This window comes from Micromonospora sp. NPDC005291 (assembly GCF_040607415.1).
In the GTDB taxonomy this organism is placed as follows: domain Bacteria; phylum Actinomycetota; class Actinomycetes; order Mycobacteriales; family Micromonosporaceae; genus Micromonospora.
Window position 1 is genome coordinate 230686 of record NZ_JBEXGR010000001.1, and the last position, 114297, is coordinate 344982.

Annotated in this window: 101 protein-coding genes; 47 read left to right on the forward strand and 54 right to left on the reverse strand. The window is 72.2% G+C overall.

Annotation, left to right across the window (positions count from 1 at the left end):
• Positions 1–490 precede the first annotated feature (490 nt).
• Positions 491–3421, forward strand: coding sequence for a M36 family metallopeptidase (locus ABZT18_RS01005; RefSeq protein ID WP_355250100.1), 2931 nt, complete (start codon positions 491–493; stop codon positions 3419–3421).
• 45 nt (positions 3422–3466) lie between these two features.
• Here the strand turns inward: ABZT18_RS01005 and ABZT18_RS01010 are convergent, their stop codons facing one another.
• The gene (locus ABZT18_RS01010) at positions 3467–4324 is read right to left on the reverse strand and encodes a hypothetical protein (RefSeq protein WP_354993413.1); all 858 of its coding nucleotides are present in this window, start codon (positions 4322–4324) and stop codon (positions 3467–3469) included.
• Between the two features lie 136 nt (positions 4325–4460).
• Positions 4461–5042 (reverse strand): CGNR zinc finger domain-containing protein, encoded by a 582-nt coding sequence (locus ABZT18_RS01015; RefSeq protein WP_355250103.1) that lies wholly within the window; start codon positions 5040–5042, stop codon positions 4461–4463.
• An 85-nt stretch (positions 5043–5127) separates the two neighbouring features.
• On the opposite strand from ABZT18_RS01015, the gene ABZT18_RS01020 reads away from it, so the two are divergent.
• The 6 genes from ABZT18_RS01020 to ABZT18_RS01045 all read left to right on the forward strand — a co-directional run bounded on the left by ABZT18_RS01020 (position 5128) and on the right by ABZT18_RS01045 (position 10629).
• On the forward strand, positions 5128–5997 hold the full coding sequence (locus tag ABZT18_RS01020; protein WP_355250106.1) for an alpha/beta hydrolase: 870 nt from the start codon (positions 5128–5130) through the stop codon (positions 5995–5997).
• 53 nt (positions 5998–6050) lie between these two features.
• On the forward strand, positions 6051–6719 hold the full coding sequence (locus ABZT18_RS01025) for a 50S ribosomal protein L11 methyltransferase (protein ID WP_355167136.1): 669 nt from the start codon (positions 6051–6053) through the stop codon (positions 6717–6719).
• Positions 6720–6728: 9 nt separating this feature from the next.
• A complete protein-coding gene (locus ABZT18_RS01030; protein WP_355250109.1) occupies positions 6729–7907 on the forward strand; it encodes a cytochrome P450 in 1179 nt (392 codons plus the stop codon).
• Between the two features lie 33 nt (positions 7908–7940).
• Positions 7941–8783, forward strand: coding sequence for a polysaccharide deacetylase family protein (locus tag ABZT18_RS01035; RefSeq protein ID WP_355250112.1), 843 nt, complete (start codon positions 7941–7943; stop codon positions 8781–8783).
• Positions 8784–8872: 89 nt separating this feature from the next.
• The gene (locus ABZT18_RS01040; protein ID WP_355250115.1) at positions 8873–9805 is read left to right on the forward strand and encodes an ATP-binding cassette domain-containing protein; all 933 of its coding nucleotides are present in this window, start codon (positions 8873–8875) and stop codon (positions 9803–9805) included.
• A complete protein-coding gene (locus ABZT18_RS01045) occupies positions 9802–10629 on the forward strand; it encodes an ABC transporter permease subunit (RefSeq protein WP_354993406.1) in 828 nt (275 codons plus the stop codon). Before ABZT18_RS01040 ends, ABZT18_RS01045 begins: the two co-directional genes overlap by 4 nt.
• 37 nt (positions 10630–10666) lie before the next feature.
• Here ABZT18_RS01045 and ABZT18_RS01050 read toward each other — a convergent pair whose 3' ends face one another.
• The 4 genes from ABZT18_RS01050 to ABZT18_RS01065 are packed head-to-tail and all read right to left on the reverse strand — an operon-like array spanning position 10667 to position 14828.
• Positions 10667–11344, reverse strand: a complete 678-nt coding sequence (locus ABZT18_RS01050) for a response regulator transcription factor (RefSeq protein ID WP_354993405.1) — start codon at positions 11342–11344, stop codon at positions 10667–10669.
• A complete protein-coding gene (locus ABZT18_RS01055; protein WP_355250118.1) occupies positions 11344–12915 on the reverse strand; it encodes a histidine kinase in 1572 nt (523 codons plus the stop codon). The genes ABZT18_RS01050 and ABZT18_RS01055 overlap by 1 nt, the downstream gene beginning before the upstream one ends.
• A gap of 54 nt (positions 12916–12969) precedes the next feature.
• A complete protein-coding gene (gene bioD / locus ABZT18_RS01060) occupies positions 12970–13695 on the reverse strand; it encodes a dethiobiotin synthase (RefSeq protein ID WP_355250121.1) in 726 nt (241 codons plus the stop codon).
• On the reverse strand, positions 13692–14828 hold the full coding sequence (locus ABZT18_RS01065; RefSeq protein ID WP_355250124.1) for an 8-amino-7-oxononanoate synthase: 1137 nt from the start codon (positions 14826–14828) through the stop codon (positions 13692–13694). The genes bioD and ABZT18_RS01065 overlap by 4 nt, the downstream gene beginning before the upstream one ends.
• Before the next feature lie 157 nt (positions 14829–14985).
• On the opposite strand from ABZT18_RS01065, the gene bioB reads away from it, so the two are divergent.
• The 3 genes from bioB to ABZT18_RS01080 are packed head-to-tail and all read left to right on the forward strand — an operon-like array spanning position 14986 to position 16722.
• The gene (gene bioB, locus ABZT18_RS01070) at positions 14986–15981 is read left to right on the forward strand and encodes a biotin synthase BioB (protein ID WP_354993401.1); all 996 of its coding nucleotides are present in this window, start codon (positions 14986–14988) and stop codon (positions 15979–15981) included.
• Positions 15982–16001: 20 nt separating this feature from the next.
• The gene (locus ABZT18_RS01075; RefSeq protein WP_354993400.1) at positions 16002–16211 is read left to right on the forward strand and encodes a hypothetical protein; all 210 of its coding nucleotides are present in this window, start codon (positions 16002–16004) and stop codon (positions 16209–16211) included.
• A gap of 4 nt (positions 16212–16215) precedes the next feature.
• Positions 16216–16722 (forward strand): GNAT family protein, encoded by a 507-nt coding sequence (locus ABZT18_RS01080; protein WP_354993603.1) that lies wholly within the window; start codon positions 16216–16218, stop codon positions 16720–16722.
• 9 nt (positions 16723–16731) lie between these two features.
• On the opposite strand, the gene ABZT18_RS01085 is transcribed toward ABZT18_RS01080, so the two are convergent.
• Entirely contained in the window at positions 16732–17259 is a 528-nt protein-coding gene (locus ABZT18_RS01085; RefSeq protein WP_355250127.1) for a DUF488 domain-containing protein, read from the reverse strand.
• 124 nt (positions 17260–17383) lie between these two features.
• Positions 17384–20284, reverse strand: a complete 2901-nt coding sequence (locus ABZT18_RS01090; RefSeq protein ID WP_355250130.1) for a glycoside hydrolase family 9 protein — start codon at positions 20282–20284, stop codon at positions 17384–17386.
• A 212-nt stretch (positions 20285–20496) separates the two neighbouring features.
• On the opposite strand from ABZT18_RS01090, the gene ABZT18_RS01095 reads away from it, so the two are divergent.
• The 3 genes from ABZT18_RS01095 to ABZT18_RS01105 all read left to right on the forward strand — a co-directional run bounded on the left by ABZT18_RS01095 (position 20497) and on the right by ABZT18_RS01105 (position 23340).
• Positions 20497–21021 carry an isochorismatase family protein gene (locus ABZT18_RS01095; RefSeq protein WP_354993397.1) on the forward strand — a complete coding sequence of 175 codons (525 nt, stop codon included), beginning with the start codon at positions 20497–20499 and terminating at the stop codon, positions 21019–21021.
• 267 nt (positions 21022–21288) lie between these two features.
• Entirely contained in the window at positions 21289–22854 is a 1566-nt protein-coding gene (locus ABZT18_RS01100; protein ID WP_355250133.1) for an aldehyde dehydrogenase family protein, read from the forward strand.
• Positions 22855–22941: 87 nt separating this feature from the next.
• The gene (locus ABZT18_RS01105) at positions 22942–23340 is read left to right on the forward strand and encodes a VOC family protein (protein WP_355250136.1); all 399 of its coding nucleotides are present in this window, start codon (positions 22942–22944) and stop codon (positions 23338–23340) included.
• Between the two features lie 37 nt (positions 23341–23377).
• Here ABZT18_RS01105 and ABZT18_RS01110 read toward each other — a convergent pair whose 3' ends face one another.
• Together ABZT18_RS01110 and ABZT18_RS01115 are read right to left on the reverse strand one after the other, a co-directional pair.
• Positions 23378–24442 (reverse strand): GNAT family N-acetyltransferase, encoded by a 1065-nt coding sequence (locus tag ABZT18_RS01110; protein WP_355250138.1) that lies wholly within the window; start codon positions 24440–24442, stop codon positions 23378–23380.
• A gap of 89 nt (positions 24443–24531) precedes the next feature.
• Complete coding sequence (locus tag ABZT18_RS01115; protein ID WP_355250141.1) at positions 24532–25233, reverse strand: amino acid-binding protein; 702 nt, start codon at positions 25231–25233, stop codon at positions 24532–24534.
• Between the two features lie 149 nt (positions 25234–25382).
• Here ABZT18_RS01115 and ABZT18_RS01120 point away from each other — a divergent pair, with 149 nt between their 5' ends.
• Positions 25383–26462: a phosphotransferase family protein gene (locus ABZT18_RS01120; RefSeq protein WP_355250144.1), complete on the forward strand. Its 1080-nt coding sequence runs from the start codon at positions 25383–25385 to the stop codon at positions 26460–26462.
• Complete coding sequence (locus ABZT18_RS01125) at positions 26462–27682, forward strand: acyl-CoA dehydrogenase family protein (protein WP_354993391.1); 1221 nt, start codon at positions 26462–26464, stop codon at positions 27680–27682. Before ABZT18_RS01120 ends, ABZT18_RS01125 begins: the two co-directional genes overlap by 1 nt.
• Before the next feature lie 108 nt (positions 27683–27790).
• Here the strand turns inward: ABZT18_RS01125 and ABZT18_RS01130 are convergent, their stop codons facing one another.
• The 6 genes from ABZT18_RS01130 to ABZT18_RS01155 all read right to left on the reverse strand — a co-directional run bounded on the left by ABZT18_RS01130 (position 27791) and on the right by ABZT18_RS01155 (position 34320).
• Positions 27791–28837 carry a LacI family DNA-binding transcriptional regulator gene (locus ABZT18_RS01130; protein WP_354993390.1) on the reverse strand — a complete coding sequence of 349 codons (1047 nt, stop codon included), beginning with the start codon at positions 28835–28837 and terminating at the stop codon, positions 27791–27793.
• A gap of 82 nt (positions 28838–28919) precedes the next feature.
• Positions 28920–30341: a GH1 family beta-glucosidase gene (locus ABZT18_RS01135; RefSeq protein WP_355250147.1), complete on the reverse strand. Its 1422-nt coding sequence runs from the start codon at positions 30339–30341 to the stop codon at positions 28920–28922.
• Positions 30338–31180, reverse strand: coding sequence for a carbohydrate ABC transporter permease (locus tag ABZT18_RS01140; protein ID WP_354993388.1), 843 nt, complete (start codon positions 31178–31180; stop codon positions 30338–30340). The genes ABZT18_RS01135 and ABZT18_RS01140 overlap by 4 nt, the downstream gene beginning before the upstream one ends.
• A 10-nt stretch (positions 31181–31190) precedes the next feature.
• A complete protein-coding gene (locus ABZT18_RS01145) occupies positions 31191–32162 on the reverse strand; it encodes a sugar ABC transporter permease (protein WP_354993387.1) in 972 nt (323 codons plus the stop codon).
• Between the two features lie 109 nt (positions 32163–32271).
• Positions 32272–33561, reverse strand: coding sequence for an extracellular solute-binding protein (locus tag ABZT18_RS01150; RefSeq protein WP_354993386.1), 1290 nt, complete (start codon positions 33559–33561; stop codon positions 32272–32274).
• A gap of 195 nt (positions 33562–33756) precedes the next feature.
• Positions 33757–34320, reverse strand: a complete 564-nt coding sequence (locus tag ABZT18_RS01155; protein ID WP_354993385.1) for a plasmid pRiA4b ORF-3 family protein — start codon at positions 34318–34320, stop codon at positions 33757–33759.
• A gap of 150 nt (positions 34321–34470) precedes the next feature.
• Between ABZT18_RS01155 and ABZT18_RS01160 the strand changes: the two genes are divergently transcribed.
• From ABZT18_RS01160 to ABZT18_RS01200, 9 genes are all read left to right on the forward strand, one after another.
• Positions 34471–35217 (forward strand): pyrimidine reductase family protein, encoded by a 747-nt coding sequence (locus ABZT18_RS01160; protein WP_354993384.1) that lies wholly within the window; start codon positions 34471–34473, stop codon positions 35215–35217.
• A gap of 164 nt (positions 35218–35381) precedes the next feature.
• A complete protein-coding gene (locus ABZT18_RS01165) occupies positions 35382–37136 on the forward strand; it encodes an ATP-binding protein (protein WP_354993383.1) in 1755 nt (584 codons plus the stop codon).
• 18 nt (positions 37137–37154) lie between these two features.
• Complete coding sequence (locus tag ABZT18_RS01170) at positions 37155–38303, forward strand: exonuclease SbcCD subunit D (RefSeq protein ID WP_355250150.1); 1149 nt, start codon at positions 37155–37157, stop codon at positions 38301–38303.
• Positions 38303–40777, forward strand: a complete 2475-nt coding sequence (locus ABZT18_RS01175; protein WP_354993381.1) for an SMC family ATPase — start codon at positions 38303–38305, stop codon at positions 40775–40777. The genes ABZT18_RS01170 and ABZT18_RS01175 overlap by 1 nt, the downstream gene beginning before the upstream one ends.
• Positions 40777–41742: a hypothetical protein gene (locus ABZT18_RS01180; RefSeq protein ID WP_354993380.1), complete on the forward strand. Its 966-nt coding sequence runs from the start codon at positions 40777–40779 to the stop codon at positions 41740–41742. Before ABZT18_RS01175 ends, ABZT18_RS01180 begins: the two co-directional genes overlap by 1 nt.
• Before the next feature lie 18 nt (positions 41743–41760).
• Positions 41761–42618: a fused MFS/spermidine synthase gene (locus ABZT18_RS01185; RefSeq protein WP_354993379.1), complete on the forward strand. Its 858-nt coding sequence runs from the start codon at positions 41761–41763 to the stop codon at positions 42616–42618.
• A 125-nt stretch (positions 42619–42743) separates the two neighbouring features.
• Positions 42744–43436, forward strand: coding sequence for a sigma-70 family RNA polymerase sigma factor (locus ABZT18_RS01190; RefSeq protein WP_354993378.1), 693 nt, complete (start codon positions 42744–42746; stop codon positions 43434–43436).
• Positions 43433–44215: a zf-HC2 domain-containing protein gene (locus tag ABZT18_RS01195; RefSeq protein ID WP_354993377.1), complete on the forward strand. Its 783-nt coding sequence runs from the start codon at positions 43433–43435 to the stop codon at positions 44213–44215. Before ABZT18_RS01190 ends, ABZT18_RS01195 begins: the two co-directional genes overlap by 4 nt.
• Positions 44216–44419: 204 nt before the next feature.
• Positions 44420–45067 (forward strand): hypothetical protein, encoded by a 648-nt coding sequence (locus tag ABZT18_RS01200; protein WP_354993376.1) that lies wholly within the window; start codon positions 44420–44422, stop codon positions 45065–45067.
• 78 nt (positions 45068–45145) lie between these two features.
• On the opposite strand, the gene ABZT18_RS01205 is transcribed toward ABZT18_RS01200, so the two are convergent.
• The 3 genes from ABZT18_RS01205 to ABZT18_RS01215 all read right to left on the reverse strand — a co-directional run bounded on the left by ABZT18_RS01205 (position 45146) and on the right by ABZT18_RS01215 (position 51517).
• Positions 45146–46906, reverse strand: coding sequence for a stealth family protein (locus ABZT18_RS01205; protein WP_354993375.1), 1761 nt, complete (start codon positions 46904–46906; stop codon positions 45146–45148).
• Positions 46903–49632, reverse strand: coding sequence for a CDP-glycerol glycerophosphotransferase family protein (locus ABZT18_RS01210; protein WP_354993374.1), 2730 nt, complete (start codon positions 49630–49632; stop codon positions 46903–46905). Before ABZT18_RS01210 ends, ABZT18_RS01205 begins: the two co-directional genes overlap by 4 nt.
• A 67-nt stretch (positions 49633–49699) precedes the next feature.
• Positions 49700–51517: a stealth family protein gene (locus ABZT18_RS01215; RefSeq protein ID WP_354993373.1), complete on the reverse strand. Its 1818-nt coding sequence runs from the start codon at positions 51515–51517 to the stop codon at positions 49700–49702.
• 505 nt (positions 51518–52022) lie between these two features.
• On the opposite strand from ABZT18_RS01215, the gene ABZT18_RS01220 reads away from it, so the two are divergent.
• Complete coding sequence (locus tag ABZT18_RS01220) at positions 52023–52943, forward strand: DNA-3-methyladenine glycosylase 2 family protein (protein WP_354993372.1); 921 nt, start codon at positions 52023–52025, stop codon at positions 52941–52943.
• 9 nt (positions 52944–52952) lie between these two features.
• Here the strand turns inward: ABZT18_RS01220 and ABZT18_RS01225 are convergent, their stop codons facing one another.
• The 3 genes from ABZT18_RS01225 to ABZT18_RS01235 all read right to left on the reverse strand — a co-directional run bounded on the left by ABZT18_RS01225 (position 52953) and on the right by ABZT18_RS01235 (position 54272).
• On the reverse strand, positions 52953–53456 hold the full coding sequence (locus tag ABZT18_RS01225) for a DUF1990 domain-containing protein (protein ID WP_354993371.1): 504 nt from the start codon (positions 53454–53456) through the stop codon (positions 52953–52955).
• An 86-nt stretch (positions 53457–53542) separates the two neighbouring features.
• Positions 53543–53965, reverse strand: coding sequence for an SRPBCC family protein (locus ABZT18_RS01230; RefSeq protein WP_354993370.1), 423 nt, complete (start codon positions 53963–53965; stop codon positions 53543–53545).
• A 94-nt stretch (positions 53966–54059) separates the two neighbouring features.
• Complete coding sequence (locus ABZT18_RS01235) at positions 54060–54272, reverse strand: hypothetical protein (RefSeq protein ID WP_099851492.1); 213 nt, start codon at positions 54270–54272, stop codon at positions 54060–54062.
• A gap of 135 nt (positions 54273–54407) precedes the next feature.
• Between ABZT18_RS01235 and ABZT18_RS01240 the strand changes: the two genes are divergently transcribed.
• Entirely contained in the window at positions 54408–55523 is a 1116-nt protein-coding gene (locus ABZT18_RS01240; protein ID WP_354993369.1) for an ATP-dependent DNA ligase, read from the forward strand.
• Between the two features lie 58 nt (positions 55524–55581).
• The gene (locus tag ABZT18_RS01245) at positions 55582–57153 is read left to right on the forward strand and encodes an alpha/beta hydrolase (RefSeq protein WP_354993602.1); all 1572 of its coding nucleotides are present in this window, start codon (positions 55582–55584) and stop codon (positions 57151–57153) included.
• Positions 57154–57163: 10 nt separating this feature from the next.
• Here the strand turns inward: ABZT18_RS01245 and ABZT18_RS01250 are convergent, their stop codons facing one another.
• A complete protein-coding gene (locus ABZT18_RS01250; protein WP_354993368.1) occupies positions 57164–58435 on the reverse strand; it encodes a YncE family protein in 1272 nt (423 codons plus the stop codon).
• Between the two features lie 171 nt (positions 58436–58606).
• On the opposite strand from ABZT18_RS01250, the gene ABZT18_RS01255 reads away from it, so the two are divergent.
• Positions 58607–59755 carry a helix-turn-helix domain-containing protein gene (locus tag ABZT18_RS01255; protein ID WP_354993367.1) on the forward strand — a complete coding sequence of 383 codons (1149 nt, stop codon included), beginning with the start codon at positions 58607–58609 and terminating at the stop codon, positions 59753–59755.
• 22 nt (positions 59756–59777) lie between these two features.
• On the forward strand, positions 59778–60230 hold the full coding sequence (locus ABZT18_RS01260) for a GNAT family N-acetyltransferase (RefSeq protein WP_354993366.1): 453 nt from the start codon (positions 59778–59780) through the stop codon (positions 60228–60230).
• Between the two features lie 62 nt (positions 60231–60292).
• Here ABZT18_RS01260 and ABZT18_RS01265 read toward each other — a convergent pair whose 3' ends face one another.
• The 7 genes from ABZT18_RS01265 to ABZT18_RS01295 form a co-directional block, all read right to left on the reverse strand.
• The gene (locus tag ABZT18_RS01265; protein WP_354993601.1) at positions 60293–61018 is read right to left on the reverse strand and encodes an ABC transporter ATP-binding protein; all 726 of its coding nucleotides are present in this window, start codon (positions 61016–61018) and stop codon (positions 60293–60295) included.
• An 11-nt stretch (positions 61019–61029) separates the two neighbouring features.
• The gene (locus ABZT18_RS01270) at positions 61030–62025 is read right to left on the reverse strand and encodes an ABC transporter ATP-binding protein (RefSeq protein WP_354993365.1); all 996 of its coding nucleotides are present in this window, start codon (positions 62023–62025) and stop codon (positions 61030–61032) included.
• Position 62026: 1 nt separating this feature from the next.
• Positions 62027–64735: an FtsX-like permease family protein gene (locus tag ABZT18_RS01275; protein ID WP_354993364.1), complete on the reverse strand. Its 2709-nt coding sequence runs from the start codon at positions 64733–64735 to the stop codon at positions 62027–62029.
• On the reverse strand, positions 64732–67917 hold the full coding sequence (locus tag ABZT18_RS01280) for an ABC transporter permease (protein ID WP_354993363.1): 3186 nt from the start codon (positions 67915–67917) through the stop codon (positions 64732–64734). The genes ABZT18_RS01275 and ABZT18_RS01280 overlap by 4 nt, the downstream gene beginning before the upstream one ends.
• Before the next feature lie 129 nt (positions 67918–68046).
• Positions 68047–68211, reverse strand: coding sequence for a hypothetical protein (locus tag ABZT18_RS01285; protein ID WP_354993362.1), 165 nt, complete (start codon positions 68209–68211; stop codon positions 68047–68049).
• The gene (locus ABZT18_RS01290; protein WP_354993361.1) at positions 68208–68426 is read right to left on the reverse strand and encodes a helix-turn-helix transcriptional regulator; all 219 of its coding nucleotides are present in this window, start codon (positions 68424–68426) and stop codon (positions 68208–68210) included. Before ABZT18_RS01290 ends, ABZT18_RS01285 begins: the two co-directional genes overlap by 4 nt.
• On the reverse strand, positions 68426–68905 hold the full coding sequence (locus ABZT18_RS01295) for a DUF2975 domain-containing protein (RefSeq protein ID WP_354993360.1): 480 nt from the start codon (positions 68903–68905) through the stop codon (positions 68426–68428). The genes ABZT18_RS01290 and ABZT18_RS01295 overlap by 1 nt, the downstream gene beginning before the upstream one ends.
• Before the next feature lie 180 nt (positions 68906–69085).
• On the opposite strand from ABZT18_RS01295, the gene ABZT18_RS01300 reads away from it, so the two are divergent.
• A complete protein-coding gene (locus ABZT18_RS01300) occupies positions 69086–69655 on the forward strand; it encodes a sigma-70 family RNA polymerase sigma factor (RefSeq protein ID WP_354993359.1) in 570 nt (189 codons plus the stop codon).
• Between the two features lie 18 nt (positions 69656–69673).
• Positions 69674–70639, forward strand: a complete 966-nt coding sequence (locus tag ABZT18_RS01305; RefSeq protein ID WP_354993358.1) for a CU044_5270 family protein — start codon at positions 69674–69676, stop codon at positions 70637–70639.
• Between the two features lie 120 nt (positions 70640–70759).
• On the opposite strand, the gene ABZT18_RS01310 is transcribed toward ABZT18_RS01305, so the two are convergent.
• Both ABZT18_RS01310 and ABZT18_RS01315 read right to left on the reverse strand, forming a co-directional pair.
• Positions 70760–71227: an SAM-dependent methyltransferase gene (locus ABZT18_RS01310; RefSeq protein ID WP_354993357.1), complete on the reverse strand. Its 468-nt coding sequence runs from the start codon at positions 71225–71227 to the stop codon at positions 70760–70762.
• A gap of 57 nt (positions 71228–71284) precedes the next feature.
• Positions 71285–71662, reverse strand: a complete 378-nt coding sequence (locus tag ABZT18_RS01315; RefSeq protein WP_354993356.1) for a DUF4267 domain-containing protein — start codon at positions 71660–71662, stop codon at positions 71285–71287.
• A gap of 103 nt (positions 71663–71765) precedes the next feature.
• Here ABZT18_RS01315 and ABZT18_RS01320 point away from each other — a divergent pair, with 103 nt between their 5' ends.
• Complete coding sequence (locus ABZT18_RS01320) at positions 71766–72341, forward strand: TetR/AcrR family transcriptional regulator (protein WP_354993355.1); 576 nt, start codon at positions 71766–71768, stop codon at positions 72339–72341.
• 65 nt (positions 72342–72406) lie between these two features.
• Here ABZT18_RS01320 and ABZT18_RS01325 read toward each other — a convergent pair whose 3' ends face one another.
• Both ABZT18_RS01325 and ligD read right to left on the reverse strand, forming a co-directional pair.
• Positions 72407–73657 (reverse strand): DUF222 domain-containing protein, encoded by a 1251-nt coding sequence (locus ABZT18_RS01325; RefSeq protein ID WP_354993354.1) that lies wholly within the window; start codon positions 73655–73657, stop codon positions 72407–72409.
• 72 nt (positions 73658–73729) lie between these two features.
• A complete protein-coding gene (gene ligD, locus ABZT18_RS01330; protein ID WP_354993353.1) occupies positions 73730–74767 on the reverse strand; it encodes a non-homologous end-joining DNA ligase in 1038 nt (345 codons plus the stop codon).
• A 47-nt stretch (positions 74768–74814) separates the two neighbouring features.
• Here ligD and msrB point away from each other — a divergent pair, with 47 nt between their 5' ends.
• Positions 74815–75219, forward strand: a complete 405-nt coding sequence (msrB, locus tag ABZT18_RS01335) for a peptide-methionine (R)-S-oxide reductase MsrB (protein ID WP_354993352.1) — start codon at positions 74815–74817, stop codon at positions 75217–75219.
• Between the two features lie 50 nt (positions 75220–75269).
• Here msrB and ABZT18_RS01340 read toward each other — a convergent pair whose 3' ends face one another.
• Both ABZT18_RS01340 and ABZT18_RS01345 read right to left on the reverse strand, forming a co-directional pair.
• Entirely contained in the window at positions 75270–75863 is a 594-nt protein-coding gene (locus ABZT18_RS01340; protein ID WP_354993351.1) for a DUF305 domain-containing protein, read from the reverse strand.
• A 67-nt stretch (positions 75864–75930) separates the two neighbouring features.
• Positions 75931–76680 (reverse strand): lytic polysaccharide monooxygenase, encoded by a 750-nt coding sequence (locus ABZT18_RS01345; RefSeq protein WP_354993350.1) that lies wholly within the window; start codon positions 76678–76680, stop codon positions 75931–75933.
• 289 nt (positions 76681–76969) lie between these two features.
• Between ABZT18_RS01345 and ABZT18_RS01350 the strand changes: the two genes are divergently transcribed.
• The 4 genes from ABZT18_RS01350 to ABZT18_RS01365 all read left to right on the forward strand — a co-directional run bounded on the left by ABZT18_RS01350 (position 76970) and on the right by ABZT18_RS01365 (position 80107).
• Positions 76970–77230 (forward strand): Prokaryotic metallothionein, encoded by a 261-nt coding sequence (locus ABZT18_RS01350; RefSeq protein ID WP_354993349.1) that lies wholly within the window; start codon positions 76970–76972, stop codon positions 77228–77230.
• Between the two features lie 211 nt (positions 77231–77441).
• Positions 77442–78386 carry a DMT family transporter gene (locus tag ABZT18_RS01355; protein WP_354993348.1) on the forward strand — a complete coding sequence of 315 codons (945 nt, stop codon included), beginning with the start codon at positions 77442–77444 and terminating at the stop codon, positions 78384–78386.
• 37 nt (positions 78387–78423) lie between these two features.
• Positions 78424–78879 (forward strand): GNAT family N-acetyltransferase, encoded by a 456-nt coding sequence (locus ABZT18_RS01360; protein ID WP_354993347.1) that lies wholly within the window; start codon positions 78424–78426, stop codon positions 78877–78879.
• Between the two features lie 118 nt (positions 78880–78997).
• Entirely contained in the window at positions 78998–80107 is a 1110-nt protein-coding gene (locus ABZT18_RS01365) for a lytic polysaccharide monooxygenase (RefSeq protein WP_354993346.1), read from the forward strand.
• Between the two features lie 107 nt (positions 80108–80214).
• Here ABZT18_RS01365 and hemQ read toward each other — a convergent pair whose 3' ends face one another.
• Genes hemQ through hemE form a run of 3 tightly spaced genes read right to left on the reverse strand, consistent with a single transcriptional unit; the run spans position 80215 to position 83481 of the window.
• A complete protein-coding gene (hemQ, locus tag ABZT18_RS01370; protein WP_354993345.1) occupies positions 80215–80916 on the reverse strand; it encodes a hydrogen peroxide-dependent heme synthase in 702 nt (233 codons plus the stop codon).
• Positions 80913–82322, reverse strand: coding sequence for a protoporphyrinogen oxidase (hemG, locus tag ABZT18_RS01375; protein ID WP_354993344.1), 1410 nt, complete (start codon positions 82320–82322; stop codon positions 80913–80915). The genes hemQ and hemG overlap by 4 nt, the downstream gene beginning before the upstream one ends.
• Positions 82323–82329: 7 nt before the next feature.
• Complete coding sequence (hemE, locus tag ABZT18_RS01380) at positions 82330–83481, reverse strand: uroporphyrinogen decarboxylase (protein WP_354993343.1); 1152 nt, start codon at positions 83479–83481, stop codon at positions 82330–82332.
• A 163-nt stretch (positions 83482–83644) separates the two neighbouring features.
• Between hemE and ABZT18_RS01385 the strand changes: the two genes are divergently transcribed.
• Entirely contained in the window at positions 83645–84217 is a 573-nt protein-coding gene (locus ABZT18_RS01385; RefSeq protein ID WP_354993342.1) for a DUF3000 domain-containing protein, read from the forward strand.
• A gap of 151 nt (positions 84218–84368) precedes the next feature.
• Here the strand turns inward: ABZT18_RS01385 and ABZT18_RS01390 are convergent, their stop codons facing one another.
• On the reverse strand, positions 84369–85256 hold the full coding sequence (locus tag ABZT18_RS01390) for a hypothetical protein (RefSeq protein ID WP_354993341.1): 888 nt from the start codon (positions 85254–85256) through the stop codon (positions 84369–84371).
• A 43-nt stretch (positions 85257–85299) separates the two neighbouring features.
• Positions 85300–86799 (reverse strand): trypsin-like peptidase domain-containing protein, encoded by a 1500-nt coding sequence (locus ABZT18_RS01395; RefSeq protein WP_354993340.1) that lies wholly within the window; start codon positions 86797–86799, stop codon positions 85300–85302.
• Between the two features lie 155 nt (positions 86800–86954).
• On the opposite strand from ABZT18_RS01395, the gene ABZT18_RS01400 reads away from it, so the two are divergent.
• The 4 genes from ABZT18_RS01400 (at position 86955) to ABZT18_RS01415 (ending at position 92697) form a co-directional block, all read left to right on the forward strand.
• Positions 86955–88292 (forward strand): ribonuclease D, encoded by a 1338-nt coding sequence (locus tag ABZT18_RS01400; RefSeq protein WP_354993339.1) that lies wholly within the window; start codon positions 86955–86957, stop codon positions 88290–88292.
• A gap of 184 nt (positions 88293–88476) precedes the next feature.
• On the forward strand, positions 88477–89676 hold the full coding sequence (locus tag ABZT18_RS01405) for an acetyl-CoA C-acyltransferase (RefSeq protein ID WP_354993338.1): 1200 nt from the start codon (positions 88477–88479) through the stop codon (positions 89674–89676).
• The gene (locus ABZT18_RS01410; RefSeq protein ID WP_354993337.1) at positions 89673–91742 is read left to right on the forward strand and encodes a 3-hydroxyacyl-CoA dehydrogenase NAD-binding domain-containing protein; all 2070 of its coding nucleotides are present in this window, start codon (positions 89673–89675) and stop codon (positions 91740–91742) included. The genes ABZT18_RS01405 and ABZT18_RS01410 overlap by 4 nt, the downstream gene beginning before the upstream one ends.
• 172 nt (positions 91743–91914) lie before the next feature.
• On the forward strand, positions 91915–92697 hold the full coding sequence (locus ABZT18_RS01415; RefSeq protein WP_354993336.1) for a hypothetical protein: 783 nt from the start codon (positions 91915–91917) through the stop codon (positions 92695–92697).
• Between the two features lie 63 nt (positions 92698–92760).
• On the opposite strand, the gene ABZT18_RS01420 is transcribed toward ABZT18_RS01415, so the two are convergent.
• The 4 genes from ABZT18_RS01420 to ABZT18_RS01435 form a co-directional block, all read right to left on the reverse strand.
• Complete coding sequence (locus ABZT18_RS01420) at positions 92761–93180, reverse strand: VOC family protein (protein WP_354993335.1); 420 nt, start codon at positions 93178–93180, stop codon at positions 92761–92763.
• Positions 93177–93584 (reverse strand): VOC family protein, encoded by a 408-nt coding sequence (locus ABZT18_RS01425; protein ID WP_354993334.1) that lies wholly within the window; start codon positions 93582–93584, stop codon positions 93177–93179. Before ABZT18_RS01425 ends, ABZT18_RS01420 begins: the two co-directional genes overlap by 4 nt.
• A gap of 162 nt (positions 93585–93746) precedes the next feature.
• The gene (locus tag ABZT18_RS01430) at positions 93747–94910 is read right to left on the reverse strand and encodes a HAMP domain-containing sensor histidine kinase (protein ID WP_354993600.1); all 1164 of its coding nucleotides are present in this window, start codon (positions 94908–94910) and stop codon (positions 93747–93749) included.
• Positions 94911–94977: 67 nt separating this feature from the next.
• A complete protein-coding gene (locus ABZT18_RS01435) occupies positions 94978–95646 on the reverse strand; it encodes a response regulator transcription factor (protein ID WP_354993333.1) in 669 nt (222 codons plus the stop codon).
• A gap of 142 nt (positions 95647–95788) precedes the next feature.
• Here ABZT18_RS01435 and ABZT18_RS01440 point away from each other — a divergent pair, with 142 nt between their 5' ends.
• Positions 95789–96964, forward strand: a complete 1176-nt coding sequence (locus tag ABZT18_RS01440; RefSeq protein WP_354993332.1) for a peptidase C39 family protein — start codon at positions 95789–95791, stop codon at positions 96962–96964.
• On the opposite strand, the gene ABZT18_RS01445 is transcribed toward ABZT18_RS01440, so the two are convergent.
• Together ABZT18_RS01445 and ABZT18_RS01450 are read right to left on the reverse strand one after the other, a co-directional pair.
• Positions 96965–98251 (reverse strand): PQQ-binding-like beta-propeller repeat protein, encoded by a 1287-nt coding sequence (locus ABZT18_RS01445; protein WP_354993331.1) that lies wholly within the window; start codon positions 98249–98251, stop codon positions 96965–96967.
• On the reverse strand, positions 98248–99522 hold the full coding sequence (locus ABZT18_RS01450) for a PQQ-binding-like beta-propeller repeat protein (protein ID WP_354993330.1): 1275 nt from the start codon (positions 99520–99522) through the stop codon (positions 98248–98250). The genes ABZT18_RS01445 and ABZT18_RS01450 overlap by 4 nt, the downstream gene beginning before the upstream one ends.
• Positions 99523–99643: 121 nt before the next feature.
• On the opposite strand from ABZT18_RS01450, the gene ABZT18_RS01455 reads away from it, so the two are divergent.
• Positions 99644–101539 carry a hypothetical protein gene (locus ABZT18_RS01455; protein ID WP_354993599.1) on the forward strand — a complete coding sequence of 632 codons (1896 nt, stop codon included), beginning with the start codon at positions 99644–99646 and terminating at the stop codon, positions 101537–101539.
• A gap of 12 nt (positions 101540–101551) precedes the next feature.
• Here ABZT18_RS01455 and ABZT18_RS01460 read toward each other — a convergent pair whose 3' ends face one another.
• Positions 101552–103519, reverse strand: coding sequence for a hypothetical protein (locus ABZT18_RS01460; RefSeq protein WP_354993329.1), 1968 nt, complete (start codon positions 103517–103519; stop codon positions 101552–101554).
• A gap of 195 nt (positions 103520–103714) precedes the next feature.
• Here ABZT18_RS01460 and ABZT18_RS01465 point away from each other — a divergent pair, with 195 nt between their 5' ends.
• A complete protein-coding gene (locus tag ABZT18_RS01465; protein ID WP_354993598.1) occupies positions 103715–104869 on the forward strand; it encodes a hypothetical protein in 1155 nt (384 codons plus the stop codon).
• A gap of 69 nt (positions 104870–104938) precedes the next feature.
• On the opposite strand, the gene dxs is transcribed toward ABZT18_RS01465, so the two are convergent.
• The 4 genes from dxs to ABZT18_RS01485 form a co-directional block, all read right to left on the reverse strand.
• Positions 104939–106888, reverse strand: a complete 1950-nt coding sequence (gene dxs / locus ABZT18_RS01470; RefSeq protein WP_354993328.1) for a 1-deoxy-D-xylulose-5-phosphate synthase — start codon at positions 106886–106888, stop codon at positions 104939–104941.
• A 127-nt stretch (positions 106889–107015) separates the two neighbouring features.
• Positions 107016–108188, reverse strand: coding sequence for an anhydro-N-acetylmuramic acid kinase (locus tag ABZT18_RS01475; protein WP_354993327.1), 1173 nt, complete (start codon positions 108186–108188; stop codon positions 107016–107018).
• Positions 108185–109453, reverse strand: coding sequence for a TRAM domain-containing protein (locus ABZT18_RS01480; protein WP_354993326.1), 1269 nt, complete (start codon positions 109451–109453; stop codon positions 108185–108187). Before ABZT18_RS01480 ends, ABZT18_RS01475 begins: the two co-directional genes overlap by 4 nt.
• Positions 109446–111530 (reverse strand): APC family permease, encoded by a 2085-nt coding sequence (locus ABZT18_RS01485; RefSeq protein WP_354993325.1) that lies wholly within the window; start codon positions 111528–111530, stop codon positions 109446–109448. Before ABZT18_RS01485 ends, ABZT18_RS01480 begins: the two co-directional genes overlap by 8 nt.
• Positions 111531–111693: 163 nt before the next feature.
• On the opposite strand from ABZT18_RS01485, the gene ABZT18_RS01490 reads away from it, so the two are divergent.
• Positions 111694–112359, forward strand: a complete 666-nt coding sequence (locus ABZT18_RS01490) for a TrkA family potassium uptake protein (RefSeq protein WP_354993324.1) — start codon at positions 111694–111696, stop codon at positions 112357–112359.
• Positions 112360–112362: 3 nt separating this feature from the next.
• Positions 112363–113052, forward strand: coding sequence for a TrkA family potassium uptake protein (locus ABZT18_RS01495; protein ID WP_354993323.1), 690 nt, complete (start codon positions 112363–112365; stop codon positions 113050–113052).
• Between the two features lie 34 nt (positions 113053–113086).
• Here ABZT18_RS01495 and ABZT18_RS01500 read toward each other — a convergent pair whose 3' ends face one another.
• A complete protein-coding gene (locus ABZT18_RS01500) occupies positions 113087–113770 on the reverse strand; it encodes a DUF3159 domain-containing protein (protein ID WP_354993322.1) in 684 nt (227 codons plus the stop codon).
• Positions 113771–113795: 25 nt separating this feature from the next.
• Positions 113796–114176, reverse strand: a complete 381-nt coding sequence (locus ABZT18_RS01505) for an OB-fold nucleic acid binding domain-containing protein (RefSeq protein WP_354993321.1) — start codon at positions 114174–114176, stop codon at positions 113796–113798.
• Positions 114177–114297: the final 121 nt, after the last annotated feature.

Here is a 114297-nt window from a genome sequence, read left to right on the forward strand (position 1 = left end):
CTGAGCACGCGCCGCGTGCCGGACAACTGAGCACGCGCCGCGTGCCGGGCGACTGAGCACGCGCCGCGTGCCGGACAACTGAGCACGCGCCGCGTGCCGGGCGACTGAGCACGCGCCGCGTGCCGGGCGACTGAGCACGCGCGTCGTCACCTGCGGCGGTGGACGTTGGCCGCTCGGTCCACGGCACCGCTCGGGCCTCGGCGGCTCTCCCAGCGCGGGCCTTCACCGTCAGGGGCACTGGCCCGCATTCCGCGGAGTCGTCTGCGGACAGCCAGGGCACCGCGTAGCCACCAGGCCCAGGCACCGCCACCGGCCCGCCAGAGGGCGAGGCCGGCGAAGGGCAACGTCGGGCTTATTTCGATCTGTTGGCGCGTCGGCGCCCTCCAGGCCTTGCCGCCGTCACGACCGGCTGATATCCACAGATGCGCATGCGTTACCGCGCAGCGTCGGCCGGCGACCGCCGGCCATCCCGCTCCCACGAGGAGGTCCCGTGCCACAACCGGAGTGGTCACCCCCGATGAGCCGGCGTCGACGCCGGCTCATCGCCGTCCTGGCGACGACGGCGACGGTCGCCGCGCTACTCCCCACCGGCGTGAGCACCGCGGCCCCCACCGGCAGCGCAGCGTCCGCCGAGCGCCGGTCCGGACCGTTCGCCGAGGGGCACGAGCCCGCCGACGCCGACAACCGCACCGGTACGGCGGCACCCGACGCCCGCCAGCGCGGCCTGGCCCGCGCCGCCGACCCCGACGTCCGGTGGAACCGGCTCGGCACCCCGCAGTCGCTCGGCCCCGGCCGCACCCCGCTGGCCACCGGGCTGTCCTCCGACCCGGAGGCCGCGGCCCGCGCCTACCTGAGCGGCAACCGCGACCTGTTCGGAATGGACGCCGCCACGGTGGCCAGCATGGAACGGGTGCTGGTCCGGCCGATCGGCAGCGGTGCCGTGGTCACCCTGCGGCAGCGCTTCGGCGACCTGCCGGCCGGGCCGGACGGCCTGGTCACTCTCGCGGTCGCCAACGGCGCGGTGCTCTCGGTCAGCTCCTCGCTGGCCCGCGACACCAGTGCGCCCGCACCGGCCACCCGCACCGCGGAGCAGGCGTACGCCGCCGCGCTCGCCGACGTCAAGCTGGCCGCCAGCGCGGTGGCCGACCACACCGTCCGGGCGGTGGCCGTACCCACCCCGCTGGACGGGCCGCGAGCCGCCTACGAGGTGACCGTGATCGGCGCGGACACCGACCACCCGGCGGCGTTCACCAGCTACGTGGACGGCATCACCGGGCAGGTGCTGGTCCGCGAGGATCTCGTCGACTTCGACTCCGACAACCCGAGCTGGGCGGTCTTCCCCGCCACGCCGCCCCGCGACCTCGGCCCGGGGCAGGACCCCCGGGTGCGCTGGTGCGGCGACCCGGCGCCGGGCTGCCAGGCCGCCTCGCGCGACCCGGCCACCGGCCAACCGTGGGATGTCGACGCGGCCACCGGCACGCCGACCTTCACCTCGCGCGGCAACTCGGCCAACACGGTGCTCTCCTGGGGTGCGGGCACCCCGGTCGTCCCGGCCGCCCCCAGCCCGGAGCGCCGCTACGAGTACCCGTTCACCGACCAGTGGCACCAGTCGAAGTGCAACCCGGAGGTGTTCACCTCCGGGCAGCGCAACGACGCGGACGCGTCGATCGCCAACCTCTTCGCCATGCACAACCGGATGCACGACTGGTCCTACCAGCTGGGCTTCACCGAGTCGGCGTGGAACCTCCAGGCCGTCAACCTGACCCCGGCCGGACTGGGCGGTGACGCCGAGCAGGGCCGCGCCCAGCAGGGCGCACTGTCCGGCAACCGCAACAACGCCAACCAGGGCACCCCGCGCGACGGGCTGCCGCCGACCACCAACATGTACCTGTGGCAACCGCAGGCCGGCGGACCGTACCCGCCGTGCGTGGACGGCGACTACGACATGACGGTGATCGGCCACGAATACACCCACGCGATCACCAACCGGATGATCGCCGGCCCGGACAGCGGGATCGGCGGCCACCAGGGCGGGGCGATGGGTGAGTCGTGGGGCGACCTGCTCGCCGCCGAGTACCTCTTCCAGAACGGGCTGCGCGCACCCGGTGAGACGCCCTTCGTCACCGGCGGCTATGTCACCGGCAACCTGGTCAGCGGCATCCGCAACTACGACCTCAGCCGCAGCCCGCTCAACTACTCCGACATCGGCTACAACACCGGTGGCCCCGCCGTGCACGCCGACGGGGAGATCTGGGGTGCCACCAACTTCCGGGTCCGCTCCGCGCTGGTCAAGCGGTACGGCCTCGGCACCCCCCAGCGACAGCTTGAATGTGCGCAGGGGAAGGTCGCCGCCGACCAGTGCCCGGGCAACCGGCGCTGGTCGCAACTGGTCTTCGACTCGTTCCTGCTCCAGGCCGCCAGCCAGGTCAGCATGCTCGACATGCGGGACAACATGCTCACCGCCGATCTGCTCCGCTTCGGCGGCGCCAACCAGGACCTGATCTGGGCCGAGTTCGCCCGCTCCGGGATGGGTCGGGATGCCGTCACGAACGGTGCCGGCGACACGGACCCGACGCCGAGCTTCGCCTCGCCGCGCGGTGGCAACGCGACGCTCACCCTGCGCCCGCGCGGCGACAGCGTCGACGCGCCGATCCGGGTGTACGTCGGGGCGTACGAGGCGCGGGCGACGCCGATCGCGGACACCGACCCGGCAACGCCGATCCCGGACACGGTGGAGCTGGTGGCCGGCACGTACGACCTGCTCGCCGTGGCCCCCGGCTTCGGGCACCAGCGGCTCAGCGTGGCCGCCAAGGCCGGTCAGAACGGGTACGTGGACCTGCGGATGAGCCGCAACCTCGCGTCCGCCGCGTCCGGCGCCACGATCAGTGGCGACGGGGTCAACCTGGACCGGATCGTCGACGACACCGAGGCGACGAACTGGGCCTCCCTGGACGGCGTGGCCGGCCGGCAACTCACCGTGGCGCTGCCGGGCGACGCACCGCAGACGGTCAAGCGAGTCAACGTCAGCGCGATGCTGCGTCCCGCGATCACCGGGGACGCCGACACCGGCAGTCAGAACGCGCTCAGCGCGCTGCGCTCGTTCGCGGTGTCCGCCTGCAACGCGAAGACGACCGACTGCGCGGATCCGGCGCGCTGGCAGCGCATCTACACCAGCGCGGGCGACGCGTTCCCGGGCGGGGCGTACCGGGCGTACAGCCGCGACATCAACCTGCGGACGTTCGCGGTGCCCACCACCCTCGCCACCCATCTGCGGCTGGAGGTGCTGGCGAGCCAGTGCACCGGCGGCCCGCAGTACGCCGGTGAGCAGGACGACGACCCGGCCACGACGACGGACTGCGCGACCGCCAGCCCGGCTCGGGACCAGGTCAGGATCGCCGAGTTCCAGGCGTTCTCGAAGTGACACCGTGGGGGCCGGCGGACCTCCGCCGGCTCCCACGGCCCCCGATCAGCGGCGGGCCGGTCGCCACCGGCCGGCCGGCGCCGGCCGCTCCCAGCGCCGGTCCACCGGCGGGTCCTCGGCCTCGTTGGTCGCGGCCCGGGTCAGGTGTCGCAGCCGCAGCAGCAACCCCACCCCGAGCGAGAGCAGCAGCCCGCCGAGCAGGAACGCGGCCTGCACGGCACCGAACCCGCCGGACTGCGAGACCGGGCGGCCAGCCGCCGGTGGCGCGGCGTCGGCCGGGTAGTCCCCGATCGGTTCCTCCGCCGCCGTGCTCTCGCCCTCGGCCGGCCCGCTCGGCGGGTCGCTGGGCTCCGCCGGTGTCGCGGTCGGCTTCGGCGTACCGGTCGGGGTGGCGCCCGCCCCCACCACCGAGCGGGTGGCGGTCTGTCGGGCCAGGAGGCGCCGGTTCGCGTCGTACGCCTCGGCGGCGAGGGTGACCCGCCCCTGGGTGACGTCCTCGGCGAAGGCCACCCGGTAGCGGGCCGTGACGGTGCGGCCTGGGCAGAGGGTGCCCGGGTCGAGCTGCCGGTCGGTCAGCCGGGCCACGTCACCCTCGGTCTGAATCTCCAGCGGGAAGTCGCCGGTCTCCTCCACCCGATCCATCTTCACCTGGTCGAGTCGGATGCCCTGCACGCTGAGCACCATCGACCAGCGCACCTTCACGCACCCGCCGCGCCGGTCCGTCTGCGAGACCACCGCGGAGATCGTCCGCACCTGGTCGCCTGCGGTGAACCGGGCCGGCAGGCCGCTCATCTCGGTGGCGAAGGCCGCCTGTGCCGGTGCGGCCAGGGTCAGCACCGCCCCGGTCACGCCGGCAACCAGGGCCCCGAGCCGCAGCACGTACCGCCACACGATCACCACCACCTCGCTTCTTCTCGTCCCCTTCGGGAAACGCTAGGAGGAAGCGGGCGGGCCGGACAGAGGGGTGTCTTCGCATCGGACGTCAAGGACGGGGGGTGATTTCACCGAGAGTGGTGAACCCCTAACCCGTACGGTCGACTCACCCGGCGCTCTCCCCGCTCGAGCGGTGGCGCTGGTAGTGGCGGGCCACCCGGACCCGGTTGCCGCAGCGGGCCGCCGAGCACCAACGCCGCCGGGTGTGGGCGGGCAGGAACAGCAGCACACAGTCGTCGGCCTCGCACTGGCGGATCTTCGTCACGCCCGGGTCGGCGAGCAGGTCGGCGGCGGCCTCGGCGAGCCAGCCCGCCAGCCGCGCTCCGGCCGGACCGGTACGGATGCGAACGGCGGTGACTACCTGCCCGTTCCAGACCAGTTCGTCGATGGCGGGGGCGGCGCGCTGCGCCCGGTTGATGACCGCCAGGTCGCCGGTCGACGGGCGGGTGCCGTACCGGACGTGGTCGAGGGCACTCGCCGTGTGCTCCCGAAGCTCCCGGACGGCGGCCAGGTCGGCGTCGGTGAGCGCGGCCTCGGCGAGCTCCCGGGCCGACGGGAAACGGGTGGCCTGAAGCTCCAGCCAGGCCCGCAGGGCCGCCGGGGTGGTCAGCAGGTCGGTGTCGGCCTGGCGGGTGTTCACCAGGTCGAGCGCCAGCGGCTCCCCGATCAACGGTGCGGCATCACTCACGCCACTAACGCTACACGAGCGTTTTGACGCATTAGGCCAGCAGCGGTTATATCTAATGCATCCTTCCCAGCGAGAGGCATTAGAGATGGCGTACCCGATCGCCCGTGTCGTCCACCGCCACCTGGAGGTCGACGGCGTCCCCGTCTTCTACCGCGAGTCGGTCCCCGACCGTCCCGACGCGCCCGTGCTGCTCCTGCTGCACGGCCTCCCCTCCGGCTCACACCAGTTCCGCCGCCTGATCGACGTGCTCGGCAGCCGGTACCGGCTGATCGCCCCCGACTACCCGGGCTTCGGGCACACCCGGGCCCCCGAAGGCTTCACCTACTCCTTCGACCGGCTCGCCGACATCACCGACGGCTTCGTCCGCGGGCTCGGCCTCGACCGGTTCGTGATGTACGTCTTCGACTTCGGCGCACCCGTCGGCTTCCGGATGGCCGAACGACACCCCGAGTGGATCGCGGGGCTCGTGGTGCAGAACGGCAACGCCTACGCCGAGGGCCTGTCCGAGGTCGCCCGGCACGTCACCGCGCTGCGCGCCGACACACCCGGCGCCGAAGCGGCGCTGCGCGACGTGCTCACGCCGACCGGCACCCGCGGCCAGTACGAGACGGGCGTCCCCGACCCGGCACTCGTCGCGCCGGACGGCTGGGCCCTCGACCAGTACTTCCTCGACCAGCCCGGCGGCACGGACGCCCCCCTGGCGCTGATGTTCGACTACCACAGCAACATCGAGCGCTACGACGACTGGCAGGCGTGGCTGCGCACGCACACCCCGCCCACCCTGATCACCTGGGGCAGCAACGATCCGTTCTTCCCCGCACCGGGCGCGCGCAGCTACCTGCGGGACGTTCCCGATGCCGACCTGCACCTCTTCGACACCGGCCACTTCGCCCTGGAGACGCACCTGGCGGAGATCGCCCCACTGATCGCCGACTTCCTCGACCGTGTCGGGTAGCGGCGACCACCTCCGCGCGTCGCCGGGGATGCCCGGTACGAGAGAATCGCCAGGTGTCCGAGCTCTCCAGCGCGTTCGTCCGGCTGCACGCCCGGCTGACCCCGGTCCCCTTCGTCCCCGAGGTGCGGCTGCACCAGGCGGACGAGCCGATCGGGTTGTGGGAGCTGACCGAGGGAGAGTTCTCCAGCGACCGGCCGCCGCCGTTCTGGGCGTTCGCCTGGGCCGGCGGGCAGGCGCTCGCCCGCTACGTGACCGACCACCCGGAGCTGGTCGCCGGCCGCCGGGTGCTCGACCTCGCCTCCGGCTCCGGCCTGGTGGCCATCGCCGCCGCCCGCGCCGGCGCGGCGTCGGTGCGGGCCGTCGAGGTGGACGAGCTGGCCGTGGCGGCGGTCGCGCTCAACGCCGAGGCCAATGGGGTACGCGTCGACGCCGAATTCGGCGACATCCTCGACGGCGACGCCGGGGATGCCGAGGTGGTGCTCGCCGGCGACGTCTTCTACAGCGACGCGATGGCCCGCCGGGTGCTGCGGTTCCTGCTCCGCGCCGCCCGAGCCGGCGCACCGGCGCTGGTCGGTGACCCCGGCCGCGCGTTCCTGCCCCGGGACCGCTTCGACGAGTTGGCAGCGTACGACGTGCCGGTGCCGGAGGCGCTGGAGAGCGTCCGGGTGAAGCGCACCACCGTCTGGCGGTTGCGGGCGGGGCTGCCGGGGGCCTCCAGCTAGCGTGTCCGGGTGCTGTTCCGCAGCTGGGCGCAGGTGGCCGACCCCGCATGGCCGGACGTGGCCCGGGTGCCGGACCACGTCGGCGGCACACACCTGGTCATCACCCGGTACGCGCTGGTCCGTCAGGTCCTCACCGACCCGGCCACCTACCGGCCGGACAACGCGCTGGACGCGGTGACACCGATGCCGATGACGGCGCTGCGGGTGCTCGCCGGGCACCGGTTCCGACTGCCGCCCACCCTGGCGAACAACTCGGGCGCCAGCCACCCGCAGATCCGGGCGATCGTCGCGGACGCGTTGCACCCCGCCCGGGTCGCCGCGCAGCGGCCCTGGCTCACCGCGCTGGTCCGCGACCGGGTCGCCCGGCTCGGCGCCAGGCTCGACGCCGGTGAGCCGGTCGACCTGTACGCGGATCTCGCCGCCGACCTGCCACTGCTGGTGCTGGCCCGGCTGGTCGAGCTGCCGGACGCGCCGGTCGGCGCCGTCAAGGAGTTCGCCCGCGCCGCGCTGGAGCTGTTCTGGGCACCGCTGGACGCCGACCGGCAGTTGGCCCTCGCCGCCGAGGTGGGCCGGTTCCACCGCATACTGCGCGACTTCGCGGCCACCGGCGGCGGATTGGCGGCCGAGCTGCGCGCGGCCGGGCACACGCCGGACGTGGTGGTCGGCGCGCTCTTCTTCCTGCTGGTCGCCGGGCAGGAGACCACCTCACAGTTCCTCACCCTGCTGCTACACCGGTTGGCCGGCGAGCCCGCGGTGCGGGCCGGCCTGCGCACCGGCGAGGTCGCGGTGGCCGACGTGGTGGAGGAGGGACTGCGGCTGGAACCGCCCATCGTCACCTGGCGGCGCGTGGCGGCGACGGACACCACGCTGGGCGGGACGCCGGTGCCGGCGGGCAGCAGTCTCGTGCTCTGGCTGGGCCGCGCCGGCCGCGACCCGGCGGTCGTCGAGTCGCCCGACGAGTTCCGACCGGGCCAGCGCGGATCGCGCCGGCACCTGGCGTTCGGAGCGGGGGCGCACCGCTGCGTCGGTGACGTGCTGGCCCGCATGGAGGCGGCCGTGGTGGTGGCCGAGGCCGCACCGCTGCTGGACGGGGTGACCGTGGTCCGTCCGCCCTGGTACCCGGACAATCTCACCTTCCGGATGCCCGACGCCTTCGTCGTCCAGCGCTCTTCGGGAACACCGGGCTGACCGGATCCTGATCACCTCGGTAGGTTTCCGGGCGTGTCAGCGACCCCTGCTCGTCGGATCCTCGCCGTCGTACCGCTTCTGGCCCTGCTGGCGCTGAGTGCCTGCACAGTCGGCCCCGCGTTGCACGCCCGGCGGATCACCACGGCCCAGCCGGTCCCGTCCGCCTCGCCTGCCGCGCCGTCGACCTCGCCGTCCGCGACGACGAAGCCCGCGCCCGGGAGCCTGGACTGGTACGTGTCCCAGGTGCCGACCTTCCCCGAGGCGCCACCGCCCCAACCGGTGCCGCTGCCCGCGACCGGCGCGGCCCCGTTCTGGCACCGCCTGCCGACCGACCAGAAGGTCGCCTTCATCACCATCGACGACGGTGGGCTGGCCCGTCCGCCCGAGGTGGCCGACCTCATCTGGCGGGCGCACATCCCGGTCACGATGTTCCTGAACTCACCGGCCGCCGAGGAGCACGACGTCTATTTCCGGCAGATCATGGTGGCGGGCGGGGTCGTCGAGAACCACACCATCACGCACACCTCGCTGGCCGGCCGGTCGTACGACCGCCAGAGGCACGAGATCTGCGGTGCGGCGGACAAGCTGGAGGCGCTGTTCGGCAAGCGACCGACCCTGTTCCGGCCACCGTTCGGCGAGCACGACGCCACCACGTTGAAGGCCGCGCACGACTGCGGCGCGAAAGCGGTCTTCCACTGGACCGGGACCGTGCACGAGGGGAAGGTGCGCTACCAGACCCCGGAGAAGGTGGTCCAGCCCGGCGACGTGCTACTCATGCACTTCCGGCCGGCGCTGATGGACGACCTGCTCGGGGCGCTGAAGGCGATCCATCGGGCCGGGCTCACACCGGCTCTGCTGGAGGATTACGTCCGCTGACCGACGCGCCTGCGACCTGACGAAAGTCAGGGTCGGGTGCTGCCGTTCGGGCGCGGTGGAGCAGGGGGACGCGCGCCTAGCGTCAGCGCATGATCACATTACGTGGGTTGACGAAACGGTTCGGGGCGACCCTCGCGGTCGACGCGTTGACCGTCGACATCGCACCCGGCCGGGTCACCGGCTTTCTCGGCCCCAACGGCGCCGGCAAATCCACCACCATGCGGATGATCCTCGGGCTGGACCGCCCGACCGCCGGACAGGCCCTGGTCGGCGGGCGCGCGTACCGGGAGTTGCGCCGACCGCTGCACGAGGTGGGCGCGCTGCTCGACGCCCGGGCCATCCACCCGGCCCGGTCCGGTCGGGCGCACCTGCTCGCCATGGCCCGCAGCAACGGCATCCCGGCCCGCCGGGTGGACGAGGTGCTGGACACCGTCGGGCTGGACGGGCGGGCCGCTGGTAAGTCGGGGCGGACCCTCTCCCTCGGCATGGGTCAGCGACTCGGCGTCGCTGGCGCGTTGCTCGGCGACCCGCCGGTGCTGATGTTCGACGAGCCGGTGAACGGTCTCGACCCGGACGGGGTGCGCTGGGTCCGACAGCTGATGCGCTCGCTGGCCGACCAGGGGCGGACGGTCTTCGTCTCCAGCCACCTGATGAGCGAGATGCAGCTCACCGCCGACCAGCTCGTGGTGATCGGCCGGGGACGACTGCTCGCCGACGCGCCGATCGACGACGTGATCGCCGGCAGCACCGTCGCGGTCCGGGTCCGCAGCCCGCACCCGGACGGGCTGGCCACCCTCGCCGCGCGCCTCACGGCCGCCGGCGCGACCGTCGAGGCGGCCGACCGCAACGAGCTGACCGTCACCGGCACCACCGTCGACCGGGTCGGGGACCTGGCCTACGAGCTGGGGGTACGACTGCACGAGCTGAGCCCGCACAGCGCATCGCTGGAGCAGGCATTCATGGAGCTGACCGCCGACAGCGTCGAGTACGCGGGTGGTTCGATCGAAGGTGGGGCGCGATGAGCACGCACACCAAGGGTGGCGCCCGTTCCGCCGCCACTCCAGCCGCCACCCGCGGTGGGGCAGCCGCCTTCCGCGGCGCCGTGGCCGCCGAGTGGACCAAGCTCTCCTCGGTGCGGAGCACCTGGTGGACGGCGCTGGCCGGGCTGCTGGTGATGGCCGCGAGCGCCGCACAGCTGGCCATCTACGCGGCCAACGACAACACCAACGACGACCCGCTCGACGACCGGGGAATCGTCACCGTCGGCAGCGTGCTGATCGACTCGGTCGAGCTGACCCAGTACGTGATGCTGGCGCTGGGCCTGCTGGCGATCACCGCCGAGTTCACCAGTGGCACCATCCGGACCACCTTGCAGTGCACCCCGTCGCGCGGTCGGGTGCTGCTGGCCAAGGCCGTGGTCGCCGGCACGGTCACCTTCGCCCTCGGGCTGCTGCTCGGCGGCGTCGGCGCCCTGGTCGCCCGACCGGTGCTCGGCGATTGGGGCAGCGCCCCGGCCGCCGGCACGATCGGCGACATCGTTGCGGTGGCGACCTACCTGGCGCTGGTCGGCGTGCTCGCCCTGGGCCTCGGCGCAGCGCTGCGGAATGCGGTGCTCACGATCACCGTGCTCCTCGCCACCCTGATGATCGTGCCGCTGTCGTTGCAGGAGCCGGACATCGACGTGCTGAACCGGATCGCCGACGTGTTCCCCGGCGTGGCGGGCGGGCACTTCCTGGCCGGCGACACCGAGCCGTACCCGAGCCTGGTCGGGCTGCTCCTGCTCGCCGGATGGGCCGGCGCCGCGCTGCTGCTGGGCCGGGCCGCTCTGCGTCGCCGCGACGCGTAAGGCGTGCGGGCTGAGCGGGGGCCGTGGAGGCTCCCGCTCAGCCGTCGACCAGGCCCGCCTCGTACGCGAGGATCGCCGCCTGCACCCGGTTACGCACGTCCAGCCGGGTGAAGATGCTGGTCAGGTAGCTCTTCACGGTGCCCTCCACCAGGTGCAGCCGGCGGGCGATCTCGGCGTTGGACAGCCCCGCCCCGACCAGGGCCAGCACCTCGCGTTCCCGCTCGGTCAACCCGGCCGTACGGTCCCGCGCGGCGGGCCGGCGGGCCAACCGCCCGGCACCCAGCTCGATCACCCGGCGGGCCACCCTCGGCGACAGGTACGCACCACCGTCGGCGACGGCGTGCACCCCGGCGATCAGCTCACGCGGGTCGCCGGCCTTGAGCAGGAACCCGTTGGCGCCGTGCCCGAGCGCCCGGGCCACGTGGTCGTCCTCGCCGAACGTGGTCAGCATGATCGTCGCGGTGTCCGGCACGACCCGGCGGATCTCGGCGGCGGCGGCCAACCCGTCCAGCCGCGGCATCCGGATGTCCAGCAGCGCGACCCGTGGTCGGTGCGCACGGACCAACTCCACCGCCGCGTGCCCGTCGCCGGCCTCCGCGACCACCTCAATGCCGGGATCGGTGGCGAGGATGGCCCGGACGCCGGCCCGGATCATCGCCTCGTCGTCGGCCAGCACCACCCGGATCGGCGGTGCCCCCGCCGTGTCGGTGTTCACTACGCGATCCACTCCTTGCTGGCCAGCCGGCCGTCGGTGAAGCAGAGCCGCCAGGTCGGCTGTGCAAGCGGGAAGTTCCCGTCGGTGTAGTACTCGCATTCCGCCCGGTCGACCGCCGTGGGGCGTGTCAACTGCCGTCGGGGCAGCCCAGCCAGCTCCGACCGGGCCGTGCCGACGCGCATCTGGTCGAAGGTGGCCCGGTCCAGCACCGTCCCGGCGGTCACCACCGGGTAGTAGACGAGGGAGAGCACCAGGGCGAAGCCGACCGGCGCCACGAGCGCCACGAGCAGACTGCGCCGGACTCGTCGGCGGGCATCGTGCAGCCGCCGCGCCGCGTCGACCGGCCGCTCCACCGGACCGGGCTGGTCGCCGGACAGTGGTGCCAGGTCGGTCTCGGCTGCCGACTCGATCGCCTCCATCGGCGGCGCGGTGGCCGGCAATGCCGCCCGTACGGCGAAACCGCCGTCGGCGCGTGGACCGGCGTCGAGCGTCCCACCGGCGAGACGGACCCGCTCGGCGAGTGCGAGCAGCCCGCTGCCCTGCGACGGCGGCGCGGGCAGCGGCCCAGCCGGCGGAGTGCCGTTGACGACGGCCACCTCGACCCGGTCACCGTCGCGGGTGAGGTGCACGTCGACCGAAGCGCCCGGTGCGTACCGGGCGGCGTTGGTCAGCGCCTCCCGGACGATCCGGTGAGCCGCGTGGCCTGTCATCGCCGGTAGCTCCGCGACAGCCGGAGCGGCGTCCATCCGTACCGCCATGCCTGCCTCCCGGGCACCCTCGACCAGGTCGGCGACGGTCTCCCCGCTCGGACGCACCGACGCGCCACCCTCCTCACGGAGCAGCCCGATGATCTCGTGCAGTCGCTCTGTGGCGGCGGAGACACTGGCCCGCAACTCCCCCGCCGCGGCCCGGTGCCGCACGTCGAGGTCGGCGGCGACCTCCAGAGCGGCCGCGCGCAGCGCGATCAGGCTGAGGTCGTGACCGAGCGAGTCGTGCATCTCCCCGGCGATCCGAGCCCGTTCCCGCAGCCGGATCCGCTCGGCGGCACCGCGCTCCTCGCGGGTCAGCGCGTCGACGTGCCGGCGACCGGCCTCGGCCAACTCCTGCTGCTGGCGCCGGTACCGACCAACCAACCAGGGGAACACCGCGGCGAAGAGCAACACCGAGGCGAGCAGGAACCAGGTCGCCGCGCCGGTGCCGAGCAGCCCCAGGTTGAGCGCCGTACCGCCGGCCGCGATCAGCACGAAGACAACGGCCGCCGGGCCCGCGGCGGCGCTGCGCCGCCCAGCGAGGTAGCTGAAGACCGGGATGGCGAACACGAAGTTGCCATCGACCACCGACCCGAGCACCACCAGCACGAGGGCGACCACCGGTCGGCGTCGACTCGCCACCACCGCCGCGCCAAGCAGCAGCAGCTTGCCGACCAGCAGCGGCAACGAATACCGCGAATAGGGCGGGCTGGCCTCGGCGTAGCCGACCGGGGCGGCCACCACCGCCCAGAGCAGCACGTCCAGCAGCAGGCGACGCCGCCGGTGCAGCCAACCCGGCGGCGCGGAGTCGAGAATCCGCACGGCGGTCAGGCTACCCACGTCCGACCTGGGCGGACACCGACGAAAGTCAGGTGTTCAGCCGCTCTCCTCGGCCCAGACCCGCCAGTCGTCGAGCACGCCGTGCAGGGCCGGGGTGAGCCAACCCGGCGCGGAGCGCCGGAACACACCCGGATCCATCGCGCCCGCGCCGTCGGGAAGCGCGCCGAGCAGGTTCGGCACCAGGTCGGTGAGATTGGTCCAGTGCACCAACTCGGGTCGGCTCGGCCAGGCGCCGATCACCACGCCGGCCGGCACGGCACGGCGGTCGAGCGCCTCCAGGGTCAGCGCGGTGTGGTTGAGCGTGCCCAACCCGGCGCGGGCCACCACCACCGCGGGCGCACCGAGCGACACCGCCAGATCGGCCATCGTCCACGGCTCGCCCGACGGACGCAGCCCCATCGGAACCAGCAGCCCACCCGCGCCCTCGATCAACACCAGGTCATGCTTGTCCGCCTCGTCACGGACGGCGTCCACCGCCGCGTACAACTCCAGCGGCGGCAGGTCGGCGACCCGGGCGGCAGCCAGCGGGGCGAGCGGGTCCGGGTAGCTGGCCAGGGTTCGTCCGGTCAGTGGGGCAGCCAGCCGATTGATCGCGTCCACGTCGCCGGGCTCACCGCCGGCCGTACCGGTCTGACCCGGTTTGACCACGGCCACCCGCAGCCCGGCGGCCTGCGCGGCTGCCGCGATCGCCGCGGTCACCACCGTCTTGCCGACCTCGGTGTCAGTCCCGGTAACCAGAACCGACCCCTCCCACCCGGTCATGGTGCACACTCCACGATGACCTCCAGCGCCCGCTCGAACGCCACCCGGGGCACCCCGGCGCTGACCGTGAGCCGCAGGCGGGAGCGGCTGTCCGGCGTGGACGGCGGCCGGAAACAGCCCACCGCGACGCCCCGGTCCCGGCAGTCGGCGGCCCAGGCGGTCGCCGCCTCCGGTCCGGGGGCCGTCACCGAGATCACCGCCGCGTCCGGCGCGGAGACGGTCAGCCCCGCCGCACGCAGTCGAGCAACCGCGAACCCCACCCGGTCGGACAGCTCCGCGCGCAGGTCGTCGCCGACCCGGGTCAGCCGCAGCGCGGCGTGCACGCCGGCGGCGACCGCCGGCGGCAGTGCCGTGTCGAAGATGAACGTACGGCCGGTCTCGACCAGGTGCCGGACGAACTCGGCCGGGCCGGCGACCACTCCACCCGCACCACCGAGCGCCTTGGACAGGGTGGCGGTGACCACCACGTCCGGCTCGCCGGCCAGCCCGGCGGCGGCCACCCCGCCCGCGCCGGCCGGACCGGTCACGCCGAGCGCGTGCGCGTCGTCGACCAGCAGGAGCGCGCCGTGACGGCGGGCCACCGCGTGCAGCCGGGCCAGCGGGGCGAGGTCACCGTCGACCGAGAAGACCGACTCGGTGACCACCACCGCCGGGCGGCCCGGAGCAGCCGCGAGTGCGGCGGCGACCGCGTTCACGTCGGCGTGCGGGGTGACCACCGTCTCCGCACCTGAGATGCGGCAGCCGTCGATCAGGGACGCGTGGTTGTGCGCGTCGGAGACGAGCAGCGTCCGAGGTTGAACGAGGGCCCGCAGCGCACCGAGGTTGGCCAGGTAGCCGGAGGAGAAGACGAGAGCGCCGTCGGTGCCGAGCCACTGCGCCAGCTCGTCCTCCAGCGCCTGGTGTGCGTCGGTGGAGCCACGCACCAGGCGCGACCCGGTCGCCCCCAGCCCGTACGCCGACAGTGCCGCCGTGGCCGCGGCGGTGACCTCCGGGTGGGTCGCCAGGCCGAGGTAGTCGTTGCCGGCCAGGTCGGTCATCTGATCGCCGGCGGGACGCGGGTGCAGCCGCCGGGTCAGCCCGGCCTTCGCCCGCAACTCCGCGCGGCGGTCGAGCGCCGCCAGCCAGTCCGCCACCGTCACCCCTTTGCCGCTGTCCGTGCCGGTCAGCCCGACACCCGCCGGGCGAAATTACCACCCGCCACCACCGGCCCGACGGATCCACTCGGTGCGAGGGGGTCGACGGGCTGCCAGGCCATTCCGACTGATCGGGGGGCCTTGTAGGGTACGAGCCATGCCAGAGATCCTCGACCAGGCCCGGACCCAGGTCCTGGGTGACGGTGTCGGCCTCGACGAGGCCGGCGTCCTCGCCGTGCTGAACCTGCCCGACGAGCACCTGCCCGCCGCCCTGCAGCTCGCCCACGAGGTGCGGATGCGCTGGTGCGGCCCGGAGGTCGAGGTCGAGGGGATCGTCTCGCTAAAGACCGGCGGCTGCCCGGAGGACTGCCACTTCTGCTCCCAGTCCGGCCTGTTCACCTCCCCGGTGCGCTCCGTCCTGCTGGACATCCCGTCGCTGGTCGAGGCGGCGAAACAGACCGCCAAGACCGGGGCGACCGAGTTCTGCATCGTCGCCGCGGTGCGCGGCCCGGACGCCCGGCTCATGAAGCAGATGCGCGAGGGCGTCGCCGCCATCAAGGCGGAGGTCGACATCCAGGTCGCCGCGTCGCTGGGCATGCTCACCCAGGAGCAGGTCGACGACCTGGTCGACATGGGTGTGCACCGCTACAACCACAACCTGGAGACCTGCCGGTCGTACTTCCCCAACGTGGTCACCACGCACTCCTGGGAGGAGCGCTGGGGGACGCTGCGAATGGTCCGCGACTCCGGCATGGAGGTGTGCTGCGGCGGCATCCTCGGCCTCGGCGAGACCGTCGAGCAGCGGGCGGAGTTCGCCGCGCAGCTCGCCGAGCTGAACCCGCACGAGGTCCCACTGAACTTCCTCAACCCCCGGCCGGGGACGCCGCTGGGTGACCGCCCGGTCGTGGAGGGCAAGGACGCGCTGCGGGCCATCGCCGCGTTCCGGCTGGCCATGCCGCGCACCATCCTGCGGTACGCGGGTGGCCGAGAGATCACTCTCGGTGACCTGGGCACGCGTGCCGGCCTGCTCGGCGGCATCAACGCAGTGATCGTCGGCAACTACCTGACCACGTTGGGTCGGCCGGCGAACGCCGACCTGGAGCTGCTCGACGAGCTGAAGATGCCGGTGAAGGCGCTGTCGGCGACCCTCTGAGACGATCCGGTGAGGACGACGTGACCAAGCTTGTCGAGACCGTGACGGCGCAGCGCTGGTGCGACCGGTGTGGCGAGGACGCGGCGGTCGGTGGGCACGAGCCGTGCGCCGCGGCCCGGGCGTTGGAGCCGCCGCGCTACTGCGCGCACTGCCGCCGCCGGATGAAGGTGCAGGTGCTGCCGGTCGGCTGGTCGGCGGTCTGCGTCGAGCACGGCGAGACCCGGGGCTGAGATGGTGCTGCGCGGGCGGGCGGTGACACTGCGACCGGCGACGGTCGCGGATGTGCCGGTCCTCGCGGCGATCCGGGCCGACCCGGAGGTGCGCCGGTGGTGGCGGGGCGGCGACGACCTGACCGCGTCCGTCGACGCCGACCTCGCCGACGACGACCTGCACCTGTACGCGATCGAGCACGACGGCCGGGTGGTCGGCGCGATCCAGTGGCACGCCGAGCAGGACCCGGACTACCGGCACGCCAGCCTGGACGTCTTCCTCGACCCGGCGGTGCGCGGTGCCGGCCTCGGCGGTGACGCGATCCGCACCATGGCCCGGCACCTGATCGACGAGTACGGCCACCACCGCTTCACCATCGACCCGGCCGCGACGAACAGCGCCGCCATCCGGGCGTACGCGAAGGTGGGCTTCCGCCCGGTGGGGGTTCTGCGCCGCTACGAGCGTGGTGAGGATGGTCGCTGGCACGACGGCCTGCTGATGGACCTGCTCGCCGACGACCTCGTGGAGTGACCGGGCGCCTCAACCGTCCCAGTACAGGTGCCCGTCCGGGACTCGGCGGGCGCCCTCGGCGGGCTGGTGCGGGCTGAGCTGCCCGTCCGGTATGAGGTGCGCCACCGGCGTCCCGCGACCGAGAGCCGCGACATCGGCGATCAACCGCCGGTGGCAGCGCCACCAGAGGCTCTCGCTGCACATCACGGCGGTGGTCCGCTGGGTCGCGTCAGCCAGCACCCCGGTCAGCGCCACGTCGAACTCCGGCGTGCGGGTGTACGAGGCGTACGCCCGGAACGCCTCGACCCTCCACCAGGTGTCCGGCTCGGGTTCCCCGGCCGGGATGTGCCGACGTCCGCCAAGGCGCGGCTCCCAGCGGTAGTCGATCCCGTACTCGGGCAGCCACCGCTCAAGCTCCTCCCGCCGCACGTCCGGGTTGGTACGGCTGGCCGGGTACCGCCGCACGTCCACCAGCAGGGCCACCCCGGCTCCGGTCAGCAGCTCCCCCAGCCGCACCCGGTCGGCTGTGCCGTGCCCGACGGTCAGCAACTCCCCCACAAGGCTGGCTTGCCCCGAATCCCGATGGCTTATCCCTGGTCCGTGCGGCGAGATCGTGGACAGTTGCCGTTCACGGGGCCCGCCCCTCGAACGACAACTGTCCAAGATCTCGTCACGCTTGAGGTCAGGCGAGGGCGCAGGGGGAGTTGTTGAGGGTGAAGGCGGTTGGTTTCGGGTTGGTGCCGGTGTGGGTGCCGTTGAAGCCGAAGCTGACCGACGCGCCCGGCGCGAGCGCGCCGTTGTAGGAGAGGTTCGTGGCGGTGACCGCGGCTCCGGTCTGGCTGACCGTCGCCGACCAGCCCTGGCTGACGGTCTGCCCACCGGGGAAGCTGAACCGCAACGTCCAGCCGTTGATCGCGGTGGTGCCGGTGTTCGTGATCGACACCGTGGCGGTGAAGCCGGTGCTCCAGTCGTTGGTGGCGTACCCCACGGTGCAGGTGCCGCCGACCGGCGGGGGCGCGGTGGTCACCGCGACCGGCGCGGACGCCGCGGAGGTGTTGCCGGCCGCGTCCACGGCCACCACGTAGAACTGGTACGCCGTCGAGGCGGTCAGCCCGGACACCGCCATGGTGCTGCCGGTCGGTGTGCCGACCAGCGGGTCGGTCGCGCCGGCTTCGCGGTAGACGCGGTACCCGGTGACACCGACGTTGTCGGTGGACGGGGTCCAGGCCAGGGTGAGCCCGGTGGCGGTGACGGCCGAGGCGACCGGTGTGCCGGGCGTGCTCGGCGCGGTGGTGTCGACGGTGCCGGCCGGTGGCGTGGTCACGCTGAGCGTCGGTGAGGCGGCCGACGTGTTGCCGGCGCCGTCGCGGGCCACCACCGTGAACTGGTACGTCCGCTCGGGCAGCAGCGTCGAGACGGTCAGCGTGGTGCCGGTGACCGGCCGGTTCACCACGGTGTCGCTGCCGACCAGGATTTCACGGACGGTGTAGCCGGCCAGGCCGCTGCCGCCGCTGTCGGTGGACGCCGCCCAGGTCAGGGTGACCGACCGGGGCGCGAGGCCGGACGCGACCGGCTGACCCGGCACGGTCGGCGCGGTGGTGTCGGGCACGGCTGGCCCCGGCTCGTCGCCCCAGACGCGGGTGGTGCCGGAGTAGAGCGGCACCTTCCGGTTCGGCCCGGCGGTCGCCTGGTACGAGGGGTCGTTGGTCGGGTCCCAGGTGCCGCCCTCGGGCACGCCGATCTTGAACTGGACCTCCATCCGGTGCTGCGACTGCCCGGCGGGGGCGATGGTGTAGCCGGTGCAGTCCACCTCGACGTACCAGATGTCGCCGCTGAACTGCTTGGCGGTGGTCGGGGACGGGCAGCCCTGGGTGTAGCCGGCGGTCACCTGCACCGGGCCGGTGCCGTCGGGCCGGAAGTAGTACCGGAACCGGCCGTCGGTCAGCGCGCGGGCCGGGAACGCCGACTTGTTGTAGATGATCGCCTTGAGCCCGGTGGCCCGGGGTTCGGCCTGCATCACCGTGGTCTCCACGGTCAGCTCGTCGATGTCCGGCGTCTCGGCGACCGGGAAGTTGGCGAGCGGCGTGCCGCCGTACTCGGAGGTCAGCCGGACCAGCGCGGACGTGAAGCCGGCGTTGTAGTCGGTGGCCACCTCGTTCATCACGTAGTCCGACCGGCTGTCGGTGTACGCGTCGTTGGCCGCGGACGGGCCGCCGACCAGCGCGCCGTAGAGGGTGTGCCGGGTTTCGACGGGCACGGTCTGGCTGTCCCACCAGGAGCCGTGCGCGGTGCGGTGGTGCGGGTTACGCGGCGCGTTGGCGCCGAAACCGATGACGTAGCTGGAGTTGCGCGGGTTGTCGCCGAGCGCGTAGTTGATCTGCCGGACGGCGAAGTCGTGGTAGCGCGCCTTGCGGGTGGTGTCGGTGGTCTTGTCGCTGTAGACCAGCGCGGCGAACGAGGTGTTGGCGGCGTACCGCAGCGCACCCCAGGAGTCGAGCACCGCCATCCCACCCGGCGAGTACGGCACCCGCTGCCCGTTCACCCCGACGGTCCAGTAGTCCAGCCACCGGTTCGCGTCGTCGACGTACTTCTGCTTGCCGGTCAGGTTGGCCAGCAGCACGTACGCCCCGAACTGCTTGTTGTCCCAGGCGATGGTCCACTTGTACGAGCGGGTGGTGGACTGGTTCTCGGTGCCGAGTTTGTCGTACTCACTCTCGGCCTTGGTCAGGTAGCTGGCCTCGCCGGTGGCCCGGTGCAGCCAGATCGCGGCCCAGACCAGCTCGTCCTGCCAGCCGCTCCACGAGCGGTAGAAGCTCGTCGCGTCGGTGATGCACTCGTGGTAGGACTTCCGCACCGTGTCGGCGAACGTGTAGAGCTGCCGGGCGTGCCCGAGCAGCCGGTCCGCGTAGGCCGCGTCGGTGGGCCGGAACACCATCGAGGAGGCGGCCATCGCGGCCGCCGTCTCCCCCGCCAGGTCCGCGCCGCCACAGCTCGCATCGATCTTGTACGCGGGCCGCGCCATCGGCAGCACCTCGGCCGGGCCCCACCACTTGTGGTCGTCGTCGCCCTTGCCGATCTGTCCGTAGAGGACGTTGGCCGACGGGTGTGCCTTGATGAAGTAGTCGTTGACGTAGCGCAGGTTGTTGAGCAGGTGCGGCAGTTGCCCGGACGAGGTGTATCCGCTGCGGTATTCCACCGCACCCCAGGCCAGCATGGTGGCGCTGAACGCCATCGGGAAGCCGAACTTGACGTGGTCGCCGGCGTCGTACCAGCCGCCGGTGAGGTCCAGCCCGACGTCGGCACCGTCGGTGAGCGCACTGTCGCCGCGCCAGGAGACCCGGTTCCAGTCCGGCAGCCGGCCGGACTGCTGCGCCTCGTAGAAGAGCAGCGACTTCTGCAACGCCTCGGCGTAGTTGTAGGCCGCCGGTGCTGCGGACGCGGGCCCGGACGGCGGTGCGGCGATCGCGAGGGACAGCCCGGTGAGCAGGGCGACGGCGGCGGCCACCAGCCGTCGCGGCCAGGGCTGGTCGACGACCGGCGACCGGCCGCGGTGGCCGGCGACCGGCCGGGTGGGGTGGCGCATGGCGGGCTCCTGTCGGTGGCGCCGCCGGTGGTCGCACCGACGCGGGACGGCGTCGGACGGCACGGCCACCGGCGACAGCGGGGGCGACGGTGTGACCAGGGGTCGCCGTGGAAGCGCTCCCATGGATAAGCGACAATGTAATGCGCGCACCGTCGATTGGGAAGCGTCCGCGCGCCGACAGTGGCCGGCCCCGGCGTTGTTACGGTCGTGCCATGGAACCCCTGGACCCAGCCCGCACCGCCGTTGTCCTGATCGACCTGCAACGACAGATGGTCGACCAGTCCCTCGCCCCGCACTCCGGCCCCGAGGTGGTGGCCCGGTGCGTCACGCTCGCCGACGCCGCACGGGCCGCCGGAGCGCTGGTCGTGGTGGTCCAGTTCGAGCAGCCGGGCGTCGATCCGCAGTCGGCCGGCAGCAGGCTGGTTCCGGAGGTCGCGCCGAAGCCCGACGACCTGAAGATCGTCAAGCGCACCTGGGGCCCCTTCCAGGACACCGGCCTGGACGCGACCCTGCGCGAGCGGGGCGTCGACACGCTGGTGGTCGCCGGCGTGGCCACCAACTACGGGGTGGAGCAGACCGCTCGGATCGGCTACGAGATCGGCTACCGGATGGTGCTGCCGCACGACGCGATGAGCGGCCTCCAGACGGAGGCGCACGAGTTCGCGGTGAGCCACATCTTCCGCGCGCTGGGCACGGTCTGCACCACCGCCGAGGTCGTGGACGCACTGGGCGGTTGATCCGCTCACGCCGTCGATCCGTACTGACGGGTAACCGGTCGACGGCGCCCGGGGGGCCAGGTCACATCATCGATGCTCACCGATTAGTTGGGTGCGTCGTCGCAGGTCGGGCGAGTCGCCACCGAGCGAGCTGTCGGGCCGAGTGGCGCGGCGGCGTCCAGCCATACAAACGTACTGTTGCTGACCCGCTACCCGGCGCGAGACAGTACCGATCACCAGTGGTGCCATCGACGCCGCCGCTCCCCGGTCAACTCTGAGGAGAACACGATGGCACTACGACTCGCCGACGGCACCGCCTGGTCCGACGTCCTGGCCCGCGCGGTGGCCGCCACCCCCGAGGCGTTCGGCGCCGAGGTCGACGGCGCCACCACCCTGCACAACCTGATCGAGGGCGACTGGCGGGCCGTCGGCCAACCAGCCCCGGTCCGCACCCCGGTGGACAACACCGTCGTCATCAACCTGCCCCGGCTCGACGCCGACGCCGCCCGCGCCGCCGTCGCGCACGCCGCCGCCGCGCACCGGGTCTGGGCGGCGACCCCGCTCGCCGACCGCAAGGCCCGGGTCGCCGACGCGCTGGACTCCCTCACCGCCCACCGCGATCTGCTCGCGCTGCTGCTGGTCTGGGAGATCGGCAAGCCGTGGCGGCTGGCCTGCGCCGACGTGGACCGGGCGCTGGACGGCGTCCGCTGGTACGCGGGCGAGATCGACCGGATGCTCGCCGATGGCCGCGAGCCGCTGCCCGGCCCGGTCAGCAACATCGCCTCGTGGAACTACCCGATGAGCGTCCTGGTGCACGCCGAGCTGGTGCAGTTGCTGGCCGGCAACGCCGTCATCGCCAAGACCCCGTCCCAGGGCGGCGCGGTCTGCCTTACCGTCGCGCACGCGCTGATGCGCCGGGCCGGGCTGCCCGCCACCCTTGTCTCCGGCGGCGGCGAGGAGTTGTCCGAAGTGCTGGTTCGGGCACCGGAGATCGGTGCCGTGGCGTTCGTCGGCGGTCGCTCCAACGGTGGCAAGGTGGCCGCCGCGCTGCTGGACAGCGACAAGCGGCACTTCATCGAGCAGGAGGGCCTCAACGCCTGGGGCATCTGGAACTTCTCCCAGTGGGACCTGCTGGCCACGCACCTGAAGAAGGGCTTCGAGTACGGCAAGCAGCGCTGCACCGCGTACCCCCGGTTCGTGGTGCAACGCGACCTGGTCGACGAGTTCCTCGACATGTACCTGCCGGTCGTGCGCTCGGTCCGCTTCGGCCACCCGCTCGCCGTCGGCGACGACTGGGCCGCCGGCGACCCGCTGCCCGAACTGGACTTCGGGCCGCTGATCAGCACAGCCAAGGCCGAGGAGCTGCACCGCAAGGTCGAGGAGGCGGTCCGTGGCGGCGCGGTGCCACTGCACCGGGGCAAGCTGACCGGAGCGCCGTTCCTGCCCGGGCAGGACACCTCGGCGTACGTCGCTCCGTCCGTGCTGCTCGCCCCACCCGGCCGGTCCCGCCTGATGCATGCCGAGCCGTTCGGGCCGGTCGACACGATCGTCGTGGTGGACACCACCGACGAGCTGCTGGCCGCGATGAACGCCTCCAACGGCGCACTGGTCGCGTCGCTGGCCTGCGACGACACCGACGAGGCCGGCAAGCTCGCGGTGGACCTGCAGGCGTTCAAGGTGGGCATCAACAAGCCGCGTTCCCGGGGCGACCGCGACGAGGCATTCGGCGGGCGGGGCGCCTCCTGGAAGGGCGCGTTCGTCGGCGGCGACCTGCTGGTGCACGCGGTCACCGTGGGCGGCGACAGCCGGCTCTACGGCAACTTCCCCGACTACAGCAGCTACCCCACCACCTGAGTTCGGTGTGCGGAAGGGCCCCCTGTTGACGCGTGATGCGGAGCAGGGGGCCCCTGTTGGCAGCGGCCGGCGGCGTACCGTCGGAAGATGGCGATGATCGAACAGCTCTCCCTGGGCGTGTCCGATGCCGAGCGGGCGGGAAGGTTCTGGGCCGCAGCCCTCGGCTACCGCCGTCGGGCGCCCCGATTCGACGGCGACGAATGGATTGTGCTGGAGCCGCCGCCAGGGGCGTCGGGCATGGCCGTCGCGATGGACCTCAGCGAGAGCCCGGTGCAGGAGTTCCCCCGGCTCCACATGGACCTGGACGCCGGCGAGCGCGGCCTTGACGAGGAACTCGACCGGTTGCTCGCGCTCGGCGCCCAGCGGGTGGACTGGCGGCATTACCCCACGGACCCGCACCCGACCGAACCGCCGTACGTGGTGCTCGCTGATCCGGAGGGCAACCGGTTCTGCTTGTCCGGCCGCCGCGAACCTCCCGCGCGTTGACGCGTCCGCGCTCCACCACGTCGGCGAGGGGCCCTTCCTATGCGCCAGGCGTCAGGTAGGTGCCCTTCCGTTCCGCGGCGAGGGGGACGGTGAGGGTGAGCAGCGGGCCGTCGCGCTCGACCGTGCTGGACCGGCCCAGTCGGTGCAGCGTCCGCACCATCGGGCCGTTCTCGGCGTGGACGTGCAGCACCAGCGCCGCGTACCCGGCCCGGTCGGCGTGCCGGGCCAGCCGGCGCAGCAACGCCGAGCCCAGCCCGCGTCGCTGCCAGTCGTCGCGCACCAACAGCGCGACCTCGGCCTCGTCGCCCTCGCCGAGCAGGTTCGCCATGGCGACCACCGACTCGGCGCCGCCGTCGTCATCGGTGGCCGTGGCGATCAGGGTCAGCCCCCGGCTCGGCTCCAGCAGGCGACGCAGCCGGGCTGGACGTGGCAGGGCCGCCCCACCCAGATAGCGCCGGTGCCGGCTCCCCGGCGAGCAGCCCTCGTGCAGCTCCAGCACACCCGAGAGGTCGTCCACACAGGCCGGTCGGACGGCCAGCTCGGCGCCGTCGGGCAACACCAGGATGACCTGTTCGGCGGCCCGACGCGCCACGGTGGCGGCCAGTTCGACCAGAGCCTGCGCCCGCGCGTACTCCGCCGGGGTGAAGGCCGGCGCGGCCCGGCGCAGCGCGAACGAACCGCCCGCCGGGTCGGCCAGCAGCATGCTGGCGCCGATGATCCCCCGCTCGACGCCGGTCGACGCGGGTCGCCAGCTGACCGAGTCCGCGCCGAGCAGGGTCCGCAGCGCCTCACCCGTCGCGTCCGGGTCACGCACCAGCCGGTTGGCCAGCCCGAGCACCCGGGTGGGCTGGTCGGCCAGGCCGCGCGCCTCGCTGCGCGCCACGAAGCAGTCCCGGCCCCGACCCCGCTCGACGGCGGCGATCAGCTCGGCCTCGTCGAGCGCGTCCGGTGCGTCGACCAGGAAGTCATCCACCGCGCCCTGCTCGGTGGGCTGCACCTGCACGGTGAGGATGTTGACCCCGCGCAACGCGAGGCTCGCCGTGAGCACCGACAGGTAACCCGGCCGGTCGGCCACGGTGGCCCGAATCCGCCACAACGTCATGGTTGGCTCCCTTCCCCAGTAAGAGCCTCACCCCCGCCTGTTGCCGCCCGGTTGCCCAGCGGTGTCGGCCCGGGAACTCCTCGGGCCGCTCAGGGGCCGGCGACCACCGGAGGCGCGCCGACCAGGTCCAGCCGGTCACCGAGGATCACCGCGCTGGCCCGGACGAGCTGGCTGAGTCGGTCCACCTCCGTGCTGTGGAACGCGGCGGCGGAGAGGGTCTCGTTGTGCTCACGGGCCACCACCAGCACCAGGCCCGCCCGGCCGAACGGCGCGATCGCGTGGTGGGTGCCGTCCGGCGTGGTCATCGACCGGCCGCGCAGCGGGGTCACCTCCGGCAACCGCGGGGGTACGGGAGCACGCCAGCTCGCGTGCCCCACGGTCGCCCCGCCACCCCCGGTCCGCGAGGCCCAGTCGACCGGCACCACGGCGGCGACGGCCCAGTCGGCCGCCAACAGCCCGGGCACCGCGTCGACCAGGGTGGCCACCCCGTCGGCCGGGTTGGCCGCGACCTGGGCCAGCAACTCCGCGTCCTGGCCGGTGGTGGTGGGCGCGCCGATCGCCCGCCACACACCGTCGACCCGCACGCCCGGAATCGCCGCCAGACCAGCCAGCAGCCGCTCGACCCGCGCCGCGCCCGGCCAGACCACCGTGAAGTCGTCCACCGCGCGCCCGCCGAGCCGTTCGAGGACCACCACCTGGACGATGTCCGCCCCCGAGACCCCCAACGTGCGGGCGACCTGGCCGAGGGTTCCCGGACGATCCGGCAGGGTGACCCGAACTCGCAGCAACATGACTGTCCCTCCGCTCGGCGGGCCGGCGAAGAGCGGCCGGCAGGCTGGCCCCAGCCTGGTAGTTGACCATTTCGTCCCTGTTGCAGGGGCATGTCCCGAGGGGAAAATCTGACCTTGACAACGTGAGCGAGCTGCCATCAACTAGTCGGATGAGCGATCCGGCCGTCGATGCGCTGCGGCCGGGGGCCGTCCCCACCTCCCCCGTGGGGCTGACCCTGGACCGGCTCGCCGACTATCTGTCCCAGCACCAACCCGAGCTGGCCGTCGGGCCGTTGCAGGCCAGCCTGATCGCGGGCGGCAAATCCAACCTCACCTACCTGCTGCGCCTCGGCGACCGCGAGGTCGTGCTGCGCCGCCCCCCGCTGGGGCACGTGCTGGCGACCGCGCACGACATGGCCCGCGAGTTCCGGGTCATCTCGGCGCTGGCGTCGACCGAGGTGCCGGTGCCGGGCGCGCTGCTGCTCTGCACCGACCCGGAGGTGATCGGCGCGCCGTTCTACCTCATGGAGCGGATGCCCGGCGAGGTGTTCCGCAACCGCACACAGACCGACCCGCTGGGCGACGAGCGACGTCGAGCCCTCGCGATGGCGATGATGGACACGCTCGCCGCGCTGCACAGCGTCGAGCCGTCCACGGTCGGGCTGAGTGACTTCGGCCGCCCGGAGGGCTACCTGGCCCGGCAGGTCCGTCGCTGGGCCGGGCAGCTCGACCGCTCGCGCAGCCGCCCACTGCCCGGCATCGACGAGCTGCGTGACCTGCTCGCGGCGACCGCCCCCGAGGGCGCGAACGCCGGTCGGATCGTGCACGGTGACTACCGGCTGGACAATCTCCTCGCCTCGGCCGACCCGGTGGCCGTGCACGCGGTGCTCGACTGGGAGATGGCCACCCTCGGCGACCCCCTCGCTGACCTGGGGCTGTTGCTGACGTACTGGGATGTGCTGGGCGGCAGCGACACGGCCGACGGCAACCCGGTCGCCGACGGGCTCGGCCCGCGCGCCGGCTTCCCCACCGGCACCGAGCTGATCGACCGGTACGCCGGGCGCAGCGACGTCAACGTCGGGCCACTGCACTGGCACGTGGCGCTGGGCTGTTTCAAACTCGCGGTCATCTGCGAGGGCATCCACTACCGCCACACGCTCGGGCAGACGCTCGGCGAGGGCTTCGACCGGATCGGCGAGATGGTGGCACCGCTGGTCGCGCACGGGCTGACAGCCGCCAGGGAGCGGTGATGGACTTCGCTTACGACAGCCGGACCGAAGAGCTGCGCGACGAGCTGACCCGGTTCCTGACCGAACACGTCTACCCGGCCGAGGCCGTGCACGCCGAGCAGGTGGCCACCGGTGACCCGTGGTCGCGTACCCCGGTGCTGGCCGAGCTGAAGGCGGAGGCCCGCAAGCGCGGCCTGTGGAACCTCTTCCTGCCCGATCCGCGCTACGGCGCCGGCCTGACCAACCTGCAGTACGCTCCGCTCGCCGAGCTGACCGGGCGCAGCCCGCACCTGGCGCCGGAGGCCGTCAACTGCGCGGCACCGGACACCGGCAACATGGAGCTGCTGGCCGAGTTCGGCTCGGACGCGCAGCAGAAGCGGTGGCTCATGCCGCTGCTGGAGGGCGAGATCCGCTCCGCGTTCTGCATGACCGAGCCGGACGTCGCGTCCTCCGACGCCACCAACATCGCCACCCGGATCACCCGGGACGGCAACGAGTACGTGATCAACGGCCGCAAGTGGTGGTCATCGGGTGCGATGGACCCGCGCTGCGAGATCTTCATCGTGATGGGCAAGACCGACCCCACCGCCGAGCGGCACCGCCAGCAGAGCATGGTGCTCGTCCCCCGGGACACCCCCGGCGTGACCGTACGCCGGGGCATGACCGTCTTCGGCTACACCGACGGTTCCCACGGCGGGCACGCCGAAATCGACTTCACCGACGTCCGGGTGCCCGCGGAGAATCTGATCGACGCCGAGGGCACCGGCTTCGCCATCGCCCAGGCCCGCCTGGGTCCGGGTCGGATCCACCACTGCATGCGGCTGATCGGGATGGCCGAACGGGCACTGGAGCTGCTCTGCCGCCGGGCCAACGAGCGGATCGCGTTCGGCCGGCCCCTCGCCGAGCAGGGCGTGGTCCGGGAGTGGATCGCCGAGTCGCGGGTCCGCATCGAGCAGGCCCGCCTGCTGGTGCTCAAGACGGCCTGGCTGATGGACACGGTCGGCAACAAGGGCGCCCACACCGAGATCCAGGCCATCAAGATCGGCACCCCGGCGATGGCGGAGTGGGTGATCGACAAGGCCATCCAGGGGTACGGCGGCGCTGGCGTCAGCCAGGACACCCCACTGGCCGCCCTCTGGGCGCAGACCCGCACGCTGCGCCTGGCCGACGGCCCCGACGAGGTCCACCGCAACTCCCTCGCCAAACGCGAACTCCGCCGCTGGACCCCCACCCCGACCTGACCACCCCCGGCCTGACCCACCTTCGCCCGTTGATCATGAAGTTATTGCCCACCGCGTCGGCGTGTCACGGCAATAACTTCATGATCAACCCGGAGGGGCGGAGGGCGGTCAGGCGGAGGCGCGGTGGACCAGCTGGGTGTCCAGGAGGATGTGTGAGGCGGGGAGGTCCTCGCCGCGGATTCGGGCCACCAGCAGGCGGGCCATCTGCCGGCCCATCTCCTCCACCGGCTGGAAGACCGTGGTCAGCGGCGGTTCCGCCTGTCGGGCGATCGTCGCGTCGTCGAAGCCGATCACCGCGACGTCCTCGGGCACGCGCCGGCCGGCCTCACGCAGGGTACGCAGCGCGCCGAATGCCATGAGGTCGGACGCCACGAAGACCGCGTCCAGGTCGGGGCAGACGTCCAGTAGCCGGCGCATGCCCGCCACGCCGCTGCTCTCGCTGAAGTCGCCGTACGCGATCAGGTCGGGATTGACGCCGGCCCCGGTGGCCTTGACCGCCTCGGTGTAGCCGGCCAACCGGGCCAGGCCGGCACCCATGTCCTGTGGCCCGGCGATGGTGGCGATGCGTCGCCGCCCCTGCCTTGCCAGATACTCCACCGCCTGCCGCGCCCCGCCAACGTTGTCCACGTCGACAAACCAGGCCGGCTGAGCGCCGGGTTGCAGCATTCGGGCGGGCCGGCCGCCGAGCACGGCGGGCAGGCCGCGCTCCTCCAGCAGCGTCGGCAGGGGGTCGGAGTCGTGCAACGACAACAGGAGTACGCCGTCGACGTGCTGGTTGGTCAGGTGGTGCTCGACCCGCTCCCGCTCCACCGGCGACTGGGCCATGGCCAGCCAGAGCTGCATCGGTGTCTCCAGCAGCGCGGAGCTGATGCCCCGCACGATGCTGGCGAAGAACGGCTCGGTGAAGACCCGCTCGCCGGATTCGGACACCACCAGCGCGACGGAGTCGGTCCGCTGGGTGACGAGTGCACGGGCGGCCCGGTTCGGCACGTACCCCAGCTCGGCGATGGCCTGTTGGACCGCGGCCCGGGCCTCCGGGCTGACCTGGGGCGAGCCGTTGACCACGCGGGAGACTGTGCCCCGGCCGACGCCGGCACGCGCCGCGACCGCGTCGAGGGTCGGGCGCCCGAGCGACCGGGTGCGCTGCGTTGTCATCGTCTGCTCCTCCGACGGCGGGCGGACCCGGCGCCACCTGCGGGAGGTGGACGCCAGGACCGTCCTGATGGCTGGCCCGAGCCTATTGTGCGGCCAGACCGTTGCGCCGGATCACCGAGGCGTACCACTTGGCGCTGGACTTGGGGATGCGGACCTGGCTGTCGTAGTCGACGTGGATCATGCCGAACCGCTTGGTGTAACCCCAGGCCCATTCGAAATTATCCATCAGCGACCAGGCGAAGTATCCCCGCAGGGGCACCCCGGCGTTGATCGCCTCGTGCGCGGCGCGCAGATGGGCGTCGAAGTAGGCCAACCGGTCGACGTCGTCGACCTGCCCGTCGACCACCGTGTCGACGAACGCGGAGCCGTTCTCGGTGACGTACAGGGGCAGATCCGTGTAGTCGTGCACCCGACGCAGCGTCTCGACCAGGCCCGGGGCGTCGATCTCCCAGCCCATGTCGGTGACCGGGACGCCCCGGGTGACGAACCGGACGTCCTCGCTGCCCGGCCAGCACGAGGGGGCCGACACCGCGTCGGCCCCGCCGGTCGAGGCGGTGACGACGTGCCGGCTGTAGTAGTTGACCCCGACCAGGTCCAGCGGCGTGGAGATGGTCGCGAGATCACCGTCGTGCACATGCTCGAAGTCGGTCACCGTGCTCAGGTCGGCCACCAGATCCTTCGGGTACGACCCACGCAGCAGCGGGTCGAGGAAGAACCGGTTGGCCAACCCGTCGATCCGCCGGGCGGCGTCCACGTCAGCAGGGGCGTCGCTGGCCGGGTCGACCGGGTAGAGGTTGACCGTCACGCCCACCTCTGCGGTCGGCCGGGCGGCCCGCAACGCCTGCACGGACAGGCCGTGCCCGAGCATCAGGTGGTGCCCGGCGCGGACCGCGTCCGCCCCGTTGGTGCGGCCGGGCGCGTGCACGCCGGAGCCGTAGCCGAGGAACGCCGAGCACCACGGCTCGTTCAGCGTGGTCCAGTAGCGCACCCGGTCACCGAGCGCATCGGCGACCAGCGTCGTGTAGTCGGCGAAGCGGGCCGCGGTGTCCCGGGCCGGCCAGCCGCCGGCGTCCTCCAGGGGCTGCGGCAGATCCCAGTGGTAGAGGGTGAGCCACGGCTCGATGCCGTTGGCCAGCAACTCGTCGACCAGCCGCCGGTAGAAATCCAGACCCTGCGGGTTGGCCGCGCCGGTGCCGCCGGGCTGCACCCGGGACCAGGAGACCGAGAAACGGTACGACTTCAGGCCCAGCTCGGCCATCAGAGCGACGTCGTCGCCGAGCCGGTGGTAGTGGTCGCACGCCACGTCGCCGGTGTGCCCGGCGACGACGCGACCGTCAGTGTGGCTGAAGGTGTCCCAGATCGACGGGGTACGGCCGTCCACGGCCGCCGCCCCCTCGATCTGGTATGCCGCGGTCGCGGCCCCCCAGAGGAATCCGGGTGGAAAGGTCAGCCCGGGGCGCTCGTCGAGGACATCGACGGCGAATGGGCTGGCGGGGTTGCTCACGACTTGACGGCACCTTCCATGATCCCGCCGATGATCTGGCGGCCGAACACGAGAAAGACGAGCACCAGGGGGATGGTGCCGATCGCCGTGGCGGCGAACACCTGGGAGTAGTCGGTGTAGTAGGCGTACGAGAGGAAGGAGAGCGAGACCTGCAGGGTCGGGTTCTCCGGGGTGAGGATGGCGTACGGCCAGATGAACGAGTTCCAGGTCTCCATGAAGGTGAGCAGGCCAAGGACGCCGGCGGCGGGGCGCAGCGCGGGCAGCACGATGCTCCAGTAGATCCGGAACGTGCTGGCCCCGTCGACCCGACCGGCCTCGATCAGCTCGTCGGAGATCGCCTGGCTGGCGTACTGCCGCATCATGAACACGCCGAAGGCGCTGACCAGGAACGGCACGGTGACCGCGTAGAGGGTGTCGTACCACCCCAGGTCCTGCATCATGGACCAGAGCGGGATGAGGCCCATCTGGGTCGGGATCATCATGGTGACGATGATCGCCAGCAGCAGGGCGTTGCTGCCCCGGAACTTCAGCTTGGCGAAGGCGAACCCGGCCAGTGAACCGGTGAGCACCACCGACACGGTGACCACCGAGGAGACGATGATCGAGTTCATCATGCCGGTGAGGAAGTTGGCGGCGTCGTTGTCGAGCACCCGCCCGAAGTTGTCACCGAACGCTCCGCCGGGGGTTACCGGTGGCGGGACTTCGTTGATGGAGTCCAGGCTGCGAGTGCCGATCACCAGCATGTAGTAGAACGGGTAGATCGACAGCAGCGCCGCCAGGAGGAGCGCCACGTAGGTCAGCGGACTGGTGCGCCACAGGCGCTGGGAAGCCGAGATCATCGATCTCTCCTCACTTCGCCGAGCGGCGGACGAGTAGGAAGTTGAACAGCGACACCAGGACGATGATCATGAAGATCGCCCAGGCGACCGCGGCTCCGTAGCCGGCGGAGTTGAGGTTCACGATGCCCATCTCGTACATGTACATGGCCAGCGTCTGGAACTCCCGCTGGCTGCCGCCGAGAATGTTGCCGTTGGCGAAGAGCAGGGGCTCGGTGAAGAGCTGCATGCCGCCGATCGTGGACAGGATGACCACGAAGATGAAGGTGGGCTTGAGCATGGGCAGGGTGATCTGCCAGAACTGCCGCCACGGGCCGGCGCCGTCGATCGCTGCGGCCTCGTAGAGATCCTTCGGGATCGCCTGCATGCCGGCGAGCAGGATCAGGGTGTTGTAGCCGGTCCACCGCCAGTTGACCATGGACGAGATGGCGAACCAGGAACTCCACCGCTGCCCGTCCCAGTCGACCGGGTCGACACCGACGAGGCTGAGCAGCCAGTTGAACAGGCCGAACTCCCGCTGGAACAGCATCCCGAAGACGATCGCGACCGCGGCCACCGACACCACGTTCGGCATGAAGATGGCCATCCGGAAGAAGGTCTTGGCGCGCAGGAAGGTCCGGTTGAGCAGGTTCGCCAGGAAGAGGGCGAGCAACAGCTGCGGGATGGTCGACAGGGCGAAGATGCCGAACGTGTTGACCAGCGCGTTCCAGAAGTACTCGTCGGACGCCAGCCGGGTGTAGTTGTCGAAGCCGATGAACGAGTGATCGCCGATCATGTCCCAGTCGTGCAACGACATCCAGGCGGTACGCACCATCGGGTACAGCCCGAACGCGCCGAAGATCAGGAAGAACGGGGCGATGTAGAGGTACGGCGAGTACTTGACATCGAGGCGGTTGAGTAACCTTCCCCGGCTACGTCGGGAAGAGACGTCGGGAGAAGGCGGTGCTGCTGGCGACGGCGGTGCCGTCGTGGCCGACAGGCTCATGCGAATTTCCTTTTCCGGCGAGGCCCGGGGGCCCTCGCGCAGGGTGCTACGCGGAGGGGACCGGCCGGTGGCGTCCGGGAAGCCCCGAACGCCACCGGCAGGGAATCACTCAGAAGGCACCCTGAGTCTTGGCATCCTTCGTGAACTGCTCCCAGGCCTTCGCCTTGTCGGCCTGCCCGCTCTCGAACGCCCGCAGGGCCGGCTCGAGCGCGTTCTCCTTGACCGCCTGGTGCTTCGGACCCAGGTGGGTCGGCTGGATCTTGGCGACGCTCTCCCCGAAGATCTTGCCGGTCGGCGCGTTGCTGAAGTACTCGTTGGTGTAGCCGATGAACGCTTCGTTCTTCAGCGCCTCCAGGTTGGTGGGCAGCGGGCCCTTGGCCTTGAAGGCCTCCACCTGGCTCTTCGCGTTGGTCAGGTACTCGGCGAGCTGCGCCGCCTCCTTCGGGTACTTGCTCTGCGCCGGAACCGCGAGCCACGAGCCGCCCCAGTTACCGCCGCCGCCCGGCACGGACGCGACGTCCCACTTGCCCTTGTTGGCCGGGCCGGAGTTCTCCGAGACGATGCCGAGCATCCAGGACGGGCAGAAGGTCGCCGCGAAGGTGCCCTGCTTGAAGCCACCCGACCACTCCGGCGACCAGGTCTGCGCCTTGGCGGAGATGTCCGCCATCGAGGTGGCAGTGTCCCAAGCGTTCTTCACCGCGGGGCTGGTGTCCGCGATGATGTTGTCTTCCTTGTCGTAGAACAGGTCACCGTTGCCCTGGAACATCACACCGTTGGAGACGGCGGTGATCGAGTCGATGAACGCCTTGCCGCCGCTGCCCTGCTTGTACTTCAGACCGGCGTCGTGGAAGCCCTTCCAGTCCGGCCAGAGCGCCGACACCTGGTCGCGCTCGGTGGGCAGGCCGGCCGCCTGGAACAGGTCCTTGCGGTAGCAGACGGCGAGGCTGCCGACGTCGGTCGGCAGGCCGATCAGCCGACCGTCCGGCGCCTTGCCCAGCTCCCACTTCCAGGGCAGGAACTCCTTGGAGTGGTCGGCGACCAACGGGTTGAGGTCGGCCCAGTTGCGCGCGTTGGGCTTGAACTCGTTGAGGATGCCCTCTTCCAGGGCGGTGACGTCCGCGGCGCCCTTGCCGGTGGCGAGGTAGCGGACCAGCTTCGGCCGGTACTCGGCGAGCTGCGCGGTCTTGCGCAGCTCGACCTTGATGCCGGTGTCCTTCTCGTACTGCTTGACGAGCTCTTCGTAGCCGAACTCGCCGAACGTGTCGACGACCAGCTTGGCCGGCTTCTCGCCGGCAGCCGGCTTGTCATCGTCGTTGCCGCAGGCTGCGAGACCACTGACTGCGGTGATCGCGGCCAGGGCAGCGGCCGCCAGGCGGGTACGCCGCGTGGTGACACTCATTCGCTGACCCCTCTTTCCGGTGGTGAGGCTGGATGGGTGTGGTGGGGGGTGCTCATCGCGCCAGGCCGGGGATGCGTCAGTGACCCATGCCACCTCCGGGAGCGCTCCCATGAGATTGCCGGCGGGTAACAGGAGTGTCAATAGGGCGATGGGAGCGTTCCCAGATCGTTACCGCCGCGCTCCCCCGGGGAGGGGTCAGCAGAAGCGGCGGAGGAGGGTGGTTGTGCGGTTGGGGTCGAAGCGGGACGGGTCGAAGGCCGGGCCCGCCCAGTCGCGCAGCATCGCGTGCTGCGGCTCGCTCAGGTCAGCCGAGCCGCCCTGGTCGGCCAACGCGACCAGTAGCGCCTGGTAGCCCAACGGCCCGCCGACACCCTCCGGCGGGCAGGCCCGCTCGCCGTCCAGGCAGACCGGGTACCGCTCGTCGGGGTCGACGGTCAGCGCGTCCTCCACGACCAGGTCGTGCTCCCACCAGTCGCCGAAGTCGTACGTGTAGGAGAACCGGCTGCCCTTGCCGAGCACCGCGTCCAGCCGCACGTCCAGCTCGTCGTGCAGCGCCAACTCACCGTCCGGGTCGGGTTCGCCGTACTGCACGGCGTCGATCTCGAACGAGTGCAGGTGGCAGTCCCGCCAACCCATCGCGTGCTGCACCACCCGGTGCAGGCGGTCCAGCGTGTAACCGGCCGGGACGAGCACCCGTCGCCACACCGGTGGACGGACGCCGGCGAGGGACATCTTCAGCTGGAAGATCTGACGCGGCATGCTGTCCTGCCCTCCCGCGGCTTAGGCTGCGAGCATGATCTGCCGAGCGTGCCGGGCCCGGCGACACGACGACTGCCCGGGCCGGAACTGGTGCGACTGCCAGCACCGTACCGCCGAACCGACCCCGCCCGTCACCGGTCCGGCCGGCGAATGACGGTCGGAATTCCGATTCGACAGCTCTGGCCCGAGCCGTCGACCGCGCCGCTCGACGACGCCACGCTGACCGCCCTCTACGGCCGCGCCGACCAGCCCCGACTGCGAGTCAACTTCGTCTCCAGCCTGGACGGCGCGGTCACCGTGGACGGTTACTCCGCCGGGCTCTCCGGCAAGCCGGACAAGCGCGTGTTCGGCCTGCTGCGGATGCTCTGCGACGCGCTGGTGGTGGCGGCCGGCACGCTTCGCCACGAGGGGTACCGGGCGGTGCGGCTCGACGAGCGCCGCCGCGCCTGGCGCCACGAACACGGGCTGGCCGAGTACCCGACGCTGGTGGTCGTCTCCGGCTCGCTCGACCTGGACCCGGCACAGGGCGCCTTCGCCGACGCGCCGACCCGCCCGATCGTGCTCACCCACGCGGGCACCGACCCGCCACCCGGCCTGACCGACGTCGCCGACGTACTGCGCTGCGGCACCGAGCGGGTCGACCTGGCCGCCGGCCTCGCCGAGCTGCACCGACGCGGGCTGACCCAGCTGCTCTGCGAGGGCGGCCCACACCTGTTCGGCGCGCTCACCGCCGCCGACCTGGTGGACGAGCTGTGCCTCACCGTCTCGCCGCTGCTCGCCGGTCCAGGACCGGGCCGGATCACCGCCGGCGACACCACGGCACCCCGTCAGCTGCCGTTGCGACACGTGCTCGCCGCCGACGACGGCGTCCTCATGCTCCGCCACGCCCGCCCCTGACGCCGGGCGACACACGACGGGCCGTCGCCGGTCGCACACCTAGCGTCGCGGCTGTGACGACGCATGGTGTCGTCCGCCGCGTCGCGTGGCGACCTGTCGTACTCCTCGGGCAGGATGCAGGGCATGCGCGCCGACCGTGATGCCCGAGCGACCCGAGTCGCCCGATGACCGACGCCGACCTCGACAGCCCTGGCGAGGCGGTTGGGCGGGTGCTGGGCACCGCCGACGCCACCCCGTTGCAGTTCTGGACGGCCGTGGCTCCCGGCAGCTACCTCCAGCTCGACGACGTGGTGGTCACCCGGCGAGAGCTGCCCGACCGGGAGCCGGTGACGATCGCCGGGGTGGTCACCCAGGTCCGCGCTCGGCACGAGGGCGCCCAGTTCGACTCCGACGTGTTCGCCATCGCCGACGGCACGCTGCCCGCGCAGGTGCAGGAGGCGGCCGAGGTCACCACCACGCGGGTCGATCCGGAGCTCTACGTGCCGCCGACCCCGGGCGCGGTGGTGCACCGGGCCGAGGGCGACGCCCGGGCGCGCGCGCTGCACTTCGACCGGATGGAGCGGCGCATCCCGATGGGGATGGGTCGTGACGGGGTGCCGGTCTACCTCAACGCCGACTTCCTCGACGGCAGCCGGGGCGCGCACGTCTCCATCTCCGGCATCTCCGGGGTGGCCACCAAGACCAGCTTCGCGACCTTCCTGCTCTACTCGGTGTTCCGCTCCGGGGTGCTGGGCGGCGACGCGGTCAACGCCAAGGCGCTGATCTTCAACGTCAAGGGTGAGGACCTGCTCTTCCTGGACCACCCCAACACCCGCCTCGACGAGCCCACCCGCGCGGCGTACGCGAAGCTCGGTTTGAGCGCCGGAGCCTTCCCCGACGTGCGCGTCTACGCCCCGCCCCGGGTCGGCGACGCGGCCGGCACGCCGGATGTGAGCAGCCGGCTCACCGGGGTGGATTCGTTCTACTGGACGCTGAGCGAGTTCTGCGCCGACCGCCTCCTGCCGTACGTCTTCGCCGACGCCGACGACGAACGCCAGCAGTACACGATGGTGGTCCACTCGGTGGCCGCGCACCTGGCCCGCTACGCCCAGCCCGCAGACGGCGGGGTGAGCATCGACGGGGTCCGGCTCGGCTCCTACGGCGACCTGGTCGACCACATCGTCGACCAGCTCAACGACGACGAGACCCGCTCCGACTGGGCGGGCAGCGCGGTCGGTCTGGGCACCGTCAACGCGTTCGCCCGGCGGTTGATCGGCAGCAAGAAGGACCTCGCCCGGCTGATCCGCGGCGACCTCGCCACCCGCCGCCCGCACTCGATCAACACCAGCGAGTCGGCGCAGGTCACGGTGGTCGACCTGCACAACCTGCCGGACCGCGCGCAGCGGTTCGTGGTCGGTGTGACGCTCAAGAGCGAGTTCGAGCGCAAGGAGAAGTCCGGCACCGCCAAGCCGCTGCTCTTCGTCGTCCTCGACGAGCTCAACAAGTACGCCCCCAGGGAAGGCTCCTCCCCCATCAAGGAGGTGCTGCTCGACATCGCCGAGCGGGGCCGTTCGCTCGGGGTGATCCTGATCGGCGCGCAGCAGACGGCGAGCGAGGTGGAGCGGCGGATCGTCACCAACTCGGCGATCCGGGTGGTCGGCCGGCTCGACCCGGCCGAGGCCTCCCGCCCGGAGTACGGCTTCCTCCCGCCCGCGCAGCGACAGCGGGCACTGCTGGCCAAGCCGGGCACCATGTTCGTCAACCAGCCGGACATCCCGGTGCCGCTCTGCCTGGAGTTCCCGTTCCCGGCCTGGGCCACCCGGGTCTCCGAGGCGGGCCGGGCACCATCGGAGACGCTGCGCTCGATCACCCAGTCCGCCGACCCGTTCGCCGTGGTGGGCTCCGGCGGCGGCAGCACCGACGACGACATCCCGTTCTAGGTAGGGGCCGGCACAGCCATGAAGATCCTGCACACCTCCGACTGGCACGTGGGAAAGGTGCTCAAGGGGCAGTCCCGGGCCGAGGAGCACACCGCCGTGCTGGCCGGGGTGATCGACATCGCCCGCGCCGAGCAGCCGGATCTGGTGATCGTCGCCGGCGACCTCTACGACACCGCCGCACCCACCTCGGAGGCGACCCGCCTGGTCACCCGGGCGTTGACCGCGCTGCGTCGCACCGGCGCGGACGTGGTCGCGATCGGCGGCAACCACGACAACGGCCCGGCGCTGGACGCGCTGCGCCCATGGGCGGACGCCGCCGGCATCACGCTGCGCGGTGGGGTGCGGGAAAATCCGGACGAGCACGTCATCGATGGCACCACCGGCGGCGGGGAGCGGTGGCAGCTGGCCGCGCTGCCGTTCCTGTCCCAGCGGTACGCGGTGCGTGCGCTGGAGATGTACGAGCTGACCGCCGCGGAGACCAACCAGACGTACGCCGACCACCTGGGCCGGGTGCTGGGCCGACTGACCGAGGGTTTCACCGAACCTGACCGGGTGCACCTGGTCACCGCGCATGTGACGGTGACCGGTGCGACCACCGGCGGCGGTGAGCGGGACGCGCACACCGTGCTGGGTTACGCCGTTCCGGCCACCGTCTTCCCGGCCACCGCGCACTACGTGGCGCTCGGCCACCTGCACCGGGCGCAGCGGGTCATCGGCCCCTGCCCGGTTCGCTACAGCGGCAGCCCGCTCGCGGTCGACTTCGGTGAGCAGGAAAATGTCCCCTCGGTGACGCTGGTCGAGGTGACCGCCAGCACCGCCGCCCGGGTGCGGGAGGTGCCGGTGACCGCGGCGAGCGCGCTGCGGACGGTGCGGGGCACCCTGGCCCAGCTCTCCGAGATCGAGGCACCGGACGCCTGGCTGCGGGTGTACGTGCGGGAGCAGCCCCGCGCCGGCCTGCGCGAGGAGGTCCAGGAGCTGCTCCCCCGGGCGCTGGAGATCCGGATCGACCCGGAGCTGTTGGCCGCTGCGGGCAGCGGTGCCCGCATCGCACAGCGCTCGGGGCGTTCCCCCCGGGAGTTGTTCGCCGACTACCTGGACAGCCGGGGCCACGCCGACGACGGCGTCCGGGAGCTCTTCGACGAGATCTTCGAGGAGGTCGATCACTGATGCGTCCGATGCGGTTGGACATGGCCGGGTTCACGGTCTTCCGGGACGACACCACCGTCGACTTCACCGACGCCGACTTCTTCGCCCTGATCGGCCCGACCGGTTCGGGTAAGTCCACCGTGCTGGACGCCATCTGCTTCGCCCTCTACGGCATGGTTCCCCGCTGGGGCGGCGCCCGGGGGTTGGCGAACGCGCTCGCGCCGTCGGCGACCGAGGCCCGGGTGCGGTTGGTGTTCGAGTCCGGCGGGGCCCGCTACGTGGCGACCCGGGTGGTCCGCCGGGACGGCCGGGGCAACGTCAAGACCGCGAACGCCGGGTTGCAGCTGATGCCGGCCGGCTTCGATGTGACCAAGCTCGACACCGGGTTGAGCCCGGACGACCTCGGTGAGGTGGTGGCCGGCACCCCCGCCGAGATGGAGCAGGCGGTGCTGGAGGCGGTGGGGCTGCCGTACGAGCAGTTCACCAGCTGTGTGGTGTTGCCGCAGGGGCAGTTCGCCGACTTCCTGCACGCCAAGCCGGCGACCCGGCAGCAGATCCTGGTCAACCTGCTCGGCCTCGGCGTCTACGAGGACGTGCAGAAGAAGGCGACCGCGCGAGCGGCGCAGGCGGAGGCCCGGCTCGAAGCGGTCGACCAGGTGCTCGCCGGGCTCACCGGCGTGGACGACGAGGCGCTGGCCGAGGCTGACGCCCGGGTCGACCGGATGGCCGAGCTGGCCGCCGCGGTGACCGGCGCCGTGCCGGAGCTGGCGGCGGCCCGGGTCACCGCGCGGGAGGCGGCAGCTGCGCTGAGCGCCCTCGACGATGAGCTGACCGTGCTGACCGGGGTGCGGTCGCCGGGCGGGGTGACCGAGGTGGCCCGCGCGGTGACCGCTGCGCGCGCCGAGGCTGAGGCGGCGGCGGGCGGGGTGTCGCTGGCCGAGGAGCGGGAAGAGAAGCTGCGCGGCGAGCTGGCCGGTGCCGGGGACGAGAGCGCGGTGCGACTGCTGCTGCGGGCGTACGACGACCGGGACCGGCTGTCCGGCGAGGCCGACACGGTCCGCGCGACGGTGAGCGCGGCGAACGACGAGCACGCCGCGGCGGTGGCCGCGCTGACGGCAGCCCGCGCGGCTGCCGAGCGGGCCGACGCCGAGCTGGAAGCGGCCTTCCGGGCGCACGAGGAGGCGAAGGCCACCGACCTGGCGGTCAGCCTGCGCGTGCACCTGCATGCCGGCGCGGCCTGTCCGGTGTGCGAACAGCCGGTGGTCGAGGTGCCGGCGGTACCGGCCGATTCGGCGGTGGCGTCCGCGACGGCGGCGGGCAAGGCGGCGCGGGCCGCGACCAAGGCCGCGCAGGCGACCGTGCAGCAGCGGGACGCGGCGGCGCGTGACCTGGAGCGGCTGCTGGTGCAGGCGCGGGCCCGGCAGGAACAGGTGGAAGCCCGGCTGGCCGAGCTGGACGGGCAGCTCACCGACGCGGCCGAGCCGGCCGTGCTGCGCCGGGAGTTGGCCGAACACGCCCGGTTGCGGCGCGCGCTGGAGGAGGCCGCGACCGCGGTCCGCGCCGGCCGCGAGGCGGCCCGCCAGGCGCGGGCCGGGGTGGACGCCGCCGAGGAACGACTGCGGGCGGCGTGGCGGGCCTTCGACACCGCCCGGGACGGGCTGGCCCGGTTCGGCCCGCCCGCGACCGATCGGGACGATGTGGCCGCCGCATGGGCGGCGCTGACCGGCTGGGCGACGACCGAGGCGGACCGCCGCCGCGCCGACCGGGCCGGCCGGGCCGTCGCCGTCGCCGAGGCCGAGTCGGTGGCCGACTCGGTGCAGCGGCGTATCGCCGGTATCTTCGCGGCCGCCGAGGTGCCGGTCGGTGAGGACCCGGTGCACGCCGCGACCGTGGCGGTGGAGCGGGCCGACGCCGAGCGGCGGCGGCTGCGGGAGCGCCGCGAGCAGGCCGGGACGCTGCGCGAGCAGCGGGCCGGGCACGAGCGGGAGGCCCAGGTGGCGCGCGCGCTCGCCGGGCATCTGCGGGCCAACAACTTCGAGCGGTGGTTGCTGGCCGAGGCGTTGGACCTGCTGGTCGACGGTGCGTCGGGGATCCTGCGGGAGCTCTCCTCCGGGCAGTACGAGCTGGTGCACGACAAGGGCGAGTTCTTCGTGGTCGACCACCACGACGCGGGGCTGCGCCGGGGCGTGCGCACCCTCTCCGGCGGTGAGACGTTCCAGGCGTCGCTGGCGTTGGCCCTGGCGCTCTCCGAGCAGTTGGCCGGAATGTCGACCACGGCGGCGAGCCTGGAGTCGATCGTCCTGGACGAGGGCTTCGGCACTCTGGACGCGGCCACCCTGGACACGGTGGCCGCCACCCTGGAAAACCTGGCCGCCCGGGGCGACCGCATGGTCGGCGTGGTCACCCATGTGCCGGCGTTGGCCGAGCGGATCCCGGTCCGCTTCGAGGTGCGCAAGGATGCCCGTTCGGCCCGCGTGGAACGGACGGGCCGGTGATGCCGAGGAGCGACGCCGCGTTCTTCGTCGACTCGTGGGATCCGGCGTACGGGGCGTCGTTCGAGGCGTCCGCCGCCGGACCGGCCGCGCAGAGCAGCGCGCAGGTCGACGCGGACGCGGAGCTGCCCGCCGTGGACTGGCGGGCGATCGGGGTCCGCGCCGGGGTGCGGGCACCCGACGTGGTGCTGCTGGTCGACGGGGTTCGCCGGATCGACGCGAGCATCTGGACGGCGGAGACCGACGGCGGGTCGTTCCCTGGGTTGGCCGCCTCGTACGCGGCCGGGGTGGTCCGGTGCGACCTGGGCCGGGGGGCGGCGCAGCTGGCCGGCGCCCGGGTTGGCCGGGGTCTGTTCACCGCGAGCCCGTCGGCGCAGGACGTGGTGGCGGGCGCGATCCGTTACTCGGTGCACCGGGTGGGGGGCGCCGGCGAGCTGGCGAAGCTGCCGGCCGCCGTGCAGGGCCCGCTAACCGCGCTGGAGGTGGCGGTGTCCGACGCCGCCCGGGTCGACGGTGACCTGCTGGTGGTGGACGGCCCGTTGCGCAGTCGCCGGCAGTTGCCGCGCACGCTCGGCTACATCAAGACCCAGCACAGCCAGTACCTCGACGCCCGGCTGACCGCCGTGGTGACCGGCATGGCGTCGGGTGAGCGCTCGCCGGTGTTCCGGCTCGGCACCGCCTGGGGTGGCTGGTCGTGGTATCTGCGGCTGCCGGTGGCGATCGGCGCGCCGTGGGCGGGCATCGTCCGGGTGGAGTGCTCCGCCGACCTGCCCGTCGAGGCGGCGATCGAGCTGGCCGACCTGTCGCTGGTCACCCTACCCCGCTTCGCCTCCACGCCGTACAAGGATCCGCGGGCCCCACAGAATCTGATCCCGATCGCCGGCCTGGAGCGCCGACTGCGCGCCCTGCTGGGTGATTCCCGGCTGTTGCACCGCGCGTTGACCGCTGCGGCCCGCGCCGCCAGGTGAATGCGGATACTGGTCACGATGGGACGTAAACGGGCGGGCGACCGGGTGGTCGAGCAGGTGGACACCGGGCAGGCCGAACTCGTTCCGGACCCGGACCGGGCCGGCTCGTGGACGCTGCTGCTGGACGGCGCGCCGCAGTCGCACGTCGATCTGACCGACCCCACCCACCTGGAATTCGAGTACGTGCGGCGGCTGGCCGCCGCGGTGGACCTGATCGCACCGGCCGGTGAACCGTTGCGGGTGCTGCATCTGGGCGGCGGCGCTCTGACCCTGCCCCGCTACGTGTCCGCCACCCGCCCCGGCTCCACGCAGCGGGTGTCCGAGGTGGACGGTGCGTTGGTGGAGCTGGTTCGCCGGGCGCTGCCCTGGCCGGCCGACGCCCGGCTGCGGGTCCGCGTCGAGGACGCGCGGGCCGTGCTGACCTCGACCCGGGACGCCAGCTACGACGTGGTGGTCGCCGACGTGTTCGCCGGTGCCCGCACCCCGGCCCACCTCACCTCGGTGGAGTACGCGGCCGAGGTGGCCCGGGTGCTCCGCCCCACGGGCTGGTATCTGGCGAACCTGGCTGACGGTCCGCCGCTGCGGCACGCCCGTGGGCAGGTCGCCACGGTCCGCTCGGTGCTGCCGCAGGCCTGTCTGGTCGGGGACGCGGCGGTGCTGCGCGGCCGCCGGTACGGCAACCTGGTGCTGGTCGCCGGGCGGGTCACACCGCCGGTGCCGGAGCTGACCCGGCGCGCCGCCGGCGACTGGTTCCCCGGCCGGGTGGTGGCCGGCGACGAGCTGGACCGCTTCACCAGCGGCTCGCAGGTGGTCCGGGACGCCGACGCCACCGGCTCCGATCCGCCACCGCCGGGTCTGTTCTCCGTACGCCGCTGACCCTCCGCCCGAGGGCAGTGGGGAACTTTTTTCGCCGTTTGTTGATCCGCTCGGGGCGGTGTTGCGTACCACCGGGCGGCCCACCTCGTGGGCCGGCGATGGTCACGGACACTCCGGAGGTCTGCATGCATGCGTTGGCGGCCGGTTGGCATGGCGACGCGGTACGCGCGGACTGGTTGTCGGCGCGGTCCTCGTCGCGGCCGACCTCGTCTGCCCGGGGGGTCGACGCGCGCCCGACGTCTCGCCAGAATGATCCGGTGACGCCGCGACCGGCGCCCGGGCGCCATCAGGCGACGTCAACCGAGGCGAGCCACTCCGACCAGTTGATCCGGCTGCTCTACGCCGAGCACGCCGGCCCGTTGCTGATGTTCGTCATGCGCCTCACCGGGGGGGACCGACAGCGTGCGGAGGACATCGTCCAGGAGACGCTGCTGCGGGCCTGGCGCAACGCGCACCGCCTCGGCGTGCAGGGGCAGGGTTCGTTGCGGCCGTGGCTGGTCACGGTGGCCCGCCGGATCGCCATCGACGAGCACCGCAGCCAGGAGGCCCGGCCGCCGGAGACGTACGACCGGGATCTCACCGCCTTCGCTGAGGCGGACAGCACCGACCGGGTGCTGCGCACCATGACGGTGGCGGACGCGCTGCGTACGCTCAGCCAGTCGCACCGGGAGATCCTGATCTCGACGTACTTCCGGGGGCGGACGGTGCCGGAGGCCGCCGAGGAGTTGGGGCTCCCACTCGGCACCGCCAAGTCGAGGGTCTACTACGCGCTGCGCGCGCTGCGCACGGCTCTACAGGAGCGGGGGGTGACAGAATGAGCCGGCCAGACCATATGGACGTCGCGGCGTACGCGCTCGGCGTGCTCGACGAGCAGGACACTGAGCGGTTCGAGGAGCATCTCGCCACCTGCTGGGCGTGTGCGGCCGAACTGGAGACGATGGTGCCGGTGGTCGGGCTGCTCTCCGACATCGACGGCGAGACGATGATGGCGCTGGAGCAGACCGCGACCGACCCGGCGCTGCTGAACCGGACGCTGAGCGCGGTGCGGACCGACCGGCGACGTACCCGGTTTCGTCAGATGCTCGCGACCGCCGCCGCGGTGGTGGTCTTCGGCGGTCTGACCGGGTACGGCTTCGTCAGCGTGACCGGCAACGAACAGCCGCCGGGGGTGCTCGCCGGTTCGACGCCGAGCGCACCGAGCGACCCGGCGACGAGCGGGCCGACGGCCCCGCCGAGCGGCCCGGGTGTCGGCGGCACCGAGGAGGAGGGCGACCAGGTCGAGGCCACCGACCCGACCACCGGTGTGCAGACCACCATGTTCCTGGTGACCCGGGATTACGGCACCCGGATCAATCTCAGCCTTCGGAAGTTGCCCGGCCCACGCACCTGCCGTTTGGTGGTGGTGCGCAAGAACGCCAGCACCGAGGTGATTTCGACCTGGTCGGTGCCGGAGGGTGGCTACGGCACCAACAACAGACCTCAGGGTCTCGAGTTGAGTGCCTCGACGTCGGCCCTGGTGAGTGACATCAAACAGCTCCAGGTGCAGTCGGTGGATGCCAACGGTGTAGCGAGTCCGCTGGTCACCGTGCCCATGTAGTCCTCACGTACCGCATCGGCGCCGGTCATTGCCACAATGACCGGCGCCGATCTGTCGTTCCGGGAAGTGTCCCGTGCTGGGGCGTACGCGTGAGCACCCGAATCGGTTCAATCAATTTACGTGAAATTGACCACTGTTAACGCTTCAACCTTGACAGCCCGCCCGCCGTACCTATGGGTGGACTACCAAGAATGAGGAGGGCACGTGGCAAAGATGAAGCGGACCGTCATCGTCGCGAGCGCGATGGTCGCACTAACGGCCTGCGCTCCCGCAGGTTACGACGGGGCGAACTCGAGCGCGGTTGAGCCGGTCGCCGTCGCCGCGGCCGAGCCCAGCGCGACGGTTGAAGCCGAAGCCTCGGCGTCCGCGGAGGCGCCGGCCGGCGACGCGCCGCCTGCGAACGTCAACCTGACCGAGCAGTTGGTCGGCAAGAGTGTCGCCCGGATGGGCAAGGTGGTCACCGACCAGGACGGTTGGATCCTGTACCGCTTCGACAAGGACACCGCCGACCCGCCCGCGTCGAACTGCGTCGACAAGTGCGCCGAGGTGTGGCCCCCGGCGCTGACCGACGGCAACCCGCAGCTCACCGGAGTCTCCGACGACAAGGTCAGCAGCGTGACCCGCCAGGATGGCACCCGTCAGCTCACCGTCGGCGGCTGGCCGGTGTACCGCTACATCGGCGACAAGAAGCCCGGCCAGTGGAAGGGCCAGGCTGTTGGTGGCACCTGGTTCGTGGTCCAACCGGACGGCAAGAAGAACCTCAGCTGCCTGCCCACCTCCACGCCCAAGGCGGTCGCACCGCCGGCGGACAGCGGGTCGAACGACGCCGGAGGCTCGGGCTACTCGTACTGAGCCCCGCTCGTCACGAAGGCACGGTGGTCGGTCGCAGCCGGGGAGGGCGCGGCCGGCCATCGCCGTACGCGCGACGGGTCAGGCTCGTTCCCACGGGCTCCGAACCGGGAAGTACGTCTCCAGGAACGGGGTGAGCAGCGCCAACTGGGCGGCGAGGTCCTCCTCGACGGAGAACGCGTCGTTGAGGCAGAACACCTGCCGGTCCCGGCGCGCCAGCAGATGGGCCAACCGGGCGGGCGTGTCCGGGTGGGACAACTCGGCGATGGTGTAAAGCATGTTCCCCGGCACCGCGCGACCGGTCTGGAACGCGTAGTAGTGGTGCAGCGACGAGGCGACCGACAGGTCGTCCATGCTGCGGAACTGACTGGCCGCGGTCCGGCGGTACTGCTCCGGGAACGTCTGCTCGATCTCCTGGAGCACGCTACGCCGCAACGCGTGCGGCATGTGCTTCATCTTCTGGGTCAGCACCGTGCCGAACCGCTCCGCGATCAAAGCCCGGTTGTTCTTCCCGGCCGCCGACGACGGGATGTCCCCGGCGGTGGGCGGGCCCGGCGGTACCAGCGCCGGCGAGGGGAAGAACCGCGAGATGCCGTTGGCCAGGAAGAAGTCCTGGGGCAGTACCTCGGTGCCGAGGAAGACGTCGTCGTTGAAGTACAGGAAGTGCTCGGAGAGCCCGTCGATGTGGTGCAGTTGACTCTCGATGGCATGCGAGTTGTAGGTCGGCAGCACCGTCGGGTCAGAGAAGATCTCCCGGTGGCTGACCACCCGCAGCCCGGGCGCCGACGGGTCCAGCCAGGCCGGCACCTGGTCGTCGGTCACCAGGTAGATGTGGCGCACCCAGGGCGCGAACAGGTGCAGCGACCGTAGCGAGTAGCGCAGCTCGTCGCGGCTGAGGAACCGGGCCGCGTTCGCCGCCTCGGCGTGGTACGGCACCCCGGCCACCTCGGCCCGTCGGCGCAGCCAGGCCGGGTCGGCGCCGTCGACCCAGGTGTAGACCACGTCGACCGGGAACGGCACGTCGACCGGGCGAGGCGCGGCAAACTCCGGACGGGTCCACGCTGTCGCCGGGGCCGTCGCGGGCGCCAGGCCGGTGAACCGCGACTCCGGTACGAGGACCATCGGCGCCGACGCCGCCACCTGTTCGGCAACGGGGTTGGGCCGCGGTGCGACGAACATGTCACCCGCACGGGTCCAGAACTCGACGTCACACCCGTACACCTGCCCCAGCACCAGCCGCCGCCGGGGATCTGTCCAGTACCAGGTCAGCCGGAGCACCGGAGCGTCCCCCAGCCGGTCCCAGGTCTTCGGTTCGAACCCGGCAGCTGGCTGCCCGGTACCGTCCGGCACCGAGACGTAACCGGGAACCCGCCGGCAGGCGGCGGCGAGTGCGGCGTACGCCCGGGCGCGGTCCTCGGCGTCGACGGCGACCACCGACGAGCGGTGGGCCTCGCCCCGTACCCGGAAGTGGGGTACGCCGGCCTCGTCGAGCGCCCCCGTCACCGTCCGCAGGTTTTCCAGCCGCGTTCGCAGGGGTGTGACGGACACCGCGATCCGGGCCACCCGGGGCCCTCGGTCGGCGGTGACGACCACCCGGTCCGCTCCGGCCACCAACTCCGGCTGGCGGCGCGCCAGCCGTTCGCCCCGGCGCTCGGAGAGTTGGCCGTCGCGCGCGGCCCGGGCGACCCACTGCTTCAACTGGTGCCGGGCCCGAGGGCTCACCTTCGTCGCGATGGCACGCCTGGTCTGCGGGCTCAGCACCCGGCGGTAGACCTCCACCAGTCCGGAGGGCTCGGCCAGCGCCCGGGGAGGCTCCCCCGGCGTGTGCGTCGGACCGGTCACCGCTGCGGTCCTGGCAATGCCGCGATGGCGGCGGCCACCCGCTGGGAGTTGTTTCGGTCCTGAACGGCAAAGAAATCGGCCGCCCGGCGCGAGTACTCCTCCTCGCGGACGCACCCGTTCTCCAGGTACCGGATGATCGCTTCCACCGTCTCCGTCGCGGTCTCGCAGACCGGGCCGAACCCGTGCTCCTCGTGCTCGAAGTAGCCCTTGCGATAGCCCCCGATCGAGAAGTACTCCTCCTTGTCGAAGTGGGCGTAGATCAGCGGAGTGCCGAGATAGGCGACATCGAAGGCGGTGGACGAATAGTCGGTGATGAAGAGGTCACACTGCCGCAGGGCGTCCTGCACGCTGCGCTGCGTCTGGTCCACCACGGTGAAGCAGGGGTCCGTGGGCACCATGGCCGTCGAGACACTCCGCATTTCGTAGTGCGGAAGGAACTCCAGGGTGTACCCGTGCCGCCGCAGGCTGAGGCGCAACTCCTCGCTGCCGAACAACTCCCCCAGGAACCGGGCGTACCCGGAAGTGTCGAACGGGAACCTGGGGCGCAGAGCAGGGTTGTAGGACGGACTGACCAGGTAGCTGCGCCAGGTGGGCATCAGCAGAATCCGCCGCCCACCGCGGTCCGGGACCAGTGCGTCGAAGCGCGGGAAACCCAACCGCTGGGCCGCGTCGCCGTAGTCGAACTGCTTCGACACGTACTCGGCCTCCTGGCCGGCCGCGGCGACGAACAGGTCGACTCCGGTCTTGGCCCGGTGCAACCCGCCACTGACGTCCTTGTCCGTGACGCCGTGCTGCAGGAAGACACGAGCCGGGCCGACCCGCCAGTTGAGGTGCTTGAGGTACGCCCCTCGATCCCAGCGGGACGGCAGCATGTACGAGTCAATGTCGTAGGAATTGATCAACTTGGTGGCGTGCAGCATGAGGAACTTGTGCCGGAACGAGTCGTACGTCACGACGTTGCCGAGCCCACGCAGCCGCGCCCGGTCCGGGCTGTCGCTGGCGATCACGTAGTAGGCGTTCCGCCTGCGCTCGACCTTGCGGAGGTGTCGGAACAGGTGCCAGGAGTTGTCCTGCGCGGTGTCCTTGCGCTCCCCGACAAGCCAGATGTCACGCCCGCGCATGAGCGGCTCGGTGATCAGACGCAGCAGGCGCTGCTTCCAGAAGGGCCCACGGGAGACGACGTGTCGAAGGTCCTTGCGTACCAGCATCCGCCGCCACCGGCGCCGGCCCTCGGTGCCGCCGGCCCGCTGGACCAGCAGAGTGGCGTTATCGCGCCCGGCGAAGCCCGGCAGGATGCGGGTGTCCCCGGCAAGCTTCATCGGAGCGTCGCGCAGGAACGCAGCAGAGATCAGACACTGCCGAGACGCCTGGCCCGTCTCGGTCAGGAAGACGAGCCGCAGGAGGTGGCTGCCGGTGCGCAACTGCGCGACGGGCACCTCGGCCGCGAACCCGGACCACTCCCGGCTGTCGTCGGCGGACTTCAGATCGCTGCGCCGCTCCAGCGTGGCGGGCACCGTCAGCTTGCTGCCCCGCAGCCGCAGCCCGAGGGGCGTACGGATCGGTCGGTGCATGGGCAACCCGTTGATCTGCACGTGCCCGGACAGCTTGAGGGCTTCGCCCGACTCGGTCAGCCGCGCCTGCTCCAGCCGCACGGAGACCGCGCTCACCCGGGTCAACGGAAGCAGGGCCGGAGTGACCGGGTAGTCGAGGTGCAGCTCCCCACCACAGGCGACGACACCCTGCACCCGCTCCCAGGGGCGCGCGAACAGGTCGAAGTCATAGGACTTGAAGGCGAGGTAGGCCACCCGGTGCCGGGTGTCGGCGGTCCAGCGGGCGATGAAGGCCGGATCGACGTCCTGGTAGATCTGCGTGCACTTCTCGAAGATCCGCCACAGGGCGGCATCTTCGAACAGGGTGTGTGCCCGCATCGCGAAGCCCTGGTAGCTGCGCACCAGGAAGCGTTCCAGCACCTCACGGCGGAAGACATCCAGCTCGGGCCGCAGTTTGGCGAGGGTTTCGCAGAGCTCCAGGTGATCCCAGTAGTTCTGCTCCCGAATGAACAGGTTGTCCATGATGGAGTTACCGGTGTCACGGCGGCGGTACTTGTAGACGACCGTGTCCACCAGAGCGATGCGCTCCGCCTTGAGCAGCATCGGAATGGCCAGGAACGCGTCCTCGAAGTGGACACCCTCGCGAAACCGCAGGCCGTGCTGACGCAGCTGCGCCAGGTCGTACAGCTTGTGACAGGGGCCCGCGTCGAAGATCAGATCCGGTGCGTCGACGACGGTCTCCAACAGCCGGTCACCCTTGCCGAACGGCTTCTTCCACAGGAAGGAGGTCGGCTTCGGGAAGGTGTCCATGTCGCCGATGGCGATGCTCGCCCTGTGGGTCACGATCGCCTTGAGCAGCACCTCGATGGCACGCGGCGGCAACAGGTCGTCGGAGTCGACGAACGTCACGTACGGGGTGTCGGCCAGGTCGAGAGCCAGGTTGCGGGCCGCCCCCGGCCCGCTGTTCTCCTGCTGCAGAGCGGTCACGTTCGGGTGCTCCGCCGCGAACTGCTTGGCCAGCAGGTCGGAGCCGTCGGTGCTGCCGTCGTCGACGAGGATGACGCGACACTGGGCGAAGACGGTCTGCGCCACGATCGACTCAAGTGTCTCGGGCAGGTAGTCCTCGACGTTGTAGACCGGGACGATGATCGTGACCTGCGGGGCGGGTTCTACCACTCTGTACTCCACTGGACGGGTTTTGGGAAACGCGGGGGGAACATCAGCTGGCTGGGCTGCCGCAGTTTCACTCGTCGCGCCGCAGCAGGACGGCCTTGAAGTCGGTGACCGTGTTGAGCATGTTGTTCGGCATGGTCGGCGCGTCGATCGGAGCGCCCCGACGGGCATCCCGCATCGGCCGGTACGACCGCCGCCACAGCTCGCTGGCACCCACGCTCCGCCGCTCCGCCACCACGTCGTCCGGCAGCTCGAACGGCGCGGGGAAGGGCAGATAGCGCGGCAGGAAGTCGGCCAGCATCTTTTCCTGCTCTTCGAACGACCGAGGGTCGGAATCGGTGTCGTTGAGGCAGAAGACGTCGCGGTGCCGGCGGGCCAGCAGCTCGGTCAGACGGGCGGGGGTCGAGGGGTGACCCAGGTCGGCGTACTCGTACTCGATGTCGCCGGGGACGGCCTGCGCGGTCAGGAACGCCCAGTACTGGTGCAGTGACGACGGGATGGACAGGTCGCCGTGGTGACGGAACCGGTGCCGCGCGGTGGCCATCACCTCCTCCGGCAACTTGCCCTCGATCTGCTGCATGATGCTGCGGCGCAGTGCGAACGGGGTGTGCTTCATCTTCTGCGTGATGGTCACGCCGAACTGCCGCTGGATGTGCCGACGGTTGTTCTTTCCGGCGGCTTTCACCGGCGGATCCTCCGGCTTCGCCTCGCCCAGGCCGAACTGCGCCGGTGAGGGGAAGAACTTCGCGATCCCGTTGGCGTGGAAGAAGTGGTTCGGCAGCAGCGGACGCCCGAGGAACACGTCGTCATTGAGGTAGAGGAAGTGTTCGGCCAGACCATCGATACGGTGCAACCGGGACTCGATGGCGTGCGAGTTGAACGACGACCGACCGCCGAGGTCGGCGAAGAGTTCGGCATGCGAGATGATCGTGATCATCGGATGGCTCGGGTCGAGCCAGCTCGGCAGCTGACTGTCGGTGATCAGGAAGATCCGCCGCAGCCAGGGCGCGAAGCTGTGCAGCGACCGCATCGAATACCGCAGCTCGTCACGGTTGTGGTAGCGCGAGGAGTTCGCCGCGACCGCGTGCAGCGGGCCGTCGGGGGCACCGAGCGCCGTCGACTTCCGCTTCAACCATTGCGGGTCGGAGCCGTCCACCCAGGTGTAGACGGCGTCGATCGGGAAGCCAATGCGGTCCGGCGCCCGGACGGCCAGGTCCCGGCGGGTGCCGTAGGTGTGGTCGTCTGCCTCGGGCACGAAGTGGCTCATCAGTGCTGCGGCCACCCGGACCGGCTGCGCCCGGGCGGGCGCCTCGTCGACGACCCCGTTGCGTCGAGGCGCGCGAACCATGTCCCCGCGCCGGCTCCAGAACTCGATCTCGCAGGCGAACTTGGCGCCGAGGACCACATTGGCCCGGGCGTCGGTCACCGGGAAGCAGACCTGGAACACCTCGGTCGGTGCGGCGTCCGGCTGGTCCCGACCGGGCCGAACCTGCACCACCCGGACGTGGGCGCCCGACAGCGCCGGAGCGGAGCTGATCAGGCGTTGCACCGCCGGGCGTTGGTCGTCGAGGACTGCGACGGTGCTGCGCAGATGGTCATCGTTGCGGATGCAGTGATACTCGATGCCGGCCGTGCGCAGCGCGGTGGTGACGGCGGTGAGGTTGCGGTGCCACTGCTCCAACGGCGTAGCCGTGGCGACCACCTCAGCCCGGGTTCGGACGCCACCGTCGGGCACGCTCACCCGGGCACCCAGGGGATGCACGGTGTCGCCGCCGCGTGGTCGGGAGAGCGTCTGCACCACGCCGATCCGCCGGTGCGCGGGCAGCAGAGCCAGGAGGCGCCGCCGTGCCGGCGACGGCAGAAGTCGGTAGATCTTCAGGGCGATCATGCGCTGGGCCGTCCGCTCGGGACTGCCACCTCATCGGCGGCCACCCCGTCAGCCCTGCTGCTGGGTAGCGGCGTGAAACCCCACTCGCGATGATTCGACACACACTCGTGCAGCCATCACTGCATGCCTTTCCACAGATCCCCCGTTGGCACTGCATGGCGATCTGCACCGACCGTACGCAGCGCTGTGGCCGCTGTCGGTGGACACCGATCTCCGGGCCGGACCCCGTTCTCCCGCGAGCGGGGAAGCTGGTGGCCGCCGCAGGTGACCCGGGGCAGTGCATTTACCTGCAGGACATCAAACAACCACACGATCGACACCTGGCATACAGCGGAAGGTGGCATAAGGGCGTTCTGCACCGACTAGCCGGAAGAATCCTGGCCATTCGGGTGGTTAACGACACCGATCTGGTTAGTCGAACGCATCCTCACGATTCTCCCCAACGGGCTGCGGGACCCTGTACGGCGGTCACTGAGGCAGCACCGTGGCCTGGCAGAGTAACGGGGTGACCGAGACCGAACCCGCCGCGACCAGGGTGCTGCACCCGCCGGTCGGCTACCGGCTGGCCGCATCGGTCCGCGCGCTCACCTTCAGCCCGTACGACCCGTGCGCGCGCGTCGCCGCCGGCACCTTCTGGTGGGCCGCCCGCACCCCGGACGGGCCGGCCACTCTCGCGCTGCGGCCCGCGGGCGGCGAGTTGCTCGCGGAGGGCTACGGGCCCGGCGCCGAGCACGTCCTGGCCCGCGCCGACGCGATCGCCGGGCTGCGTGACGACCAGGCCGGCTTCGCCGAGCTGGCCGCGGCGCACCCACTGGTCGCCCGACTGGCCCGGGAGCACCGCGGGCTGCGGATGCCCACGACCGGGCAGGTCTTCCCCCGGCTGCTGCGCGCGGTCTTCGAGCAGAAGGTCACCGGCAAGGAGGCGTACCGGGCGTACGCGGCGACCGTGCGGCACTTCCGCGAGCCCGCACCCGGCCCGCTACAACCGCTGCTCCTGCCGCCCGAGGCCGCCGCGGTGGCCGCCACCCCGTACTGGGTGTTCCACCCCTTCGGCGTCGAGCAACGCCGGGCCGACACGCTGCGTCGCGCCGCGTCGCTCGCCGACCGGTTGGAGCGCAGCGCCGACGCCACCGAGGCCACCCGCCGACTGACCGCCATCCCCGGCATCGGCCCGTGGACCGCCGCCGAGGTGGTGCGGATCGCCTACGGCGACGCGGACGCGGTCAGCGTCGGCGACTACCACATTCCGAACACGGTGGCCTGGGCGCTCGCGGGCGAGCCGAGGGGCGACGATGCACGGATGCTGGCCCTGCTGGAGCCGTTCAGGGGTCACCGGGGCCGGGTCTGCCTGCTGCTGGAGGCCGCCGGCCTTCGAGCGCCGAAGTACGGCCCGCGCGCCCCGATCCGCTCGTTCGCCCGGTTCTGACCACTGCGGTCAGCGTCCGGCGCACAGCCGGCGCAGAGTGCGTCCGAGCCACCACGCGTAGGTGTGTTGAACGGCCCGGACCACCGGGCCGCCAGCACGGGTGAACCAGCGGTCCGGGAGGCTGAACGCGCGTACCTCGAACCAGACCGCGCCGCCGTCGTCACGGCCGACCACGAACGCCTCCTCGCCCCGCTCCGGGTGCCCCGGCAGGGTGCCGTAGCCGAAGCCGGCGAGCGTGGGTGAATCCGCCCTCCAGATCACCCGGCAGGGCCCCCAGACGCGGACCGGACCGACGCCCAGGCCGGCGGTCACCAGCACGCCCTCGGTGGCCCGTGGAGCGTCGGTGCGCATCCGGACACCGGCGGCGCGGTGCAGCCGCCAGCTCAGCACCGCCTCGGCCGCGGTCTCGAAGCAGCCCGCTGGCATCGGGTACCGGTGGCGCAGGTGGTGGTATCCGCCGGGCAGCGGCCCCTGCCGGGTCGACCCCACCTCCGGGTACGTCAGCTCCGCCACCGTTCCCCCTCGACCTCGGCTGGACACGCGCCAGGGTACGGCCGACAGGACCGGGTCGCGCGTCGGTGCCGGCGACGGCTGTGCCGTCAGCCCTGCTCGCTCCGACGCTTGAGGCCGTCGGCCTCAAGGCGAAGATAGCGCCGGAGCAGGCCGCCGTAGAGCCAGCCGATCAGGCCGGCCAGCGGCCCAGACTGGCTCATTGCCAGCTCGACGCGCGTACGGCCGTCGGGCAGCGGCAGCAGTCGGTGGTCCGCCGTGGTCCGCACACCCGGGGAGTCGGAGACCCAGACGAACTCCCGCTGCTCGGTCAGCTCGGTGACCCGCCACACCGCTGGCCGCAGTTTCGGCTGGGTCAGCCGTGCGGTCGCGCCGACGGCGAATGGCCCCTGCTCCCCCCGCTCGGCGCGGGATACCGAGGTCGTCCACTCCGGCCAGCGCTGCACGTCGATCAGCACCGCCCAGACCCGCTCAACGTCGGCGGCGATCTCCGTACCGTCTTCGAACCGCATCGCGTCCCCTCCCCGGCGGCGCCGTCCGGCACCGCCACGGGTGCAGACGTGGCCGCCAGGTGGATCGTGACACCGGCGCGCAACCCCGGCGGGATCAGGCGGCTTCGCGCAGGTCGGCCAGGCTCAGTGGGGTACGCCTGCGCAGCAGCTCCTCCAGCTCCGGCACCGAGCCGACCTCACCGAGCACGTTCCGACCACCGCCGAACCGCTCCGGGTAACGGCGGGTCAGCCGGTAGCGGTAGCGGCCCCGGATCAGCTCGACACTCACCCGCCACCGCCCGCAGCAGTCACAGACCCACTCGGACACCTCGCGAAAGTAGCTCTGACCTGCGGTTATTCGATTCGCCCGGTCGGGACGAGCGGCGCGCGGGAGGACACGCCACCACGGCACCCACGGTGATCTGCCTCACGACTGTCGGCACCGTCTGATTGACTGGTCGCCGTGGACCTGCCGATCAACCCGCCGGTCGAGCCGATGCTGGCCAAGAGCGTTCCCAAGCTGCCCACCACGCCGGGGGTGACCTACGAGCCCAAGTGGGACGGGTTCCGGTGCATCGTGTTCCGCGACGGCGACGAGGTCGAGTTGTCCAGTCGGGGCGGCAAGTCGATGACCCGCTACTTCCCCGAGGTGGTCGAGCAGGCCCGCCGGCAGTTGCCCGAACGGTGCGCGGTCGACGGTGAGCTGATCGTCATCCGGCGCGACGGGCCGAGCGGCCAGCCCCGGTTGGATTTCGAGCTGCTGGCCCAGCGCGTCCACCCGGCCGCGTCCCGGGTGAAGATGCTGTCCGAGACCACACCGGCCGATTTCGTCGCCTTCGACCTGCTGGCCATCGGCGACGAGGCGCTGCTCGACCAGCCCTACCCGCGCCGCCGGGAGCGGTTGGTCGAGGCGCTGGCCGGGGTGCACCCGCCGGTGCACGTCACCCAGGTCACCACCGATCCGGACACCGCCCGCCGTTGGTTCGACGTCTTTGAGGGCGCCGGGCTGGACGGGCTGATCGTCAAGCCGGCTGACCTGCCGTACGAGCCGGGCAAACGGCTGATGTTCAAGGTCAAGCACTCCCGTACGGCGGACGCGGTGGTGGCCGGCTTCCGCTGGCACAAATCCGGCCCGGTGGTGGGCTCGTTGCTGCTCGGCCTGTATGACGACGCCGGGGTCCTGCACCACGTGGGGGTGAGCGCGTCGTTCAGCATGGCCCGCCGCGCCGAGTTGCTCGACGAGCTGGCGCCCTACCGGGACACCGGCGGCGAGCACCCGTGGGTGCATGGCGACCACGAGCGTGGCCAACGCATCCCGGGCGGGGTGAGCCGGTGGACCGGCACGAAGAACCTGGAGTGGGAGCCGGTGCGCCCGGAGCTGGTGGTCGAGGTGGGCTACGACGCGATGGAGGGCGAACGGTTCCGGCACACCGCCCAGTTCGTCCGCTGGCGACCGGACCGCGATCCCCGATCCTGCCGCTACGACCAGCTCGACCGCCCGATCCGCTTCGATGTGGACCAGGTGCTGCGCGGCGACCCGGCGGCCACCGTGGACCGGGCCGCCACCGGCTCGGCGTAGCCTGGCCGTCGACCCGACCTCGGAGGATCACGTGACCCGCACCGCCGACCAGCCTCGGATGGCGACCAGTCGCCGGGTCCGTCGAACTCTCGCCGCCTTCGCCGTGGCCGCACTGCTTACCGCCGGCTGCACGCTGCCGGCGTTCGCGCCACGCACCGACGTGGAGGGTGCGGCCGGGCCGACCGGCAGCGCGCCGACCTGGCGGCCCTGTCCCGAGGTTCCCGACGAGCTGGTCGGGCGCGGCGCACCGGACATGCGCTACGAGTGCACCCGGATCGCGGTGCCCCGCGACTGGGGCACCGGCAGCGGGGCGACGGCCGGCCCGGGCGCCGGGGAGACCTTCGAGATCGCCCTGCTGCGTGCCCGGTCCACCAAGCAACGGGACCGGGTCGGCTCGCTGGTGATCAACCCGGGCGGTCCCGGCGGCTCCGGCGTCGACACGGCCGTCTACCTGTCCTTCGGCACCCAGTTCGGTGGGCTGCCCACCTCGATCACCGAGCGCTTCGACATCGTTGGCTTCGACCCGCGGGGAGTCGCCCGGTCCAGCCCGGTGAAGTGCATCTCCGACGCCGACCTGGACGCCAGCTTCGGCTTCGACCCGGACCCAGCGAGCCAGTCGGCGTTCGACGGCCTCGTCGGCCTGAACCAGCGGATCGGGCGCGGCTGCGGCGATCGGTACGGCGACCAGTTGCCGCTGTACGGCACCGAGCAGGCTGCCCGCGACATGGACGCGGTGCGCGCCGCCGTGGGTGACGACAAACTCACCTACCTGGGCTACTCCTACGGCACCCTGCTCGGCGCCACGTACGCCCAGCTCTACCCGGAGCGGGTGCGGGCGCTGGTGCTCGACGGCGCCGTCGACCCTCAGCAGCGACTGGTGGAGGGCTCGGAGAGCCAGGCCCGTGGCTTCGAGCGGGCCTTCAACAACTTCACCCGCTGGTGCGCCGCGAACGCCGGCCGCTGCCCGATCGCTCCGGACGCGCGTGCCGCGGTGACCTCAGCCATCGACAAGGCCAAGGTTTCCCCGGTACGCGGCGACGACGGGCGGGAGGCCACCGCCGGCTGGGTGTTCTACGCGGTCATCTCGTCGCTCTACACCGAATCCGGCTGGCAGGAGCTGGCCCAGGCGATCGACCGGCTGGCCGAGGGCGACCCGAAGGACGTGTTCCGGCTCGCCGACGCGTACGCCGGTCGGGAGGACGATGGGCGCTACACGAACCTGTTCGACGCCAACCTGGCCATCAACTGCGCCGACGAGACGGAGAAGCCGAGCCGGGAGCAGATCCGGCAGTTGCAGTCGGAGTGGCGCGGAAAGTATCCGCTGTTCGGGCCGGCGCTCGCGGTCGGCATGTTGGGCTGCGTCGAATGGCCGGGTGGGCGTGACCCGTACCCGACCGGCCGGGCGAACGGCGCTCCGCCGATCGTGGTGGTCGGCACCACAGGTGACCCGGCGACGCCCTACGAGCAGACCCCGCGGCTCGCCTCGATGCTGGGTGTCGGTCGGGTGCTCACCTGGGAGGGCGAGGGGCACACCGCGTACCCGCAGACCTCCTGCATCACCGCGGCGGTCGACGCCTACCTGCTCGACCTGACCGTTCCGCGGGAGGGGCTGCGCTGCCCCGCCCGGTGACGGTGCCCGGTCAGCCGGCGGCCGGTGGCGACCAGCCCTCCGGCAGGTGGCCGATGCGGACCCGCTGTGGGTGGTCGCCGACCGGGACGCTGGCCACCTCCTGGCCGGTGGCGAAGTTGATCGCGGTGACCTGGTCCGCACCGGATTCGGAGATCACGCAGTCCCGGCCGTCCCCGCTGACCGTGGCCCAGTACGGCTTGCTGGCCGGCACGAGCGGGCCCTCGCGCAGCGTGGCCCGGTCCACCACGGTCGCGTAGTCGTCCATCGTGCCGGCGACGCAGAGCCGGGCGCCGTCCGGGCTGACCGACAGGCCATGGTGCCGCGAGTCGTTCACCCAGGTGGTGCGGTCCTCGCTGGTGGCCGGGTTCTTCGGCAGCGTGGCGACCCGGGTGATCCGGTCGGCGGCCACGTCGTACTCGACCAGGCCGTTGAAGAAGGACACCTGGAAGTAGAGCTTGCCGCCGTCCGGGGTGAACACCGCCGGGCGGACCGCGTCGGAGAGGTCGCGGCGGCCGGCGGCGTCCAGCCGGTCCCGCATGTCGATCACCTTGACCACCTGGAACGTGGTGGTGTCGGCGACGGTGATCCGGCGGTCTCCCTTGGTCCAGTCCAGCCAGGGCGCGTCCAGGTCGGTGTTGACCTCGCCGATGGACATGTTCCACAGCCGACGACCGCCGTCGGTGAAGATGTTCTCGTGCGGCTTGTCGCCGGTGCCGAACGAGCCCAGCTGCTGGCCGGTGCGGATGTCCAGCACGTGCAGGGTGTTCGAGGTGGACGCGGAGACCGCGACCCGGGTGCCGTCGGGCGACACGGCCATGTGATCGGCGCGGTAGCCGGAGACCGGGAACCGCCAGCGGATCCCCCCGGTGGCGAGGTCGATCGAGACCACGTCGGCGAAGCTGGGCCGGGACGCGACCAGGGCAGCGCCGTCCGGGGTGGTGTACATGTCGTCGACGAGCTGGTCGTGGCCCTCCCCCGGCCCCTGCCGGATGCCGAGAAAGTAGGCCAGCTTGATCGGGTTGAGGTAGATCTCGCGTAGCCGCGCGGCCCGGTCCGGGGTCACGTTGATCCGGCCGAGCTTGGCGTAGTCGCCACGGGAGCGGATGACGTCGGCGGTGCCGTCCCAGTTGTTGCCGACGAACATCACCTCCTGCAGGGCGGCGGACGCGGCGGCGGGCGTGGGCGCCGCCAGGGGGGTCGGCACGGCGAGCGCGAGGGCGGCCAGCGCGGCGAGGCCGGCGCGGCGGCGGGATCGGGACGGGCGGGGTGACACAGGGGTCATGGACGCCTCCTGGCAGCCGGTAGGACATCGACGTTTCTCGGTGGCTCGATCGGTGTTACCTTGCGGTAACAACCAGGAGAGCAACCGGACGGTCACCACGACTAGGGACCGGATGCCAACGACCGACCGTCCTGGTTGTGCCGCGACGACAACGGGAGGCGGCGCGCGCCGATGACCCGGACAGGAAAAGCCCCCACGTTCGGGGCGCTGCTACGCGACCTGGCCGCCGACGCCGTCGCCGTGGACGAGGTGGCCCGGGCCGCCCGCGCGAACTCGCCCGAGGTGGCCCGCCTCCCGGCCGGCGAGGTCCGCCGGCAGGTCGTCCTGCTGGTCACCAGCGGCCTCGGCGCGCTGGAACGCCACGAGGATCCCGCCGGGCGTGACTTCACCGAGGCCCGCAGACTCGGGGCCGGCCGGGCGGCGAAGGGCATCTCCGTCGCCGGCCTGCTGCGCGGCGTGCAGGCCGGCCGGGACCGGGCGGTCGAACTGGTGGTCCGGCACGGCCGGGCGGCCGGCATCGCGGACGAGGTGCTGCTGGAGGGGCTGCTCACCATCGGCCGGTACGCGGCCGCGGTGGAGTGGGCGGTGGTGGACGGGCACCGGGCCGCCGAGCGGGAGTTGGTCGGCACCGGCGCAGCAGCCCGGGCACGCCTGCTGGGCCGGCTGCTGCTCGACGGGCCCGCCGGCACGTCACCAGCCGAACTTGCCCGGTTCGGGTTACGGCCGGACGGCCGCTACCACTGCCTGGTCACCACCCATCCCGATCCGGCGCCGTCGCACGCCCTGCACCGCCAGCTCCTCCGGCACGGCGGCCTGCTCGGCACCGTCGAGGACCGGTTGGCCGGCCTGCTCCCGCGATTTCCCGGCGCCGCGACGGTCGACCTGCTGGTGCTGGTGGCGCCGGCACAACCGCTGGAGCGGGCCCCGGCGATGTACGCGCTCTGCCTGGCGGCGCTGCGCACTGCCACGCACCGACGGTTGCGCGGCCTGCGCCGGTTGACCGACCTGGCCGGGGAGACCGCCCTGGCCGCCCAGCCGGCCCTGGCCGAGCTGCTGCGGGGCACGCTGCTCGGCGCGCTCGACCCGGCCGACGAGTTTCACCGGGAGCTGGCCAGCACAGCGCTCGCCTGGCTGGACCACGGCCAGCGGCTGGACCAGACCGCCGCCGCCTTGCACGTGCACCCGAACACGGTGCGCTACCGGTTGCGCCGGCTTCGGGAGGTGACCGGCGGGCCGCCGGTCGAGGAGGGGGGACGGTGCACGGTGCCGGAGACCGTCCACTGGTGGTGGGCGCTGCGCAGCTGGCTGGACGGCTGCTGAGGGGTCGTGCCAGGCTGCCCGCATGACCGATGTGATCTTCCGGCAGGCCGTTCGGGCCGACCTGCCCGCCGTCATCGCCCTGCTATCCGACGACGTGCTGGGTAAGGCCCGCGACTTCACCGAGGTCGACGAGGCGTACGAGAAGGCGTTCGCGGACATCACCGCCGACCCGCGCAACCTGCTGATCGTCGCCGAGCAGGACGGCGACCTGGTCGGCTGCCTCCAGATCACCTACATCCCGGGGCTCGGCCGGCACGGCGCCGAGCGGTCCCTGATCGAGTCGGTCCGGGTCCACTCCGACCGGCGCGGCCGAGGGCTCGGCCGCGAGTTGATGACCTGGGCCATCGACCAGGCCCGGCGGCGCGGTTGCGCCCTGGTGCAGCTCACCACGGACAAAACCCGCGCGGACGCGCACCGCTTCTACCTGGGTCTCGGCTTCGCGGCCAGCCACGAGGGCATGAAGCTCCGCCTCTGATTCACGGCCCCGCAGGGACCGTTGGACGCCACCCCCTGGCGTGGGCAGTCGTCCGGCGGCGGTCAGCCGTCGACGAGCCGCCCGTCGCGCAGGACGAGCACGCGGTCGGCGAGATCGATCAGGGCGGGGTCGTGCGTGGCCACCAGCGCCGTCATGCCGCGGGCGTGCACCACCGCGCGTAGCAGGTCCATGATGGACCGACCGGTCTCCGAGTCGAGCTGACCGGTGGGCTCGTCGGCGATGAGCAGATCCGGCTCGTTGGCCAGCGCTCGGGCCACCGCGACCCTCTGCTGCTGCCCACCGGAGAGCTCGTACGGGCGCTGCGCCGCGTGCCCGCCCAGACCGACCAGCTCCAGCAGCACCGCGACCCGCTGCTCCCGTTCCGCGGCCGGCACCTGCGCCAGCCGCAACGGCACGCCCACGTTCTCGGCGGCGGAGAGGATCGGCACCAGCCCGAAGGTCTGGAACACGAACCCGACGGTGCCCCGGCGCAGCCGCAGCAACTCCGCCTCGCCGGCCGCGGTGACCTCGTGCCCGGCCACCACCACCTGACCGCTGTCCGGCCGGTCCAGCCCGCCGATCAGGTTCAACAGCGTCGTCTTGCCGGCCCCGGAGCGGCCCCGGATGGCGACCAGCTCGCCCCGATTGGCCGTGAACGAGACGTCCCGTACCGCGTGCACGGCGTGCTCGCCCCGACCGAAGGTCCGGCTCACGCCACTGACCCGGACCACCTCAGCAGGTTGCGCCGCCGGCACACCGCCGAACCCGGCCGCGCCGGTCACCACCATGTCCCGACGGCTCATGCCCGTGCCCCCCGCTCGTCCGAGGCCCGGTCACCGGGCCGTACCTGCACATGGTCCGGTTCCAGGTCGAGCCGGACCCGCTCCTTCAGCAGGAGCGCGTCGACGAACGCGGCCGGTAGCTGCATCCGCCCGTTTCGGTCCAGCACCGCGTACTCCTCGCTCACCAGCTCGGTGTTGCCGTCCGCGTCGATCCGAGCGGTCCGGCGTACCTCGGAGGCGGTCCGGCCGTCGCGGATCGCGACGGTCCGACGGACCTGCGTGGCCACGGCGTGGTCGTGGGTGACGACCACGATGGTCACCCCCAGCTCGGCGTTGATGGTGCGCAGCGCCGCGAAGACCTCCGCGCCGGTCGCCTCGTCCAGTTCACCGGTCGGCTCGTCGGCGAAGAGCACCTCCGGATCGTTCGCCACGGCCACCGCCACCGCGCACCGCTGCTGCTCGCCGCCGCTGAGCTGCCCCGGCCGCCGGTCCGCGCAGTAACCCACGCCGACCATGTCGAGCAGTTCCCGGGCGCGCTCCCGGCGGGCCTTCCGGCTGCGTTTGCCGGCCAACTGCATCGGCAGCTCGACGTTCTCCAGGGCGCTGAGGTACGGCAGCAGGTTGCGGCCGGTCTGCTGCCAGACGAACCCGACCAGCTCCCGTCGGTAGCTCAGCCGCCGCTTGGCGGACAGCGAGAGCAGGTCGTAGTCGGCCACCCGGGCGATGCCGGCGGTCGGCGTGTCCAGGCCGGAGAGGATGTTGAGCAGGGTCGACTTGCCCGAGCCGGAGGCACCGACGATCGCCACCAGCTCGCCCCGGTCGATGACCAGGTCGAGCCCCTGCAGGGCGACCACCTCCACCCCCTCGGTCTTGAAGATGCGCACCAGGCCGTCACAGACGATGTGCCCGCGAAGGCGGTCCTGCCCGCCGGCCCGCTCGGCGGCGCGTTGTGCGGCCCGCTGTTGCATGGCTGCCAGGTCCGGCACCAGTGGAGTCTGGGCGGTAACGGTCATCTCAGCTCTCCTCTCCGAGCCGGAGCACCTCACCGAGGCGCAACCGGCGGTTGTTCAGGGCCTCGACGGCGACCGCGAAGCCGAGGGCGACCGCCCCGAGCGCGAGCACCGCGGCGACCAGGCTTGGCTCGAAGGCCACCCGGACGGGCACACCACTGGTGAACGCGGACAGGCCGAGCACCGGGTTGAGCAGCAGGGGCAGCACCGCACCGACCAGCGCACCGGTCAGCACCGACACCGCGACCAGCGGGGTCAATTCGACCAGCAGCAGCCCTCGCCACTGCCGGCGGGACAGGCCGAGGGTGCGCAGCCGGGACAGCACCTGACCCCGGGCGCGCGCTCCGGCCAGCACGGTGAACGCGATGGCCAGCAGCCCGAGCACGGTGCCGCCGACGGCGCCGGCCACGAAACCGAAAGCCAGCACTCCGTTCGCCCCGCCGTTACCGAGATCCCGGCGGACGTCCGCCCGGGTGTCGACGATGACCCCCAGAGGCCGTTCCCGACCGGTCACCGTTCCCCCACGCTGATAGCGATCCTGACCCTGGTCGCCGGCCTGGCGTAGCGCCCCGGCGTCCAGCGAGTCCCCGGCGACCAACAGGCTGGTCGGCACGGGCGTCGTGTTTCGCGCCGGCAGCGCCTGCCAGGGCAGGATCACGAACCGGCTGGCGTTGGCTGGCAGCAGCGGGAAACTCTCCTCGGTGCCGGCCACCCGGAACTCGTACCGCTCACCCTGCACGGAGATGAAGGCGGAACGGTCCAGCCCGGCCTTGGCCAGGTCGGCGGCGACCTCCGGGGAGACGACCGCCGGCAGCGGCCCCGAGCCGGGCCGGGCGGTGCGCAGCGCGGCCGGAACCGTCAGGTCCACCTCGGATTCGCGGGCCACCGCGTCCAGGCCCGAGCCGTCGACCAGCAGCACGGCCGTCTGCGCGACCCGCGCGTCGGTGCCGATCTCGTCGGCGGCCAGCCGCTCATCAGACTGGTACAGCATCCGGGTGACGGCCCGAACCCCCGGCAGGCGGCCCAACTCGTCGATGGTGTCGGGTGCGAAGCGCTCCCCGCGGATCACCGCGTCGGCGGGCACGATCTGCTCGGCGGCTCGTGCCCGGCTCGCGTCGACGCCAGCGGCGACGACCGCGCAGAACGCCGCGGTGCCGATCGCCAGCACCACGACGACCAGCGGGGCGGCGACAGCCGACCGGCCGGCCCGCGCCGTGCCGAGGAAGGCGACGCTGCCCCGGGTCCGCGCGGCCAACCGGCTGACCAGCAACAACGGCCAGGGGTACGCCCGCAGCGCAAGCACCGCCGCAGCGACCGCGAGCAGCACCGGCACCGACACCAGCAGCGGGTCCACCTCGCCGAGGGTGAGGCCACGCCTGCGCAGCAGCACTGCGGCCAGCCCGGCCAGCAGCAGCAGGGAGACCTCGACGGTGAGCCGACGGGCCGACGGACGCACCCGGACCAGATCACTACGGGCCGCCCCGCCGATCGGTACGGCCAGCGTCGCCAGCGGCAGCGCCAGGGTGACGAGCACGGTCGCCGCGGCGGCGTACGCGGCGGTCGGGTCCGGGGTGCCGGGGAACAGGGTGCCCAGCCACCAGCCGAGCGCGGCCGCGACCGGCACCACCAGCAGCGACTCGGCGAGGCTGCGCCGGGCGCCGGCGGTGGCCCCACCACCGCGGGCGCGCAGCAGGACGAACTCCGAGCGACGCCGTCGGGTGGCGAGGCTGGCCGCGAGCACGATCAGCCCGGCCAGCGTGGCCAGTACGCCGGCCGCGATCACCGCGAGCAGGGTACGGGCGGCGTTCACCTGGGCGGCGAACGCGCGCAACAGGACATCGATGCCCTGGGTCAACGTGAGGTCCGACGGCTTGTTGCGCTGCATCTCCTGCAGGCCGTCGATCATCTGGTCCAGGTCGCGCGCGTCGATGGCGTCGACACCCAGCCGGTACCGCCATTCGGACCGTGTCGGCCAACCCGCCGCGGCCCGCTTGTTGAGGGTCGACTGGGCGACCACACCGACGACGATCAGCGGCTGGCCGTCCCCGAGCGGTTCGGTGATCCGCAGCAGCGGTGGCAGTCCGTCCCAGATGCCGTTCGCGCGATCGGCGGGCCGGAACAGCCCGGCCACCACCATCGGGGCAGGGTCGAGGAGATTGCCCTTGGCATCGGCGTTGCCGATACGCAGTTTGCTGCCGGTGCGCAGGTTGAGCTTGCCGGCCACGTCGACATCGAGCGCCACCTCGATCGGCCGATCGGGTACGAACGTCTCGCTCGGCCACGTCCCCTCGACGAGGGTGCTGGCTTCCTGGATGCCGGGCATGGTCCGTAGCCCCAGATCGACCAGCAGTTTCCGGGCCGTGAGATCCGGACCGGATACCCGGGCCGGCGTGACGTCCACGTTGTACCACTGCTCGGACACTGCCGAGCGCACCTGCGGCGGCATCGTCGTGGCCAAGGTGCCGAACCGTTCGCTGGCGCCGCCCATCGCCGTTTTTCCGGGGGGTGCGCTCACCTCGCCCGTGGTGTACGAGATGTCCCGGCGGGCGGCCGGCTCGCTGGTCAGCTGCGCCCGCAGCCCCTGTTCGGCAAGCCGGTTGACCAACCGGGGCACCCCACTGATCAGCAGCGTGACCACCAGGGTCAGCACCGCCAGGAGCAGGAACTGCCCGCCGTACGCCCGGACCCGCCGGACGGCCGCGCCGACGCTCATCGTTCTCCCCCGATTCGCAGCTGCACCGCCGCCACCCGCTGCCGGATGCCGGTGGCGATGAAAGCGCTGAAGGCGAGCGCCGCCAGCAGCAGACCGACCGCGGTCAGCCCGATCGGCACCCAGGGCAGCGCGAACGCCGCCGGGGGAATCGGCCGGCCGGCGGCCGGGGTGAGGATGACCAGTGGGGCCATGGTTGCGCTGACCGCGGCGCCGAGTAGTAGCCCGACCCCCACGCCGATGCCGGCGAGGAAGGTCTGTTCGGCCAGCAGCGCCCGGGCCAGCAGCCGGGGCGTGGCGCCGAGGGTGTGCAGCACCGCGAACTCGCCGAGCCGGTGCCGGGCGGTGGCCCACACGTCCACCATCAGGCCGACGAGGGCGAGCAGCACCGCGCCGAGCGCGGCGGCGAGCATTCCGGTACGCGACCCCTGCCAGTACGGGTCGTCAGCGGCCGACTCGATCACCGCTTCCCGGTTGAGCACGGTTACGCCCGGCAGTTCGCTGGCCGCCCGGGCTGCGGCCGTCGCGTCCGCGGCGCCCACCCACCACTCCGGTACGGGTCGCACCGCGCCGCTGTCCCTGATCAACGTGTCGACCGCCGTGGGCAGGTCCAGCAGGACACCTTCCCCGGTGGTGGCCGGCACGGCGGTCAGCTCACCGACCAGGTGGACCCGCAGCGTCGCCCCGGAGAGCGTCAGGTCGACGGTGTCACCGACGCGCAGGCTCAGCGCGTCGCGTACCCCGGGGGTCATCAGCACCGGTACGGGTTTACTCTCCCCGCCGGGCACGATGGAGAACCGGGTGGGCGGCTGGTAGGCGAACTGCCCGCCGGGAATCACCTCCACCGCGTGGACCGCGGCGAAGCCGGTGGCGGTGGGCCGCACTGGTGTGGGGTTCTCGCCGGGCACGGTCATCACCCAGTCACCGCTCAGCTCGGCGGGTCGGGTCGTGCCGTCGGCACCGACCACCGTCAACCCGTCCACCTGGAGCCGGTAGGCGTTGCCGGCCGCCAGCCCGCCGTCGGCTTCGAACCCGGCCAGCCGCAGCCGCGCCCCACCCACGTCGGGCAGTTGCACAGTGAACCGGGTCGCCCGGCCGTCACTGTCGGCGTTGGCTGCCGGCAGCCGCAGGGCGAGCCCGTCGGAGCTGGTGACCAGCAGCGTCACCGCGACCTGAACCGGCCGGCTCGCGTTGCTCACCGGGGTACGCACCGTGCCGGTGATCGCGCGCACGTCGGCGGGCAACTCGATGCCCGCAGGAGCCCCCCGCGCCCCGACCATCCGCTTGTACTGCTCCGCCGCTGAATTGTCGCTGAGGCGGTCGGCGAGTTGGACGACCCCGGGGGCGCTGGCCGGGTCGATGCCGATCACGGTCACCGGCAGGTCCGCCCGGCCGACCCTCACCTCGTCGCGCCAGGCCGGCAGTACCCGGTCCACGCTCGGCAGCGCGGCGAGTTGACCGACCCGGGTTGGCGGGGCGGACCCGGCCCGTTCGGTCACCCGCAGGTCGGCGCCGACCGTGTGACCGGCCTGCTCGACCTGGGACCGCTCCCCCGTGCTGATCAGGGACCAGGCCAGGGTGCTGCCACCGACGGCGAGGGCGAGCAGCAGCACAGGGCCGGCGTGTGGACGCCGACCGGCCTGCCACATGCCGAACATCGTGGCCGTCCAGGGACGTCGGTCGACGAACCGCTCGGCGAACCGGGTGAGCGGCGGGAGGACCCGCAGCGCCAGCACGGCACCGGCCAGCACGCCGAGCGTCGGGGCGGCGACCAGCAGAGGATCGAGGCCCAGTTGGCCGCCCGAGCCAGCCAGCGGGGAGGCGTACCGGCGTAGCTGCACCCAGGCGAGCAGGGCGAGCGCCACGAGCACCAGGTCGATGCTGGCACGCTGGACGCTCGCCGCGCGGTTCGGGCGGGACCGGGCGGCCATGTCGGCCACGTACGTGCCGGCGCTGCGCAGCGTCGGGAGAACCATGGCGACGAGGCAACCGGCTGCGGTGGCTGCGGCTGCCGCCCAGACCAGGGTGGTGTTGCCGCCCGCGGTGGGCAGGTCGCCCGACCCGCCGGGGCGGATGTACCGCAGTGCCACACCGGCGATCAGCGGACCGAGCACGGCGGCCGGGGCGACCACGAGGGTCGCTTCGCGGGCGGCCAGCCCGGCCAACTGGCGGCGGGCGGCACCGCGGGCACGCAACAGTGCGGTCTGCGGGCGGCGGTCCTCGTGCAGCAGTGCGGCGACGAGCACCAGCGCGTACCCACCGAGCACCAGGATGAGCAACAGCGGGGTGGCCAGCGAGGAACGACCCACCAGGTCGGCGCGGGCGATCCGGTCCAGCAGTTGCTCCATCTTGGTGACCGCCTGCCCGGAGCTGCCCAGTTGAGCGGCCTCGGGCACCGCCGAGGCGGCCTCGGCGAGGGCCTTCCGCACGGCGGGCAGGTCGGCGGTGTCGACGCCGCCGAGGTCCGGTTCGGCCAGCCAGGACGCCGACACCGAGCCCGGGAAGGTGGCCGCGAAGTCAGCCGGGTCGAGCGCGAACGGCCCGTACGAGGTGCCGGAACCGACGCTGCCCGCCCCCACTCCGGGTGCCAGCAGCCAGTACGCGTCCGTCGGGTCGCGGGGCCGCCAGGTGCCGGCGAGCATCAGTTCGCCGCGTCGTTCGGTGGCCCGGTCACGCACCGGGACGCGTTCGCCGACGCTCAGTCCGAGCGCGCCGGCGACCCGCTCCGGCAGGCTCACCTGGATCGGGTTCGCCCCGGGGCTGGGCCAGGCTCCGCTGGTCAGCTCCGCGTGGCCGGCGAGGTCGTCGAGCGTGGCCAGGCTCGCGAAGACCGGTTCGTCGTCCGGACGGGGCACCTGCCCAAGGTCACCGGTCAACTCCCGGCCGGTGCCGTAACGGGCGGCGGCGACACTGACCGGGACGCCGGCCAGCCCGGCGGCGAACCCGTCTCGGACCGCCTTGTCCCGGGTAGCGAACTCGGCCGCGTCACGGCCGCCTGAGCCATTGACCAGCAGGCCGCGCTCCTCGGCCGGCGAGGCGGCAACCAGCGAACGCTGCCCGGCGTCCACCGCCCGGCGGTTGTAGTCGGACAGGCCGGTGACCAACGCGACGGCGACGAGGGCGGCGATCACCGCGGCAACCAGCAACCCTCGCGCCTCGCGGGCACGCCTCCACACCAGCTTCATCCGACGCCTCCCCTGGCCCTGGCGGGCCGACGACCATCAAGACACGCCATCCACCCGGAAAGGTTCGCGCCCGTTACATGATCGTTACTCTGAGGAGGTCAGCTCAGGCCGGCCCGCGCGCCTGGACGGCTAACTGCCGCCCCGAACGTTCCGGATGCCGAACGCAACCGCGCCGATCACCAGCGCGACGCCCAGGAGTTGGAGGCCCGGCGAGTCGTCGGCCTCCCCGTGCGCGATGCCGGCGACGCCGATCGCGGTCGCGAGAATGGCCAGGACGGTCAGGACGTACCTCATGAGGTTTCCTCCTCCTCAACCCACTCGAGCAGGTCCCCGGGCTGGCAGTCGAGCACCCGGCACATCGCTTCCAGCGTGCTGAAGCGGACGGCCTTGGCACGGCCGTTCTTCAGCACCGCCACGTTGGCTGGCGTGAGCCCGACACGCTCGGCGAACTCACCGACGCTCATCTTGCGCTTGGCCAACTCGACGTCGATGCGGACGACGATGGGCATCAGATCACCGCTTCCATGTCGGTCCGCAGCGTGGTTGCCTGCCTCAGCAGCGCACGCATCACCACCATGAGGAGCCCCAGCACGGTGACGCCCACCGTCAGCAGGAACAGCAGGAGTGGCACTCCTGGGTCATCCGCGTTGAACCCGACCCAGAGAAAGACACCCACGAGCACCACCCACGCGGCGGCGATGGCCCACACGATCGCGTCCACCCACTTCAGGGACGCCTCGGTGAAGATGCGGTCGTCCTTGACCAGGCTGAGCAACTTCCACGTCGAGACGATGACGACCTGGACGCACAGCACCCAGAACACCGTCACGACGGTCGCCGGCCATCGCAGGTAGGCGTCCTGCGGCGACTCCTGCGCCATGTACGCGAACTGCCCCGGCAGCGAGAGGGTCTGGAACACGACCAGGACCCCGAACAACACCACGAGAAAGACCCGGAGAGCGGCTACCGCTCGATGCTCTACAACCATGCATCGAGTTTCACTCGTTACCTATCGAAAGTCAATCGGTTCGCGTGCTCGCCGCTCCGGCGAGGATGTCGGCCGGCACCTCAACCACTGATCCACCTGTTTCTCGTGCCGGATGGTTCGGTAACACCCGCGCTCCGCCTGACGAAGAGAGGGTGTAGCGGCTACGAGAGAGGACGGCCTGTGAATGAACCTGGCCAAGCGGAGGGTGACATCTCTGGCATCGGCGTCGATCCGGTGGCCTTCGAGGCCTTCTACCGGCAGCACCTGGAGGCGGTGGGCCGGTTCGTGGCGCGGCGGGTCGACGATCCACACCTCGCGGCCGACCTGACCGCGGACGTGTTCCTGGCGGTGGTCGAATCGGCGGCCGGTTACCGGCCCGACCGGGGTAGCCAGATCGGCTGGCTGTTCGGGGTGGCCCGCAACGTCATCGGCGACGAGCGGCGTCGAGCGGCCCAACGGCTGCGGGTGACCGGACGACTGGCCGGACGACGGGATCTGAGCACCGACGACATCGGCCGCATCGAGGAGCGGATCGACGCCGAGTCGGCGGCCCGCCGCACCTATCGAGCGTTGAGCGAGCTACCCGAGGGCACCCGGACGCTGGTCGAACTCGTCGCCGTGGACGGCCTCACCGTCGCGGAGGCGGCGACCGTGCTCGGGGTGTCCCCGGTCGCCGCTCGGGTCCGCCTGCATCGTGCCCGTCGCGTCGTCCGCGCCGTGCTCGCCCACCCGACCGCCACCCTCGCCTGATGAGACGGAGATGACGCCATGAACAAGATTGAACAGTCGCCGCAGGGTTTCGAGGAGCAGCTCCTCACGGATCTGACCGCACACGTTGCCCGACGGGCCGAGATGGTTCCGGCGGCCCGTCCGGTCGGACGCCGTACCCGGTACGTGCGCGGTTGGCGCCTCGCCGGAGCGTTCGGGCTGGCAGTCGCACTGACCGTCGGTGGCCTGGCGGTCCAGACGATGAGAGTGGGCGACCAGCCGCCGCCCGCGGCCAGCGCGTCGGAGGTCCTTCGGATGGCGGCCGATGCCGCCCGGCAGCAGCCCGAGCTCACCGCCCGACCCGATCAGTACGTCTTCACGGAACTCCTGGCGACGATGCGGGAGAGACCGGACAGCGGCCCGTACAGGACGGTGCGGACGCAGATTTGGCAGTCGGCCGGGGGCGTCGCGCACACGCAGGCACGTTACCGACCGGAGGCCGATCCGAACGGGTGGAGCGAGCTGAAGGTGCTTCGCCCGGATGATCCCGCCGATCCCGACAAGGAACTCGACGTGTTCCCGTCGCCCGCGTACCACGGCGATCTGCCCACCGACCCGGACGAACTGCTTCGATACCTTCGGGAACACCCGGTCGACCTGCACCTCCCGGAGGCTGCCGATGAGCAGGCCGTGTACGGGGGCGAGAGCATGCCGTACACCACCGCGCGGTCGATGCTCGACGGTTACGTGCCGCCCCGAGCGCTGGCGGCGCTGTTCGAACTGCTGGCACGGGAGCCCGGAGCGGTTGTCATATCGAGCGACGTGGTGGACGCCGCCGGCCGGCATGGGGTGGCGATTCGGATGCCCGGTGTGATCGGTGGCAGCCACGACTTCCTCTTCGACCGAGACACCCACGTCTACCTTGGCACCCGTGGATCGGTGGTGCGCAACGGCAAGGAGTCGCTGCATGCGGCTGCCGCGCTGCTCCACGTCGCAATCGTCGACCGGCCGGGCCAGCTGCCCTGACCGGTGATGGGCGTGCCCCAGCCGGATCGGATCCCGCCGGCTGGGTCGCTCAGCTCGCGACCCGGACGCCAGGGCCGATTGGCTACGTTCGTCGGTGGTAGTGGTGGTTGTGGACCTCGCTTACGGCTGGAAGTACTCCGACATCAGGCGGCTGACCCATTCCGGCTGCTGGACGTTCACCGGCAGGAACTCCGTCATCGTCGGCTTCAGGTCGATGACCGGGGTCCCCGAGACCGCGTCGAGGCCCACCACCGTCAGTTCGCGGCCGTGGACGGATTCGATGGCGCAGCAGGTCACTCCGATGCGGTTCGGCCTGCGGGGGCCGCGGCCAGCGAATATGCCGACCGGCGGGAGGTCGGGGCGTCCACGGTAGGGGCGGGGTTCGCGGTAGTCGCCGTGGTCCGGGAACTGATCGAAGATGAAGAGGACTTCGACGTGGGAGAAGCCCTCCAGGCCCTGGAGGCACGCATCGCCGAAGCGCTCATCGATGGTGATCGTGCTGCGGACGGCACCCCAGTGGTCGGTGTGCTGGACATCCGTTCTGTCGTTTCGGACCGTACCGATCGGGTTGATCTCGAAGCTGGGCATGGAGAGGCTGGTCCCTTCAGCGAACGCGACTTTTGGCCGGGGCGGCGTGACAAGTGGTCACGCGACGAGCAGGAGCACGCCGATCGCCACCATCACCAGGGCGGTGGCTCCGTGGATGCCGTAGATGGCCACCTTCGGACCGTTGCTGCGCAACACGATCAGTGCGTCGCCGACGGGTATGCCGGCGGCGGCCAGCATGAAACAGCCCAGCAGGTGGGGTGTCGCTCCAACCAGCAGGATGAAGAGGAAGATCCCCGAGGCGATGTCGCGCACGGCCTTGACGGACAGCCAGGCCTGGAAGGTGCGGTCCCCGGTCGGCGTGTCGGGGATGCCGAAGCCGGCTGCGGCCTGCGGCGCCCAGAAGGCGCGCACGCCCATGAAGATGATGCCCGCGCCGATCAGTCCGGCGAGCACGTTGGCGACGTTGGTGAGCATGGTTGGCTTCCCCTGAGTGACACCGATGCATCTAGCGGCGCTAGATGCTGTAGCGACGATAGTTTGCCGCCGACAGGATGTCTAGCGTTGCTAGGATGTGGTCATGTCCGCCATCAGCGAGCGCCGCGAGCGTGAGCGTGCTCACCGTCATCAGCTGATCATCTCGGCCGCGCGTGAGCTCGCGGAGGCCGAAGGCTGGGAGGCAGTCACGACACGACGGCTGGCTGAACGCGTGGAGTACAGCCAGCCGGTGCTGTACAGCCACTTCAACGGCAAGGACGCCATCGTCAGCGCCGTCGCCCTGGACGGATTCAGCCAACTCGCCGCCTACCTGAGCCAGGCACGGCAGGCGGCACCTGAGCCCGAACACGCCTTGCGCGCCGTCAGCCGCGCCTACCTGGAGTTCGCGACCGAGCGACCTGCCCTGTACCAGGCCATGTTCATCCTGCCCACCGACCTGAAGTTTGCGAGCGCCGAGACACCGGTCCCGCTGCGGGCTTCGTTCGACGAGTTCGTCAACTGCTTCCACCCGGACAGTGAGCGACGTGAACTGTTCGCCGAAGTCATCTGGGCCGCCCTGCACGGCATCGCCGTCCTGTCGCAGAGCGGCCGCATCCCCGCTGGCGGACAGGAGGAACGAGTCGACTTCCTCATCACCCAGATCGCCGGTGCCCGATAGGACCGACCACGCCCCACGCACGTCTTCGGATCGGCTTGCGACAAGGCCCCAGGGGTGCCGATTGGCTACGTTCGTCGGTGATAGTGGTTGCGGCGCGGGAGCTGGTCGGGGTCGAGCCAGGCCGGCGGTACGAACTCCGGATGACCGTCGCCGGCGAGCCGGACGACCCAGTCGGCCTGGTGGACGTGTCGGTGGTGATGGCCGCAGAGCAGGACGGCGTTGTCGAGGCTGGTCGGGCCGCCATCGGCCCAGTGGCGGATGTGGTGAGCGGCGCACCAGCGGGGTGGCCGGTCGCAGCCCGGGAAGGCACAGCCGCCGTCCCGCAGCACCAGGGCCCGCCGCAGCGGGCCGGTGACGAGGCGGCGCTGCCGTCCCACGTCGAGGACCTGACCGGTGCCGCCGAGCACGGCGGGCAGGATGGTGGCGTCACAGGCGAGCCGGCGCACCGCCTCGGGAGTGAGTTGCGGGCCGATGTCGAGGGCGCCGGCGCCCAAGAGCTGGGTCAGCCCGTCGTAGCTGGTCGTGACGACGATTTGGGCAGGGTCGCCGCCGTTCTCGGGCAGCTCACCGGTGCGCAGGGCGAGCCGGCACACATCGGCGAGGGCGTCGTGGCGGCGCTCCCCGGCGGAACGGGTGTCGTCAGGCCCGGAGGGAGCGCCGAGCGGGTCGATAACGGCACGTAGCAGCGCGGCGGCCTCCGCGTCGAGGGTGCCGCTGAGCCGCAAACGACCACCGGTCTGCTCGGAGATGGTGACGTGCCGATCGCGGGTCGCCCGGGCGGCCTCTGCCTCTAGGGCCGCCGCAGCGGCGGCGTCGGCAAGGTCGGGGGCGACGTGGTCGAGGATTTGAGTGCCCATCCTGCGCAACAGGGAGGGGTCGAACTGCTCGGCCCACTCGACCAGCAAACCCGCGGCCTTGTCGGCCACCTCGGCGCCCGTCGAGGCCGACACCGTGGCGGCCGTCTCGGCGATGACCCGGGCCTGCTCCACGGTGACCGCGCCGCGCGCCAGGGCGTCCCGCACGACGGGCGGGGCCGCGTCGACCGAAGCGGCGAGGCCGACCAGCCGACGGGCGGCGGAGACGTCGAGTCGCAGGCGGTCGCGCAGCCACACCGCCGTCGAGGACGCGCCCTGCGCGACCGCGGTGCCCCGACCGTCCAACTCGCGGACTGCCGCCAACTGCACGGCCGCCAGGCGCTGTTGCAGCCGGTGCGTGGCGTCGATCGCGGCGATCAGGTCGTGCTCGGAGAGTGCCCAGGCGGCAGCATCGGTGCAGGCCGCTACCGCACTCTCCGCCCGCGCCAACTCATCGATCACAGGCAAATTTTAGAACAGACGTACGCCAGCCCTTGGCCGTCGAGACGTCGACGGAAACACCGGCCGAGCGGATCAGGCGCTCTCGTCGGCGGGGGTGCGTTTGGCGCGGCTGGGCTGGACCCGCTTGGGCTCGCCGGGCATCTTCGGGTGGTCCGGCGGGTACGGCAGGTCGCCCTGACCGGCGGCGGCGTCCCGTTCGGCCCACTTCAGGAGCGGAGTGATGTCCCACGGGGCGTCATCGATGCCGGCGTGCGGGTCGCCGCGCTCGGCCAACCGGGCCGGAACGGTCCGCAGGTCGAAGTCGTCCGGGTCGACGTCGGGCAGCTCGTCCCAGGTGACCGGGGTCGAGACGGTGGCACGCGCGTTGGCCCGCAGCGAGTACGCGCAGGCGATCGTCCGGTCCCGAGCCATCTGGTTGAAGTCGACGAAGACCCGGCTGCCGCGCTCCTCCTTCCACCACGCTGTGGTGATCAGGTCGGGATGGCGACGCTCCACCTCCCGAGCGAGCGCGATGGTGGCCCGGCGCACCTCGGTGAACGTCCAACGCGGCTGGATGCGCAGGTAGACGTGCACGCCCCGGCCGCCGGAGGTCTTCGGCCAACCGGTCACACCCAGCTCGTCGAGGAGCGCGCGGAGTTCCCCGGCGGCCCGCGCCGCGTCGGCGAAGTCGGTGCCCGGCTGTGGGTCCAGGTCGATGCGCAGTTCGTCGGGTCGGTCGACGTCGGCGGCACGCACGGGCCACGGGTGGAACACGATCGTGCCCATCTGCGCCGCCCACGCCACGTGCGCCAGATCGACCGGGCAGAGCTCCGCCGCGCTCCGGCCGCTCGGGAAGGTGATCTCCGCGGTCGTCACCCAGGGCGGTACGCCCCGAGTGGGCACCCGCTTCTGGAAGAACGCCTCACCCTCGACGCCCTCGGGGAAGCGTTGCAGTGTGGTGGGCCGGTCCCGCAGGGCGCGCGTGATCCCGTCGCCGACCGCGAGGTAGTAGTGGAAGACGTCCGCCTTGGTGAAGCCCCGCTGCGGGAAGATCACGCGGTCCGGACTGCTCAGCCGTACGCTGCGCCCGGCCACCTCGACCTCGGTGACCGCTGCCTTGGTGCCAGCCATCTCGCGACCATATGCCACGACCCCGACGTTCGACGTACCGTTGACGGGTGAGTCTTGACGACAACGAACTGCCCCGCACCGACGACGAGTGGCGGGTCCGACTGACCCCCGAGGAGTTCCACGTCCTACGGGAGGCCGGCACCGAACGCCCGTGGACCGGCGAGTACGTGGACACGAAGACCCAGGGGGTCTACAACTGCCGCGCCTGCGGGCTGGAACTCTTCTCCAGCGACACGAAGTTCGACTCGCACTGCGGCTGGCCGAGCTTCGACGACGCCATCCCGGGCCGGGTCAAGGAAATCGAGGACAGCACCCTCGGCATGGCCCGTACGGAGATCCGCTGCGCCCGCTGCGACAGTCACCTCGGGCACGTCTTCCACGGCGAGGGCTTCACGCCGAAGGACACCCGGCACTGCGTCAACTCGGTCTCCATCCGGTTGGAACCCCGCTGACCTGAGCGGTCTCCGTCCCGCCGGCACCCATGGCAGTGGCGTACCCCGGATCAGCCTGGCTTGGTGAGCAGCTCGACCTCGGCGGTCCTGGACTGCTCGATCCGCCGGGCCAGGTCGCGGACCCGCTCGTTTCGGCCGACGCCGACCTGGGCTCGTGCCAGGTCGGCCGCCGCCCGCTGGTGGTCGGCGAGCACCTGGCGCAGCACTCGATCGACGTCCGCGTCCGGCGCGGTCCGCAGCCGATCGAGCGCGGCGTCGTCGCCGTGCCCTTCGTGATGATGTACGCCCACGCTGGCGCCCGGCCCGGCCGTGGGCAACCAGCCGCGCATCGCCGACAGCTCGTCGGCCTCGGTCGCCTCGATGGCGGCGGCCAGGGTACGCAGCGCGTCGTCGCGCACCCGGTCCCGAGCCAGCCGGACGATCTGCAGGGTGCGTTCGCTGTGCCCCACCATGGTGCTCAGGAACACGACGTCGATGCCGCTCATCGCGTCGCCCTCGGCCGTGGACCCGTCGGTCGTGGACCCGGCCACCGTGGACCCGGCCACGGGAGCCGGTTGTGGCACGGCTGAGGGGGCCGACCCAGCGCAGGCGCTGGTGAGCAGCAGAGCGGCGAGCAGGTACGCCAGATGGCTACGGCGGGGCATGCCGGGTGCTCCGTTCACGCGAGGGCGGCGACACGGGTGCGACCCGGGGAGGGCCGCACCCGTGCGGTCAGACCTGAAGCCAGAGCGCCGGTACGTTCGGCGGCTCCCACCCGGGGATCGCCGTGTGCGCCTGCCGGCAGCGGTACGTCTGCCCGCCGTAGGTGACCTGCTCGCCGACCTGGTATGCCCGGCCGGCCGTCCAACTACCACCCGGGGCGGGCGGAGTCGTCGGCGTGGTGGTCGGGGTAGGCCGTGGCGTGGGTGAGGCGGTCGGTGTCGGGGTGGGCGTGGGTGCCGGCCCGCCTCCGCCGCCGATCTGCACGTCGATGCAGGAGTAGAAGGCGTTCGCCGTGTCGGAGATGTTCCACACCGCGAGGATCTTCTGCCGGCCGGAGAAGCCGCCGAGGTTGACGTTGTGCGAGACCGTGGCGCCCGGCTGCTGGTTGTTGCCGTTGACCACGCCGACCCGGGTGTTGCCGATCCAGTACTCCCAGTTGCTGGTGGCGTGGCGGGCGGTGTTCACCCAGGTGAAGGTGAGCGAGCTGCCGACCGAGGTGGCCGGCCAGCCCCGGCTGTCGTCGTTGAGGACGGCGAACTGGGCGATTCCGGCGTTGCAGCTGCGCAGGCCCTTGGGCCCCTCGACGCTCTGCGGCTCGTACTTGATCTGCCCGCAGTCGGGCACCCGGCCCTGCGCGCAGAGCGCCTGGCGGCTGGGCGGGGCGGAGACGTAGCCGTGCGCCTGGGCCGGCGCGGCGACAGTGAGGGTGGCGGCGACGGCGCCCGCCGCCACCAGCGGGACGGTGATTCTTCGACGCATGGGGGCAGCTCCTTCTCCAGGTCCGGTGGTGCCCCTCAAGGTAATTTAAACTTTGTTAACAGTAAAGACCCCTATCAATAAATCCATCGATGGTGACGAGTTTTTTGTCCGGGCCGGAGCAGGCCGCCCCAGTCGTCGACCTGTTGGCGGGTTCGGCGGGTTCGGCGGCCTAACCGGCAACACGCCGAGCCGACACGCCGCCGAATCCCTGAACAGCGACATTTCGCCCCCCTGGCCACCCGAAGTCAGAGGAGTCTGTAGGCACGTGTCCTGATACGGGGGGTTCTCGGTGGCAAACTGCGAGGTCTGCGGCAACGACTACTGGATGGCGTTCGAGGTGCACACCGTCAGCGGTGACGTGCACACCTTCGACTCGTTCGAATGCGCGATCCACCGGATGGCACCGATCTGCGAGCACTGCCAGATCAAGATCGTCGGGCATGGCGTCGAGGTCAACGGCCGATTCTTCTGCTGCGGACACTGCGCCCGTGCCGTCGAGGGCGCCGAGGGCGCCGAGATCCGCGACGCCGTCGGCGCACGCCCGGCCTGACCGCACACCCGGCCTGACCGTCCCCGGCCTGACCGCGATTCTGCGGTACGGTCCTCCCATGCGGCCATTCCACGGCGTCCTGCCCCCGCCGCGCTCCTGAGCGGAGCGCCGCGCCTTTCGCCGAGCGGGTGACAGACCCGGCTCGGCCACCTTGCCGTACGCGCTCCGTCGACGTCGTCCCCGTCAACGGCTCACCCTTCGGAGCGCATCCGTGTCCATCTCCCGTACCGCGCGACCGGCTGCCCCGGCGCCGGCCGTCACGCAGGCCCGCACCGGCCTGATCCAGATCACCGTCACCGGCGTGCTGTGGGGCACCACCGGTGTGGCGGTGCAACTCCTGCACGAGAGCACCGGGCTCAGCCCGGTGAGCATCGGCTTCCACCGCCTCGCGATCGCCGCGCTCGTGCTGCTGGCGTGCACCGCCGGTCGGCTCGGGACGATCCTGGCCGCCCTGCGCGCGGCGCCCGTACCGCTGCTGCTCACCGGCGTCGGCCTCGGCCTCTACCAGGCGCTCTACTTCGTCGCCGTGGCGTGGGCCGGCGTCAGCGTGGCCACCATCGTGAGCCTGGGTCTGGCCCCGGTGCTCGCCGCGGCCTGGGAGTCGGCGCGCGCCCGACGCATCCCCGGCCCGCTGCGCCTCGGCACGCTGGTCGCGGCCGTGGCCGGTCTCGTCCTGATCACCACCGCCACGGCAGATCCCGGCGCGGCGGCGCCCGCCCCACTGCTCGGCCTGCTCGCGGCGGCCGGCTCCGGCCTCGGGTACGCGGTGACCACCCTGATCAGCCGGCAGGTGTCGCAGCGTGCCGCGCCGATGACGCTGACCACCATCTCCACCACCGTCGGCGCTCTGACGCTCGCGCCGTTCGCCCTGGTCGCCGGGGTCGGCGTGCCGGTACGCCTCGACACCGTGGCACTGCTGCTGCACCTCGGCGTGATCACCACCGCAGTGGCGTACGCGTTGTTCTACGCCGGGCTGCGCACCACCCCGGGCAGCGTCGCCGCCGTGCTGACCCTGCTCGAACCGCTCACCGCCGCGGCGCTGGCGGTGGCACTGCTGCACGAGCCGCTCCCGCTGCCGGTCATCGTCGGCGGCGTACTGCTGCTCACCGCCGTGGCCGCCACCTACCTGGCGCCCGCCCCGCCGGACACACCGTGAACGGGCCCGGCCGGGCGACACGGCCTACCATCGGCGGGTGCCCCAGCAGACCACCGAGATCCGGACGGCCTCGTTCGCCGACCTGGACGCCCGCACCTTCCACGACCTACTCAAGCTGCGCATCGACGTGTTCGTGGTGGAGCAGCACTGCCCGTACCCGGAACTCGACGGGCGGGACGTGGAGCCGGACACCCGACATCTCTGGCTGACCGACGGCGACGCGCCGCTGGCGTACCTGCGGATCCTGGCCGACCCGGACGGCACCGCCCGGATCGGTCGGGTGGTCGTGGCACCAGCGGCGCGCGGCGGCGGGCACGCCGGCCGGCTGATGACCGCGGCGCTGGAGGTGGTGGGCAACGGGCCCAGCGTGCTGGAGGCCCAGTCGCATCTGGTCGCCTTCTACGCACGGCACGGCTTCGCGGTCAGCGGCCCGGATTATGTCGAGGACGGCATCCCACACACGCCGATGCGGCGTGAAGCCATTGACGCCTGACGATCAATCTGGCAGGGTGCCGGGTAGAGCCATCGCGGGAGCCAGCGAGTAGGCACGGGAGTGGGCAACTCCCGGCGGTCCGGGTGTCGTCGTCCGACCTCATCCCCCCGGGGGCTCCATGTCCACTCTCACCCGATCACGACGCGTGCTCTGGTTGCTTGCCATCGCGGCGGCCATCACGCTCCTACTGACGACCGCGCTGAGCACCATGCTGGTCCGGCCCGCCTCCGCGCACGGGTCGGTCGTCGACCCGGCCTCGCGCAACTACGGCTGCTGGCAACGCTGGGGCAGCGACTTCCAGAACCCTCGGATGGCCACCGAGGACCCGATGTGCTGGCAGGCCTGGCAGGCCGACCCGAACGCCATGTGGAACTGGAACGGCCTGTTCCGCGAGGGTGTGGCCGGCAACCACCAGGGTGCCATCCCCAACGGGCAACTGTGCAGCGGCGGGCGCACCCAGAGCGGTCGCTACAACGCGCTGGACACCGTCGGCGCGTGGAAGACCACCTCGATCTCGAACAACTTCCGGGTCCGCTTCTTCGACCAGGCCAGCCACGGCGCCGACTACATTCGGGTGTACGTGACCAAGCAGGGGTTCAACGCGGCCACCCAGCCCCTCGGTTGGAATGACCTGGAGTTGGCCGGCCAGATCGGCAACACCCCGGCATCGCAGTGGAACCCGGACACCGGCGGCGTCTCGATCCAGATCCCGGCCAGCGCGCCGGGACGCACCGGCCGGCACATCGTCTACACCATCTGGCAGGCCAGCCACCTGGACCAGTCGTACTACCTGTGCAGCGACGTCGACTTCGGTGGAACGGGCACCCCGCCACCCACCACTCCGCCGCCGACCACTCCACCGCCCACCACTCCGCCGCCCACGACTCCCCCGCCGACCACGCCCCCGCCGACCACGCCGCCGGCCGGGGCCTGCACGGCGACGTACCAGGTCACCGGCCAGTGGGCCGGCGGCTTCCAGGCTGAGGTGAAGGTGACCGCCGGCGGTTCACCCACCCGAGGCTGGTCGGTGAGCTGGAACTACGGCAACGGCCAACAGGTCGCCTCGTCGTGGAACGCCACCGTCAGCACCAACGGCACGCAGGTCACCGCGCGCAACGTCAACTACAACGGCACCCTCGCCGCCGGAGCGAGCACCACCTTCGGTCTGCTCGGCTCATGGAACGGCAGCAACCCGGCTCCGCTGGTCTCCTGCACCACGACCAGTTGATCCCCGGCCGGTGCCGCACCCGGGCGGGGGTGCGGCACCGGCCGGCGGGAAATCCAGTGGTACGCCCGCGCCGAGGGCTCGCGCAGGCACGGGGGCGTGGGCCCGGGTCAGACCAGGCAGTTGACGATCTCGGCTACCGAGCGGCGGCGGCCCGTGTAGAACGGGACCTCCTCGCGGACGTGGCGGCGGGCGGTGGACGCGCGCAGGTCACGCATCAGGTCGACGATCCGGTGCAGCTCGTCGGCCTCGAAGGCGAGCATCCACTCGTAGTCACCGAGCGCGAACGAGGCAACCGTGTTGGCCCGTACGTCCGGGTAGCCGCGGGCCATCTTCCCGTGCTCGGCCAGCATCTCGCGCCGCTCGGCGTCGGGCAGCAGGTACCACTCGTAGGAGCGGATGAACGGGTAGACGCAGATGTAGGGGCGGGCCTCCTCGCCGGCCAGGAACGCCGGGATGTGGCTCTTGTTGAACTCCGCCGGCCGGTGCAGCGCCATCTGCGACCAGACCGGGGTCATCGCCCGACCCAGGGTGGTGCGGCGGAACCGCAGGTACGCGTCCTGCAGGGCGTCGCTGGACGCGGAGTGCCACCAGATCATCACGTCCGCGTCGGCGCGCAGACCGGAGACGTCGTACACGCCCCGGATCACCACGTCCTTGCCGGCCAGCTCCTCGAAGAGGGACTCCACCTCACCGGTGACGTTGTCCCGCAGTGACGGCAGCGGTGCGCTGGCCCGGAACACCGACCACATGGTGTAGCGGACGCTGTCGTTCAGCTCCCGCAACCGGGCCGCGTTGGTCTGCTCGGTCATCTCGCCGATCCTCCCAGTGCTGTGATGATCTCGTCGGCCGCCGTCTCGCCGGAGCGGACGCAGACCGGAATGCCGACGCCGTCGTAGCCGGCGCCGGCAAGGACCAGGGTGGGGTGTTCTGCCCGCAGCGCCATCCGTGCGGCGGCGAGCCGGTCGGCGTGCCCCGGGGTGTACTGGGGCAGCGCCCCACCCCACCGCTGCACGTGCCCGTCGACCGGGGCGGGCAGCGGTTCGCCGAGCACCGTCGAGAGCTCTCGGTGCACGGTGGCCGCCAGGTCGGCGTCCGGGCGTTGAAGCTGCGCCTCCTCGCCGTACCGGCCCACCGAGGCGCGCACCAACGCCAACCCGTCCGGCCGGCGCAGGTGCCCCCACTTGGTGGTGAAGAAGGTGGCCGCCTTGATCAGCAGCCCTTCGGTGCTCGGCACCAGGAAGCCGGACAGCTCGGGCAGTCGCGGCTGCGGCACCACCAGGGTGACCAGCGCGACGCTCGCGTAGTCCAGCTCGCCGACACCCGCCGCAGTCGCCGGGGCCGGACCCGCGAGCAGCCGGGCCGCCGGTCGGGCCGGCACCGCCAGCACCACGGCGTCCACGTCGATCAGCTCCGGGGCCCGCGTCGGGCCGACGGTGAGCCGCCAACCTGTGTCGGTCGGGGTCAACTCGCGGACAGCGGCGTCCCGCCGTACCGTCGCGCCGCTGGCCGTCACCGCCGCCTCGACCAGGGTGCTGAGTCCACCGACCAGGGTGCCGAAGACCGGAGCGCCGGGCGCGCGCGGCGCGGCGGCCTGCGCGGCCCGGACCGCGCCGACCAGCGTGTGCTCCACCCGGGCCGTGCGGGCCAGCGCCGGCATCGTCGTTACCAGGGAGAGATCGTCGGCACGGCCCGCGTACACGCCGCCCAGCATCGGGTCGACCAGCCGTTCGACCACCTCGTCACCGAAGCGGGACCGGACCAGCGCGCCCACCGAGACGTCCGCGTCGGGCCCGACCAGCGGCCGGCCGTCGTCGGTGTCGGCGTCCGCGACCGGGCGGGCGACCGTGGTCACCCGGTCCAGATCCCCGGGTACGCCCACCAGGGTGCCGCCCGGGATGGGGCGCAGCCCGCCGTCGATGACCAGAGCGGCCTGCCCCACCGTGGGGTGCACGATCCGATCGGCCAGCCCGAGCCGGCGGACCAACGCCACCGCCGCGCTCTCGGCACCCGTCGGGTCGCGCAGCAGGAACGACTCGGCGCCGAACTCCACCGGCTGGCCGGCCAGCTCGCCGGTGCGCAGCTTGCCGCCCAGCGCGCCGGACTGCTCGTACACCGTGATCTCGGTGCCGGCCGGTGCGCGGTCGCGCAACCGGACCGCGGCGGCCAGCCCGGCGATCCCGCCGCCGACCACCGCCACCCGCCAGGGCTGCCGCATTGCCGCCTCAGCCCTGGTCGGCCCGGCGGCTGGAAAGCTCGTGCACGAGTGCGACCACCCGGGTCAACACCTCCGGGTCGGTCTCCGGCAGCACACCGTGGCCGAGGTTGAACACGTGCCCGGGGGCCGCCCTGCCCTGGTCCAGGATTCGGCGCACCTCGGCCTCCACCACCGGCCACGGCGCGAGCAGCACACACGGGTCCAGGTTGCCCTGCACCGCCTTGTCCGGGCCGATCCGGCCGGTGGCAAGATCCAGCGGGGTACGCCAGTCGACGCCGACCACGTCCGCGCCGGCCTCGCCCATCGCGCCGAGCAGCTCGGCGGTGCCCACCCCGAAGTGGATGCGCGGCACACCGGCGTGCGACCGCTCCGGCTCGGCGCGTCTGTCGCCGCGCCCCGACCCGGAGCGGTCGTCGACCAGCCCACTCAGCACGGCCGTCGAGTGCGGCAGCACGTAGCGGCGGTAGTCGGCCTCGGAGAGCGCGCCGGCCCACGAGTCGAACAACTGGACCGCCGAGACCCCGGCCTCGATCTGCACCCGCAGGAAGGCCAGCGTCACCTCGGCCAGCCGGCCGCAGAGCGCGTGCCACAGCTCCGGATCGCCGTACATCAGCGCCTTGGTCTTCGCGTGGGTCCGCGACGGCCCGCCCTCGACCAGGTAGCTGGCCAGGGTGAACGGGGCACCGGCGAAGCCGATCAGCGGCGTGTCGCCCAGCTCGACCACCAGCTGCCGGACGGCCTCATCCACGTACGAGACGTCGTCGCGGGTGATCGGGCGGATCCGCTCCACATCGGCGGCGGTGCGGATCGGCTCGGCGACCACCGGGCCGGTGCCCGGCACGATGTCCAGGTCCACCCCGGCTGCGGCGACCGGCACCACAATGTCGCTGAACAGGATGGCCGCGTCCACCCCGTGCCTGCGCACCGGTTGGAGGGTGATCTCGGTGACCAGCTCCGGGCGGCGGCAGGACTCCAGCATCGGCACGGTCGCTCGGATCTCCCGGTACTCCGGGAGAGAGCGGCCGGCCTGGCGCATGAACCAGACCGGGGTGTGCGGGACGGGCCGGCGTCGGCAGGCCCGGATGAAGGGCGAGTCGGCCGGTCCGCCGGGGCGGGGTTCTCCGTCTCGGGCAACAGTGCCCGTGGTGTCCGTGGTCATCGCCGCAATCGTGCCACGCCCACCACCCTCACCCGGGTGGGGGTGAGAGGAAGGGCACCGTTGCTCTCGCCCGTTCCTTACGCCCGCGTCGGAGCAGGCGCCCCTCGGTGAGCGTCGGCGCGCCGTCGAAGCGGGTGGGCGGGCGTCGGCATAGGCTGCCGACATGGCCCCCCCGATCGCGCTCCCGGAGACGTTCGCCCGCGCGGTCGCCGGGCTGCGGTCGGCGGCGCCTCGGCCGGAGATCGCCCTGGAGGAGGTCGGCGCCCCCCAGCGGTTGGCCCCGTACACGTTCGCGCTCTCCGCGACCGTGCTGCGCGACGGCGACGAGGTGGCCTCCGGCCGGCTGATCCTGCTGCACGACCCGGTCGGTCACGAGGCGTGGCAGGGCACCCTGCGGCTGGTCACCTACGTGACCGCCGAGTTGGAGGTCGACCTGGCCGCCGACCCGCTGCTGCCCGGGGTCGGCTGGACGTGGCTGACTGACGCGTTGGACGCCCAGGACGCCGGCCACCGGGCGATCGGCGGGACGGTGACGCAGACCATGTCGACCCGGTTCGGCGACCTTGCCGGCCCACCGACCATCGGCGACATCGAGATCCGCGCCTCCTGGACGCCGGTCGACGACGACCTGACCCCCCACCTGCTCGGCTGGTGCGCGCTGCTCGCCTCCACGGCCGGCCTGCCCCCACCCGGTGTCACGGCCCTGTCCGACCGCCGCCCCGCCGGCGCCGCCTAATCCCCGCTCCCCGCTCCCCGCTCCCCGACGCGTCGATCATGGAGTCGTGGTGGGCGAGGTCTCCCCCTTCGCGGCTTTCGCGTACCACCACAACTCCATGATCGACTCCTGCGGAGGGTGGGGGTGGGGGTGGGGGTGGGGCGGGGAGGGCTTACAGGTAGTTCTCTGCCTCGTTGCAGATCTTGTCGAGACCCTTCATCGCCGTGTCGTAGGCGCCTTTGTTGCCGGCCGCCGCAGCGCCGAGCGCGGTGGTCAGCTTGTCCAGGCAGCTCGCGATGACCTTCTTCTGCCGGGTCTGTTCGTCACGGTCGTTGCGGGTACCGGTCAGGTCCTGCTCGGTGTTGTCGAGCTTGGCCTGCATGGCCTGCAGGTCGGTCCTCAGCTTCGCGATCTCCGTGGTGTTGGTGGCGATGGTGCCGTCGCGTTGGCTGACCTGGCCGGTGAGACGCTTTTCGGTGCGGTTCAGCTCGTTGTTCTTCGTCACGAACAGGCCCGTCATCACCCCGCTGACGACGAAGAGCAGCGCGGCTACCAGGGCCAGCGCCAGCACCGCACGACCCCGACCGGCGGGCTGCGCAGCGGGCGGGCCGTACGGCGGCGTCATCCCGGGCGGGGCGGACATCGGCTGGCCGTAGCCGGGACCAAAGGTCGGCGGCGCGGAGACCGGCTGCCCGTAGCCAGGGCCGGAGGTCGGCTGCCCGTAGCCAGGGCCAGAGGTCGGCTGCCCGTAGCCAGGGCCGGAGGTCGGCGGCGCCGAGGCCGGGCCGGCGTACGGCGGGGTGCTGGCCGGGTAGCCCGGCGCGCCCTGCGGGACGCCGTACTGCGGCGGCACGGGAGCGGGCGCAGCGTACTGCGGCGCGGCCTGGCCAGGGGTGTACGCCTGCGGCGCGGGCTGGCCGACGGGGTGCCGCACGGTCGGGTCGGTGCTGCTCGGCTGCGGCACGGTCGGGTCGGTGCTGCTCGGCTGCGGCACGGCCTGCTGCGGCACGGTTGGGTCAGCATCGGACGGCGTCGGGGAGACCGGTGGTGGTTGGGTCATCTTCTCGCTCCTACAGGTGGGCAGGTCCGCGTCGGCAGACTGCTCAGCAGATCTTGAAACCGTCGCAGGCGACCTTGATCGGCACGGCCAGCCCGATGCCCTCGGCGTTGCGCGCCTTGGCGGTGGCGATGCCGACCACCTGCTTACTGCCGTTGATCACCGGCCCGCCGGAGTTGCCCGGGTTGATGGGGGCGTCGAACTGGAGGGCCGGCCCGGACCCGCCCTGGGCCGGACGCAACGCGCTCACCACGCCGGTGGTGACGCTGTCCTCCAGGCCGAGCGGAGCGCCGACGACGACGATCTGCTGGCCGGACTTCGCCGCGGCGGGAGCGCTGACCAGGCCGGTGAACTTGCCGCTGGTACGCAGGTGGGCCACATCATTGGTCTTGTCCACCTTGACGATGGTCGCTGGAAAGCGCTGGTCGCTGCGCTCCAGGAAGACCTCGCGGCCGCCGCCGTCCCAGACCGCCTCGACCACGTGGAAATTGGTGAAGAGGTTGGTCCCGCCGCCGGTCGCCGGCTTGCCCACCGCGAACGCGGTGCCGGTGAACTGGCCGGCCCGGACCCGGAACACGCTGGGCAGCACCGCACTGGCCACCGCCTCCGGGTTGAACGCGTCACCGGCCTGCTTCTCCAGCGCCTCCGCGCGCTTGTCCAGGCCCTCAAGGCGGGTGCCGTCGCCGTCCTGGGCCTGCGCCAACCGTCGGTCGGTGTCGGCGAGCCGGTCCCCGAGCCGGTCGAGCTGGTACGCCTGGAGCCCCGTCACCGCGGCGAGCACGACGACGGCCAGGGTGGCGAGCACGGCCGGCCAGCGGCGGCGGGCGGGTCGGGCGGCCGGCTGCGGTGCGGCGGACGGCCAACCGGGCTGTGCGGGACCGCCCAGGTGTCCGGCCGTCACCGAAGGCGGGACGCTGGCCGGACCACCGGGTGACGGGTAGGCCGCGCCCGGGAGAGCCGGTGATGTGGCCGAGGGGTAGCCAGCGTGGCCCACAGCAGCCGTCGGAGCGCCCGCGCCGTACGGCCCGGCGGTGCCTGGAACGGCGCCGCCGTACGAGCTGGCAGGCGGGTTTCCGTACGGCACGGCCGGCGCGGTGCCGTACTGCGCGACCGGCGCTGTCCCGTGCGGCGCGGCCGACGCCGTCCCATACGGTGCGACCGGCGCGGTGCCATGGGGCGCGACCGGCGCGGTGCCATGGGGCGCCACCGGCGCGGTGCCGTGGGGCGCGACCGGCGCGGTGCCGTACGGCGCGACCGGCGCGGTGCCCCACTGGCCGGGGTGGGACGGGGCGGGGCGGTCGGCGCGAGGTGCCGGGACTGGCCGGGACGGATCGGTGCCCCCGGCCGACGGCGTGGGCCAGGTCGATCCGGCGCCCGGGTAGGGCTCGATGCGCGGTGGGAGCGGCCCGGGTCGGCCTGCCAACGGCCCGCTCACCTCGTCGGGCTCGGCGCCCGCCGGTCGCCCGTCCCCCGAACCGTAGCCAGCCGTCATGATCGCCGTGCCTCTCCCCGTTGTCTCACGCGGCGCCGTCAACTTGTGTGTCATTTGTTGCGGGACCGCGGTGCGATGGACCGTACCTGCGCCAACGGGCTTTGTCTCCCCCAATGTCCGGCATCCGAATGGACACCTTGCGGACACCTGACCAACACACGCCGGACCGGCTGCACCCGCCGGATCACCGCGCGCACTAGGGTTGGCAGGTGACCGACGAACCACCCCTGCGCCGTCGGCCCACCGAGGAACTTCCGGGCAACGCACCCCACCACCCGCCGTCGGCCCAGCCGCAGCCGGCGGGCGGGGTGGCCGACCCGGCCGACGGTGGGCCCGTTCCGCTGATCGCCCCGCGTGACGGCACCCCTGATCCGGTGGCCGCTCCGGCCGAGCTTGCTGAGGTCGTGGCCCGCTTCGCGGCGGGCACCGGCCCGGTCGCCCTGGACGCCGAGCGGGCCTCCGGATACCGCTACAGCCAGCGGGCGTACCTGGTGCAACTGCGCCGGGCCGGCGCGGGCACAGCGCTGATCGACCCGCTGCCACTACCTGATCTCAGTGCGCTGGACGCGGTGATCGGCGAGGCCGAGTGGGTGCTCCACGCGGCCAGCCAGGATCTGCCCTGCCTGGCGGAGGTGGGGCTGCGTCCGCGCCGGTTGTTCGACACGGAACTGGCCGCTCGGCTGGCCGGGTTCGAGCGGGTCGGGCTGGCCGCGCTGACCGAGCAGTTGCTCGGGTTCACCCTGGAGAAGCACCACTCGGCGGCCGACTGGTCGAGCCGGCCGCTGCCCGAGTCGTGGCTGACGTACGCCGCTCTCGACGTGGAGTTGCTCACCGACCTGCGCGACGCGCTCGACGCCGAGCTGACCCGGCAGGGCAAGTCGGCCTGGGCCGCGGAGGAGTTCGCGGCGCTGGTCCGCACCGGGGCACGCCCGCCGCGGGTCCGCGCGGAGCCCTGGCGGCGTACCTCCGGAATCCACCGGCTGCGCGGGGCGCGGGCCCAGGCTCGCGTCCGCTCGATGTGGTACGCCCGGGACCAGATCGCGGCCCGGCGGGACGCCGCGCCCGGTCGGGTGTTGCCCGACTCGGCGATCATCGCTGCGGCCGAGTTGGACCCGAAGGACGAGAAGACCCTGCTGACCCTGCCCGGTTTCGGCGGTCGGTCGGTCCGTCGGTTGGCCCGCACCTGGCTCGCCGCTCTCGACGATGCCCGGCAACTGCCGGAGGATTCGCTGCCGGTCTCGCCGGCTGTGGAGGGCCCGCCACCGCCGCACCGGTGGGCCGAACGGGACCCGGTGGCGGCCGGTCGACTGGCCCGCAGCCGGGAGGTGGTGATCCGCATCGCCGGGGAGCACAACCTGCCGCCGGAAAACCTGATCACCCCAGATTCGGTCCGCCGGCTGGCCTGGACCCCGCCGGAGGAGCTCACCGAGGAGACCGTGGCGGAGACCCTGCGCGGCTTCAACGCCCGCGAATGGCAGATCGCCCTCCTCACCCCGCACCTGACCCCGGCCCTGACCCCGGAAACCGCCACCCCTCCTCTCCCCTGACCCGGCCCGGGCCGAGCGGTCCGGGTCGGACCTCGGGTGTGGGGTGGGCCACAACGGGGGGTGGGGCGGGGTTGGTTACTGACGAGTAGCATTCGATGGAACGTGCCCGTGTCGGCGACCTCATTCGGTTCGGAGTGCCGCCTGCCGGCGCGAAGGCCGAATGACGGTCGAAAAGGAGGCTCAAGTGCCCCGTGAAGTTCGGGATGTCGTTTTCGTCGACGGCGTCCGTACCCCGTTCGGCAAGGCGGGTGGCATGTACGCCAACACCCGCGCCGACGATCTGGTGATCCGCTGCATCCGTGAACTGCTGCGACGCAACCCGCAGCTGCCACCGGAGCGGGTCGAGGAGGTCGCCATCGCGGCCACCACGCAGATCGGCGACCAGGGCCTCACCATCGGGCGGACCGCCGCCCTGCTGGCGGGTCTACCCAAAACCGTTCCCGGCTTCGCCATCGACCGGATGTGCGCCGGCGCGATGACCGCGGTGACCACGGTGGCCAGCGGCATCGCCATGGGCGCGTACGACATCGCCATCGCCGGCGGCGTCGAGCACATGGGCCGCCACCCGATGGGTGAGGGCGTCGACCCCAACCCGCGCATCGTCGCGGAGAAGCTGGTCGACCCGTCCGCGCTGGTCATGGGCTCCACCGCGGAGAACCTGCACGATCTGGTCCCGCACATCACCAAGGCGCGCACCGACGCGTTCGCGCTGGCCTCGCAGCAGAAGACCGCCAAGGCCTACGCCAACGGCAAGCTCCAGGACGACCTGGTGTCGATGTCCATCCGTGACGCGGAGGGCGGCTGGGGTCTGGCCACCATCGACGAGGCCCCCCGGGACACCTCCCTGGAGAAGCTCGGCACCCTGAAGACGCCGTTCCGCCCGCACGGCAAGGTCACCGCGGGTAACGCGGCCGGCCTGAACGACGGCGCCACCGCGAGCCTGCTCGCTTCCGAGGACGTCGCCCGCGAGCTGGGCCTGCCGGTCGCCATGCGGCTGGTGTCGTTCGGTTTCGTCGGCGTGGAGCCCGAGGTGATGGGCGTCGGCCCGATCCCGTCGACCGAGAAGGCCCTGCGCATCGCCGGGCTCAGCATCGACGACATCGGCCTGTTCGAGCTGAACGAGGCCTTCGCCGTGCAGGTGCTCGCCTTCCTCGACCACTTCGGCATCGCCGACGACGACCCGCGCGTCAACCCGTGGGGCGGCGCCATCGCCATCGGTCACCCGCTCGCCTCCTCCGGCGTACGGCTGATGACCCAGCTGGCCCGCCAGTTCGCCGAGCACCCCGAGGTCCGCTACGGCGTGACCGCCATGTGCATCGGCATCGGCATGGGCGGCACCGTGATCTGGGAGAACCCGCACTGGACGGAGGGTGGCAACAAGTGAGCGCGCTCGCCGCACCGAACGAGGTCGTCACCAAGGCGCTGCTACGTCAGGTGAACGTACCGGGGCTGGACCGACCCGCCGCCCTGATCACGCTGGACAACGGCTTCGACCACACCAAGCCGAACACCTTCGGCCCGGGTGGGCTGACCAGCCTGGACGAGGCGATCACCGCCGCCCTGGCCGCCGACCCGGCGTTCATCGCCGTCACCGGCAAGCCGTACATCTTCTGCGTGGGCGCGGACATCGTCGGGCTCCCGCAGCTCGCCGACCGCGCGCAGGCGCTGGAGATCGGCCGGCTCGGCCACCGGGTCTTCGCCCGGCTCAAGGACAGCACCGTCCCCACCTTCGCGTTCGTCAACGGCGCGGCGATGGGCGGCGGCCTGGAGTTGGCGCTGCACTGCCACTACCGGACGCTCTCCGGCGGCGCGGCGGCGCTGGCCCTGCCCGAGGTCTCCCTCGGTCTGGTCCCCGGCTGGGGCGGCACGCAGCTGCTGCCGAACCTGATCGGCATCCCCGCCGCCACCCAGGTGATCATCCAGAACCCGCTGATGCAGAACAAGATGCTCAAGCCGAAGCAGGCCGCCGAGCTGGGCATCGCGGACGTGCTGCTGGAGCCGGCCGACTTCCTGGAGCGTTCCCTGGAGTGGGCAGCCGGCGTGGTGCGGGGCCAGGTCACCGTGACCCGGCCCGAGGTCGACAAGGACATGTGGGCGGGCGTGCTCTACTTCGCCCGGCAGACCCTCGACCAGCGGCTGCACGGCGCGGTCCCGTCCGCGTACAGGGCCCTCGATCTGCTGGAGACGGCGAAGGACGGCGACTTCGCCGCCGGCACCGCCGCCGAGGACGAGGCCCTCGCGGACCTGGTCTTCTCCGAGGAGCTGCGCAGCGGCCTGTACGCCTTCGACCTGGTGCAGCGGCGGGCCAAGCGCCCCGCCGGCGCACCGGACAAGGGCCTGGCCCGCACGATCACCAAGGTCGGCATCGTCGGCGCTGGCCTGATGGCCAGCCAGCTGGCCTTGTTGTTCGCGCGTCGCCTCCAGGTGCCGGTCGTGATGACCGACCTGGACCAGTCCCGGGTGGACAAGGGCGTCGGCTACGTGCACACCCAGATCGAGAAGGCCGTCACCAAGGGCCGGATGGACAAGGGCACCGCCGCCAAGCTGTACGGCCTGGTCAGCGGCACGGTCGACAAGAGTTCCTTCGCCGACGCCGACTTCGTCATCGAGGCGGTCTTCGAGGACCTGGGCGTCAAGAAGCAGGTCTGGGCCGAGCTGGAGAAGATCGTTTCTCCGGAGGCGGTGCTCGCCACCAACACCAGCTCGCTCTCGATCACCGAGATGGCCGCGGAGATGGAGCACCCGGAGCGGGTGGTCGGCTTCCACTTCTTCAACCCGGTGGCGGTGCTGCCGCTGCTGGAGATCGTCCGCGGTGAGCGCACCGACGACGTCACGCTGGCGACCGCGTTCGCGGTGAGCAAGCAGCTCAAGAAGTCGTCGGTGCTGGTCAAGGACGCCCCGGCGTTCGTGGTGAACCGGCTGCTCACCCGCTTCCTGGGCACCGTCTTCGCCGCTGTCGACCAGGGCACCCCGTTGGACGTGGCGAACAGCGCACTGGACCCGCTGGGTCTGCCGATGCGCCCGCTCGCCCTGCTCCAACTGGTCGGGCCGGCCGTGGCGTACCACGTGGGTGGCACCCTGCACGCGGCGTACCCGGACCGGTTCGGCGTCAGCGAGAACCTCAAGCGGATCGCCGACTCGGGCCAGCCGATCGTGGTCGACGACCAGATCAACGCCGACGTCGCCAAGCTGCTCGTGGTGGGTGACGAGCCGCTGACGGCCGAGCAGGTCCGGCAGAACGCGCTCGACGCGATGGCGCAGGAGATCCGGCTCATGCTGGACGAGGGTGTGGTCGCCGAGGCGCAGGACATCGACCTGTGCATGATCCTCGGCGCTGGTTGGCCGTTCCACCTGGGCGGCGTCACGCCGTACCTGGACCGGACCGGCACCAGCGAGCGGGTCACCGGCAAGCGGTTCCTGCCGCGCGGGGCGGCGAGCCTGCCCGCCTGAGGAATTCGCAGCACCACCGTCGCGGTGGTCGGACCGTCCTTCGTGGGCGGGCCGGCCACCGCGACCGTTTATGATCGGCCGACCGTCGAAAGGGGACGTGCGCAGGGACAATGTCGGGAGCTTCACCGGGTTAGGATCACGCGTTCTGCACACCCAACTTGGAGCTGACTGAATGTCCCAGCCACCGGCCAATCCCTACGGCCCGCCGCACGACTCCCCTACCCCGCCGCAGCAGCCGGGCCAGCCGCAGCAGGCCGGGGCCTGGGGGCCGCCGCAGCAGCAGGGATTCCCGCCCGCGCAGCAGGGATTCCCGCCCGCGCAGCAGGGTCAGCCGTACGGCGACCCGAGCATGCACGCTGGCCCGCCACCCGCGAAGAAGTCGAATGTCGGCAAGATCGTGCTGATCGTGCTGTCCGTGGTGCTGGTGCTCTGCCTCGGCGGCGTGGCGATCACCTGGTTCGCCGTGAAGGACGATGTGGGCGACGTCGTCGACGCCACCAAGACCCGGGTGGTCGCGCCGGCCACCCTCGCCGGCCGGCCGAAGAACACCGATCCGCAGCTGCAGAAGGCCGCCACCGACCTGGTCACCGGGATGAAGTCGAAGGTACAGAACGAGACCAGCACGGTCGGCGCTTTCTACGGCGACCCGACCAAGCGGGACCTCATCATGATCGCCGGCGTGTCCGGCCTGCTGGGGGACCCGAAGAAGGAACTCGACGACGCCATCAACGAGATCTCCACCGATCTGGCGGTGACCAACATGGCGGCGGTCGAAGGCGGCCCGCTCGGCGGTGAGGCACGCTGCGGCAACGGCACGGCCGCGAGCGTGCCTCTGGGCATCTGTGCCTGGGCCGACCGGGGCAGCCTGGGCATGGTGGTGATGTACTTCAAGTCCGCCGAGCAGGCGAAGGCCGAGTTCACCACGATCCGGGGCCAGGTCGAGCAGCGCTCCTGAGTCGTACCGACCGAGGCCCCGGCCACCCGAAGGTGGCCGGGGCCCCGTGCCGTACGCGGACGGTCAGGCCGGTTCGCCAACTCCCGCCGCGGCCCGCGCCGCCGCTGCCGCCGCACGCTCGGCCGCGTTGCCGAGCACGCAGAACTCGTTGCCCTCCGGGTCGGCGAGCACCACCCAACCCCCGCCGGTCGGGCCGACGTGATCGGCGACGTGCACCGCACCGATGCCGAGCAGTCGCTCGACCTCCTCGGCCCGGGTTCGGTCGGCGGGTTGCACATCCAGGTGCAGCCGGTTCTTCACCGCCTTGCCCTCCGGCACGGCGATGAAGAGCACCTCCGGGCCACCCGGCGGCAGGAGCATCGCCTCCGGGTCACCGGGGAAGTCGTCGGGCTGCCGAGGGCAGTCGAAGACCTGCGACCAGAAGCCGGCCAGCGCGTACGTGTCGTGGCAGTCGATGCTGATGTTGTGGATCGTCGAACTCACAGCTGTTCCTCCACAGTGGTGGTGGTGACACGCTCCCCGGCGCTGCGGACCACGCAGAACTCGTTCCCCTCCGGGTCGGCGAGCACCGCCCAGCCCGTGCCGTCTGCGTGCCGTCGGTCGGCAACCATGCTGGCTCCGAGGCCGAGCACCCGCTCGATCTCCTCGTCCCTGGTCCGGTCAACGGGTTCCAGGCAGATGTGGAGCCTGTTCTTGGTCACCTTGTCTTCCGGCACCGCTTGGAAGAACAGGTTCGGGGTGGCGTCGTCCGGCGGCAGCAGGGCCGCCTCCGGGTCACCCGGGGCGTCCTCGGAGTGCCGGGCGTACCCGAGCACCGCCGACCAGAAGCCGGCCAGGGCGTACGTGTCGTGACAGTCGAAACTGATGTTGCGGATCCGTGGATACACGGGTGTTCCCTCCGTGGTGCTGGATGGGACGCTCCGCCTCCGGGGTCAGCCGACGCAGACCCGGGGCGCGGAGTCAGTGTTGGTGGACATCGACGCACCCCCCTTCGATCTCGAGCTGACTGCCGGATCTTGCCACCGGTCGAGCACCGCACGCAACCCTGTTCAGCCCGGGGTGGGCACCGTGCCGTTCACCGCCGGAGCGTCCGCCGACGGCAGGGTGACGGTCACCTCCAGGCCACCACCGGACTGCGCGATCACCCGTACGGTGCCGCCGTGCGCGTTGCAGACCGCCCGGACGATGGACAGCCCCAGGCCGGAGCCGCGGGCTCCGGTGCGTTCGCGGCCGCCGCGCTGGAACGGCTCGAACAGCCCTGGCACGTCGGTCTGGTCCACCTCGAAACCGGTGTTGCCCACCACCAGCCAGGATCGTTCGCCGTCGGTGCCCGTACGCACCCAGAGCCGGCCGTGCAGGTGGTTGTAGCGGACCGCGTTCTCGATGAGGTTGCCGGCCAGCCGGTCGAGCAGCCCCGGATCGCCGACGACGGGCGCGGACTCCAGCGACGTCTGCACCCGCACGCCGATCCGTTCCACCTCGCGGCGCATCGCCGACAACGCGTTGACGGTGCCGGTGGCAAGGTCACACTCGGTGCGTCGGCCCAGCCGCCGCCCGGCCTGCGCCTCGCTGCGAGCCAGCACCAGCAGCGCGTCCACCAGGCCGTTGGCCCGTTCCGAGGCGTCGCGGACCACGGTCGCCATCCGGCGGTACTCCCCGGCGTCCGCGTCGTCGTCGCTGAGCGTCACGTCGATCTCGGTCCGCATCACAGCGAGCGGGGTACGCAGCTCGTGCGAGGCGTTCGCCACGAAGCGCTTCTGCGCCTCGAACGCGGACGCGATCCGGTCCAACATGGCGTCGAACGTCTTGGCCAGCTCGGCCACCTCGTCGTCGGCGCCCGAGTAACCGATCCGCTGGTCCAGGGTCGCCTCGCCGAGCCGCTGCGCGGTCGCGGTGACCTGGTGCAGGGGGCGCAGCGCCCGACCGGCCACCGCGTACGCGCCGGCCACCCCGACCACGCTGATCGCCAGGAGCGCCACCAGACCCTTGGCCAGCAGCTCCCCGGACGCGGCGTCGACCAGTTGCCGCTGCCACTGCGCGGCGTCCAGCGACCGACCGTCGGCGAGCACCACGGTCGTGCCGGGCAGCAACTCGTCGGTGGGTCGCAGCGCGTCACGGACCAGCAGCCACGCCAGCAGCACGAGGATCGCCCCCGCGCCGATCAGCAGCACCCCGTTGAGCAGGGTCAACCGCAACCGCAGGGTGGGCCGCATCCGGCGGCTCACAGTACGACCTCGGTTCGCGACTGCGGGGCTCGCGAACCCGGCTCACTCCTCGGGCTCACACCCCTACCTCCGAGGTGCGGTAGCCCGCGCCGACCACCGTCTCGATCAGCGGCGGGTCACCGAGCTTCTTGCGCAACGTCATCACGGTGACCCGGACGATGGTGGTGAACGGGTCGGTGTTGGCGTCCCAGACCCGTTCCAGCAGCTCCTCGCTGGAGACCACCGCGCCGCGCGCCTTGAGCAGCTCGCTGAGCACCCCGAACTCCTTGTTGGTGAGGTCGAGCGGCAGGCCGGCGCGGGTGGCCACCCGGCGGGCCGGGTCGAGCACCAGGTCGGCCAGTTCGAGCACTGGTGGCGCGGCCGGGGTGGCCCGCCGGCCCAGTGCCTGCACCCGGGCGACCAGCTCGTCGAAGGCGAACGGTTTGGGCAGGTAGTCGTCCGCGCCGAGCTGCAGCCCCTCCACCCGGTCGGCCACCGTGCCGCTCGCGGTGAGCATCAGCACCCGGGTCAGCGCACCGGAGGCGGCCAGGTCCGCGCAGATCTGGTCTCCGTGCACGCCCGGCAGGTCGCGGTCCAGCACCACCACGTCGTACCGGGTGACGAACGCCGCCTCGTGGCCGGCGTCGCCGTCGTACGCCACGTCGACGGCCATCCCCCGCTTGCGCAACCCGCGCGCGATCGCGTCGGCGAGGTTGCGCTCGTCCTCCACCACCAGTACCCGCATCCCGGCCTCCTCGCTGCTGACCACCGCCAACCTAGTGCCGGCTGGCAACCATCGTCCCTCGCCGCCCGCGCCGGTCGGCGTTGCGGACCATCGCGGCGTACGCGATGCTGTCCGGCGGCACCGAGCGACGGGCGGACCTGGCATGACCATCGCGGCACCATCCACCCGGCGGGACATCGCCTACCGGGGTTTCCACCTGCCGGACGACCTGACGGCCGGCAGCGGTGACGGTCTGCTGGCCACCCATCGAGGGCTGGCCCTCGACGGCGCCGACCAGCGCGGCAGCTGGACGTCTCCGCCGGTGCGGGTCGGCTTTACGGTCGCCGAGGTGGTGCCGTCCTGGACCGCCGACACCCCGGACGGCTGCTGGATCGAGGTCGAACTGCGCGGCTGGCACGGCGACGCGCCCAGCACCGACTGGTACCGGCTGGCCCGCTGGGCGGCCGACGACCGCGCGGTGCGACGCACCTCGGTGCCCGGGCAGCGCGACGACGATGCCCGGGTCGACACCGACACCCTGATCGTGACCGGGGCGACGGTCACCGGTTGGCAGGCGCGGGTGACCTTGTGCCGGCCGATCGGCAGCCCGACCGGCCCGGAGCTGCGCAGCATCGGCGCGGTCGCCACCGGCCCCGCTCCGACCGGCCCGACTGGTTCGACCGATCCGACCGACGAACCGGGGTACGACGCGGACGAGGCCGCTGCCCGTGGGCGGGTGCTGGACGTGCCCCGCTACGCGCAGCGGCTGCACGCCGGCCAGTACCCGCAGTGGGGTGGCGGCGGTGACTCCTGGTGCAGCCCCACCTGCACCTCGATGGTGCTCGCCTACTGGGGTGCCGAGCCGGCGCCGGAGCGCTACGCCTGGGTGGAGCCGTCCGGACCGCGTCCGGTGGTGGTGCACGCCGCCCGGCACTGCTACGACCACGCGTACGCCGGGGCCGGCAACTGGCCGTTCAACACCGCGTACGCCGGCCTGCACGGGGTGGACGCCTTTGTCACGAGGCTGCGGTCACTGGCCGAGGCGGAGGCGTTCATCGCCGCCGGCATCCCCCTGATCGTCTCCGCCGCGTTCCGGGCCGACGAGGTGCCCGGGCTCGCCTATGACACCGGGGGCCACCTGATGGTGCTGGTCGGCTTCACCACCGATGGCGACCCGGTGCTCAACGACCCGTACGCCCCGGACGACGACACGGTCCGCCGTACCGTGCCCCGGCAGCGGTTCGAGGCGGTCTGGCAGCGTGGCAGCGGCGGCGTGGCGTACGTGCTGCGGCCCCCGTCGGTGCCGCTGCCGCCGCCGCCCGCCCAGGCGAACTGGTAGTCAGTCGGGCAACTTCCAGATCCGGTACGCGCCGGCCGGGGGGGCACCGCACACCAGGTGGCCGGTGATCGCCTGACAGTCGCCGGTGGCCTCGGGCAGCACGTCCAGGACGCGCACCTTCCCGGCGCGGACGTCCACCTCGCCGACAAGGACCCCTCCGTCGGGATGCCGACGGGTGCCGACCAGCCGGCCGCCGGCACTGAGTTGGTACAGGTCCCACCGGCCCAGGTCGGCCAGCTCCCGGCCGGTCAGGGGATCGAGCACGACGAAGTGCTCCGGCCCGTCCGCGCTGCCCAACACGTTGACGATCAGCCGACCGTCGTACGGCCAGGCCCACCCCCACCGGGTGTTGCGCCAGCGAAGCTCGCCGGTCGCGGCGTCGACCGCCTGCAGTTCGTTCTGACCGGCGCGCATACACAGGACGGGGCCACAGTCCAGCGCGAAGTCCACGATGACGCCGGCGCGGGCCCAGCGTCGGTCGAGCTGGTCCAGCCCGTACGCGGTGACCGTGCCCGCGCCTCTGTCGATGGCCAGCAACAGGTCTGTCGTCAGGTCCAGTCCGATCGGACCACCGTCGGGCGGGCGCAGGTCGGCGCGGACCAGCAGCCCGCCGGTGGTCGCGTCGCGGACCTCGACAGGCCCGTCCACCTGGTTGAGCACCACCCGGTCCACCCCGTGCCCGGTGTCTCGAATGCTGACCTCGGCGACGGTGGCGGGCAGCTGCCAGCGCACGGTGCCGCAGCAGGGGTCTACCGCGCGCAGACTGGACGGCTCGGTCTCGCCGCCGGTACGCAGCAGCACGTTGCCGTCGGCCAGCTTGTAGGCGCTACCCGGCTGCTGCCACCGGTACGCCCCGGTCGCCCGGTCCAGCGCGACGGTGAGCGTCTCCCGACGCTCCGGGCCGATCTCGTACCCGGTGGCCAGCAGCATCCCGGCCAGCAGAGTCACTCCCCAGTACTGGGCCTCCGCCGACAGCGGCGCCTGCCATACCGGCTCGCCGCCGGGCAGCCGGTACGCGGCCAGTCGCCCCTGCCTCGTCGAGATGTTGGTCGGCTCGACGACCAGGAAGAGATCACCGTCGACCATGACGTCAGCCCCGGGCCGGGCCGGCAGCGTCACCACGACCCGCGGGGGCGGCGGGCCGGCGGCTGCGGCGAGGGTGGCGAGCACGAGCAGCAGGACCAGCGCGCAGCGCAGTTGGCGGCCGTTGGCGCGGGGTGGGCGGGGCAGCGGGTCCGGCTCCGGCCCGTGCCGCAGCTCGCCAAGGTCGATCAGCGGGCCGGTCACCGCGGCAACCGCCACAGCGCGGTTGAGCCGTCGATACGCCGGCAGAGCAGGGTCGGCAGGGACGCCTGGCAGCTGCCGGCGACGCCCGGCAGCACGTCGATGATCCGTGCCCGGCCGGCCACCAGGTCCAGCTCGGCGACGACGAGCCGGCCGTCGTCCCCCAGCCGCACCCCGACCAGCGGGTCGGCGGACCGGAGCGTCGGGATCAGGTTCCACTGGCCAAGTTCGGCCCGCACCTGCCCGGTCGCCGCATCCCGCACCGCGTACCGCTCCTCGGGCCCCACCATCAGAAGCCGGCCGTGCCGGACGTCGGCCAGCAGTTCCCCACTCACGTCCGACCAGCGCCCCGCACCGGTGGCGGGATCGAGGACCTGGAGGCCGCCGGTCTGCTGCACCACGCAGAGCAGGCCGCCACAGCCGACCACATAGGACACCAGCGGCACCTCGGCCGTCCATCGCGGCTCCAACCCGGCCAGCCCATAGCTCACCAGTCGGGTACTGCCGGGCGGGGCGAGCAGTAGGAGGTCGTCGACGACCTGCACCCGCTGGAACGCCGATCGCTCGCCCGGCAGCGTGTCGACGCTGCGCAGCATCCGGCCGGTGCCGGCGTCGTACACCTGCACCTCGCCCGTCGGCTGGACGAGCACGAACCGATCTATCAGGCCGTCGGTCACGTGGTAGGAGGCGTTGGCGGGCGGTGGGAGTGCCACCGTCCAGAGCATCCGGCCGGTGTCGGGCTCGACCCGGATCATCGCGACCGGCCCTTCCTCTCGGACGTCTGTCAGCAGCAGGCCGCCGTCGGCACTCGGTTGGGGAGCCCCCGGGTGCTGCCAGCGCTGCTGGCCCGTCTCGGCGTCGAAGGCGGTGGTCTGGAACACCCCGTTCGCGGCGTTGACCCCCGTCGCCAGCACCAGTCCCCGCTCGACCCGGACGTCGAGGTAGTCACCGTCGCGGGCCAGCGGCGCCTGCCACCGCCGCCGCACACCGGCGCCACGCGACGGCTGGGCGTACGCGGTCAGGAACCGGTCCTCGTTGGGTGTCGACGGGTCGACCACGAAGACGCCGTCCGCGGCGAGGTACACCGAGGCGCCCCGCGCTGCCGGCACCACGCTCACCGCCCGTTCCGGCAGCGGTGTCGCGCCGGCCAGCACCACCAGGGCGAGCAGCAGCACCGCCGCGCTGCGCAGCGGGCGGCCGGCGGCGCGCGGCCGACGGACCGGAGGCACCGTCGTCGGCTCGTCGCGGACCTCGCCCAGCTCGATGATCGACAAAGACCGTCCTTCCGTCACCGAGTACGGCTGGCTGACGCGTCGACGTCCGGCAAACCGACCGTGGGCGCACCGGCCCGGCAAAAGCGACGCACCCCCGCCTGTACGATGGCGCGTCGTGGCCGTGCCGGTGGTAAACCCTTCGCTGAATCCCGTGATCGACGCCGACCCGGTCGAGGTCGAGCCGACACGGCGGCCTCGACGCCGCCCGGCCCGAGCCGACCTGTTGGCCCTCGGAGCCTATGTGGTGCTCGGCATCTTCGTCTGCCTCAACTACTGGGGTGACGTCACCGGCCGGGTCTCCTCGCACCTGCCCACCGACCACAGTTGGTTCGAGTGGCTGTTCGCGCACGGCGCGTACTCGGTGCGGCACCTGGAGAACCCGCTGTTCACGGCCCAGCAGAACGCCCCGGACGGGGTGAACATGATGGCCAACACCTCACTGCTCGGGGTGACTCTGCCGCTTGCCCCGCTGACCATGCTGCTCGGCCCTCAGGTGATGTACGCGCTCTACCTGGGTGGGGCGTTGGCGGCCACCGCCGGCACCGGGTACTGGATGCTCTCCCGCCACCTGGTGCGCTCCCGGGCGGCGGCCTTCGTCGGCGGCGCGTTCCTCGGTTTCGCGCCGGGAATCATCCACCACGCCAACGGCCAGCCCAACTTCGTGTCCAACTTCCTGCTGCCGCTGATCGTGGTGCGGGTGCTGCGCCTGGGCGAGCCGGGCCGCTGGCGGCGCAACGGGCTGGTGCTCGGGGCGCTGGTGACGTACCAGATCTTCATCAACGAGGAGATGCTGCTGCTCACCGCGCTGGCCTGCCTGGTCATCGTGCTGGCGTACGCCGTGCAGCGGCCGGCGGCCACGCGGGCCGTCGCCGGCACGTTCCTGGCCGGGCTCGGCGTCGCCGGCGGGCTGGCCCTGCTGCTCGCGGCGTACCCGATCTGGTTCCAGTTCAACGGCCCACAGTCCTACCGGGGCCTGCAGGGCGGCGTCTTCCACAACTGGGGTGAGGACCTGGTCGCCTTCGTCACCTTCGCCCGGGACACCTGGGCCGGTGACCCGGAGGTGGAGAAGACGATCGGGCTGACCGAGCAGAACACCTGGTTCGGCTGGCCGCTGGTGCTGCTCTCGCTGGTAGCTCTGGTGCTGCTCGTGCGCCGGTCGCTGGCCACGCGAATCGTCGCGGTGCTCATCGTGGTGTTCAGCGTGGCCGCGATCGGGCCGTGGGTGCGCTTCAACGGCGTGGAGACCGGTGTGCGCGGTCCGTGGTCGTACGTGTCGGACGACCTGCCGCTGGTCGAGATGATGATGCCGACCCGGTTGACGCTGGTGGTCGCCGCCGCGGTGGGCGTACTCCTGGCGCTGACCTGGGACGCCGCTTACCGCCAGGGGCGCCCGGTGGCCCACCGGCCCCGGGTGCCGGCCCAGCGGACCGGCGAACCGGCCCCGGCGGCGTCCGACGAGCCGGCCACGCCCGCGCCGGTCGCGGCGCGCCGACGGTGGCTGCGCCCGGTGGGGTACGCGGCGGTCGCCCTCGCCGTGCTGCCGCTCTTCCCCCGGCCGCTGCCCGCCCAGCAGATGGACCCGCCGCCGCACTTCATCACCGCCGGCGGTTGGCGGCCGTACGTGCCAGCGGGCCGGACCCTGGTGCCGGTGCCGATCCCGAGCAACGTGCACGGCCTGCCGACGCTGCGCTGGAGCGCGCTGACCGAGCAGGAGTTCCCCGTCCCGGGCGGCTACTTCATCGGCCCGAACGAGCTGGGCGAGGGCGTGTTCGGCGCGCCGAACCGGCCCACCAGCAGCCTCATCTACTCCACGATGGACCGTGACGCGGTCCCGGTGCTCACCGACGAGAACCGCCGCCAGGCCGTCGAGGATCTGCGCTTCTGGCGGGCGTCGGTGGTGGTCCTCGGGGCGCACCCGCGCGAGGCGGTGCTGCGCGAGCTGGTCACCGGCCTGATCGGGCCGCCGCAGCGGGTCGACGACGTCTGGGTCTGGGACGTCCGCGACCTGGTGGGTTAGCCGCCGCCTGGGTCAGCCGGCCAGACCCCGGACGTCCCAGACCCAGACATCCAGCTCCTGACGCCCCGGGCCGACCAACTCCTCGACCGTACGCCGCAGCGGCTCCGCGTTGTGCTGCCGCACCGGCAGCACCAGGATGGCCGCCTGCCAGTGCCGCAGCTCGTCGGTGAATCGACGGCGCTGCCGGTCGTCGAGCTTGGGCGTACGACCGGTGGCCGCCACCTCCTCCAGCGCCTGGCCCACCCCGCTGGGTCGGCCGCCGAACCGGCCCGGGTCACCGGTGTTGCCGTTCCGGGGTGCGAGGAAGTAACCGCCGGGGATCTTGAAGTCGAGGTTGGTGGCCGCCGCCCAGCGCATGCCGTGCGTGTTACCCATGCTGGGCACCGGGATCGGCACCAGCGTCTGGTCCGGCCCGACGTACGCCCGCCAGCGGTCGGCGGTGATGAAGTCCGGCACGGGCGGCCGGGAGACCACCCGCAGCGGCATCGGAGCGATCGGCAGCAGCGCGAACACCAGGCCTGCGGCGGTGAGCATCCGTACGGTGCGCTGGTCGGCCGGGCGCAGCGCCCAGGCCCGCTCGACGGCGAGCGCGAGCAGCAGACCGATCACCACGCTGGTGATCAGACCGAACCGGGTCGGCACCACCGCGTCCAGCAGCGGCAGGTGGACCAACCACTGCCAGGGCCCGCTGACCAGCTCCCGGTCCCACCAGGAGACCCGCTCTCCGAGGGAGAGCACGGCGAAGAACAGGCCGGTCGCCGCGAGCGCTCGAACGATCAACTCCCGGCGCAGCCAGACCACGATGCCGATGGCGAGCAGCGACAGGCTCCAGCCGAAGAAGGCGTTCTCCTCGGAGTAGTTCGGCGCCAGGTTGATGTTGGCTCGCTGGTTGCCGCCCAGGGTGGGCGAGCCGGGGGCGAAGAAGGCGGCGATGTCGTTGCCGTAGTCCCGCACCGCATCGCTGAGCCCGTGGTAGGCCATCGGCCCGGCGAACTGCACGTACAGGGGGTACGCCAGCAGTGCCCCGGCCAGCAGCGCGCAGGTCACCACGCCGGCGCCCAGGGGCCGCCACGCCGCCCGCCAGCGGACCGGCTCCTGGGCCAGCACGGCCAGCAGGAAGACCCCGCAGGCCAGCGCCGTGAAGAGCAGAATCTCCTCGTTGATGAACGCCTGCGCCACGACCAGCAGAGCGAGCAGCGCCCCGTCACGGACCGGCCGGCGGGAGCGGGTGAGGACCAGCACCCGCCAGACGATGAAGGGCAGCAGGAACTGGCTGATGATGTTCGGATGCCAACTGGCGTGCGAGAGCATCGCGGGCGAGAACCCGCAGAACCAACCGCCGACCGCCGCCGCGAGCGGGGTACGCACCAGGTGGCGGGAGAGCATGAGGTACCAGGCCATGGCGGTGCCGGCGAGACCGAGCGTCACCAGCAGGACGAAGGAGACCGCCGGCCCGAAGAGCAGCGTCACCGGGACCATCGGGATGCCCAGCGCCAGCACGGCCGTGTTGGCCATCAGGTTGACGCCGTCCGGGTAGTTGAACTGCTCGGTGTAGAACGGGTACTCGCCGTGCAGCACCACGCGTACCGAGTGGGCGAGGAAGAACTGCACCTGGGCCGGGTCCCCGGTGTAGAGCGAGGCCACCCGGCCGGACGGGTCCAGCCAGATCCGGCTGGTCACCCAGAGCGCGGCGAGCAGGAACAGCCCGCCCACCGCGAGGTGCTGCCGCCGCCGAGTCCACCGACGCCACCACGCCACCGGCGGTACGGTCACCGCGTCCTCGGGCGGGGCGTCCTCGGCTGGAGCGGCGAGTGTGGAGCCGGTGGCACCGCGGGCCTCGACCGGAGCGGTGGATGTGCTGGTCAGCGCGGCGGGGCCGGCGAAGAGGCCGACCGGAGTGCGATAGCTCACCATCTCGTCGGAGCCGGCTGCCGCCTCCGAATGCGGCGCGGGCAGGGCGCGGGACTCGGCAGGCGTCACAGTCGGCGGAGTCTACCGGAGCAACCAAAACGCACTAAAGCCCCGGTGGTGTCCAATGTGGTGGGTCCGGCGACGGCCACCTGAGGCCCCGCATCGGACATCTCGTACTATGGCGCTTTCCGACAGCGATGGCGAGGCGATCGGGGGGCGGGCCAGGTGACTCCAGGCCGTCGGTACGGCAGGGCGCTTCCCGTCCTGCTGAGCGCGCTGCTGGCCACCACGGCCTGTGGTCCGGTGGCCGACCGTAAGCCGCAGGACCTGCGAGTCGGGTACGACAGCCTGGATGGCGCGCTGACAGTGTGGCCGCCCCGAGGCGACCTCTCGGGGGACGCCACGGCGACGAGAGCGGTCACCGAGTCGGTCCGTGCCTGGCGGTCGCCGGCCGACGACCGCGCGCACCTGCCGTCGTCCGGCATCCTCTTCTCCGGTCGGGTCGACGGCGCCCCGGTGGCCCTCGTGGCCGCCGACGTGCCGGGCGAGAGCGCCTCCTGGCTGCTGCAACTCACCCGCGACGGCGACCGGTACGCCGTGACCCGCGCGACCGAGTACACCGACCCGGGTTACCTCGTCTACTCCGACGTGCTGCCGGTGCAGACCGCCGGCGGCCGGCGCTACCTGGTCTCCGCCCGGGTGCAGGCCCTGGTGGGGCCACAGGATCGGACGTTGACCGTCGCTGACGGCCTCAGCGCGCCGGTCGACGTGCCGTCCTGCACGGCTGTCGCCGTGACCGCGACCCTGCGAACCACCGAGTCACTGCCCCGCGGGCGGGCCGCCGACCGGCTGCTCGACCTGGGCACCGGCACCGTCGATCCGCGCTACCCGCTGGTCCGCGACGAGTCCGGCACGGGACGGCGGGCTCTCACCGGCCTGGACACCTGTGTGCTGGCCGGCGACCGAGGCCCGTTCGGCAGCATTCCGCGCCGGATCGGCGACCGGGATGCGCCGCGCTCGGTGCCGACGTCCTGGCCGATGGCGAAGCTCACCGTTCGGTCGCTCGGTGAGGTCGCCCTCGGCGGTGGCGAGGCAGCCGAGTTGCAGCAGCTCAGCTGGGACACGGACGCCGGCGCGATGACGGCGGTGGTCTACCGACCGGCCGACGGGAGCGCGCCGGTCGTCTCGCCCGCCGACCGGGCCACCCCGTTGCAGGCGTACCAACTGCCGGTGCCCGGTCAGCCGCTGGTGGTGCTCAGCTGGCGCCCCACTCGGGACAGCTCCCTGTCCGTTCCGCCGGGAACTCCCCTGCTGGTCGAACACCCCGGTCTGGTGGTCATCCCCAGCCCGCCCCGCACCCAGACCTACAGCCTCGCCAACACCGACAAGACCCACTACCGCTCAGTGAAACCCAACTGACCCGCCAGAGGGCGTGACGCGACGGCGGGCGGTCCCCGGAGGGGCCGCCCGCCGTTGTCGTGTTGTGGGTCAGTTCTGCGCGGAGGCGTTACTGGCGGGCGTCAGGCGGTCCGGGGCGGCGTCCAGCCCGGAGATCCAGCCGGTGACGTTGCGGGCCACGTCCTGGGCGGTCAGACCCAGGTCCGAGAGGATCTGGGCGCGGGTGCCGTGCGGGTGCCAGTCGGCTGGCACGCCCAGGTCCTTGAGCGGCACCCGGACGTCGGCGTCCCGCATCGCCTGGGCGAGCGCGTCGCCCACCCCGCCGACCCGGACGCCGTCCTCGACGCTGACCACGAGCCGGTGGCTGGCGGCCAGCTCGACCAGCTCGGCCGGGACCGGGCGCACCCAGCGGGGGTCGACGACGGTGACCCCGTAGCCCTGCTCGGCGACCCGGGCGGCCACCTCCATGCCCAGTTGGCCGAAGGAGCCGACGGCAACGAGCAGCACGTCGGTACGCGCCGACTCGGCCAGCACGTCGACCGGGCCGACCCGGCGCAGCGCCGGAAGGTCCGCGGCGACCGCGCCGGTCGGGAAACGCACCACGGTCGGGCCGTTGTCGACGGCCATCGCCTCGCGCAGCTCCTCCCGCAGCGTGGCGGCGTCGCGGGGAGCGGCGATCCGTAGCCCGGGCACCACCCCGAAGACCGACATGTCCCAGATGCCGTAGTGGCTGGGGCCGTCCGGGCCGGTGATGCCCGCCCGGTCCAACACGAAGGTCACCGGCAGCTTGTGCATCGCCACGTCCAGCAGGACCTGGTCGAAGGCGCGGTTGAGGAAGGTGGCGTAGACGGCGACCACCGGGTGCAGGCCGCCGAGCGCCAACCCGGCCGCCGAGGTGGCGGCGTGCTGCTCGGCGATGCCCACGTCGTACACCCGCTCGGGGTACTTGCGGGCCAGCTTGGCGATGCCGGTCGGCTCGGCCATCGCGGCCGTGATGCCCACCACGTCCGGGCGCTCGTCGGCGATCGCGACCAGCTCGTCGGCGAAGACGTGCGTCCACTTCACCGACGGGGCGGCCAGCAGCGCACCGGTCTCGACGTCGAAGGCGCTGCCGGGGCCGTGCAGGCAGTCCGCCTCGTCCTCCTCGGCGGGGCGGTAGCCGTAGCCCTTGCGGGTGACCGCGTGCACGATCACCGGGCCGCCGAAGTTCTTCGCCGAGCGCAGCGCCGACTCGACCGCCGCCACGTCGTGCCCGTCCACCGGGCCGACGTACTTGATGCCGAGGTCCTCGAACATGGCCTGCGGGGCGACCGCGTCCTTGATGCCCTTCTTGACCGCGTGCAGCACCTCGTACATCGGCTTGCCGACCAGCGGAGTGGAGCCGAGGGCGTCCTTGACCGTGTCGAGGACCTTCTCGTAGCCCGGGTTGAGCCGCAGCGACGAGAGGTGGTCGGCCAGGCCGCCGATCGTCGGCGAGTAGGACCGGCCGTTGTCGTTGACCACGATCACCAGGGAGTTTCCGGCGGTCGCGATGTTGTTCAGCGCCTCCCAGCACATGCCGCCGGTGAGCGCGCCGTCGCCGACCACGGCCACGACGCTGCGCGCCTCGCCCCGCAGGGCGTACGCCTTGGCCAGGCCATCGGCGTAGGAGAGCGCGGTGGAGGCGTGCGAGTTCTCGATGAGGTCGTGCTCGCTCTCCGCCTGGCTGGGGTAGCCGGAGAGGCCACCGCGCTGGCGGAGCTTGTCGAAGCCGGACTGGCGCCCGGTGAGGATCTTGTGCACGTACGACTGGTGGCCGGTGTCGAACAGGAGCCGGTCACGGGGGGAGTCGAAGACGCGGTGCATGGCCAGCGTCAGCTCGACCACACCGAGGTTGGGCCCGACGTGCCCGCCGGTGCGGGAGACCTTGGCGATCAGGAAGTCCCGGATCTCGGCGGCGAGGACGTCCAGTTCCTCGACCGACATCCGCTTGACGTCCTGCGGGCTACGCACCGTCCCCAGCAGCCGGCCGTGGTTGGCCGTGTCCTCTTCAACACTCATGACCAGAGAGTCTATCGGCCGTGCGGTACTCCGCAGCCCGGCCCGAGCCCGGCTCCCCCGCGGCCGACGGCTGAGCGCCTGGTCAGACCGCGGTCGGCCCAGCGCGGGCGACCTGCCGCGTGCCTGGTCAGGGCCGGATGCGCAGCCGGAGCGGCGGGTCGGTCGGGATGCCGGGGTACGCCGGCCCGGCCGGTGTCCACGAGCCGAGCACAGCGCCCCGGGTGGCGCCGGTCACCGACGGGATCGACCCGGGCAGTCCGTGCCAGGACAGCCAGCCGAGCAGCGCGAAGGCGTACGCCTCCTTGGCCTGCGCGGGGACGCCCAACTCGTCGCTGCCGCGCAGCCGCCACCGGCCGGCACCGAGCGCGGCGAGCCGACCCAGCAGGGTGGGGTTGCGCACACCACCACCGGCGGCGACCACCTCGACCACGCCGTGCCGATCGCACTCGGCGGCAACCACCCGCGCGGTCAGCTGGGTCAGCGTGGCCAGCAGGTCGTCCACCGGCACCTGCGCACCGAGCGCGGCAAGGTGCCGGTCCAGGTAGCCGGCGTGGAACAGCTCCTTGCCTGTGGACTTGGGTGGCGCTGCCGCGTAGTACGGCTCGGCCAGCAGCGCGGCGAGCAGCCCGGGGTGCACCCGGCCGGCCGCCGCCCGCTCACCGTCGAGGTCACACGGCCGGCCCAGGAAGCGTTGGGCCGCCGCGTCCAGCAGGGCGTTGGCCGGGCCCACGTCGTACCCGAGCACCGGGGCCCCCGGCGCGACCACGGTGAGGTTGGCGATGCCGCCAAGGTTCAGCGCCGCGCGCGGCCCGGCGGCACCGTCGAGCAGCAACGCGTCGAAGGCCGGCACCAGCGGCGCGCCCTGCCCGCCGACGGCGATGTCCGCCGAACGCAGGTCACTGAGCACCGGTACGCCGACCCGGGCGGCCACCCGGGCCGCCGCGCCCAGTTGCAGGGTGCCCAGGGCCACCCCGTCGGCGACCCAGTGAAAGACCGTCTGACCCGGAGAGACCACCGCGTCGGCGCGCCCACCGGCCAGCTCCAGGCCGACCACCGCCGCCTCGGCGAAGACCTCGCCCAGACGGTTGTCGAGCCGGCAGACGGCCTCGATGGTGGTGGCCGCCGGGGGCAGCAGCGCGGCGATCTCGGCCCGCAGCCGCTCGTCGTAGTCCAGGCCACGATGCCCCAATGGCCGCAGCCACAGGGTGTCGCCCTCGACGCTGAACTCCGCCGCGACGACGTCCACCCCGTCGTACGACGTCCCCGACATCAGCCCGACGACCGTCAGCGGGTCACTCATGCCGGCGGGAGCAGCAGCCCGACCTGCTCGACGTGCTGCGTCATCGGGAACAGGTCGAAGCCACGCAGCGCGGTCAGCCGCCAGCCGAGTTCGGCGAAGGTGCGCACGTCCCGGGCGAAGGCAGCCGGGTCGCAGGCCACGTACGCGATCGCCCGTGGGCCGGCGGCGACCAGCGCGCGGACCACCGGGGCGCCCGCCCCGGCGCGCGGCGGGTCGAGCACCACCACGTCGACCGGGCCGGTGATCCGTCGGCGGGCCAGCGCGGTCTCCACCCGGGCCGACACCACCTCGACCCGGGGCAGGTCGGCCAGGTTCTCCCGGGCTGCGGCGACACCCTGCGCCGCGGCCTCCACGAGGGTCACCCGGCCGGTCGCACCGACCCGGGCGGCCAGCCCGGCGGCGAACAGCCCGGCACCGCCGTAGAGGTCCCAGGCGACCTCGCCCGGCTGGGGATCGAGCAGCTCCAGCACCGCCGTGGACAGGGTGTCCGCGGCGGCCGGGTGCACCTGCCAGAACGCGGACACGGGCAGCGTCCAGTCCCGTCCGGCGGCCACCTCGCGGACCTCGGTCGGCCCACTCACCGGGGTGGGCGTGCCGTCGCGGACCTCCGTGACGGTCACGTCCCCGCCGGTGCTGGCGATGGTCTCCACCGCCTCGGCGGCCGGCCAGCGCACGCCGGTAGGGATGAGCACCGGCAGTTGCTGGATGGCCGGGTGGGCGATCAGGCAGCGGTCGATCGGCACCACCTCGTGCGAGCGGTGCTTGAGCAGGCCGGCCCGGTCCGCGGCGTCCACCGCGTAGCGGACCCGGGAGCGCCAGCCCAGCAGCCCGCCGGGCAGCGCCTCGACCCGGACGCCGAGCCGGTCCAGCTCGACGTCGGTCAGCCCGCCGAGACGGACCAGTTGTTCGCGCACCACGGCGGTCTTCCAGGCCAGCTGCGCGTCCGGGGCGACGTGCTGCAGGTCGCAGCCACCGCAGGCGCCTGGCTTCGCGTACGGGCAGGGCGGCTCGACCCGGTCGGGTGAGGGTTCCAGCACGGTCACCGCGTCGGCCCGGACGAACCCCGGGTGCACCTCGGTGACCTCGGCGATGACCCGTTCACCGGGCAGCGCGTGCCGGACGAAGACCACCTGCCCGTCCACCCGGGCCACGCAGTGCCCGCCAGGGGCGACCGCGTCGACGGTCAGCTCGACCCGTTCCGCCTCGACCAGGCCACGCTCCGACGCCGGAGGTGTCGTGGTCTGCTGCCCGCCCCGCTCAGTCACGGCCGTCTCCGCTCGTTCCGCTGTCCGCCGGGCCACCCTCGCCGGGCGGTGCGGAGACCACCGGCGGGGCGGCGACCAGCGGCGCCACCGTACGCCGCGGCCCCCGGGCCGGGGTCCGGGACAGCGTGGCGTCCAGCCGGTCCAGATTCTTGTTCGCTGTCGAGGCGAGCTGCCACGGCACGCTGACCACCATCACCCCCGGTTCGAAGAGCAGCCGGCCCTTGAGGCGCAGCGCGCTCTGGTTGTGTAGCAGGTTCTCCCACCAGCGGCCGACCACGTACTCCGGGATGAAGACGGTCACCACGTCCCGGGGTGACTTGCGGCGGGTGGAGGCGACGAAGTCCAGGATCGGCCGGGTGATCTCCCGGTACGGCGAGTCGACGACGGTGAGCGGGATGGCCATCTCCCGCCGCTCCCAGTCGGCCTGCAGGTCCCGGGTGTCCTTGTCGTCCACGTTGACGGTCACGGCGGTCAGCGTGTCCGGCCGGGTGGCCCGGGCGTACGCGATGGCCCGCAGCGTCGGCTGGTGCAGCTTGCTGACCAGCACGATCGCGTGGTTGCGGGCGGGCAGCACGGCGCGACCCTCGTCCGGCGGGGTCAACTCCAGGGCGACCCGGTCGTAGTGCCGACGGATGGCCAACATCAACAGGTAGATCACCGCCATCGCGGCGATCGCGATCCAGGCGCCGAGCAGGAACTTGGTGATCAGCACGATCACCAGCACCGTGCCGGTCAGGCCCATGCCGAACGTGTTGATGGCTCGGGACCGGTGCATCCGCCGGCGCGCCTCCGGATCCCGCTCGGTCCGCAGGTGCCGGTTCCAGTGCCGGATCATGCCTGCCTGGGAGACGGTGAACGAGACGAAGACCCCGACGATGTAGAGCTGGATGAGCCGGGTCACCTCGGCCTGGAAGCCGACGATCAGCACGATCGCGAAGAGCGCGAGGAAGACGATGCCGTTGGAGAACGCCAACCGGTCGCCCCGGGTGTGGAACTGCCGGGGCAGGTAGCGGTCCTGCGCGAGGATCGAGCCGAGCACCGGGAAGCCGTTGAACGCGGTGTTCGCGGCCAGGAACAGGATCAGGGCCGTCACCCCGGCCACCACGTAGAGCAGGATCGATCCGGAGCCGAAGACGGTCTCGCCGAGCTGGGTGGTGACGGTCTTCTGCACGTACCCCTCGGGGCCGGAGAGGATCTGGAGGCCCGGGTCCTCGACGAACTGCAAGTGGGTCAGCCGCGCCAGCCAGATGATCCCGACCAGCATGCTCACCGAGATGGTGCCGAGCAGCAGCAGGGTGGTGGCGGCGTTGCGGCTCTTCGGCGCCTTGAACGCCGGCACCCCGTTGGAGATCGCCTCGACTCCGGTGAGCGCGGCGGCTCCCGAGCTGAACGTCCGCAGCAGCAGGAAGACCAGCGCGAAACCGGTCACGCTGTGCTCGGCCTGGATCACCAGATCGGCGCTTGGCGCGCGGAGTTCGTCACCCAGTACGAAGACCCGGACCAGCCCGGTGAGCAGCATCGCGCCCATCACGATCACGAAGCCGTAGGTGGGGATGGCGAACGCGGTGCCCGACTCGCGCAGGCCGCGCAGGTTCACCGCGCTCAGCAGCACCACCGCCGCCACCGCGATCATGACCTTGTGGGTGGCCACGAACGGCACCACCGAGCCGAGGTTGGCCACCCCGGAGGAGACCGACACCGCCACCGTGAGCACGTAGTCGACCAGCAGGGCACTGGCCACGCCGACGCCGAACTTCGGGCCCAGGTTGACCGTGGCCACCTCGTAGTCCCCGCCCCCGGAGGGGTAGGCGTGCACGTTCTGCCGGTAGCTGGCGACCACGGTCAGCATGACCACGACCACCGCCAGGGCGATCCACGGCGAGAAGACGTACGCGGAGGCTCCGGCGATGGAGAGGGTCAGCAGGATCTCGTCGGGCGCGTACGCGACGCTGGACAACGCGTCGGAGGCGAACACGGGTAGCGCGATGCGCTTCGGCAGGAGGGTGTGCTGGAGCCGGTCGGACCGGAACGGTCGACCGAGGAGAAGCCGCTTCAGCAGCGAGGTGGGACTGGCCACGAACGCCAAGAGTACGACCACCACGGCGGGAGCGCGGGGGTGGGCGATCCCCGCTGTCCGGCAGGACGGGGTACGGTCGGTCCCCGCTTCCCACCGGGACGTGGCAGGCTCGCACTCGGAGGCCACCGGCAACCGGTGCGGTACGCACCTTGGGAGGGACAGCGTGCACGTCGTGATCATGGGATGTGGCCGGGTCGGGTCGACCCTCGCCCACAGCCTGGAGTCCCGGGGGCACTCGGTGGCGGTGATCGACCAGGACGCCGACGCCTTCCGCCGGCTCGGCCCCGACTTCGCGGGGATCACGGTTACCGGGGCTGGCTTCGACGGCGAGGTGCTGCGACAGGCCGGCATCGAGCGCGCGGACGCCTTCGCGGCGGTGTCGAGCGGCGACAACTCCAACATCATCTCGGCCCGGCTGGCCCGCGAGACGTTCGGCGTGTCCCGGGTCGCTGCCCGCATCTACGACCAGCGCCGGGCGCAGGTCTACGAGCGGCTGGGCATCCCCACCGTGGCGACCGTGCGCTGGACGGCCGACCGGATGCTGCGGCACCTGGTGCCGGAGGGCAACGTGGAGATCTTCCGCGACCCCACGAGCACGGTGTCGATCGTCGAGGTCCCGGTGCACAAGGACTGGATCGGCCGGTCGGTGCGAACGCTGGAGGAGGCGACCGGGGCACGGGTGGCCTACCTGATCCGCTTCGGCATCGGCACGCTGCCCACCGGCTCCACCGTCGTGCAGGAGGGTGACCAGGTGTTCATGCTGGTCAGCGATGACATCGTGGCGACGGTCACGTCGGTGGCGGCGACGCCGCCGGAAGGGGGGCACTGAGCCATGCGGGTCGCCATCGCGGGCGCGGGCAACGTGGGCCGCTCGATCGCCCAGGAGCTGATCGACAACGGCCACCAGGTGATGCTGATCGAGCGCCAACCCAAGATGCTCCGCCCGGAGCGGGTGCCGGCCGCCGATTGGGTACTGGCCGACGCCTGCGAGCTGGCCAGCCTGGAGGAGGCCAACATCGCGGGCTGCGACGTGGTGGTCGCGGCCACCGGCGACGACAAGGCCAACCTGGTGGTGTCGTTGCTCGCCAAGACCGAGTTCGCGGTGCCCCGCGTGGTCGCCCGGGTCAACCGGGCCGAGAACGAGTGGTTGTTCACCGAGCAGTGGGGCGTGGACGTCGCGGTGAGCAAGCCGCGGGTGATGGCCGCGCTGGTCGAGGAGGCGGTCACCGTCGGCGACCTGGTGCGGCTGATGACCTTCCGGCAGGGCGAGGCGAACCTGGTCGAGATCACCCTGCCGCCGACCGCGCCCTACGTCGGTCAGCCGATCCACGCCGTGCCGCTGCCTCGCGACGCCGCGCTGGTGGCGATCCTGCGCGGCAAGCGGGTCCTGGTGCCCAGCCCGGACGACCCGATCGAGGCCGGCGACGAGCTGATCTTCGTCTGCACCGCTGAGGTGGAGGACGAGGTCCGCGCGGTGATCCTCGGGCCGGACAGCGTCGAACGGACCCGCAGCTCACGCTGAGCCGCCGGAAACGCGCCGGGTGGCCCAGCCCCGCTCAGGCGCCGGGCAGCGGGGTCGGCTGCGACTCCCGGGTGACCCGGCGCACCGTCCAGACCGTGATCAGCAGCAGCAGCGCGTACGGGGGGTAGCCCAGAGCCAGCCGGGCCACGCCCAGCGCGGTGTCCTGGTGGGCCAGGTAGAGCCCGGCCTGCACGCCCACCTTGGCCAGCCAGACCACGCCCCAGAGCACGGTCAGCTGGGTGAAGGTGCGCACCAGCTTCGGGTCGTCCCGCCACTCCGAGCGGCCCTTGGCGACGAGCACCGACCAGATCCAGCCCACGAGGGGCTGCCGGATGGCCGCCGAGATCAGCAGGGCGATGCCGTAGCCGATGCCGTAGAGGATGCCGGGGAGGTAGAAATCTCGTTCGTCGCCGGTGCGCCAGGCGATGGCCGCACCGAAGCCGACGCCGAACAGCCCGTTGACGGCGTGCCGGATCGGCCGGCGCTGGGCCAGCCGCAGCCCGGCGATCAACAGCGCGACGGAAATCGAGGCGATCACCGCCGGCCGCAGGTCGCCGATGACGTTGGCGATGACGAAGACCACGACCGGGATGCTGGACTCGACCAGCCCTCGCCAGCCACCGAGCTGGTCGGCCATCTGCTCGGCGATCGTCGGCAGCCGCTCCTCGTCCTGAGGGCCGGTCTCCGGCTGTGCCGCCCGGTGCTGTCCCGTCGTCATCGCCGGCCTTCCGTCCGCAGAGCCGTCACTTCGGCAGGTCCAGCTCGTAGTAAGGGTTGTAGATGACCTTGCGGTCGTCGCGCACCGCCACCCGGCCACGGGCGGTCAGGTGCCGGCCCGGCTCGATCCCGGCGATGTGCCGTCGACCCAACCAGACCAGGGTGACCACGTCGGTGCCGTCGTACAGGTCGGCCTCGAGGGTGGGCAGGTTGGTACGCGGCGTGTAGACCACCGTGCGCAGTCGACCAGCGACCGAGACCAGTTGGCCCCGGGAGCACTGCTGGGCCGGGATGCCGCCGCACTGGGCGCTCTCCCGACGCAGTTCCTGTGCGTCGATCTCGGCCTCGCTGGCGGTGAACCGTTGCAGGATGCGCCGCAGCGACACCCGGCTCTCGTCGGTCATCATGACCTCCGCGTCACCCTCTCCACGCTTGCCGACCCTGGCCGACCCCGGCGACCCCGGCGACGCCGGAACCGTGCCGCCAGCGTACGCCGACGGGGCTGGTTCCGGCGGGCCGGTGCGCGTG

Excerpts from the sequence above, each read along its gene's own strand:
- ABZT18_RS01020 (WP_355250106.1), top strand. The coding sequence starts at position 5,128 with ATGGCGTACCCGATCGCCCGTGTCGTCCACCGCCACCTGGAGGTCGAC.
- ABZT18_RS01040 (WP_355250115.1), top strand. The coding sequence starts at position 8,873 with ATGATCACATTACGTGGGTTGACGAAACGGTTCGGGGCGACCCTCGCG.
- ABZT18_RS01045 (WP_354993406.1), top strand. The coding sequence starts at position 9,802 with ATGAGCACGCACACCAAGGGTGGCGCCCGTTCCGCCGCCACTCCAGCC.
- bioD (WP_355250121.1), bottom strand. The coding sequence starts at position 13,695 with ATGACCGGGTGGGAGGGGTCGGTTCTGGTTACCGGGACTGACACCGAG.
- bioB (WP_354993401.1), top strand. The coding sequence starts at position 14,986 with ATGCCAGAGATCCTCGACCAGGCCCGGACCCAGGTCCTGGGTGACGGT.
- ABZT18_RS01090 (WP_355250130.1), bottom strand. The coding sequence starts at position 20,284 with ATGCGCCACCCCACCCGGCCGGTCGCCGGCCACCGCGGCCGGTCGCCG.
- ABZT18_RS01095 (WP_354993397.1), top strand. The coding sequence starts at position 20,497 with ATGGAACCCCTGGACCCAGCCCGCACCGCCGTTGTCCTGATCGACCTG.
- ABZT18_RS01100 (WP_355250133.1), top strand. The coding sequence starts at position 21,289 with ATGGCACTACGACTCGCCGACGGCACCGCCTGGTCCGACGTCCTGGCC.
- ABZT18_RS01105 (WP_355250136.1), top strand. The coding sequence starts at position 22,942 with ATGGCGATGATCGAACAGCTCTCCCTGGGCGTGTCCGATGCCGAGCGG.
- ABZT18_RS01110 (WP_355250138.1), bottom strand. The coding sequence starts at position 24,442 with ATGACGTTGTGGCGGATTCGGGCCACCGTGGCCGACCGGCCGGGTTAC.
- ABZT18_RS01115 (WP_355250141.1), bottom strand. The coding sequence starts at position 25,233 with ATGTTGCTGCGAGTTCGGGTCACCCTGCCGGATCGTCCGGGAACCCTC.
- ABZT18_RS01120 (WP_355250144.1), top strand. The coding sequence starts at position 25,383 with ATGAGCGATCCGGCCGTCGATGCGCTGCGGCCGGGGGCCGTCCCCACC.
- ABZT18_RS01125 (WP_354993391.1), top strand. The coding sequence starts at position 26,462 with ATGGACTTCGCTTACGACAGCCGGACCGAAGAGCTGCGCGACGAGCTG.
- ABZT18_RS01130 (WP_354993390.1), bottom strand. The coding sequence starts at position 28,837 with ATGACAACGCAGCGCACCCGGTCGCTCGGGCGCCCGACCCTCGACGCG.
- ABZT18_RS01140 (WP_354993388.1), bottom strand. The coding sequence starts at position 31,180 with ATGATCTCGGCTTCCCAGCGCCTGTGGCGCACCAGTCCGCTGACCTAC.
- ABZT18_RS01145 (WP_354993387.1), bottom strand. The coding sequence starts at position 32,162 with ATGAGCCTGTCGGCCACGACGGCACCGCCGTCGCCAGCAGCACCGCCT.
- ABZT18_RS01150 (WP_354993386.1), bottom strand. The coding sequence starts at position 33,561 with ATGAGTGTCACCACGCGGCGTACCCGCCTGGCGGCCGCTGCCCTGGCC.
- ABZT18_RS01155 (WP_354993385.1), bottom strand. The coding sequence starts at position 34,320 with ATGCCGCGTCAGATCTTCCAGCTGAAGATGTCCCTCGCCGGCGTCCGT.
- ABZT18_RS01160 (WP_354993384.1), top strand. The coding sequence starts at position 34,471 with ATGACGGTCGGAATTCCGATTCGACAGCTCTGGCCCGAGCCGTCGACC.
- ABZT18_RS01165 (WP_354993383.1), top strand. The coding sequence starts at position 35,382 with ATGACCGACGCCGACCTCGACAGCCCTGGCGAGGCGGTTGGGCGGGTG.
- ABZT18_RS01170 (WP_355250150.1), top strand. The coding sequence starts at position 37,155 with ATGAAGATCCTGCACACCTCCGACTGGCACGTGGGAAAGGTGCTCAAG.
- ABZT18_RS01175 (WP_354993381.1), top strand. The coding sequence starts at position 38,303 with ATGCGTCCGATGCGGTTGGACATGGCCGGGTTCACGGTCTTCCGGGAC.
- ABZT18_RS01180 (WP_354993380.1), top strand. The coding sequence starts at position 40,777 with ATGCCGAGGAGCGACGCCGCGTTCTTCGTCGACTCGTGGGATCCGGCG.
- ABZT18_RS01185 (WP_354993379.1), top strand. The coding sequence starts at position 41,761 with ATGGGACGTAAACGGGCGGGCGACCGGGTGGTCGAGCAGGTGGACACC.
- ABZT18_RS01190 (WP_354993378.1), top strand. The coding sequence starts at position 42,744 with ATGCATGCGTTGGCGGCCGGTTGGCATGGCGACGCGGTACGCGCGGAC.
- ABZT18_RS01195 (WP_354993377.1), top strand. The coding sequence starts at position 43,433 with ATGAGCCGGCCAGACCATATGGACGTCGCGGCGTACGCGCTCGGCGTG.
- ABZT18_RS01215 (WP_354993373.1), bottom strand. The coding sequence starts at position 51,517 with ATGATCGCCCTGAAGATCTACCGACTTCTGCCGTCGCCGGCACGGCGG.
- ABZT18_RS01230 (WP_354993370.1), bottom strand. The coding sequence starts at position 53,965 with ATGCGGTTCGAAGACGGTACGGAGATCGCCGCCGACGTTGAGCGGGTC.
- ABZT18_RS01245 (WP_354993602.1), top strand. The coding sequence starts at position 55,582 with ATGGCGACCAGTCGCCGGGTCCGTCGAACTCTCGCCGCCTTCGCCGTG.
- ABZT18_RS01250 (WP_354993368.1), bottom strand. The coding sequence starts at position 58,435 with ATGACCCCTGTGTCACCCCGCCCGTCCCGATCCCGCCGCCGCGCCGGC.
- ABZT18_RS01255 (WP_354993367.1), top strand. The coding sequence starts at position 58,607 with ATGACCCGGACAGGAAAAGCCCCCACGTTCGGGGCGCTGCTACGCGAC.
- ABZT18_RS01260 (WP_354993366.1), top strand. The coding sequence starts at position 59,778 with ATGACCGATGTGATCTTCCGGCAGGCCGTTCGGGCCGACCTGCCCGCC.
- ABZT18_RS01265 (WP_354993601.1), bottom strand. The coding sequence starts at position 61,018 with ATGGTGGTGACCGGCGCGGCCGGGTTCGGCGGTGTGCCGGCGGCGCAA.
- ABZT18_RS01270 (WP_354993365.1), bottom strand. The coding sequence starts at position 62,025 with ATGACCGTTACCGCCCAGACTCCACTGGTGCCGGACCTGGCAGCCATG.
- ABZT18_RS01275 (WP_354993364.1), bottom strand. The coding sequence starts at position 64,735 with ATGAGCGTCGGCGCGGCCGTCCGGCGGGTCCGGGCGTACGGCGGGCAG.
- ABZT18_RS01280 (WP_354993363.1), bottom strand. The coding sequence starts at position 67,917 with ATGAAGCTGGTGTGGAGGCGTGCCCGCGAGGCGCGAGGGTTGCTGGTT.
- ABZT18_RS01285 (WP_354993362.1), bottom strand. The coding sequence starts at position 68,211 with ATGAGGTACGTCCTGACCGTCCTGGCCATTCTCGCGACCGCGATCGGC.
- ABZT18_RS01290 (WP_354993361.1), bottom strand. The coding sequence starts at position 68,426 with ATGCCCATCGTCGTCCGCATCGACGTCGAGTTGGCCAAGCGCAAGATG.
- ABZT18_RS01295 (WP_354993360.1), bottom strand. The coding sequence starts at position 68,905 with ATGGTTGTAGAGCATCGAGCGGTAGCCGCTCTCCGGGTCTTTCTCGTG.
- ABZT18_RS01305 (WP_354993358.1), top strand. The coding sequence starts at position 69,674 with ATGAACAAGATTGAACAGTCGCCGCAGGGTTTCGAGGAGCAGCTCCTC.
- ABZT18_RS01310 (WP_354993357.1), bottom strand. The coding sequence starts at position 71,227 with ATGCCCAGCTTCGAGATCAACCCGATCGGTACGGTCCGAAACGACAGA.
- ABZT18_RS01315 (WP_354993356.1), bottom strand. The coding sequence starts at position 71,662 with ATGCTCACCAACGTCGCCAACGTGCTCGCCGGACTGATCGGCGCGGGC.
- ABZT18_RS01320 (WP_354993355.1), top strand. The coding sequence starts at position 71,766 with ATGTCCGCCATCAGCGAGCGCCGCGAGCGTGAGCGTGCTCACCGTCAT.
- ligD (WP_354993353.1), bottom strand. The coding sequence starts at position 74,767 with ATGGCTGGCACCAAGGCAGCGGTCACCGAGGTCGAGGTGGCCGGGCGC.
- ABZT18_RS01340 (WP_354993351.1), bottom strand. The coding sequence starts at position 75,863 with ATGCCCCGCCGTAGCCATCTGGCGTACCTGCTCGCCGCTCTGCTGCTC.
- ABZT18_RS01345 (WP_354993350.1), bottom strand. The coding sequence starts at position 76,680 with ATGCGTCGAAGAATCACCGTCCCGCTGGTGGCGGCGGGCGCCGTCGCC.
- ABZT18_RS01365 (WP_354993346.1), top strand. The coding sequence starts at position 78,998 with ATGTCCACTCTCACCCGATCACGACGCGTGCTCTGGTTGCTTGCCATC.
- hemQ (WP_354993345.1), bottom strand. The coding sequence starts at position 80,916 with ATGACCGAGCAGACCAACGCGGCCCGGTTGCGGGAGCTGAACGACAGC.
- hemG (WP_354993344.1), bottom strand. The coding sequence starts at position 82,322 with ATGCGGCAGCCCTGGCGGGTGGCGGTGGTCGGCGGCGGGATCGCCGGG.
- hemE (WP_354993343.1), bottom strand. The coding sequence starts at position 83,481 with ATGACCACGGACACCACGGGCACTGTTGCCCGAGACGGAGAACCCCGC.
- ABZT18_RS01385 (WP_354993342.1), top strand. The coding sequence starts at position 83,645 with ATGGCCCCCCCGATCGCGCTCCCGGAGACGTTCGCCCGCGCGGTCGCC.
- ABZT18_RS01390 (WP_354993341.1), bottom strand. The coding sequence starts at position 85,256 with ATGACCCAACCACCACCGGTCTCCCCGACGCCGTCCGATGCTGACCCA.
- ABZT18_RS01395 (WP_354993340.1), bottom strand. The coding sequence starts at position 86,799 with ATGACACACAAGTTGACGGCGCCGCGTGAGACAACGGGGAGAGGCACG.
- ABZT18_RS01415 (WP_354993336.1), top strand. The coding sequence starts at position 91,915 with ATGTCCCAGCCACCGGCCAATCCCTACGGCCCGCCGCACGACTCCCCT.
- ABZT18_RS01430 (WP_354993600.1), bottom strand. The coding sequence starts at position 94,910 with ATGCGGCCCACCCTGCGGTTGCGGTTGACCCTGCTCAACGGGGTGCTG.
- ABZT18_RS01435 (WP_354993333.1), bottom strand. The coding sequence starts at position 95,646 with ATGCGGGTACTGGTGGTGGAGGACGAGCGCAACCTCGCCGACGCGATC.
- ABZT18_RS01440 (WP_354993332.1), top strand. The coding sequence starts at position 95,789 with ATGACCATCGCGGCACCATCCACCCGGCGGGACATCGCCTACCGGGGT.
- dxs (WP_354993328.1), bottom strand. The coding sequence starts at position 106,888 with ATGAGTGTTGAAGAGGACACGGCCAACCACGGCCGGCTGCTGGGGACG.
- ABZT18_RS01475 (WP_354993327.1), bottom strand. The coding sequence starts at position 108,188 with ATGAGTGACCCGCTGACGGTCGTCGGGCTGATGTCGGGGACGTCGTAC.
- ABZT18_RS01495 (WP_354993323.1), top strand. The coding sequence starts at position 112,363 with ATGCGGGTCGCCATCGCGGGCGCGGGCAACGTGGGCCGCTCGATCGCC.
- ABZT18_RS01500 (WP_354993322.1), bottom strand. The coding sequence starts at position 113,770 with ATGACGACGGGACAGCACCGGGCGGCACAGCCGGAGACCGGCCCTCAG.
- ABZT18_RS01505 (WP_354993321.1), bottom strand. The coding sequence starts at position 114,176 with ATGATGACCGACGAGAGCCGGGTGTCGCTGCGGCGCATCCTGCAACGG.